This is a genomic window from Rickettsia montanensis str. OSU 85-930, assembly GCF_000284175.1.
Classification (GTDB): Bacteria; Pseudomonadota; Alphaproteobacteria; order Rickettsiales; family Rickettsiaceae; genus Rickettsia; species Rickettsia rickettsii.
Genome location: NC_017043.1, coordinates 921,082 through 1,036,424, shown reverse-complemented (window position 1 = coordinate 1,036,424; position 115,343 = coordinate 921,082). Strand labels below are relative to the sequence as shown.

Here is a 115,343-nt window from a genome sequence, read left to right as displayed (position 1 = left end):
TTACTTTTTTCTGCATCTTTTTCCGACATAAGAATTTCCGAAAAGCCTATTATAGCATTAAGCAGTGTACGCAATTCATGACTAATATTAGTAAAAAACTTTGTATTTGAAGAGCTGGTTTTTTCTACTTTTATTATTTGAGCTTTTAAATTTCTATTTGTTTCAAGCTGCTCCTCAATAATTTGTCTAGCATAGTTAGTATTACTAATAATTATAGTGCAGAATATTATAAAAATAATGATAAAAGTTATAAAAACCTTTTGCTCAAGAGAGGTCATATTTTGCCACTGGCTGGTAATATTAGTGTTAATCTCAAATACTGCATCTATGGGAAAATCTAAATTATTATCTATAACAGGGATATAGCTAGTAACAAAAGAAGCCTCTTCCACTGTTAAATCACTTTCATTTTCTATTACTACCTTTGGTAATAATATATGACTTGTAATACCTTCAAAAGCATCTCGAAGCGGAGCTTTTGAAGTAAAGGATTTTAAAAAAAATTTATCGATTTTTGCGGTAACTATCTCAACCAAACTATCATCCTTATAATTGTCTACACTATACATATGTAACATATTACTAGTGATGAATTTATTACCTTTGAGATCGTAGAGAGAAATATTAATATTAAGATTGGTAAACCATTGAGCGGTAATCTTTGCAAAATTAATAAAATCTTGATCTTGTAATAGTTTTAAATAATCGAATTTATGTAATCTACTGATTACGTTCTGATGAGTATTCCAAATATTATTAGTGTAAAGTTCTACAATTTTAGTATGTTCCAAAGCTACTTGTTTTACTATCATTTCTTTTATCATAAAATAACGATAAAACATCATATTTATGACAATATTAAGAAACAATATAATGAATGACAATCTTACTATATACTTATTATGGTTCATTATAAGACCTAGTAGTTATTTTTAGCTCAACTGATGTCATCCCTGCGGAAGGCTTGCTTGCATACCAAATCGTCATTGCGAGTGACTAAAAGGAGCGTGGCAATCTCATAAACCAAGGTTCCTGAGATTGCGTACGTACAAAACTTACAGTTTTTCCGTAGCTTATGACGAAGAATCTATCCATGCAGTAAAACCGAGAATGATATTATCCTTTCTACTTATCTTCTTGTTTAACTTTCTCTTTTGTTTCCAGCTTCTTATTAATAATCAACCCTGTAATTACATCATAAGCACGAGCAAATTGATAATCTTTTTTGTATAATTCCGATAATTCATTCTCTTCTTGTTTATTATTTTTGGCTTTTGTTTCTTTTTTGCTATCTTTGTTTTTTTCATTATCATTCTTCAAATAATTTTTTAAAGAACTCTCAGAAAAACGCTTATCTATTTTTTTCACTTTTGGATACTCAACTTTCGCCGGTTCAATTAAAATATCAGGCTCTATTCCTTCTGCTTGAATAGAACGACCGCTTGGGGTGTAATATTTAGATATAGTTAGTTTTACGGCAGCCCTAGAATTGATTTGCGTTAAAGCCTGAACTGATCCTTTACCGAAAGACTTAGTGCCAAGTATTATTGCTCTTTTATGATCTTGCAAAGCTCCAGCAACTATTTCCGAGGCAGAGGCAGAATTACCGTTTATTAAAACTATCATAGGTACTTTGGGAGCTTTTAACGAAAACTCATTTGCTTTAGTTTCGCTATTACTTGATGTAGTTCTACCTTTTGTTGTTACAATTACACCGGAATCAATAAAATAATCACTAACGGCAATAGCTTGATCGAGTATACCTCCGGCATTATTACGTAAATCTAGAATTATACCTTTAAGGTCATCTTTACTCTCAGTTTTTAACTTCTTTACTGCTGCCTTCAGCTCAGAAATTGTTGACTCATTAAAAGTAGTTATACGTATATATGCAATATTATTTTTTTCTAAATGTGCTTTTATCGGCTTGATTTTTACTATTTCGCGAGTAAGCTCTAGCTCTTGCGGTTTTGCCTCTTCTTCCTTAATTATCAACAATTTAACCTTAGTACCAGGCGTACCACGCATCTCTTTTATAGCTTTATTAGGACCAAGCGTAGAGACTAACTCGTCATTCACGCCTACTATATAATCCCCGCCTTTAAGCCCTGCTTTGAAAGCCGGCAAATCGTCAATAGGCGATATTATCTTAATTGCTCCGCTATCATACATTATTTCAACACCGATTCCGCCGAATTCACCTTTTGTAAAAGTAAAAATATCTTCTAAATCCTCATCGGTATAATAGCTTGAATGAGGATCAAGTGAGTTTAACATACCGTTAATTGCTTCATCTATCATTTTTTGCCTATCGGGTACCTGTACATAATCCTTTTCGATACGTTCAAATACGTCTTGAAATTGCTTATAAGCTTCCTGATTTGATATTTTATTTTCAGTTTCTTTTTCTCCTTCTGCAAATGCACAAATAGAATTTATAATAAAAAATAGTGTTATAATTAAACGTAATAACATAATACTCCAAATATGTGTGTTTTTTAAGCAAAGCGTCATTGCGAGGAAATTACATAAGTAATTGACGAAGCAATCTCAGGATATTTGACGAGATTGCCGTGTCGCCTACGGCTCCTCGTAATAACTATTAAATATCCAGCTCACTAATAATTTTATCCATTTTAACTAAAGCCTGTTCATAAATAAATTGAAATCTTTTTTCCGGCTTTTTACCCATTAAATCATCTACTATTTTATCGACATTTTGAAAATCTTCTAAAGTTACCTTTAAAAGCGATCTTTTTTCCGGATGCATAGTAGTTTCCTTTAATTGTGCAGGCATCATTTCACCGAGACCTTTAAACCTACCTACTTCAATTTTAGCTTTACTAGCTTTTAATAATTTATCCGTTAACTTAGCTTTTTCCTCTTCATCGCCTGCATAATAAGTTTTATTAGACTGCGTTAAACGATAAAGCGGAGGCTTAGCTAGATATAAATGCCCCTCTTCTACCAATTTCGGCATTCGTAAAAAAAAGAAAGTCATTAATAGCGAAGCTATATGAGCACCGTCAACATCTGCATCAGTCATAATAATTATTTTTTCGTAACGCAGATTTTCTTTTTTATAATTCTTTAAACTACCGCAGGCAAGAGCTATTTCTAAATCTTGTATTGCTTGATTATTAACGATTTTCTCAAGCGTAGAACTCGCAACATTTAGAACTTTACCCCATAACGGTAATACTGCTTGCGTTTCTCTATTACGTGCTTGTTTTGCAGAGCCTCCTGCCGAATCACCTTCTACAATAAATAATTCCGTCCCTTCAGGTGAAGTGCGTGTGCAATCGGCAAGTTTACCGGGTAAACGTAATTTTTGAGTGGCATTTTTACGGAAAATATTTTTTTCGTTTTTCTTACTGATTCTAAACTCAGCAATGCTAATTACATGCTCAAGTAAATTAGTAGCTAAAGCTTTATCGCTACTAAGAAAATGGTCAAAATGATCTTTTATTATATTCTCGACCGGTTTACTTACACCGTTTGATACTAATTTTTCCTTAGTTTGTCCTTGAAAAGACGGCTCAGCTATAAAAATAGAAAGTACGACACTTGCGGTTTCTAAAATATCCTCAATAGTTAGATTAGCAGCTTTTTTATTCCCTATCATTTCACCATATGCTTTAAGCCCACGTAAAATAGCCGACTTAAGTCCTTGCTCATGTGTTCCTCCTTGAGGAGTCGGAACAGTATTACAATATGATTGAATAAATGCCGAGCTATCGTTATTTTGCCAACAAATCGCCCATTCAAGTTTTATCCTGTCCGGCGTAGACTCTATATTACCTACAAAAATTCCCGGAATAACTAAATTATCTAAAGTTATTTTTGAACTTAAATAATCTTTTAAACCGTTCGGGAAACTTATTAATGCCTTTTTAGGTATATCTGACGGTACTTCTACTTCGCATGCCCATTCTATAGTAACACCGCGATATAAATAAGCTTTTGACCTTGCAAGCTCATAAATCTTTTTAGGATTAAAATGTAATTTTTCACTAAAAATTTCCGGATCGGGAGTGAAATTTATTGATGTACCTCTTAGCCTTTTAGATGATTCTTCACATATTAAATCAGTTAATTTTTCTCCTTTAGAATAACTTTGGCTATATAATTTACCTTGTTTATAAACCTTTATTTCTAAATGTTTAGATAAAGCATTTACTACCGATATTCCAACACCATGCAATCCGCCTGCAGTATGATAAACATTATTTGAGAATTTACCTCCTGAATGAAGAGTAGTTAAAATTACTTCTAAAGCTGATTTGTCAGGAAATTTAGGATGATTATCAATAGGGATACCGCGACCGTTATCAAATATAGTAATACTATGATCATGATGCATTTTTATCGTGATGATACTTGCAAAGCCGGCGACTGCTTCATCCATAGCATTATCCAGCACCTCAGATACTAAATGATGCATAGCATTTGAATCAGTACCCCCGATATACATCCCCGGTCTTTTACGAACAGGCTCAAGCCCCTCTAATACTTCAATATCTTTTGCACTATAGTTATTATCGACTAGCTTATTTTTCTTTTCTTTGTTAAAGCTGAATAAATCGCTCATATATTAGAGATTTAATTAATTATTTTCTCTCCTAAATTAAACTATTTAACATAGAAAAGCAATTAAGCTTTAAAGAAATCGTTTGAAAATTCTACGTCATTGCGAGAAAAAACTGTAAGTTTTGACGAAGCAATCTCAGGATTTTATACTATTTCATGAGATTGCCATGCTCCTTACAGTCGCTCGTAATGACGATAAAAATAATCTTATCAATTATATCCCTTAGCTTTGATTAACATACAAGCTATGTTAGCGTTCCCTTGAGCTAGTGCAATATCTAATGGATATTGGCACTCATCATTTAGAGTAGAAATTTTAATACCTCGTATGACCAAAAATTTTGCTAAATAGTAATTATCGTTATAAATAGCAGCAGTTAGTAATGTCTCACCGCTTCTACCTTTTTCTTGCAATATAGGATAAACGTCAAGTAACGCACGCAACCCAAAAAGATTGTTTCTATCCACTGCTCTAAAAGCATTCTCTACTGCACTACAATAAGATAGATTGGCATAAATATCTTTCTTTTTATTTATATCATTATCATATTTAATAAAACTCTCTACAACTTTTCTTCTTTCGGCACTTGCTATCCATGCTTCTTTCTTTTGGAACAGCTCTATATATGCATGCATATCCATCTGCTCTAAAGTCGCCTGCTCTGTTAGTTTACCAAGAACTATATCATCATCAGGTAAAAGTAACATTTGTGTTTCATCTTTAACAAATTTTGTTACCAACTCCAATGTTTCATTATTTACGTTATTATCTTGTTTTTGAATCGTGACATTTGGAAAGCTTACCGGAGGTGATTTCTTTTGATTATTTGTAGTTTGATTATTATTAATTTGCTTCTCTAAAGGCTGAAGTTGATTCAGCTTCACTACAACAACTGGTATAAGCGGCGTATTCCAATCTTGTTTTTTTGGGACATCTGAAACAGCCACAAATGTCTCTTGCGAGTTATTGAGTTCCGCCGAAGGATCGGTTGTAGGAATTACTTTAGACGGAGTAGTAACGGGTGTATTTGGGCTAGTCGGTGTTATAGGCTGTGTAGAAGGTTGATTTGTAGGCATTACCGGAGGTGCAGGTACATTACTAGGTACTGCCGGAGTTCCTGCAGGAGGTACTGTTGTCGGCATAGTACTTGATGTAGTATCTTGGGTTACCGGCGGGCTAATCACAGGCGGAGAAACAGCAGGCATATTAGGTATAGAGGGTGGTGCTATCGGTGCTACGCTTTCTTCCTCTTTATTAGCATCAGGAGGGTGATTAAGCGGAATAGGCTTATGCACAGGCGGCAAATTGGTTGGTTTATATATTTGCACCGGTCGCTGCGGAGGTACTACATAACTTCCTGCTTGAGCCGGAGGCATAGATACTATCGGTCTCGGTACGTTAGGAGTTATAATATTAGAAGCTAAATTTGTATCATTATGCTCATTAGAAGCAACTTGTTCTTCATGCATTTCATTACTTGTAACACTAGGTAACGTTGCACTACCAATATCTATAAAAGGTTCAGATGCCTCGGCTTCATTAGATTCCTGAATGTCATGAGAAGCTAAATTTACACTACTTTCATGACTGGGATTTGTATAAACGTTATCACTTGTAGCACTAGGCAATGCTGTATTACCGACATCTATAAACGGCTCAGCTTGTTCATTGTCATTAGGCTCTTGGAAAGCTAGCTTTGGCTCTTCTTGATGGGCTGCTTTAGCTTGTTCATTTGCTTGTTTAGGGGGTATATCTTTCTTTTTTGGTTTACTAAAAAATTGCTTAAATTTATTAAAAAAAGAAATATCGGCACTAGAGTAAACATCCTTATCTTTAGTATCTACTCCGGCAGCCGGTAATGATGGCGGTAAGGGCGGAGGTGAAGCATAACTTTGAACTGTCACTAATAACAGATTTATAAAAAATAATATCTTACATAATTTATTTAACATATAATTCCTTATTAAATAATTTATTTGATAGCAGGAGGTGTATGGTTCGTTTATGTCATTCCTGCGAAAGCAGGAATCCAGGGTAAAGCGAGATAAATCGAGCTTTTAATATTAAAAACTTACTGTGTATATACCTTTTAATTGCTGGATTCCCGCTTCCGCGGGAATGACATAAACGAACCATACACCTCTCCCCGCGTTTAGCTAGCAATGACATTCACTCCCCTACCTCTTACTATTCTGCACCAACTTCTTTATCTCAATCTCTACTAACTCTTTAACAAGTACAGGTAGATTTTTATCAAGCCAAGCTTTAAGTTCTGGTTTTAACATCTCAACGACTAATTCTTCAAGTGCATTTTTAGATGAGATATTATTATCCAGCTTTTTACCTTTAATAGTATCGGTAAAATTTTTAAAAATATCACCTACCTCTTCAGCAGATTTAGTTGATATTAACTTTTCTTCTTCATCTTGATTTACTATTTCTGTTAGCTCTAATACATCTTCATCTTCGCTATCATTTTCATGAATAGGATTTTTACGCTCGTTTATTACTCCTTTAATCGATTTTAATATGTCTTCTATCGACATATCTTGGTTCTTTTTATTTTCCTTACTCACGTTAGAAACCTATAAACATTTTCTTTTTAATAGTCTTAAACTCTTCCTCAGGACTAAAATATTTTACTTTAAGTTTTAAACTTCGAGCCGTTAGCTCGCCGGTTAACAATTTCATTTGATATGCCGCAAGTACTGAAGATTTATACGCATCCACACGAGTTATTTTTGCTTCGTATAATTTTTCTTCGGCAGTTAAAACATCTAATATTGTTTTAGATCCGACTATTTCCTCTTGCACAGTACCGTCATATGACATTTGAGCAGCATCCACTCCTTGATTAGCGGCAACAATACGAGATTTTGCTGCTTCAAATCCCTCCCACACGCTTACAACCCCTGCTTGGGTCTGCTTTATCGCACTATCAAGCTGAACTGCACTATTTCTTGTTTGATTTTTAGCCGATCTGATTCTTGAATATTGAGCTCCTCCCTCAGGATAAATAGGGATATTGACCGAAAGAGTAGCAGTATAGCTTCTATTATTTATAGCATTTACATTTCTAGCATTTATATCATCTTGTGGATTGTAGTGTGTTCTACCGGATTGCAGTTGCACACTTACTTGCGGTAATAACTTCCCTTTTTCTGCCATTTCTAAAGCTTTAGCCGAAGTTACATTATGCCTTGCCGAATCAATATCAGGATTGAGCTTAGCAGCTCTTCCGGTTAACTCATCTAATGAAGCAGGTAACATTTTAGGTAACTCAGGCATAGTTATATTAGTTGGCTCTATTCCAAATACTCTAATAAAATTTGCTTTTTTTCCTTGAAAATCGGCATAAGCAGCTAGTTTATTCGTTTCTGCTGCTGCAAGCCCCGCTCTTGCGGTTGCTATATCTACTTCCGTTGCTTCTCCAAGTCTTAATTTTTCCTCAACGGTGTTAACTTGTTGTATGTTAGTGCGAACTCTACTTTCGGAAATATCATATTTCGCTTTGCTCTCAAAACAATCAAGATACGCAGTTATTAAATTTAATAATATTTTTTGTTCACCGGCATAATATGCACCCCGTGCGGCTCTAAATCCTGCTTGAGCAGCTTTAAGAGCCGCAACGCTAGAACCACCATTAAATAGAGACTGTTGAATTGTTAATGCACCTTGATCACTATCTGTTTTCCTTGGAGTAAGACCAAGCCTATCAGCATATTTTTTATTATATTTAGTCTTATTATTTTGTCTATTAATCTGTAATCCGGCACTAGGCATAAACCCCGCAAAAGCTCGCGGAAACTGCTCAATCGAGTCTAAAAACTTAATTCTAGCAGCTTTCAGCTCCTCATTATTCTTATATCCTTCAGTTAAAGCTTCCTGCAAATCAACTGCTGCAACCGCACTAGTTAGTAATAATGTAACAATAAATGTAGTTAATGTACGCATAAATTTCTTGAATAATTGATAATATGTTAGTTAGATTAGTTTAATCTTTCAAGAATATACCTATATCCTAATAAAACAATATAAATCTATTGTAGCAATGTTAGCACGTAATATAACAAAAATTAATCTCAAGGGCAATGATCACTATTTTACATTTTATTTTACGGTTATAAAGCTTTAAGATTAATTAATATTTGATAACAAAATAATAAATTTTATGTCTACAATTGATTTTTCTAGTTTCAGCGGATTAAATAAAGAACAACAAGAAGAACTACAAAGACTTTTAATAAAATTAAAAGGTTTTACAAAATCTTTGAAAATGAATGTAAAGGATTTAGAAGATCATTTATTTTATATTCTACAAAATGCTTTAAATAAATTATCTCACACTGAAAATATCGATGTAGCGAAAATAGAAAAACTTTTTAATAGGACAATCCAAGAATCTATAACTACTTTATCTGAAGCACTTGAGAAATCATATCAAGAACAGTTAAAAACAAAAGATATCTTTTTATTTGACGGGATTATTGTAGAAAAATGTTTAAATGTTTTAGAACAAATTTTAAAATTTCAGCAAGAATTAGATAAACTCTATCCTGGAGCTTCTAAAAAAATTATAGAATCATTAGACAATATATTAGTCGGGGTTATATCGACTCAAATACCGATGCTTGGAATATTTATACAAACAAGCGGAATACTTGAAAAAGTAAATAATCTTATTGACTCTGAAAAATTATTGCCAAAAATAACAAAATTGCATAATGATATAAAAGAAATAAGGGAAGAGGCTAAATCTCATGAGAAGCTTGAAAACATCTATGAAAAAGCCAAAAAAGTTGCCGCAATTTCAGAAATATCAAAAGAACCGCCTCGAAAAATTATTGAAATAGCAAATAAAAACCCTAATAACCAAGCTTCACTAGAGAATGTTGTAAAAGCTGCTAAAGCTATACCAAAAAGCAAAGATGAAGTAGAAGAAAAAATAACAGAACTAAAAAGTAATATTGAAAGTGCAATTCCACAAAATATAAATATTGACAAATTAAACTCTGTAAAGAATACTATTTCTGGTAATCTAAATGAAGCTAAAACAGAATTATCAAAAGTATTAAATCCGGAAGCTTCTTGTGGCGAAAAGATAGAATCCTTATGTAAAGCAGCAGAAAAAGCTACGGAAATTGCAAGCGATATAAAAAAAATAGTAGGAGTAATACCAGGAAGTAAAGAACTCGGAAATGTTATAAGTCTAACAATAAAAACTAACTTATTACCGCCTCCAATCATAGCAATGATTGCAAAGCTAACTCCTGATATGGCTAACTTAGTTAATATAGGTAAAGCAGTGGTTACTATACTTTCTAAAACACACAACTTAACTCAACAACAAGGAAGAGCAAAATAGTGTCTAATTCTAATACTCATATTTTAATTGCCATAGGTTGCTTAGCATTATTATTAATATTTTTAATGTATAAGAAAATAGCAGCACGTAAAAAAAATATATTACCTGCTGAAGGAGGTAATATTGATGATTCGCCAAATGTTGCCCTTAATAGTCAAAAACCAGAAAATAAAAAGCTGACATTACAAGAAAGAATAGAACTATCTTGGCAATTCCTTTATAATATCACGGAAGTTATTTTAACTAAATTCTCTAAAGAAGATGTTATTCAAGTGAATAAATGCGGTCAAGTTTTATTTGAAAATGGCGTTAGATATGAACATAGAGTCGATCTTGCAATCCCTCAAGTTAAGTCTCATACTCAAGCAATTGAACAAGAACAATCTAAAGGAAAAAAAGCCTTAGGAGTATAACTCTTTTCTTTGAAAAGTAGTATTTTATACTTTTTTTAAAAGCATGTTTAAAATCAATTATGTTTTTTACCCTATATCAGAACCGGTATCAGGAAACTCTTATGCACGTTCTAATTATTCAAATTGTCCATCTTGTAAAAAAGATTGGCAATTCAAAACAACATTTCATGAAATATTTGATCATAAATGTAATAAATGCCTTTGATTAGGTTATGAACTTCATATTTAGCTTTTTGTTACCTAGAGATACCTTACATATTCTTAATAACGCCGGTTTAAACAAATCCGTTAACTTGATGCTCCTAGAGTTCCTTAAAAGTGCCGTCTCCTACGATCTTGCCTTTATCCATAACAATAATTCTATCCATATGCTTGATAGTAGATAATCTGTGGGCTATAGCAATTATCGTTACATTCTCAATATCAAGCATGGTATTAATAGATTTTTGTACTTCTTGCTTTGTATGGCTATCAAGGCTTGAAGTTGCTTCATCTAAAACCAGAATCGGAGCGTTTTTAACGAATAGCATGGGCAATTGCTATACGTTGCCTCTGTCCGCCACTTAGCTTTACTCCTCTCTCGCCGACAATGGTGTTATATTTTTCCGGTAAACTTATCGATAAATCCATGGATATTCGCAGCTTTGGCGGCATTTTCTATTTCCCAAGGCAAAGCATTCTCTTTTGCATATCCGATATTATTACCTACTGAGCGATAAAAAAGCATAATATCTTGAGGAATTAAAAAGGCTTTGGTTATCGATTATAATATCGCCAATTCCGGCTTTAAAATTTTTCAATAATAATGCAATTAAAGTGCCGCTACCTGAATGCCCGACAATACCCACTTTCTCACCGGCTTTAATATGCAAATTAAGAGACTGGAGTACACTACTCCCCTCTTTATAAGCAAACGATATATCCTTAAATATAATCTCCCCTTTGAAGATTTTTAATTCAGCAGCATTTTCTTTATTTATAGTATCTTGTGGGATTTGTATGATTGTAAGGGATTGTAAAGGCGGAGCAAAACTCTGCTATATATTCTAAAAAGTCTTTAAGTTCCATAGTGGCATGCCACGAATTTTCAGTAACTAAAAAAGTAAGGGACATAATAAAAGCAATATCGCCGATACTAATTTCACCAAGATGACGTAAATGAATTATATACACAAATACACCTGTTAAATATACCCAATATACTAAACTGAGTATTATACAAATAATTAAATCATATTTGTAATATTTTATTGTTAGAGGGTTATGTACATTATGGTAATAATCATTTACTTTATTTAATTCTCGCTGCTTTGCTGCAAACGAAAAAATAGTAAAGATGTTTGTAATACAATCAGTTACTATACCAAGAATCTTGCTTATCTTGTTCCATTTTAGCAAGTTTAGTAAAAAACTGTAAAGCAAGCGGTAAGTCAATAGCCATAAAGGTACTAATGACAACAAATACTTTAATATTAGTAAGACCCAGTGCAATACTGGACAGCAAGGTAATTAATAACGGTTTGCTTAATTGATACTCGATTGCTTTGTGCATTTTATAATAATTATCACCTATGCCCCGTACTCTCCCGACGATAGCACCGGAAAGGTTATTTTGAAAATAAGTATACGACAAATTAAAACAGTGATTACATATTTTATTCATCATGCCTTGAAAGATATGAGACATTGCTTTAAGTTGTGCAAAGTTATGAGCACGCCAAGCACCATCAAGTATAGCTTGTGCTGCTACAAACCATATTATTGGTTTATAACTTTGAGCAAATATAATCTTTTCATTTTGGGTAAATAAATCAAGCAAGAACTTTACGGCATAATGATATATAATAGGATAAAAGCCGCTTGCAATAGACCCAAGCATCATAACAAAATACCAATAAACAATTTATACGGCTTTATAACAGACCATAAAAAAGAAACAGGATAAGTTTTGATTTTCATAAGTTGAGAAATGTATGTTATTCTTAGATGAAAGCGACCTTATTACATGGCCCGTTTTACATCATACCTGCGTGCCCTTGTTGCATGACTCTTATGTCATTCCCGCAAAAGCGGGAATCCAGTACCTTAAAGCTTTATTTGAAAAGTAAAACTTATAATCTTGGTCTAAAAGATTTTTTTTGGAAAGCTCGATTTATCTCGCTTTACCCTGGATTCCCGCCTTCGCGGGGATGACATCGATCCTTAAGTTGTCACCCATGTGCGATCCACGAAATGACATTATTGTAGATAATCTATTAATATATTAGTATCAAAGGTAGCTTTCATTCGTTCCACTCATTACGTAATTTAGCCTGATATTCTAAACTATCTAGATTTTTATCTTTCCAGAGTCCAAAAGCGTTTTCAAATGCCTTATTATTGTGATCATTACTATCAATGTAACTAGTTAAAGCTTGCCCAATAATTTTATCTCTTGATATTTTTTTCTTGGATAGTTTATCTAGAATTTTAATTTGCGAATCAGCTATATTAATAATAGTTCTCACATAATCTCCTTAGGATTTTTTCCTAATTGGGATATCATATCCCTATGATACATATTATTATCTTATATCATCCTTTAGATTTAAAATCTACAAATATTTCTCATTCTCTTCTTTAACCACAGCTATTAACTGCTCAACCGATAATACTTCTTGGTCAGTAGTTCCGAGCCTTCTAATCGCTACTTGTTTATTTTCTTGCTCTTGTTTACCGATTACTGCAATCATCGGTATTTTTTGATTAGAAAACTCACGAATCTTATAGTTAATTTTATCAGGTGAGATATTAAAATCCGTTCTTACCCCGTTATCAATTAAAGCTTTCTGCACTTCCAAAGCATAATCGTTCAAATCGCTGGTAATAGTTGCAATAGCAACCTGCACTGGTGCAAGCCAAAGCGGAAACCTACCTGCATATTCTTCAATCAATATACCAATAAAACGCTCAAGTGAGCCAAGGATCGCTCTATGTAGCATTACGGGTCTTTTTTTCTCTCCGCTTGCTGCAACATAGCTAGCGTCTAACCGCTCCGGCAAAACAAAATCCATCTGAAGCGTACCGCATTGCCATTGCCGCCCTATCGCATCGGTTAATACAAACTCAAGCTTCGGACCGTAAAATGCCCCCTCGCCCGGGTTTAGTGTATAAGTAAATCCTACTTGTTCTACTGCTTCTTTTAAAGCATTCTCAGCCTTATTCCAAACTTCACCGCTCCCTGCTCTGATTTCAGGACGATCAGAGAATTTTACCTTTATATCAGTAAAGCCGAAATCCTTATAAACTTCAGTCAGTAATTTACAAAAACTAACCGTTTCATCGGTAATTTGTCCCTCAGCACAAAATATATGTGCATCGTCTTGCACTAAACTCCGCACCCTCATTAAACCGTGCAGCGCACCGGACGCCTCATTACGATGGCACAAACCAAACTCCGACATACGAAGAGGTAAATCACGATAACTCTTGATACCTTGTTTGAAAATCTGCACGTGGCAAGGGCAGTTCATCGGCTTCAAAGCTAATGTCTTGTCGTCTGTTTCTAACGCAAACATATCATCACGAAACTTTTCCCAATGTCCTGAAGCCTCCCAAAGGCTTTTATCGACCAAAACAGGAGTCTTAACTTCGGTATAACCGTTTTTACGCATCTTTTTCCTAATATACTGCTCAATGGTATTATATATACTCCAGCCTTTATCATGCCAAAATACCATTCCTTGAGCTTCTTCTTGGAAGTGGAATAAATCAAGCTCACGCCCAAGCTTTCTATGATCACGCTTTTCGGCTTCTTCAAGCATCAAGAGGTAACTATCTAGCTGCTCCTTCGTGGCCCAAGCAGTACCGTATATACGCTGCAACATCTCATTACGACTATCACCTCGCCAATACGCTCCTGCAACTTTCATCAACTTAAAATGCTTAACAACCCCTGTAGAAGGAGCATGCGGACCTCGGCATAGATCAATAAAATTACCTTGCCTGTATAAAGTAATTGGCTCACCTGCCGGAATTGAAGCAATAATTTCGGCTTTATAATGCTCTCCTATCGATTTAAAAAACTCTACGGCTTTATCCCTATCCCACAGCTCTCTTGTTACTTTCTCGTTCTTTTGTGAAAGTTCTTGCATTTTAGCTTCTATAACGGCTAAATCATCAGTGGTAAAAGGTTTATCACGAGCAAAATCGTAATAATAACCGTTTTCAATTGCAGGACCAATCGTTACCTGAGTTTCAGGGAATAGTTCCTTTACTGCTTCTGCTGTTAAATGTGCCGCATCGTGCCTTATTATCTCGAGACATTCAGGATCTTTCGCAGTTAAAATACGAAGCTTACAATCATTTTCAATTACGATACTTAAGTCTTGAAGCTCACCGTTTATTTCAGCAACCATTGCTGCTTTAGCAAGTGACATTGAAATTGCATTTGCTACTTCATAGGCGGTAATGTTTTTTGCAAATTGTTTTATACTCCCATCGGGAAAGGAAATATTAATCATTCTTTTATAACTTATTTTTTCTTCCAATTTTTTACTTGTACCTTATCTCGTAGCTCTTATGTCATTCCTGCAAAAGCAGGAATGACACTTAGACTACTTTCTTTCTTGATCTATCATAACCATGGCATTCATAAATTCTAATACTCTTGCATCACTAAGGATCTGATCAATAGCTTTATCGTTAAAGGTTAGTCCGGCGTCTTTACTTTTTACATCAACTACTAAAGATTCACCGTCTTTTAATTCAGAATTTTTACTAAAAACTTCTATTGCCCTAAAGCCGTATTGCTTTATTACTGAAGATTGTTTTCCTAGATTTAAAGCAAATTCCTTAGAACCTTCTATTTTATTAAGCACCGGTACAATAGCATTATTAGTATAATGCACAAAATTATTTATAACCGCACTCGGATCCGATAATTTTATTACGCTTTCTAGATTCAGAGGATTATCTATAGTAGGCATATCAATATCAATAGCAAAATTAAAATCATCCATTACAATACTAGTTTTACCGGATAATTTTTTTGCTTCAGGATCAAACTCACCTTTTAAATTAAATTCGGAATTATTTATTTTTGCAAAAACACCCATTACTCTTTCCCCATCTTCTCGAGTAATAGGGCTAGTTAGTTTAAAAATTTTATCTAACTCAGCTCTTTTGTTTAAACCATTACTAAAGTAGCTTCCTAAAGCTTCAGCTGCCGTTTTTTGGTATGTTTCAGAAGGTTCTATAGTAGATTTAATATTTAAAGCAAAATCAAAAATTTTATCTTTTTCTATATTTAATTTATATAAATTACTTTCTACTTTTCCTTTTCTTTCAATATCACAAGCAAATAAAAACGGCTTACCTTTTACTAATTCTCCTAACATCTGCATAAAAATAACAGCATGCATATTCTCATCTTGCTTTTGATCTAGAGAAAAAGTTTGAATTAATAATTTCCCAAGAGCTACTAACTCATCACTATATTTTAGTTTTAATTTGGAATTGTAAGAAATAGGTAAATTTAATATATCTAACTTTGTCAAACCATACTCAAAGAAAGCAGTATCAGAATCATTAGCTATTTTATATCTCAACAATTTAAAAATTTTATCATATAAATTTCTTCTGTAATTTTCAGAAATAAAAGTAACAGTGTTTTTTCCATCCAAAATTAACAAATTAAGGTTATCCGATGTCTTAGTATTAGTAATTACAGAATTACTAACATCACTCTCTGCTAATTTTTCTGCATCTAGAGAACTATAAAGAGTTGATTTATTGTCACTCAAGCTTAATTTCCAATAATCAGGCTCTCTATTAAACAAAGATTTTCTAAACCAAATTGTTGTATGATGATCAGGTGAGTAAAAAATATTTTTTTCATCTTGAGCGGTAGTAATTTTTACATTATTTCCGTAAGAATCAATTTTTGTAATATTCAAAAACGGTATATGTCTAATAACTATTTCATCAAAATAAAAATCTATAGGTTTTAACATTACTTTATTTAAAGTAACACTAAATCCATATTTATTAACTTTTATTGCATCATAAGTTATATATTCTTCATATTTATCAAGAATAGAGATAATATTTTCTTTACTTTGATGTTCAAATTTATAGGCAGCATATCCCCACCCTACTAGGATTAGAGCTATAAAGCTTATTATAATAAATCGTATTTTCATCTTTTTTACTGTAAAAAATTATTAAAAATCAGAAATGTTGTTCCTGCGTAGACACCTAACCGTCATTGCGAGCAGCCGTAGGCTGCGTTGCAATCTCATCAAATATCCTGAGATTGCTTCGTCAATTACTTTGTAATTTTCCTCGCAATGACGAAAAACCGAACTTTGTAATAAAACCTTAAACAGTCCAAAATAGCATATATCGCTTAAAAAATATATTTATTTTTCTTTTAAACGATCAGCTATTAGCTGATATGATTCAAAAACCTTATTTGGTTCTTTTTCGAGCAATTCAAATCCCAATTTTTCATTACTGTTAATATGCCATAACCTACAATTATCCGGACTAATTTCATCAGTTAACATAATGATATATTCTTCACCGTTAAACACACGCCCAAATTCTAATTTACACTCAACAAGCCGAATCCCAACACCAATAAATAAGCCGCTTAGAAAATCATATATACGCAAAGCCTGCTCTTTTACCGCTTTAATTTCATCCCTAGTTAACCAGCCAAAATTTAATATTTGATACTCATTAACTATCGGATATTTAAATTCACGACTTCGGACCTTAAAATCAATGATAGGTTTATCAAATACATACCCTTCATCAATTCCGAATTCTTTTACAAATCTACTGCACGCTACTGATGATATTATTACTTGTATCGGGAAAACCTCGACATATTGAATTAATTGCTCCCTCATATTTATTTTTTCGATAAAATGATTTTCAATGCCGATCATTTCCAGTTTATCCATTAGAAAGGAAGAAATATTATTATTAAGTACTCCTTTACCTGATATATCAATAGTCTCACCGGTTTCTAAAATAGCCTTATCGGAAAAAGCCATTATAAGTAAAAAATCTTCTTCGGCAGAATATAAAATTTTACTTGAACCTTCATATAATTTTTTTTTCATTTATTTGTCTCAAAATTCATTTTCCTCGTCATTGCGAGAAAATTACGAAGTAATTGACGAAGCAATCTCAGGAACTTGTTATTTGTTATTATTTCATGAGATTGCCACGCAGCCTAAGGCCGCTCGCAATGACGACTCTGGTATCCACACAAGCATATCATTAAAATCCCTGAAGATCATTCGGACCGACAATTGCCGACGTAGTAGTACCACTAAATATTTTATTTGCCGTATTAATAATATCATCAGCTTTTATGCTCATGATAATTTCCATAATCTCTTCAGGAGAAATATATTTACCGAAAACAGAATAATTTTTACCTATTTCTTCTGACTTATAGGTATTTTTCTCTTGAGCCATTTGTAAATTACTACGCAGTTGTGTTTTAGCTCTAAGAATCTCTTCTGTGCTTACTTGTTCAGTCATTTTTATTATTTCGTTTTTAATCTCTCTATATAATAATTCTAATTTATCATGTGCAGTGGATGCATAAATTGTAAACACTCCACTATCAAAATAAGCACTATTATAACTACCTACTGCATATGCTAAACCTAATTTCTCACGAATACTTTGAAATAAACGCGATGACATACCGCCACCGAATATTATAGAAAGTAGATGGGTTTGGTAAAGCTTTTCTAAATTAATATATGATGTACCTTCAAACCCTAGCACTAAACTAGTTTGCTCTAACTCCTTATTAATAAAGCCGTTTCCGCCTATATATTTTGCCGGAATAAAGCTACTTTTTACTCCTTGCTTCAAAGAAGAAAATAACTGTTCCGCTATAATTACTATTTTATCATGATCAATATTACCGGCAATTGATAAATAGAGATTTTCAGCATTATAATGTTTATCTATAAAATTAAAAAAATGTTCTTTCGTAAAAGTTACAAGGGTTTTAGCAGTACCTAAGATTGACTTACCCAACGGTTGTTCTCTATAAACTTTATCATAAAATTTCTCATATACTAGGTCATCTGGATTATCCTGATGATGAGCAATTTCCTGCATGATCACCTGATATTCCTTAGCTATTTCCTCATCAGCAAAAATAGAATTTTGAACTATATCGGCAAGTATATTAAGTGCTTTATCACAATTTTCAGACAAGACTCGTGCATAATATACCGTATTCTCATGACCGGTATAGGCATTAAAATGTCCGCCTATAGAGTCAAACTCTTCCGCTATCTGTTTTGCCGTTCTAGTTTTTGTACCTTTAAAAGCCATATGCTCAAGAAAGTGAGATATGCCTTCCTCTTCTGCATTCTCATAACGTGCTCCAACTTTAGCAATTAAATTTATTGCTACCGAATTAACATAAGGCATATTATATGTTAAAATTGTCAAACCGTTTTTTAATTTACTAACATTAAAATTTTCTTTCATAATTTATCTTTTATTTTCTAAATCGTCATTGCGAGGAGATGCATAGCATCGACGTGGCAATCTCAGGAATTTTATATTACTTCATGAGATTGCCACACTCCTTATAGTCGCTCGCAATGACGTTTTTTGATTTAAGCGATGACTCTCTTAACTTCGCAAGCCTTAGAAATCTTGCAAAAGCAAAAATTATTGAATCTACAAAACCGTCAAAACCAAATACAAAATAGCGTCTGATAAAAAACGCTTTAAAAAACCACCATATCATTTCAGTTGTTAAACGAAAATTTGAAAGCTTTTTTCCTTGCTTAACTAAATCTTTTGCTTGCTCGCTAGAATAAAAATTTGCTTTAGTGACCAACTGCTCAATTGAAGTACCCGAATAATGATAAGCAGCTTCATTTAATAGATAAATTTTACCTGCAAAATCAACATCTTTATTAAATATTACCGAATCATGAGTAGTACTATTTACGGTATTTGCAAAGCTTGCAAATTTTTTATTATACAATCGAGTACATTTATTAAATGGAGCAAACATTCGTGGCTTTTGGTCATTACGATGCATTATTAACAGCTTTATTTGATAAGCTAAATAACGATCTTGATTATGAGAGGCAAAAATATACTCTATTTCGTCTTGTAACTCTTTAGATAACTCCTCATCGGCATCAATATTAAGAACCCAATCATTTACGCAAAGGCTTTCGGCAAAAGATTTCTGTTCTACATAACCAAGCCACGGTTTTATTACTACCTTTGCTCCTAATTTTTCAGCTATTGCTACCGTATCATCAGTACTTTCGCTATCGACTACTATCACCTCATCAGTAACATTTTTTACGCTATTTATAGCTCGTGCTACCCTTGCGGATTCATTTTTGGTAATAATAAATGCTGAGATTTTTTCAGTTAATGACTTATTCATAATGCGTATACATTCTAAGAATTTTTACAACTTTTGCTTGTTTATAAACTTCATAAACCAACCTATGTTGAATATTAATTCTTCTTGAATAGCAACCGCTAAAGTCACCAACGAGCTTTTCATATGGAGGGTAAATTTTCCAAGGATCAATACTAACTATGTTTAACAAAACTTCTACTTTATTCTTTAAACCGGCTTGCACTATTTTCTTAGCATCTTTTTGTGCTTGTGTAGTATAACGAATTATATACATTTATAAAAAATTACCAATTTAATTTATCGCTACACTTTTCTATAGGCTCTGCTCGTCCTTCAATTATAGACTTATGCATATTTGGAATAGATAATAAATATAAAGTTTCTTCCATATTACGATAATCTTCTTCTGAAATTATAACTACATTATTTCTTTTACCTTTAATATAAACAGGTTTGTGTACATCAGAAACATAATCTATAAGTTTATAAAGCTTACTTCTTGCTTCGCTTGTATTATATATTTCCATTATTTTTTCCTTATAGTTAGTGAGACTTAATATTAATAACGTACTATAAACAGTACGTTTTGTCAAGGTTATATTCCTACTATCACCCTAAACACCAGCTTAACTACATAAGTTAAAAGTAATGTGGATAATAATCCGCTAAGCCATAGGATAATAAACCATTGCCACCCTTTGAGACAAGAGGTTATTTTTTTAAATTTTTTAATATATCGGATGATGAGATGATTTGCCACGGAATATATAATAACAATAGAATGTGTAACCAAGTATGACAGGTAGGAATATCCCAGCCCCTATCAACAGTAAAGACTGTGACTCCGGTGCTGCTGCTGCAGTTTCAAGCGTAACTTTATAAGGAACGATATATGGCCATATGCTTATCGCGAGCCCTAAATATCCTAATAAAAATAACAAGATCGTATAAATAAACGGCTTTACTTCTTTTTTCTGCTTAACGGCTTTAATGAACTTGATAAATATTAAAGCAGTTACAATAGGTACAATAGATAAATAGTAAATATTAGGTACACTAAACCAACGATGATTTATGTGGTTATTTAAGAAAGGAACCCATAAGCTTACAAGCCCCATAAAAAGTGCAACGTAAAATAAAATATATAAAGCAGATTTATAAGCCCAATCTTGTGTTGTCTTTTCTGTTTTCAGAATAAGCCAAGTAGCACCCAAGAGTGCATAACCGAATATTAATGCTATCCCCGTCATAACGGAAAAGGGAGTAAGAAAATCAAAGCTCCCTCCTGCAAATTCTCGTCCTTCTATCTCTATTCCTTGGACAAACGTACCAAGCATTAAACCTTGACAAAAAACAGCAAGCATAGAACCGAAATGAAAAGCGTAGTCCCAAATATAACGATGACCTATATGAGCCTTAAAACGGAATTCAAAAGCTACACCACGAAATATTAGACCGAGTAACATCAATATAATAGGAATATATAAAGCCGGCATTAATAGCGAATATGCCAACGGGAAAGCCGCAAATAAACCACCGCCGCCAAGTACTAACCAAGTTTCGTTACCGTCCCAAAAAGGAGCAATAGAATTGATCATTTTATGACGGCAATCATCGGTAGGTGCAAACGGAAATAAGATTCCTACTCCTAAATCAAAACCGTCTAATAAAACATATAAACAAATAGCGGTAGCTATAAGCCCACCCCAAACAAGCGGTAAATCTATATAAGGTGCAAAATTTAACATAAGCTTATTACTTTTCTAATAATGGGTTATTCAGACCACTCTCTCCGTACATTTCTTTATTATCTATCGCTTCTATACCTTTCTTTATCAAATGCATTATATAATATATACCCGCTCCGAAAATGATCACATACACTACTATAAAAGCAATTAGAGAAATAAATACATATTTGCCGAGTACCGGTGATACCGTATCCACGGTTTTTAAAATATTATATACTATATAAGGTTGTCTACCTACCTCGGTTACGAACCAACCGGCAAGTACTGCAATAAAACCTGAAGGTGACATTAATATATACCAATATTGAAACCAATGCGTAGTATATAATCTTTTCTTCAAGTAAAGATATAACCCTGCAATACCTGTAAATACCATTAAGCAACCGATTCCTACCATAATACGAAAGCTAAAAAATACTACTGCAACCGGCGGACGTTCTTCTTTTGTCCATTCTTTTAATCCTTTCACTTCACCGTCTAAGCTATGCGTTAAGATTAAACTACTAGCATAAGGTATTTCTACAGCATATTTTGTTTTTTCTTCTTCCCCGTCAGGAAAGCCGATAAGATTAAAAGCTGCTCCTTTTTCTGTATTCCAAATACCTTCCATAGCCGAGACCTTGACCGGCTGATATTTAAGAGTATTTAAACCATGCAGATCACCAATAACTATTTGAATAGGTGCAACGATTAACGCCATTAACACCGCCATAAAAAGCATAATTTTAGCATGCTCTTTATAACGATTATTGAGTAAATAAAAGCTAGCTACACCACCGATAACAAAAGAAGTAGTTAAATAAGCCGCCGTAATCATATGGAAAAAGCGATATGGGAAAGAAGGGTTAAAGATAATTTCTAGCCAATTTAAAGGATAAAAGAATCCTTCACCTCGCAGTTCAAAACCAGCAGGCGTATGCATCCAGCTACTAGCTGCAAGTATCCAAAAAGCTGAGATTACAGTACCAACGGCAACTATTAACGTAGAAATAAAATGTACTTTTTTACTGACTTTATTAAAGCCGAATAACATTATACCTAAAAAAGAAGATTCGAGGAAAAAGGCAGTAAATACTTCAAAACCGAGAAGCGGACCGAGGACATTTCCAACTTTATCTGAAAAATTCGACCAGTTAGTACCGAATTGATAAGACATTACAACGCCCGAAACTACTCCCATACCGAAAGTAACGGCAAAAATCTTCACCCAAAATTTGTATATTTCTTGATAAACCAGCTTTTTTGTTTTTAACCATAACCCTTCAATTACTGCTAAAAAACTTGCAAGCCCTATAGTAAAAGCAGGGAATATTATATGAAAACTTATGGTAAAAGCAAATTGAATCCTTGATAATAATACTTGATCAAATTCCATATTTAAGCTGCTGTCTAAGATAAGAAGCTTTGTGACAATAACAATATACTACCAGTGTAATAACGTATACTTAATACGTGAGTACCACAGTACTTATAGGACGACGTAGCCAATTTTTCAAATTAAGCGAGTATACAGTATTTGATTTAATCATCCATCTTTGCTATTATTAAATTCTATCTGATTAGTTTTAACAAATTTTCCTTTTTCGGAGTTCCAATTATAATGAACATTTACTATTCTTACTTCTGTAACATTAATATCACCATTGGGCAATTGCGTTACATCATACCCTTTTCGGATAGAATCCGTAATTAATAAACTTGCTTGACAAATATATTTTACATCAAAGAACGGAGAATCGTCTTCCTTAGACTTTTCTTGTTCTTCTAAAAAATTATTAGATAATTCTTTTCCTTGCATTTCTAATGATGTTGAAGTTATTTTCCGAATTTTGTAGCATTATTTAAGGTAAGAAGCAAGGCTTGTTTATTGTTTTTCCACAGATTTAATATTTTTAGGTATATTTTTGTAATTAAATTAAAATATGCTCCAAAATAACACGAATTAATATATTATTTTAAAATCGAGGTACATTATCGTGATAAAATACCCTACTTTATCTAAATCAACATTTAGCTTAGGTATTTATTTTTTAAAATTCGATAAAGTTAAAATGACTTTATTGACTGTAATTTGTATTTTACTCGGTATGATTCCGGCGATTGATAGTATATTACTTCGGAAAATCATTGATTTAATAGAATCTTTCAGCGATGAGAACGCTAATAATCTTTTATCTTCCATGATTTACTGGGCAGTATCTTATGCTCTTTGGTGGGAGAGTATTAATATAGCATATCGTTCATATGATTATTTGTATCTCAAGACTATACCCGTAATAAAAGGGAAAATACTAAATGAACTTTATAATTATACCCAATATCATAGCCATAAATTCTTTCAGGATAATCTAGCAGGACATATTAGCAATCGTATTACCGAAACTGCAAGATCGTTTGAGATGATTATTTCAATATTTGGTGAAAAAATTCTTCGTAAACTCGCTATTATTGTATTTGCATTAATTGCTTTATATTCGGTACATTACGTTTTTGCTACGATATTTATTTTATGGATTACGTTTTTTTTAGGACTTAGTGTTCTTTTCTCGGATAAAATCAATAAATACTCATTAAATTATGCTAGAAGCCAATCTTTTGTTGCCGGTAGTATCGTAGATGCAATTAGCAACATTAATGCGGTTAGAATGTTTACAGCCCATAAATTTGAACGTCAACATCTAGAAACAAGAGTAGAAAATGCCGTAGCCGATGAACAGACTATGCAATTCCTTATGTTCAAATTGCGTTATGCTCTTGGGACTTCTTGTTCAATAATGATTTTTATAATGATTTATTATTTATCTAAACTTCGTAGCGAATTATCTATAAGCATAGGTGATTGCGTATTAGTGCTAACATTATGTATAAATGTAGCAGACGATATTTGGGATTTAACGCAAGAAATCGGTGATATGTTCGAGCAGGTCGGGGCATTTAATCAAGGCTTATCTTTAATGGCACCGCATATTATAACTGATATTGAAAACGCTACTCCATTAGATATCAAAGAAGGGGTTATTGAATTTAGAAATGTTACATTTAATTATCATCATAACAACAATCTATTTTATAATAAATCGGTATTAATACCGAGTAAACAAAAAGTAGGACTAGTTGGATTTTCAGGTTCAGGGAAAACCACTTTTATTAGTTTACTCACTAGGTTACATGATATAGAAGAAGGAATGATTTTAATAGATAATCAAAATATTAAAAACGTAACTCAAGATTCTTTAAGAAAAGCCATTAGCCTTATACCTCAAGAACCGGTGCTTTTTCATCGTACCATTTTGGACAATATCAGATACGGGAAAAAAGAAGCTACTCTTGAGGAGGTTATAGAAGCAGCAAAAGCGGCACATATTCATGATGTTATCGATAATCTACCGGACGGTTACGATACTATGTGCGGTGAACGGGGGAATAACTTATCAGGCGGTCAGCGTCAAAAAATTATCATAGCAAGAGCCATCTTAAAAAATGCTCCTATTTTAATTCTCGATGAAGCAACAAGTAGCTTAGATAGCGAGACGGAAAGCCTGATTCAAGAGTCAATGGATTATTTAATGCAAAATAAAACCGTGATAGTCATTGCCCACAGATTATCTACTTTACTCAATATGGATAGAATTTTAGTTTTTGAAAAAGGAAGTATAATCGATGACGGTAGCCATGTAGAATTACTAAAAAATAGTAAGCTATATCAAAAATTATGGAACTCTCAAGTTAAAGGGTTAATAGTGTGAGTAGGTATTACCTATGTTCTATGTCATTCCTGCTTTCGCAGGAATGACATAATACCAGCCTCAACCTTTAAACTAAATCATTATGAGCCACTGTTTCTCCTGTTGCTTCAACTTGAAGTAGTCCATACTCTACCATCGCTTTTATTACACTCTCAAGTAATTCTATCTTATCTGTAGCGTTACTATCAATAACATCTTCAATTTTTAAAATGCATAAAAACTCTAAAGGCGTTATCAATTTAGCTATCTTTTCTCCTAATTCTATTAATGGTTGTTTTATAGAATCATCCGAATCCAAACTCATTTGATTTGAAAATTTATATAGTTCTAATAGGCTTTTAATATACTCATCCTTAGAAACATCTTTTGCAACCGGTAATATTGCTGCTTTCCATTGAACAAATGCAGCTAAATCTTTCTTGTCAATAGCCTTAATTTTCTTGTAATCATTCTTACGAAATGCGGATTCAAGCGTTAAAAGAGCTTTCAGAGGTTCATAAATTACTTCCTTGTCACGGACCATTTGACCGTCAGGATCGAGTATATCCGGATTAGCACCATATCGTAAAAATACTTTTACCATATCTGTACTCTGCTTCCTATCATTAAGATCTCTAGTTAGGTCTACTAAACTTTTAAATGCGGTTTTTTCACAACGGATAAATTCCATATTAGCACCATAAGCAAGCAATTTAGTTACCATGACTATATTATGTATATACTTCTGTATTTGGATCAATATTTAAAGCGGTTAACATACTATCAACTAAATCATAATCACCTTGACAAATCGCTTTAAATATAGCAGTGTCAGGAGATCTTGCTATTTTATCTACAGTGCAGTATGCCATATTGTACACACTAGAAATATTTGTATTTGGATCTTCAATCAAAGCTTTGAATTCTTTGATAAAACTTTCTCTAAAAAATTCATATCTTTTTATTTTATATATATTATTAAATCCCATATTTTGCTGTTCTGCTATATCTTTACTGCTTAATATCTCATGAAATTTATTTCTAATTATATAATCGGTTATCATAGTATTTCCCTTAATGATTCAATTGATAGTATTTTGTATCGTACAGAAAAAAATCATTTTATCAGCAAATAGTTTATTTATTAGTAAGCAATCAATAAACTAAAATATTATATTAAATATTGTCATATGCTGTTATAATCACTTTTTTAGCCACTAATATTTAAACAATGAAACTATCTGATTTTGACTTTGATTTACCAAGCGAACTGATCGCACAATACCCATCTAGTGAACGTGATAACTCAGATTTACTAATTGCTGTTACGCCGCCTATTAAAACCAAATTCTACAACATAATAGATTACTTAAAAGAAGGGGACTTATTAGTCTTTAATAATAGTAAGGTAATAAAAGCAAAGTTAAATTTGGGGAAAAATATTACAATAAATTTGAATCAAAAATTATCAGATGATAGTTGGTCGGCTTTTGCTAAACCAGCTCGAAAGCTTCACGTAAATGATGAATTTTATTTTGATAATCATAAGGTAATTATTACCGAAAAACTTGCAATGGGTGAGATTAAAGTAAAATTTGAACTTAATGATATTTCTGTATTCGAGTTCTTAAATAAATACGGTGAGATGCCGCTACCGGTTTATATTAGGCGTTCACACTCATTATGTCATCCCGTGGCTACGACCACGGGATCCAAAAAATATTTAAATAATGACTGGATACCGTGGTCAAACCACGGTATGACAAACACTCAAAACGACAACGACCGCTATCAAACTGTCTATAGCCAAATAGAAGGTTCAGTTGCAGCACCGACGGCAGGCTTGCATTTTACAAAGGACATATTTGATAAGCTTAAGGCAGAAGGCATACAAGCTACATTTTTAACATTACATGTGGGAGCTGGAACTTTTTTACCTGTAAAAACCGAAAATATTCATGAACATAAAATGCATACCGAATATTGCTCTATTACTCCTGACACTGCTGAAATCATCAATAAAGCAAAGCAAGAAGGGAAACGTATTATCGCAGTCGGCACTACAACACTTAGAACACTTGAGAGTGCTTGCAATAACGGCATCGTAAAAGCAGGTAGCTTTGAAACCGATATTTTCATAACCCCAGGTTTTAAATTTCAAACAGCCGATATGCTACTTACTAATTTCCATTTTCCTAAATCTACTTTATTTATGCTTATATGTGCTTTTGCCGGCTTTAAAGAGATGCATGAATTATATAAATATGCTATAAAAGAAGCAATGCGTTTTTTTAGCTACGGCGATGCAACGCTTTTATGTAGGAAATGATAATCACAACCGTCATTGCGAGCGACTAAAAGGAGCGTGGCAATCTAGCAAAAATAACAAAAAAATGCTAAAGGTTAGTATTTTTCACTGGATCCCGTGGTCAAACCACGGTATGACAGAGGTGAAATTGATCCACGCAACAAAGCCTTCCTGCTTTTAGCTAGGAACGACATTTTAGAAAAAACCTATAACAAACTAGATAAAAAATATTTTGTATGATTAAATCCTCTACTTCATTAATACTAGATTCAAAACAAACTGCTTTACGAGAAGAATTAAAACAGCTAGCAGCAGCACTTCATAAGCCTAAAAGTTTATTCAAATTCTTTAATCAAAACAACTTAAAAAGCGGAATTTATTTATACGGTCCGGTGGGCAACGGTAAAACTATGCTCATGAATTCTTTTTTTGAAGAATTAACCACACCTAAAATAATAATACATTATCAGGACTTTATGCAGGAAATTCATAAATCTATGCATAAATTACAAACAGCAAATCAGAAAGATATCATCCCTAAAATTGCTAAAAACTATGCTAAACAAACTAAAGTGTTATGTATAGATGAGTTTGAAATTAAAGATATTACTGATGCAATGATAATCGGTAGATTATTTAATGAATTAATAAAGCAAAATATTTTTATTTTTATAACTTCTAACACGAGTCCCAATAATCTGTACAAAGACGGATTACAACGAGAATCTTTCTTACCTTTTATAAAGATAATCAATAATACATTTTATGTTAAATATCTAGATAATTACCATGATTATCGATTTGATAAAGCGTTAAGAGTTAAAAAGGCAAGGATAATTTATCCTTTAACTTTAGAAAACCAAAACAAACTTGAAACAATTATCACGGATATTAGTGATAATAATCTTGCTCCTCAAAATATACAGGTTCTAGGTAGAGAAATATCCTTGCAAAAAGTGCATAAAAGAATATTAGTAACAGATTATAATGAATTATTTACAAGAGACTTAAGCTATATCGATTATGTTAATATTTGCCAAAATTTCAACGTTATTATAGTGGGGAACGTTCATACTATCGATACTAACGATACAAATACAGCCGTTAGATTTATCAACTTTATCGATAATGCCTATTTCTATAAAATACTCTTATTTATGAGCCTAGAAGATAACCCAAATAAAATATATCAAGGTTCAGCACGGGCCGCAGAATTTAAACGCACTATTTCAAGACTAAATGAAATGAATAGCGAATCTTATTTATTAAATAATGATTTTAAGAATTAACTTCACTAATTAAAATTTATTTACAGATAAATTCATCAATATTGATCTTTATATCGTCTTCTAAATGCTCTTCTGTTGTCTGATCTACATAAAAAGGATAATAATCGCATGACATATAATTTGCCATTCTTTTATAAAAACTTCTAGAGGGAGTTGTACCGTGATCAATCTCTACTACTTTGCATTTTGGAACCGCAAAAATAAAGTTAGCAAATTCTGATCCGTGCGGTCCAACTATTATTTTTGCTTTATTAAAAAGCTGGGCCTGTTCATACGGGGAGGATAGCTCTAGATATATTACTTTAAAACCGAATCTCTCAATTTTTTCTATTAATTCCTCTTCATTAACTATTTTTCGGGTAGCAGCGTATTTACGAGAAATATATATTTTATCGTATGCTTTACTATTATCTTTAATAAAAATATTTCTTAAATCTTTTTTTAACCATAAAGGCAAAGGCGTACCTTTTACCGGAATAAACGGTACAGATGGAACAATTAGTCTAGTAGCTTGAATTATACAGTCACTATTTACTACAAAAAGCTTATCTTTCGGTATATTTAAATAATTTAATACTATTTCTCATGACTTAATTTGCCATGAATATTTTAAATTATTAATATAGATACGATCATATTCAAGAGCTGATTCTTTTAATATAATTAATCTAGGCAAAATTTGTAGCAGCCAATGATGCCAATTATTAATATCTCGTTTTTTTTAATAAACGATGTTGATCACCTAAGATTGTTTGAGTATCTTGTAGAATATAACCTTCTTGAGTTAAAATTCCACCTTCATTAATTACTGTACCGTTTGGTAACTCTAAAATAAATTGACCAATATTTTTTTCTTTAAATAGCTTTTTAATTTCTATGTTAGATTTTAGCGATTCTATGGAAATAAATTGATGTTTATTCTTTAATGCGTAAGCATTACTAATATAGAGAAAGGTGAAAATTATGAATATAAAATATCTCATAAAGAGAAAGAAAGATAATTAAAAACTTGCATTGCAAGCTTGGCAGCGACTTACTCTCCCATGCCTTATGACATAGTACCATTAGCGCTATGAGGTTTCACGTTCGAGTTCGGGATGGGATCGTGTGTTTCACTCATGCTATAACCACCAAGCTAACAATACAAACTTTTAAAAAGATAGATTTGTATTATAGTTTGCTGTTAATGTTATTGCACGACTCAAAAAAATTCTTAACATCATATCTTAACTTTTACTACGATACTCAGCAAAATAATTTTCGCTGGATATCGTGGCGGGGCTACAGTATAACATTAGTTATGCAATAACATTTTTATTAGTTGATAAAGCTATTTAACCTGATAACTTTGTGAGTTGATACTACACTCTTATAGCATTAACACTATATACATATGTAATCTCACAGCAAAGTAAATCAATCGAGCTATTAGTATCGGTTAGCTGCACACATTACTGTGCTTCCACACCCGACCTATCAACGTGGTGGTCTTCCACGGCTCTAATGGGGAAGTCTAGTTTTGAGGTGGGTTTCCTGCTTAGATGCATTCAGCGGTTATCCCTTCCGTACTTAGCTACCCAGCTGTGCCGTTGGCACGACAACTGGTCCACCAGGGGTACGTCCACCTCGGTCCTCTCGTACTAAAGGCAGATCCTCTCAAACTTCCTACACCCACGGCAGATAGGGACCGAACTGTCTCACGACGTTCTAAACCCAGCTCACGTACCACTTTAATCGGCGAACAGCCGAACCCTTGGGACCTTCTCCAGCCCCAGGATGTGATGAGCCGACATCGAGGTGCCAAACGATTTCGTCGCTATGGACGCTTGGAAATCATCAGCCTGTTATCCCCGGAGTACCTTTTATTCGTTGAGCGATGGCCCTTCCACTCGGAACCACCGGATCACTATGACCGACTTTCGTCTCTGCTTGTCTTGTCAGACTCGCAGTCAGGCTAGCTTATGCCATTGCACTCTAAAAGTTGATTTCCGACCAACCTGAGCTAACCATCGCGCGCCTCCGTTACTCTTTGGGAGGCGACCGCCCCAGTCAAACTACCCACCATGCATTGTCTCGGATCCTGATTCAAGGATCTCGGTTAGATGTCAAGAACCAAAAGGGTGGTATCTCAAGGATGACTCCACAAAGGCTGACGCCTTCGCTTCGTAGTCTCCCACCTATCCTGCACATCCGGTTCCTAACACCAGTGCAAAGCTATAGTAAAGGTTCACGGGGTCTTTCCGTCTGACCGCGGGAACTCCGCATCTTCACGGAGAATTCAATTTCGCTGAGTCGATACTGGAGACAGTGGGGAAATCGTTACGCCATTCGTGCGGGTCGGAACTTACCCGACAAGGAATTTCGCTACCTTAGGACCGTCATAGTTACGGCCGCCGTTCACTGGGACTTCAATTCAGAGCTTGCACCCCTCCTTTTAATCTTCCAGCACTGGGCAGGCGTCAGACCCTATACGTCGTCTATTGACTTTGCAGAGCCCTGTGTTTTTAATAAACAGTCGCTACCCCCTAGCTTGTGCCACCTGCACATGGTTGCCCATATACAGGTCATCTTTCTTCCGAAGTTACAGATGCAATTTGCCTAGTTCCTTCAGCATCGTTCTCTCAAGCGCCTTGGTATACTCTACCTGTCCACCTGTGTCGGTTTCGGGTACGGTCTATAATGAAGGTGTTATTTCCTGGAAAATATTCACCGCACAATCAATCCAATAAGACTGTACAATTTACTATTCTCGTCACATCCTTCAGGTTCAGGAATATTAACCTGATTCCCATCGATTACGCCTTTCAGCCTCATCTTAGGGGCCGACTAACCTTGCGCAGATTAACTTTACGCAAGAACCCTTGGACTTTCGGCGAGAATGTTTCTCACATTCTTTATCGCTACTTATGTCAGCATTCTCACTTCCGATACCTCCAGCAAACCTTACGGTTCACCTTCGCAGGCTTACGGAACGCTCCGCTACCATTTATGCCAAATGCATAAACCCGCATCTTCGGTACATGACTTGAGCCCCGTTACATTGTTGGCGCAAGAAAACTTATTTAGACTAGTGAGCTATTACGCTTTCTTTAAATGATGGCTGCTTCTAAGCCAACATCCTAGTTGTTTTGGTCTTCTCACATCCTTTAACACTTAGTCATGATTTAGGGACCTTAGATGGCGGTCTGGGCTTTTTCCCTCTCGACTATGGACCTTAGCACCCATAGTCTGTCTGCTATGCTGTACTCATCGACATTCGGAGTTTGATTGAGTTTGGTAAGTCTGTGGGACCCCCTAGCTCATTCAGTGCTCTACCTTCGATGGTAATCGCTATAACGCTCTACCTAAATAGATTTCGCGGAGAACCAGCTATATCCGAGTTTGATTGGCCTTTCACCCCTAACCACAGCTCATCCCCTACTTTTTCAACAGTAGTGGGTTCGGTCCTTCAGTGGATTTTACTCCGCTTTCAACCTGGCCATGGCTAGATCACCCGGTTTCGGGTCTAATTCATCTAACTAAACGCCCTATTCAGACTCGCTTTCGCTACGCCTACACCTAACGGCTTAAGCTTGCTAGATAAACTAAGTCGCTGACCCATTATACAAAAGGTACGCCGTCACAAGACATATAAATACGCTTGCTCCGACTGCTTGTAAGCATTTGGTTTCAGATACTATTTCACTCCCCTTGTCGGGGTACTTTTCACCTTTCCCTCACGGTACTTGTCCACTATCGGTCACTAGAGAGTACTTAGGCTTAGAGGGTGGTCCCCCTATGTTCAAACAGGATTTCACGTGTCCCGCCTTACTCAAGGACTTCAAACTTTTTACCTATACGGGACTATCACCCTCTATGGTCAACCTTTCCATGTTGTTTTAGTTATTTTTTTGAAGCCACTGGCCTGGTCCGCGTTCGCTCGTCACTACTAACGGAGTCTCGGTTGATGTCCTTTCCTCCAGCTACTTAGATATTTCAGTTCGCTGGGTTTGCCTCATATAGCTATGTATTCACTATACAATACCTAATAAATTAGGTGGGTTTCCCTATTCGGAAATCTTCGGATCAAAGTTTATTCGCAACTCCCCGAAGCTTATCGCAGCGTACCACGTCCTTCATCGCCTTCTAGTGCCAAGGCATCCACCAAATGCTCTTATTATATTTACTTACGCTTTTAACTTGAGATTACACGATGCATACAGAATCAATTCCACAATTATTTTCAGCATCTACTCACGATATAAATTTTTATTATCGCGGTGTATTTAGTTTTTAGCTTTATCAACTTTTTAAACAGCTACAAAGTTTTACGTTTCAAACTTTGTGTGGTGACTTTATATCTATATTTTTAAAGCTTGTCAAACACTAATTTCAAATAATTTTAATTTTATTTCTTATGAGAGGGCTTAAAGTTATTTTAACCTCTTTTTAAAGTAGGCTTTGTCGGCTTTTTGTTTAGATTTGCGGTCCCTAATGTTGTATCTACCTTACCGCCTAAATCTTCAAACAAAAATCTGCCTTTTTGTAAAACATGATTTACTGCTGTCATTTCTCCTTCTCTGTTTATCAAACCGCTTTGAGTTTTAACAAACAATAATTTACCGTCTTTTCTAAAGACTAGATTTTCATCAATTGCAAAATCTTTAGTTATACTTAAATTACCGTTCTTATCAAATTTACCTAAAATATTTTTCTGTAAATCAGCAAATGCAGCATGAGCGTATAATTTTGAAATTTCTTTTATTTGCTTTGGATCGTTTATATGTTCGTCGGCTTTGTTAATAAAGCTGCTAATTTCATATTGAGATGTTTTACCATGTGGAGTTTTTTTCACAAGAAATTGAGTTTCCGTAAGTAGCTTAGTTTGATCCTCTACTTCATCATCTACTATATTAATTACTTTCCTTTTTACAGAATAAATATCACTATTCTTTTCAAGCTTTGAGGTAAACTCCTTAACGTCTCAATTATCATTAAACCTAACTTCTTTTTCATCTTTACCCATAATAATACTCTTATTTTAATACTGTATCTTTTAAAATATTTGTACCACGTAAAAATTCTTCTATATTCAAAGCTTTTTTACTCTCTTGCTGAAGTTTTTTCACTCGTAATATACCGCTTCCACAAGCTATTTCCAGCTTATCGCTAATAACGGTACCGGAAGTAAAGTGATGAGCCGCATTTAAATATTCTGCTTCAAGGATTTTAATTATTTTATCATTATAACTAAAATATGCTCCGGGCCAAGGATTCATGCCCCTTATTTTACAATCTATTTTATATGCGGATTCATGCCAATTAATTTTTCCTTCTTCTTTAGTTAATTTATGAGCATACGTAACGCCGTCACTTAACTGTTTTATTGGTACTATATTATCGATATTTGCAAGTGTTTTAATTAATAACTCCGCCCCGAGATTTGCACATTTGTTATGCAGTTCTTCCAATGTTGTTCTTTCTTCTAAATCAAAATCTTCTTTCAGCAATATATCACCTGTATCAAGCCCTGTATCCATACGCATAATACATACACTACTTTTCCGGTCACCCTCTATAATAGTACGCTGCAGAGGAGCCGCTCCTCTGTGACGAGGCAAATCGGATGGATGGATATTAAGACAGCCGTATTTCTTAGCTTCTAATATAGCTTTCGGCACAATAAAACCATATGCAATAACAACTATAATATCAGCATTAACTTTATTAATTAGATTTATTATTTCATCATTACGAAGAGTAGAAGGAGTATAAACAGGAATTTGATGCTCAAATGCTAATTTATGTATTGGAGATTTAGCTAAGTTAAGTCCTCTGCCCTTAGCTTTAGGTTGCTGTGTAAAAACAGCTTTAACTTCGTGATGAGTTATAAGTTTTTTAAGAGCGGGAACAGCGAATTCAGGCGTTCCCATAAAGATTACTTTCACACTATATTATTTTTGAGTTTCTTAAGCTTACGAAGTACTACATCTCGTTTTAAATTACTTAAATAATCAATCATAAGCTTACCTTCTAAATGATCATACTCATGCTGGATAACTCTTGCAAGCCAATCATTTGCTTTAAGCTCTTGCGATTTACCATGATAGTCTAAATACCTAATCTTTATAGATTCCGGTCTTGCCACCTCAATACGTTGCTCTGGTAATGAGATACAACCTTCGTTAGCCGTAACTAGCTCTTCTGATTTTTCTATTATTTCAGGATTCACTATAAAAAGCGGATAAAAATCTTTTGGTCTTACTACCGAATCATGATCTTTTATATCAATTACTAAAATACGTTTCAATACCCCTACTTGTACTGCTGCAAGCCCTGCACCGTCTTCATGGTACATAGTTTTAAGCACATCATCCATAAATTTTCGTGTTTGATCGGTAAACTCTAAAACCGGCTGAGATTTCTGCTTTAATCTTTCATCAGGTGCCGTTACTATCGGTAATATTGACATAATTAAATCTTAATATTTTATTTTGATATACCATAAAATCACCAAAATGTAAAGAAAGCAAACCTGCCTAATTCCAACAATAGTTGCATAATAAACTCACCTATTTGCAATAATTTGTCGCATTAATAATATTTAGTAAAAAATAATAGCAAATATCAGATAACATGTTAATAAGTAAGGCTTACATAAAATTAAGGAGGAATAATAATGCATTGGGGTGATATTGAAGAAATTGCCGAACAACTCGAAGAACATTGTAGCGATCAGTATAATGAAAAAAAAATTTCATTATTAAAGCTAGAGAAACTGATTAGAGATTTAAAGGACTTTGAAGATGGAGAGAAGAAAGTCGAAGAAGTTACATTAGAAGAAATTTTAGACAAATGGGAAGAATTACGTGAAGAAATTAGAGAAATCGATTAAGTAGCTTTTGAGTTATTTTCAGACATTTATAAATTAACTTTATAAAAATACATTATAATCAATAAAAATATAGCAACTGCCTGAAAAAAAACTCTTAAAGTCATTAACTTTGAACTAAATTTCTTATCAAACTTTCCTCCGATAGCCATCGACACTACCCCTATAATAAGAACCGCAACGGTTAAACCAACCGCAATTAATAACCACATCATAATTTATTACCAATATATCACTTTCCACACAAAGATTATATGCTTTTTCTCTTTTAAATCAATTATCTAATTAATATTTGAGATTTGGTTAAAAAATTCACTAATTCTTCGTAAAAAAATAATTCAAGGAACACAAATAGCTAATTTATCAAATATAGATAATTCAACAATTACTTTAAAAGAAAAAGAGATATTAGGCTCTTGCGTTCTTATTAATTTTTGCTCAAAAATATCTAAAAATACAAATAATTTAATTTTCTGCACGCAAGAACCTAGAGTATTTTGAGAAACCTCGTCCTATTGCTAAAATATTTATTAATACTCACGGTGGCACATGACTTGCTCCATGCAAATTTGCTTAAATTAAGCTTTCTGAGTTACACTATATATATTATCTATCAGTTTAACAAAAGCACCATTTCCTAAAACATTAGCACAAGTGATCACAGGATCAAATAAGATATAAAGAGCTGTAATCAGAGACATCATATTAGTATTAAAACCTAGATATTGTTCAAGTATAGGGAGCATTACAATAATTCCACCACCTGGTATAGCTGCTACTGAAAATTTTGCCAATACAAAATAAAAAGTAAAAATAAAATAATTAAATAAAGTGGGTTCAGCTAATCCATAACTCTTTAGTATAGCATAAGCCAAAATCGGTATGGCAAAACAATCCGCCAACAAGATGAATATTTACTGTTATTGGTACAACGGTACGAGCGAGTGCTTTATTATTTGTATTATTTTCCGCTCTTACTATACTAAGTGGCATACTTATAACACTAGACATTGCACTAAATCCACTTATAGACGCTGGCATCATATTACTGAGGCTAGCTATGAATTCCTTAACTCGACAGTTGCTTAAAATAAAATAAGCAAGAAAGATATAACCAAACTGAGCAAATGCGATCATCACAAAAATGAACATATAATCTTTAATAATTATATCTAATACTTCATCAAACTGTAGTTTTACGATAAAGCCCATTATAAATAAGGGAATTATATAGATAAACAATCGCAATATTTTTGCAACAAATGCTTCTAGCTTGCAAGCCAATCCAATTGCAACTTCAGCACATAATTTTGAGGAAATAAAGCCTAAGATAATACTACTAAATACGATTTTATTATTAGAAATAATATAGGAAAATTAAGCAACCATAAAGGCTTTAAGCTATCATTTTCTATAGGAGAGATCATTGATAAATCGAATTGATATGTATATACCTAATATAAGACTTATGAAAGTAGAACAAAAATTAGACCCACATACTAGTAATAATATTAAGAAAACTATACGTGTTGCATCTTTGGCTAGCATTACAACAGATTTAAAAAGTAAGCCAAAAATAATTAAAGGCAGAAATAATCCAAGTATAGATTTAATGGATAGACTTATTGAATACAATAACCTTTGTACTTCTAAACTCATTAGTGGGTTTAACAATATGATAGCTATGATAATAGCCATTAAAATAAGTGGCATTTTACGCAATATAAAACTTACCTAATAATAATTAGTTAATTTAAATAGATGGATATAATTAAAAGAAAGATATAGAGATATTGTTACCGGCTTAGACCGGTTGTAGTAGTAAAAAAAGACTGGAAAGTTAATATTTGCATATTCATAAATTCAATATACAGTTATTATAGAGAGAAAAATTAGTGTTGCAATACTTGTCTAGAAGTTCTTTGGGGGGTATTGTTAACTAAAAGCAGATCAATTAATAAATTAACGTCATTGCGAGGAAAATTACAAAGTAATTTGTACGTCCGCAATCTCAGGAGTTTTATTATTTCATGAGATTGCCACATAACCTATGGCTACTCGCAAGGCATTGTTGCGTGAATCAATTTCACCTCTGTCATCCCGTGGCTTGACCACGGAGTGACACAGTGGGTTTTACCGGTCCACGCAACAATACCTCCTCGCAATGACGACTTAGGTATCTACGCAAAATGCTTTCGCAAGAATGACATCGAGAACTTTTTAAGAGCTATGCGGGAATAACAACGCCTCAGCCCTTACACCTCTTCAGATTGCTCTAATCCCTCTTCCTCTAACTCACTATCTTCTTCACTTTCAGAAGTTTCAGCAATTAAAGAGACAGACACGACTTTTTCACCATTATCTAGCTTAAATAGGATTACGCCGCTAGTGTTACGTCCCGTAACACGTACTGACTCAAGTTTACAGCGAATTAACTTACCACTATTGGTAATCAGCATTAACTCATCATCCATTTTAACCGGCATAACACCGACGACTAAACCAGTTTTGTCGTTAATATCCATATTGATTATACCGCTGCCGCCACGATCAGTAATTCTATAGCCATAAGCTGAGCTTCTCTTACCAAAACCGTTCTCAGTTACGGTTAAAATGAATTCTTCGGAATTTGCCATTTCCAAAATAGCCGGGGCAGTTAAGCTTACGCCAAGTTCTTCAGGATTAAACGCCTCACCTTTAGCAATCTCTAATCTCTGCTCCCACGGCACGGATAAATAAGCATCTCTATCCTCTTTTGTACTACTAATACCTTTAAGCACAGTCATAGAAATTACGGAATCCTCTTTGGCAAGCTTCATACCTCGTACCCCATCGGAAGTACGGCTCTTAATAACACGCAGCGATTCAACAGGGAATCTTAAAGCTTTACCGGCTTTGGTAGCAAGTAAAATATGCTCGTCTTCTTTACATGGTTTTACGGCTATTAATTTATCATCCTCATCAAGCCTAATAGCAATTTTACCGTTCGACTGAAGCTTTTTGAAATCTAATAAATCGCTTCTTCTGATATTACCCTTGGCAGTTGCGAACATAATATTTAAATTATCCCTCTCATCCTGATTTTCAGGTAGCGGCATAATATTCGTAATATGCTCATTTGCTTTCAACGGTAATATATTAACCATCGGTCTACCCTTGCCCTGCGGATTACTTAAAGGCAGTTTATACAGTTTTAAACTATAAACCTGACCGATATTGGAGAAGAACAACATAGGAGTATGAGTACTACCGACAAAAACTTGCGTGGTAATATCTTCATCACGCATTGAAAGCCCTGATCTTCCTTTACCGCCACGTTTTTGCGCACGATAGCTACTTAGAGGTACACGCTTGATATACCCGCCAAGCGTTACGGTTACAACCATTTCTTCACGCTGAATTAAATCTTCTATATCTTGATCAAATTCGCCGAATTCAATTGAAGTAAGACGAGGAGTCGCAAATTCTTCTTTAACTTTAATGAGCTCTTCCTTTAAAATTTCAAGTAACCTTGTACGAGAGCCGAGTATATTAAGATATTCGGTGATTTCCGTAGCGAGGTTCTTTAAATCCTCTTCAAGCTTGTTTTTCTCCATAGCGGTCAGGCGTTGCAATCTCATCTCTAAGATTGCCTTAGCTTGCACTTCGGTAAAGTTACATTTACCCTGCTCGTTTAACATTGCTTTATCATCAACCAACTTTACAAGAGGTAGGATATTTAATGCTTCCCACTGACGAGCCATTAATTCTTGTTTAGCTGCATTCGGGTCATTTGAAGCTTTAATAATACGTATTATTGCATCGATATTACTAACGGCAATAGTTAGTCCTAGTAAAATATGAGCTCTATCTCTTGCTTTATTGAGTAAATATATAGTACGGTTAGTAATGACTACTTCCCTAAAACTAACGAAAGCTGCAATTACTTCTTTCAAATTCATCACTTTTGGTAGCCCGTCTTTAAGAGCAAGCATAATAACACCGAAGCTAGTTTGTAACTGCGTACATGCGTATATTTGATTTAAGACTACTTCAGCAACTACGTCTTTCTTTAACTCAATAAAAATTCTTACACCGTTTTTATTCGATTCATCACGTAAATCACTTATACCTTCTATACGCTTTTCCTTAACCATTTCAGCGATTTTCTCAACGAGCCTTGCCTTATTTACCATATACGGTATTTCGGTAATAATAATTGCTTGACGGCTATTACCGATATTCTCAATCTCGGCTCGACCTCGCATAATGATACTACCTCTACCGGTAAGATATGCCGATCTAATACCGCTAATGCCTAAAATCATTGAACCTGTAGGAAAATCCGGTCCTTTAACGACTTCAAGTAAATCTAATATTTCTATATCGTTATTATCTATATATAAACAGCACGCATCGATAACCTCACCAAGATTATGAGGCGGGATATTAGTTGCCATACCGACCGCAATACCTCCGCTACCGTTCACCAATAAATTTGGAAACATTGCAGGAAGCACGGAAGGCTCTTCTTCAGAACCATCGTAATTAGGGTTAAAGCTGACAGTCTCTTTATCGATATCCTCTACGAGCTTATGCGAAACTTTGGCCATTCGAGATTCGGTATATCTCATTGCTGCTGCCGCATCACCGTCCATCGAGCCGAAATTACCCTGCCCGTCTACAAGCGGTAAACGCAAGGAAAAATCTTGTGCCATACGTACTAACGAGTCGTAAATAGCACTATCGCCGTGCGGATGGTATTTACCCATCACGTCACCAACTATTCTAGCGGATTTTCTGTAAGGTTTACTAGCATGATTACCGGCTTCATGCATGGAATAGATAATTCGGCGATGTACCGGCTTTAAGCCGTCCCGAACATCCGGTATAGCTCTACTTACTATAACGCTCATAGCATAATCAAGATAAGATACTTTCATCTCATCTTCGATGTTTACCGGTACTAAATTAGAAGAAGATTTATCAGTCACGATTACTTAGCCTTAAATTTAATGAATTATATTTAATAATAGAGACATAATAAATTTCTTTCAAGGATTGCTTATATTTATAATCGTGGCATTATTGCGCGGATGCCGATGTCATTCCTGTGAAAGCAGGAATCTAGTTTTTTAAGCAAATTATATACTAAATTTTTATGTAATTTTCTTTGTTTTATCATTTTTTACTGGATTCCCGCTTTCGTGGAAATGACATAAACGAGCCATACAACAAGGCCTTTAGTCGCTTACAATGACGACATCAACCGTCTCTAGGCAATAACATAATCGTAAGAGTTAACAAACTTTATTATATATTAGAATTATTTTATACTTTCTAAATATAATGAACGCTGCTCTATTCTTGTTATCTCATCTACCGTTACCTGTTCTTCTAACCTTTGTTTAAACTTAGATCTTAGTTTTTCTAAATCTTTATTTTTCTTAGAGAATGGTAATATTTTAGACAATAATTTATTATTTTTGTTGAACATGTAGTTGCTCCCGTGATTAAACTTAAATTGCTCAAGTTTTAACCACCGAAGATTTTAACTTCGGGTGGTTGGGGCGTTCAAAGAACCGTCACAGAACAGTTATAATAGCTTTTAGGTTTAAAGCTTACACTTTAAACCCTGTACATAGCTACTATCGCCCCGACCATGAAGTCGAGGATTATACCATTTATACGGCTGATAATACCGCTTAGGATATAGGCTTTGAAACCCCGGAATAACGTCACCGCTATTCTTGCAAGAGATTTTAGCCAATTTTTTGAAATATCAATTAGCTATCCATGTCATTCCTGCGTGGATCAGTTTTTTCGTCATTGCGAGGAAAATTACATAGTAATTTGACGCAGCAATCTTGAGAAGAATTCCTGAGATTGCCACGCTCACTAACGTTCGCTCGCAATGACGACTTGATATCCACGCAACAAAGCCTCCGCGGGAATGACATCGAGCTGGTTTTACCAAACCACTTAATAAAGCTTGTAGTTGATATAATGATAAATTTTAAGAATGTTCCTCTTCTTGCTGTTTATACCAAAGTTCGGCATAATAGCCTTTGTGCTGTAGCAAGGTTTTATGGTTGCCCCGCTCAACTATATAACCGTTATCTAAAACGATAATCTCATCTGCATCAATAATAGTTGAGAGTCTATGGGCAATGATAAGGGTAGTATGGTGAGCCGAGATCTCTTTAAGGCTTGCTTGAATTAGCTTTTCAGTCTTAGTATCAAGCGAACTTGTTGCCTCATCAAAAACATATATTGCTGGATTTTTTAAGATGGTTCTTGCAATTGCAATACGCTGTTTCTCACCGCCCGAAAGCTTTAAGCCTCTCTCGCCTACCTGCGTCTCATACCCTTCGGGTAACGTGCTAATAAACTCATGAATATGAGCATTTTTTGAGGCTACTATGATTTCATCGTAGCTTACTGCATTATTACCGTATGCGATGTTGTAACATATCGTATCGTTAAACAGTACCGTATCTTACGGGACAATTCCAATAGATTTACGCAGCGATTGTTGCGTGACTTCTCTTATATCTTGACCATCAATAGTAATATTGCCGCTATTAATATCGTAAAACCTAAAAAGCAAGCGTGATATCGTCGATTTCCCTGCCCCGCTACTACCGACTACTGCTAAAGTTTTACCGCCCTTGATCGTAAAACTTATATTATGTAAAATCGGACGTTCCTGATTAAAGCTAACATTATCGAAACTAACCTCACCTTTTAAGATCTTTTAAGATAATTAGCTCCTTAGCGTTCAAAGCATCCTCTACTTCTGCCGGTATATCAAGCAGCTTAAACATATCTTCCATACTAACTAGCGTTTTTAATTTCTCTATAAGCAAAGCCAAGTATTGAAAGCGGAATTGATAGCTGAAATAGATAAGTATTAACCATTATTAAATCGCCGACGGTCATTTTATTTTGGTTAATAGCATTTGCTGAAAGTATCATAAGGCTAACAAGCCCTAAGGATATTATAACATCTTGCCCGATATTTAAAATCGATAGGCTGTTAGTAGTTTTAGTAGCTGATTTTTCATAAGTTTGTAAAGCCTCATTAAACTTTATCGCCTCATATTCTTCATTACCGAAATATTTAACGATCTCAAAATTCAGTAAACTATCGATTGCTCTATTATTGGCGGTGCTATCGCTTTGGTTCATTCCCCTTGCAAAAGAAATACGCCAAGTACTGATTAGGCAAGTATAACCAACATAAACTATCATTGTTATTAAAATAGTTACGGCAAGCCAAATACCGTAAACATACCATAACATCCCGCTTACTAATATAATTTCTACGCTTGTCGGAAAAATATTAAATAACGAATACCGCAGTACCGCTTCAATACCTTTAGTACCACACTCTATTGACCTACTTAAGCACCCTGTTTTTCTAGTAATGTAAAAACGCATACTTAAATTATGCATGTACTTAAAGACATTTAGAGCAACTAAGCGAGTTGCTTGATGCCCTACTTTTGAAAAAATGATATTTCGTAATTCACTGAAAATTTGAACAAGTATTTTTGTTCCGCAATATGCAACAATAATCCCGATAATAACCGAAAGAGCAAAGTTTTTATTTAGCCCATCTATTATATATTTATAAACAATAGGAACGAAAATATTTATTACTTTAGCTATGACTAGACAAATAAGAGAGGTAACAATATGCAGGCGTATATCAAAATCCTTCGACCATAAATACGACAGAAGTAGATAGAATGAATTTTTGCGAGTTTTGTTTTTGGACATTTTGAAGTTTTTGTAGTTTTCAGCATCATTGCGAGCAGGCATTGCTCGCGTGGATACTAAATCGTCATTGCGAGCAGCCGTAGGGAGCGTGGCAATCTCATGAAATAATAACAAACTCCTGAGATTGCTTCGTCAATTACTCCGTAATTTCCTCGCAATGACGTTTTTATTAATTACGCTCCGGCAGCAGGTGAAGTCTTCTTTGGCTGATTTTCTAACAGCTTATCCAGCCTTCCCTCTTTTTCAAGATCAAACAGAGCATCACAACCGCCAACATGCATATTATCTATAAATATCTGCGGGACGGTCTTTTTTCCACCGGATTTCTTAATAAATTTTTCTTTCTCCTCCTGAGTAAAATTACTTACTTCAATTTCCTCATAAACAACATTTTTCTCATCAAGCAATGCTTTAGCTTTTATACAATAAGGACAACTAGCTAGAGTATAAATAATAATTGTGTGTAATATAGCTTTATTCATAATGTTATATTTTTTTGTTAGATTTTAATATATTATCTTAAACTGTAGTTTTTAAAGCAAGTAAAAATGCATGAATAATTTTTCTATTATCTCAGAATATAAACCGGCAGGCGATCAACCAAAAGCAATAGATGAAGTTATAGCAGGGTTAAGTAGCAAAAAACGCTCACAAATGTTGCTTGGTATTACGGGATCAGGCAAAACCTTTACTATGGCAAATATTATAGCGAGAACTAATCGTCCTACTCTTATTATGGCTCATAATAAAACTTTAGCTGCCCAAATCTATTCAGAGATGAAATCGATTTTTCCAAAGAATGCCGTTGAATACTTTGTCTCATATTATGATTATTACCAGCCCGAAGCTTATATAGCACGCACCGATACTTTTATAGAAAAAGACTCATCAATTAACGAACAGATTGATTTAATGCGTCATGCCGCTACAAGATCGCTATTAGAGCGTCGTGACGTTATAGTAGTTTCTTCCGTTTCCTGTATTTACGGGCTTGGCTCTCCCGATTTATATTACCAAATGATGGTTAATCTAGAGCCTGGTCAAAGCTACCCTCGTGATCAGCTACTAAACGATTTGATAAATCTACAATATGAGCGTAACGATATCGGATTTGAGCGTGGCTGTTTTAGAGTTAAAGGCGACAACATCGATATTTTCCCCTCACATTACAGCGATAAAGCTTGGCGTTTATCGTTTTTCGGTAATGAACTCGAATATATCCATGAATTTGATCCCCTAACAGGTGAAAAACTTGCTAAGCTCGATAAAGCTATGGTTTTTGGTAATTCACATTTTGTGATGCCTCAAGAAACGGTCAATAATGCCATATCAGGTATTAAAGAAGAATTACAAAAACGCTTAGAGTTTTTAAAGTCACAAGACAAACCACTTGAAATTCAAAGGCTAAATCAACGTACTCAATATGATCTTGAAATGTTAACGGAAACCGGCAGCTGTAAAGGCGTTGAAAACTACTCTCGCTTTTTCACAGGACGTAATGCCGGTGAGCCGCCTCCTACATTATTCGAATACCTACCAGAAGATGCATTATTATTTGTTGATGAAAGCCATGTATCCGTACCACAAATTAGAGCGATGTATAATGGCGATCGAGCAAGGAAAGAAGTTTTGGTAGAGCATGGGTTTCGTCTACCCTCTGCACTTGATAACAGACCTTTAAAATTTGAAGAATGGGAAAAATTTAGACCACAAACTGTGTTTGTATCTGCAACTCCAGGACCGTTCGAGTTAGAAGAAACCGACGGCACGGTTGTAGAATTGATTATCAGACCTACGGGGCTGCTTGATCCTGAATGTATCATCAAACCCGCTACTAACCAAGTTGAGGATTTAATTAGCGAAATTCAAACCACTATCGCTAAAGGTTTTCGTGTTCTAGTCACCACCTTAACTAAAAAAATGGCAGAAGATTTAACCGCCTATTTGCAGGAGCTAAAATATAAAACTTCTTATTTACATTCTAACGTTCATACTCTAGAGCGTATAGAGATTTTACGAGATTTAAGACAAGGTACTATTGATATTTTAGTCGGTATTAATCTATTAAGGGAGGGGCTTGACATCCCTGAATGCGGCTTAGTTGCTATACTTGATGCAGACAAAGAGGGGTTTTTGCGGTCGGAAGTATCGTTAATACAAACAATAGGAAGAGCTGCAAGAAATAGCGAGGGTAGAGTTATACTTTATGCTGATAAAATGACTAAATCTATCGATAAAGCCGTTAGTGAAACGTTGCGTAGAAGGCAAATTCAGCAGGAATATAATGAAAAACACGGCATAATTCCAAAAACCATCAACCGTGCTATTCACGCTTTAGCAGAATTTGAGAAAATCGATAGTAAGCTTGATAAAAAACAAGCTCATACTTTATTTGATAATCCTGCTAAGCTAAAAACCCATATTGATAAATTAAAGAAAGAAATGCTTAAAGCCGCAAGTAATCTTGAATTTGAACAAGCCGCAAAACTTCGTGATCAGCTAAAAACTCTAGAAGAGGCGGCACTCGAGTTGAGTTAATGGTGTGCGTTGTGGATACCAAAATCGTCATCGTCATTGCGAGGAAAAACTGTAAATTTTGACGCAGCAATCTCAGGAGTTTGTTATTATTTCATGAGATTGCCACGCAGCCTATGGCTGCTCGCAATGACGATTCAGTGTTGTCCACACAGGCAATACCATTAACAACACCTAAAACTCCTACGATGATACGGTGATAAGCCGTGTATATTAATAGCTTCGATATGTTCTTTGGTACCGTAGCCGGAATTTTTGTGCCATAAATATTGGGGAAATTCAGCACTTAAGTCTAGCATCAAACGATCCCTAGTAACTTTTGCAACAATAGAAGCCGCAGCAATCGATAATGATAAATTATCACCGTTAATTATACTGATAAATCTTTCATCCTTAAACTGCATATTACCGTCAACTAACACTATTTCTGGCTCAAGGCTAAGATTTGCCACAGCAATAGAACAAGCTTTTTTAGTGGCCTCTAATATATTAATATCATCAATTTCGGTATGAGAAATAATAGCAGTTGCCCAAACATAATTACTAGTGATTTGTTCATATAGTAATTCTCTTTTCTTTTTGGAAAGCTTTTTAGAATCTTTAATGCCCGTTATAATATTGGTGTTATCTATTATAACGGCACTTGCTACTACCGGACCTGCGAGCGGTCCTCTACCTGCTTCATCTATACCTGCTACAATACAGTTATGATATTTTTTTTCAAAATGTAATAGATCTACTTCCATAATTGTATTTTTTTAATTTTTGATATATGATAGAGCAGTTTAGAATTACAAAAAAGGAAAAGTGCAAAATTATTTTCAATTATTAGGACTTCCGCAAGAGTATAATATTAATTTAAAGATATTAGAAAAGCAATATTTTGCTATGCAGGTAAAATATCATCCCGATAAAGCAAAAACTTTGCAGGAAAAGGAACAAAATCTAATTACTGCGGCTGAATTAAATAACGCTTACTCTACTCTTAAAGATGCCTTAAAGCGTGCTGAATATATGCTGCTTTTGCAAAATATAAATTTGAATGACGAAAAAACACGTAGTTTACTTTCGCCGCTAGAATTAAGCATATTCTGGGATGAAATGGAAATAATCGAAAATACTATCTTATTTAGTGATTTAGAAAAAATCAAAGACAAATATGAATTAATGAAAAAGCTTGAAATTGATTCTTTAAAACAAGCTTTTGAAGAACAAAACCTATCAGACGCAACTATAAAAACTAGCAAGCTTAAATATATTGGGACATTGCTGCATAAACTGCAAGAAAAAATAAAATCATGCAAATAATAGAAATTAGGGAACCGGAGCAAGCTGATTTTAAGCAAGAACGACAAATAGCAGTCGGTATCGATTTTGGCACTACTAACTCATTAATAGCTATTGCAGCTAATAGAAAAGTTAAAGTTATTAAATCTATAGATGATAAAGAATTAATCCCAACTACTATAGATTTTACAAGTAACAATTTTACTATAGGTAATAATAAAGGACTGCGTTCTATTAAAAGACTATTCGGTAAAACATTAAAAGAAATTCTAAATACTCCGGCACTTTTTTCGTTAGTTAAAGATTATCTAGATGTAAATAGTAGTGAGCTTAAGTTAAATTTTGCAAATAAACAACTGAGAGTCTCTGAAATTGCAGCAGAAGTTTTTATTTACCTAAAAAATCAAGCAGAAGAACAATTAAAGACTAATCTAACTAAAGCAGTAATAACAGTACCTGCACATTTTAACGATGCAGCAAGAGGCGAAGTAATGCTTGCGGCTAAAATAGCAGGTTTTGAAGTATTAAGGCTAATTGCCGAACCTACTGCAGCTGCCTATGCTTACGGCTTAAACAAAAATCAAAAAGGCTGTTATTTAGTATATGACCTAGGCGGCGGCACTTTTGACGTATCTATTCTTAATATACAAGAAGGTATTTTTCAAGTTATAGCAACAAACGGCGATAATATGCTTGGTGGCAACGATATAGATGTAGTAATTACACAATATCTTTGCAATAAATTTGATTTACCTAATTCTATAGATACTTTACAACTTGCAAAAAAAGCAAAAGAAACTTTAACATATAAAGATAGTTTTAATTATGATAATATATCAATTAATAAGCAAACATTGGAGCAATTAATTTTGCCCTTGGTAGAACGTACTATCAATATAGCTCAAGAGTGTTTAGAACAAGCAGGCAATCCAAATATAGACGGAGTTATTTTAGTAGGGGGTGCAACCCGCATTCCTTTAATAAAAGACAAATTATATAAAGCATTTAAAATAGATATTCTATCAGATATCGATCCTGATAAAGCAGTTGTATGGGGGGCTGCATTACAAGCAGAAAATTTAATAGCACCACATACAAATTCATTATTGATTGATGTAGTACCTTTATCGCTGGGTATGGAATTATATGGCGGTATAGTTGAAAAAATCATCATGCATAATACTCCGATTCCTATTTCGGTAGTAAAAGAATTTACGACTTATGTCGATAATCAAACCGGTATACAATTTCATATATTGCAAGGTGAACGTGAAATGGCTGCCGATTGCCGCAGTTTAGCCCGATTTGAGTTAAAGGGACTTCCTCCTATGAAAGCAGGATATATTAGAGCCGAAGTTACTTTTGCTATTGACGCAGACGGTATATTATCCGTTTATGCTTATGAGAAAATCAGCAATACATCACATGCTATAGAAGTAAAGCCAAATCATGGTATTGATAAAACGGAGATTGATATTATGTTAGAAAACGCGTATAAAAATGCTAAAATAGATTATACTACAAGATTATTACAAGAAGCAGTAATTGAAGCAGAGGCTTTAATCTTTAGCATAGAACGTGCTATAGCGGAATTAACAACTTTATTATCGGAAAGTGAGATATCTATAATTAATTCTTTATTAGATAATATAAAAGAAGCCGCACACTCTAGAGATCGGATCTTAATTAATAATTCCATTAAAGAGTTTAAATCCAAAATAAAAAAATCTATGGATACAAAGTTTAATATAATAATTAATGATTTGCTAAAAGGCAAAAATATCAATCAAATTAAATAGCCTCAGTTATATATAATATATTATATATAATCGAACTCATTTAGATAAGGAAAAATAAGAAGAATGTCAGGAAAAATAAAAGTAACATTTATTATAAATGATGGAGAAGAAAAAACAGTAGAAGCACCGATAGGGCTTTCTATTTTAGAAATTGCCCATAGTAACGATCTAGACCTTGAGGGAGCTTGTGAAGGATCGCTTGCTTGTGCTACTTGTCACGTTATTTTAGAAGAAGAATTTTACAACAAATTAAAAAAACCTACGGAAGCAGAGGAAGATATGCTTGACTTAGCCTTTGGTCTTACCGATACTTCTAGATTGGGATGTCAAATTATTTTAACCGAAGAATTAGACGGCATAAAAGTACGCCTTCCTTCTGCTACTCGTAATATAAAATTATAATGGATTAAAAAAGTGATACGTAAAATACTTCTTTTTGTGTTTTTAGCCTTTACTATAATATGGTTTGCAACTGCATATACTATAAAAAATAACGTTGTAAGTTTAATTAAGAATTCTGAATCCGATAATCTTAAAATATCTTATAATGCAGTTAAGTTTTCAGGCTATCCTTTTAATTGGAAAATTACCGTAACGGATCCTAAAGTAAAATTAATTGATCATGTAAATTCTAAAGAATTTACATGCGAAAATATTGTCCTAAATATAGCTTTTAGTACTAAAAGAGCCGCTCTTAATTTCGGTCCTTTTATTAGAGAAGTCGATAATTACGGCGACAAAACATTTACCTATGATGTACGCAGCGATGATGACATAAAGGGTATAGGAAAATTTAATAAACCTTTATATAAAATATCAAAAGATGATAATTTAAAAGAAATATTAAAATCAATTCAGTTAAATAATAAAGCATTATTGATATTTAAAGATAATCAAGAAATCTTTAAAATTAATGATTTAGCATTTCTTATAAGAAAACAGAATTTAGCAAGTGAGGAAAATATATCCTTATTTTTAAATATGAATTATTATTCAGAAAAAGATATTTTGAATTTTAAAAATGCTAATTTAGATATTGCTGCTTCCTTAAAATTTGCTGAAGACGGAGAAGATTCAGCTATTTTACAAAATTTTAATATAGAAAAATTTATTTTTACTTGTGATAATGATTCTAAAGTTAATTTAAACGGTACTTTACAACTCTTTACCAATAAATTACCGAAAGGAAAACTATATTTTGAGCTGGAAAATTATAATTCCATAGTTGATAAATTATTACCGAATAATACTATTTTTTCTAAGAAAATAATTAAAACAATTATTGCTAAAGCAATTAATAAAGCTTCCGACGCGCAATTAAATACAGAGCAAAATGATTCAAATTCGGCTTACAACAATATAGAAAAAGCTAAGTTTGATATTGAGTTTTCAGACAAAGGAATAAATATCAGTTCTATTAATTTATTAGAACTAAAACTTGGTGAACATAAAGAAGACCAAAATACCGCAAATAATTTAAATTAGTTTTATGAACAATTTTAAACTAGCGACTATTATTAGCATATTTCTTATTTGCAGTAATATTTATGCTGCTCCAAAAGTCATTAAAATCGGTACCGGCTCTATTTTAAAAGGATATTATGCTATTGGACTTGATTTATGCAAGACTATTACAAATGATGATAAAAATAATGAACATATTAAATGCGAAGTTGTTGCAACAAACGGTAGTATAGAAAATTTAAAATTATTACAACAAGGCAAAATTGATTTAGCCCTAGTGCAAGCTAATATTGCAGTAGAAGCATATGAGGGCATAGGTTATTATCACGATCAAGAAAAAATGCAAAATTTACGTCAGGTGCTTAGTCTACATGATGAGTTTTTTACGGTTATTGTAAAAGATGAGGATAAAATAAAAGTTTTTGCTGATATTGACGGAAAAAAAATAACTAACGGTCCAGCATTTTCCAGTAGTAATATTACTTATGATGCCGTACGTTCTTTATATAAATTTGCTAAGGAACCTGAAGAGCTACACATTAATTATGAAGATTCTAGTGATAAATTCTGTAATAAGGCAATAGATGCTATAATAATGATGGTTGGACATTCTAACCCCTTAGTAAATTTAATAGCTAATAAGTGTGAAATTGATTTCGTTTCAATTGACAATGATAAAATAACGGAATTAATAAAACAAAATAGGGCTTTTCATAAAGCCATACTTCATAAGGGCTTATATCCAGGGATTACCGATGATCAAACTACAGTAAAAGTATCGGCAATCCTAGTAACTAGAGATGAGGCGAATCGTGATATTTTAGATAAATTTATCGGAGCTTTTCATAGAAACGTAGCAAATTTTAAACTTTCTAATTACTTATTAAATAACCTGGACATTAACTATTTCGCCGATACTAAAAATTTTGTTCTACCAAAACATGATTCAGTAAGAAACAAAAACTAACAATATCTTATGTCTGAAAATACTATATTTAAAAATATACTTATACCTATAGATTTAAATGATAAAAAATCTATAAAAGGTATTCTTTCTAAGGCTTTAATGCTTGCGACGAACTTTCAAGCAAAATTACATTTTATGTATGTAATTCCTGAATTCGGTACGAAAATGTTTGAAGATTATTTACCTAAAAATTGGAGAACGGAGAAAAAAGAAAAGTATAAAGCTCAAATTAAAGAGCTTATCAAACAATATATTCCCGATGAAATTGAAACAGATTATTATATAGGTAGCGGTGCCGTTTATGATGAAATCATTAAGCACTCTAATGAAATTAAAGCCGATTTAATAATAATCTCTGCAGTCAGACTACAATTAAAAGATTATATGCTTGGACCTAATGCTTCTAAAATCGTCCGTCATTCAGATATATCAGTGTTAGTAGTAAGAGACGAGTAATAAGTATTATTTACGACTCTTGGGAGTGCATTGCTAGCGTGGGTCCATAATCGTCATTGCGAGCAGCCGTAGGCTGCGTGGCAATCCACAAAAAATAAAAAAAATGCTAATTTATAGCATTTTTTTTAGGAAAAAGATTTTCGATAGGCTTGTTCCTCTTTCTGACTAAACCGTCCATACCAAGCCGATTATATTATATCCTACCCTCGTAGGTAGTGGCAGTCCACCGGCTACCACTATTACCGGTACAACAACAGAGGTATTAGCAGCTTTCGCTGCTTTTACTCCTTTTAATACCGCTTCTATTTTCTCATCACTTATTATATTAAGAAATTTTACAATTGCCTCTTTTGAGAAATCTTTAGTATTATTAAAGCTTTCATTTTTGCATTAAAATTATTTTGTACGGCGTCTGTTATATTTTGCTCTGTAATGGTTTTAGAAGCTTTAGATAAACCAGCTGCATTATTGGCTAAAACTTTTCTTAGTAATCTAGCGTTAGTATCAACTGCCGTTTCATAAATTCTTGATAATGTTGCTGGTGCAGCTTTATTTTATAAAAATGTTAGCCGCTATCTATATTACTTTCCACTGTTAAATTAACAATATTGTTATTAATCCAATTATTTATTTGAGTATTTACTTCGTTTGCTTTAGGAGTAAGGACTATATTATCGCATACGTCTTCTTTATTAAGAGCTAGATTCGGAAAATTTTAAAGTATTAAAATTATCAACAATTCTCTCTATTTCATTTTGATATAATTGTTTTCTTATCTTGTAGTTCATCTTTTATTTTTATTTCAGTACTTCTTGCCGTAATATGATTTTGTAAGTCCAGCGGTAATTTATCAAGTTGTATTACCTGTTAAATCAACAACTTCAACACCGACTGCACGTGCTTCTCTTCTTTCTCTAGCACCGTTAAGTACAGGAGCAACTGCTTGAAGTCTAGTGACTTCTATTATTTCGTTATTGAATAATCTTCTTTCCCCCGGCATAAGATCGTCAACAAGGTCACCAAAATCCGTACGGTCCTGAATTCCTTTTATAACATTAAGCTTTTGAGCAGGCGTTAATATTTGGTAGTCAGCAGTATAGTTTAATATATCATAGATTTCTATATCTGCTCTTGCTTCCCCGGTCATAGCGGTAAGGATTGCAGCATTAGCACAGCTAAGTAAGAATAATTTTGTAAGTTTAGAATTTATAGATTTAATATTTTTTAATATCTAATTTCTTTTTAATATATCTTAACAATTACTTAAAATATTAATACTTTTTTTATTATTAAAAATAGTGATACATGAAAAAATATTATGTCAAAAATTTATATTGATGGGCTATAAAATAGGATAGTAACGTGGATTTTATATGATATTTTAGTATTTATAGGAAATGTAAAGCTTAATTTTTACGTTTAGTTAATTTATTAACATCTCGTAGAGCATTATACGGTATTACTTCTATACATGCAAGCTATATTATTAAAATTTTCATTATTTTTAAAATGCTTTATAATGATTGTTATATAACATGATGTCATTCCCGCATGAATACCCAAGTCGTCATTGCGAGCGAATGTTAGTGAACGTGGCAATCTCAGGCATTTTTCCAATATTGCTTCGTCAAAACTTACAGTTTTTCCTCGCAATGACGAAAAAATCGTTCCACGCAACCGCGCTCTCTTGCCTACGCGGGAATGACATTAAATTATAAGGTATATACTTTGTCTCTCAAAACCAAATTACTTTTTATTACAATCAGCGGCATTATAATATTATATTTTGCTATTCCTCCTGCGCCTTTACTGAAAGACGTAAGTTTCTCACAAAGAGTATTTGACCGAAACGGCGAGTTAATGCGTATTTCGCTTTCTAAAGACGATAAATATAGGATATTCACTCCTATACGTGAAATACCGGCAAGTTTTATAGAAGCAGTACTATTATATGAAGACAAGCATTTTTATGAGCATTTTGGCGTTAACCCCGTTTCTTTAGCCAAAGCTTTTTATTCTACTTATTTACAGAATAATCGTAAAATAGGCGGCTCTACTATAACAATGCAAGTAGCACGTTTAAGATATGGAATAAACTCTTCTACTATTCTTGGTAAAATCCATCAAATCATTAAAGCTATTCATGTAGAGCTACATTATTCAAAAGATGAAATCCTAGAAGCTTATCTAAATCTAGTGCCTTACGGTAGTAATATTGAAGGGATCGCAGCCGGCAGTTATATTTACTTTAATCGTGACCTAAAAGATTTAAATTTGATCGATATTCTAAGCCTTGCAGTAATCCCACAAAATCCGCTTAAAAGAGGCGGGAATGATATTAATATTTTTAAAGCACGTAAATATCTATTTACCGAGTGGCTCACGATTCACCCACAAGATATTATTTATAATAAGTTAATTAGTTTGCCGATTAAATTTAATCAAAATAAAAAGCTTCCTTTTATTGCACCGCATTTTACTTTAGACATACTAGCAAATAATGATAGCCCTATTATACGCACTACTATAGATAAAAACCTGCAAGCTACTATAGAAAAACAAGTTCGGCTATATATTAATGATCGGAAAAAATATGGCATTAATAATGCCTCCGTAATCCTTATTGATTTTACTACTATGGAAGTGCTTGCAAGTATTGGCTCCGGAGAGTTTTTTAATAACGATATTTGTGGACAGATTAACGGCACTAAAAGCCATAGATCTCCAGGCTCAGCTTTAAAACCGTTTGTTTATGCACTTAGTTTTGATCAATCACTAATACATCCGTTAACTTTACTAAAGGATACACCTACTTACTACGATCATTATAAACCAGAAAATTTTGATAGTAGGTTTGCAGGCGGTTTAAGTGCTAGAGAATCGTTAATAAAGAGCCGTAACGTACCTGTAATATTTCTGGCGTCTAAGTTAAAAAACCCGAATTTTTATGAGTTCTTACAACAAGCAAAAATTAGCGGCTTACGAAAACCTGAAAATTACGGCTTATCTATAGTACTCGGCACAGCAGAAATTACTCTTGAAGAGTTAACTACTCTTTATGCTATGCTTGCTAATTTCGGTACTTATAAACCGCTTAGAAAAGTATTGGATTCTACTATGCCATTCCTGCGAAAGCAGGAATCCATAAAAAATGACCTAAATGTTGGAACAAAAATTTCATATGATTTACTGGATTCCTGCTTTCGCAGGAATGACACAGTAGAGGACAAGGATGACACGGACACCGTACTACTATCCCCCGAGGCAAGCTATTTAACACTTGATATTATAAAAGATACGACTCGTCCTATTACCTATAATAATACAAGACATAACTTACCGATTTATTGGAAAACAGGTACTTCCAGCTCATTTAGAGATGCACTTAGTGTCGGCATATTCGGAAAATACGTACTTGCTGTTTGGGTTGGGGATTTCAAAGGGCAAACTCACGGAACATTTACGGGTAATATTTCTGCAGCCCCTTTATTCTTTAATATTATCGAATCCATAGCTAGACCAAATAAAGATGAGGATTTAATCCTTTCAAAAATTAATACACTAAATATTACTAAAGTAAAAGTTTGTGCAGATACGGGAGATATCGATAACGACATGTGTACGGTTAAAGCAGAAACCTTATTCATTAAAGGCAAATCACCGATAAAACAATCCGGTATTTATAGAAAAATGTTGATAGATTTAAAAACCGGTATGCCTGCTTGTAACTTTATTAAAGGACAAACAGAATATAAAACAGTAAATTTATGGCCAATAGATATGCTTTCGGTTTATCAAAAAGCAGGAATACATATATTACCGAAATCGATACCTACAAACCATTGCAATAGGTTGATAAATTGGCATCATCAAAAACCTAAAATTATATACCCGTTAAAAAATTCCGTACATTCAATTAAAAATAGTGATAACATTACTTTTAGTGCGATTAGCGATAATAAAACCAACAACATTTTTTGGTTTGTGGAAAATGAATTAATAGCAACCGCAAAACCAAACGAAGCAGTAATATGGAAAGCAAAAGCCGGTGAATTTATTATTAGAGCTATCAGCGATAGCGGCGAAAGCGACAGTATAAAAATTTATATTAAAGAATAGATTAGCGGTTATATATGAAATTTAAAATTCCCACAGAAGTTGATATTAAACCTTTCACAGAAGAAGAAACTGCTCTTGATTCTTTAAAAGCAAATATTCTAAATGCATTGACTGAAGTGAATTATTCACTAATACCAGCAGGAAAAACACCAGAAGCTACAGTAGTAATAGGATTACCTTATAGCGGAAAAAGCACATTTTTAAATGCTCTTGAGAACAACCTTAAGATTATCGAAAACGGTCAAGAAATTAATACTATCCAATCAATTTTTGAAGACTTTAATGTATATACACCTCTTAACTACTCAAAATTTTTAGATAATAACTATGAGGGTTATATTAAACCATATTCCAATACAATATCCGGCTATAGAAAAAACTCTTTCTTGTTTTGAAGGATTAGCACAATTATCAGAATTTCAAGCTATCATATTAAACAAACAAGCTAATAACCTTATAGGGGTAATATTTCAAATTTTAGACTCTATTGAGAAATTTACAGACAATAAACCGGTTATTCAAGCTTACCGATATGTATTAAACCTACAAATTAAAGAATTATCATTATTTGAAGAAATGTTATCTACAACATGGTCTCAATCCAATGATTGCTATAGTTCCTTAATTGAAATATGCGATTTATTCATACAAAATAACTATCTATCTTCTATAAAAAATATAGAACCTAAACACGATCAACCAGTGCAATATCATAAAGAAGCCATAGAGTGGTTAAATAAGTACTCGGACAAAGCAGAAGTGACTCAAACTATAACTAGCTGCTACTCTAAAATAGGCGATATATTGAGCGAAGAAGAAGATTATAATGGAGCTTTAGCTAATTATAATGCAGCTCTAACATGTAATGAAGAACTTAAAGAAATGTACAATAAAATCGGCGATATGCTATTTAACTTAGGACGTGAAGACCCAGCTATCATATTTTATAGAAAGAATAATAAATTAGACTCTATATTAAAATGTTATGACAGTCTTATAAATAAGGATGAAAAGCCTATAAAATATGATTTATATATGGCCCAAGGAAATGAACTTTGCTTTCAAAAAACAACAGGAAACAGATGCTGCAGAATCATATTTTAAAGCAGCTGGTGTAAAAACAACGAGATGCAATGCTTATGGCATACAATACTTTCTTAGGAACCCCAAATAATAATGCAATTCAACAAACAGATATTTCAGAACAACAACAAAGAGAGGGATATCTTAATGGTATAATCGGCGATATTATTGATCTGTGACCGTTCACTGGTGTTAAGCGGCTTATTATTCCTCTCTGTCATCCCGTGATTTATTCACGGAATCCAGTAAAACATATAAAAATTTATTTTTATATGTTTATTTTGTTAAACATGTAGTGTAGGTAACAATATTGAAGTTATTTTTTTGGACCCCGTGTTCAGGCCACGGGGTGACAGTGAAAAACCCATGAACGCTCACATTGATCTATTTATCTCAGTAAATCATTTATGCTTACTTTAGCTCTAGTAGTTTTATCGACTTGTTTTACGATAACTACGCAATAAAGTCCAGGCTTACCGGCTTCCTTAGCAGGTAATACTCCTGGAACTACAACGGAATAAGCCGGAATTCTGCCGTAAATAATTTCACCTGTATCTCTGTATACTATTTTTGTAGAGCTACCGATAAACACCCCCATACTAATTACTGCTCCTTCCTCTACTATTACACCTTCTGCTATTTCCGATCTTGCACCGATAAAACAATTATCTTCAATGATAACAGGCTTTGCTTGCAACGGCTCAAGCACCCCACCTATTCCCGTACCGCCTGAAATATGGCAATTCTTGCCGATTTGAGCACATGAGCCGATAGTAGCCCATGTATCAATCATTGTTCCCTCATCTATATAAGCACCTATATTAATGAAAGAAGGCATAATTACAACATTTTTAGCTATATAAGTACCGGTTCTAACAACAGCTCCGGGCACTTTGCGTATAGCTGCTTCTTTGAATGTATTTTTATCAGTATCTGCAGAAAATTTAGGAGCGACTTTATCATACCAACTATTATAATTGTTATTATAAAGTTGTGATTCCGTAGTGATAAAATATAGCAATATAGCTTTCTTTACCCATTCATTAACTTGCCAACTATTTTCTTTCTTTTCACAAACACGAATCGTACCTTGATTTAAGCTTTCTATACTATCATTAAGAGTTTGCTTTAATGTTATAAGCTTTGAAGAATCTTGAAGAAGTTTGTCCTTAATTTGCCAAGCTTCTTCAATTTCTTTAATAAGAGAGGACATATCTTTTAACTGTTTTATTGCCAAAAATAATAAATGAGATTATCATGAAGTCAAACATAATAATTATAATTAACTATGTATATTACTTGCCCAAATTGCCAAACAAGATTTATTGTTACAAGCAATCAAATAGGTACTAACGGACGACGAGTAAAATGTTCCAAATGTAGCCATTTGTGGTATCAGAAATTAGACTATAATACTAGTACATTAAATGATTTTAAAGACAAAGTAAACACGGGAACTATTAAAACCCCTATTAAAAATCATTACAATGCTAATGTGCCGGTTATTTTACCGTATATTCCTCCTAAGAAAAAATATAATATATTTCCAATATTATGGACTAGCTTTATAATTTTTTGTTTAGTGATATTACTAATAGATAGCTTTAAATTCTTAGGTAAATATGATCAATTAAAGATAGAAGAAATTAATTTAGGCAAATCTCGTCATATAGGCGGTATGAAGATATTTTATAAATTATCTAATGAGTCTGATTATTTAATTTCCGATCCTATAATCAAAGTGAGAGTAATGGATACTAATAATCAAGCTTTAGATGAATATGTATCAATTACAAAACTACAAACAAAAATCCCTGCAAAACAAGCAATATATCTAGAAATGAATATTGAAGGGATCCCTATTACAGCAAAATATATTGATATTGCTATAGGTAATAGATTAGGACTTTTATTTAAGTGAGGACGTTGTTGCATAGACCGACAAAATCCACTGTCATCCCGTGGTTTAACCACGTGGTCCATCAAAACAATTAAAACACTATTGAGTATTGTACGAATGTTGCCGTTGACCTGAGTACAAAGGCAATTGATGTCATTCCCCCCACGTAGGCGGGAATCCAGTAAAACATATAAAAACTTGTTTTTATATGTTTATTTTTATTAAATATGTAACCTATATTAAGGTTGTCTTATCCCTGCCTTTGCAGGAATGACATACTAACCGTTCATACAATAGAGAGTCAAGCCACACTATAACACCTAACGCATTTTTCGCCCCACGCAACGATGCCATATGGGGATGACATAGGGGCTATGCAACAACATCACTTAAAAATAAAAACACCCATAAGCCGAAGCTTATGGGCATTACTAAAGATATAATAATTTTTTCGTGTATTAGGAAACACCACAACTTGAGCTATTAGTATCACTTGATACCATATTAACAATATCTGGAGCTTTAAATAATATAATGATTGCAGTAACTACCACTAAAGCTACTTCCCACTGCAATTTCCCTCTTAATGTTTGAATTCCCAGAACAATTATACCGACAACAGCTATACCTTTTGCAGTATTGCCTCTGAATACTTTAATTAACTTACATAATGCCTCACCTACAGGATCGCCAGCATTACTACCACTACCTAAGCTATCAAAAGCTACCATAATAATAGCCACGCTTAGAACAGTAAATAATATGCGTAATGATAGATTATAACCGATTAATTCTTCGTTTAATTTACGAATAGGAAAGTTCATATGTTTTACCTCAATAAAATAATTAGCATTTAAAGGATAATGTATAATTTATTTACATATAAATCAACTCCTAAATATATGCAATTTTAATTAATATGCAAAAATATTTTAAAAACACTTATTTTAAGTAACATTATAATCACATATAGTATAATTTAACTTCCAAATATATAAACAAACGTAAATAAAAATAACCAAACCACATCCACAAAATGCCAGTACCATGCAGCACATTCAAACCCTAAATGTCCATTACCTTCTGTAGTAAAATCTCCTCTTTTTGCTCTAAAACAGCAAATTATTAGAAATATAGTACCTATAATTACATGAGCTCCATGAAAACCCGTGGCTAAATAAAAATTAGAAGCATATATACCATCTGTAAATTTAAACGCCGCATGGTAATATTCATATGCCTGCATAGTTGTAAAAAATATTCCAAGCAATATGGTAAGAACAAGTGCAGTTACACAATCTTTTTGATTTTTTTCTTCTAAGGCGTAGTGAGCCCAAGTAACGGTAGTGCCTGATAAGAGTAGTATTAAAGTATTGATAAAAGGAATATCAAACGGCTCAAAAGTTTTAATTGTAGGTGGAGGCCAAATGCCCTGCTTTACAACCCATACACCGTCTAAAAGACCTACGGGTGATAGACTTGATTTAAAAAAAGAAGCAAAAAATACACCAAAAAATACTATTTCCGTTAAGATAAATAACGCCATACCTATTTGTAAACCTTTTCTAACAGGACTAGTATGCTGATGTTCGACTATTCCTTCTTTCACTACATCTCTCCACCAAGAATATAAACAGTAACCTACTGAAATAATCCCTGCAGATAAAATATATACATTAAATTTGTAGCCATGCATGAACGAGACGCCGCCTATAACCAAAAGAAGTAAAGCAAAAGATGTTAGGACGGGCCAAGGGCTTGGGTCTACTATATGGAATAAGTGCGATTTAGTAATAGAATATGAATTATTTAAAATTATCTTTTGACTCATATTGTTATTTTATATTTCCTAATTATCACCAATAACAAACTACAAAAGTAATCTGTTATTCGCATGAGTGAAAATAAATATAAATTATTATTGATGTAAAAGCAAATTCTAGAAGCAGATTATATAAAAAATATGCCACATAACTCAGAATTACATTATTTATTATTAATGACAACTACAATCTCTTGACTCTTTATATTATTCAACTAACATATGGACCGCTAATAATGTTTAAGCTCCATTGTTGCAAGACCAATCTGTCAAAACTTAATGTTAAGTTATGCCAGGAGTCTATTATTATAAGCGAGTAAAATCATGAAGTATAATGGAGGTTGTTGTCTTACAGCAACGGAGCTTAACCACTGGCACCTTTATTTATTAATTCTAGATTAGGTTTAGGCATAAATTAAATAAAGGAATTGCGAGTAGTATTAGCTATGTTTGATAAAAATAAAGATTTATTAATTCTAAAAAATACAAGTACAAAAAATAAAGAAAAAATTTAAAAAAGTTTTTCTTTTCATCACCATTTCTAATAATATTATTAATGTTTTTTTATTATCTTCTTAATATCTTAGAAGTAAAATATTTCTAGATTTTTCAACTAATTAAGCTGTTAACTCTAAATTTTCTTACTTAAAATTATAGAGATACGACAAATTATCTTCACTATTTTACTAGTTATTTCTGCAAATATTGCCTCAGTACTATCATTCATTATAGCAATATTTTTATGTTCAATTTCATCAAGTCGAAATTTAATAATATTATTTAATAATTCTGGCTCAACATTTTTATTTTCTAAATAATTTATTTGCTGTTCATAATGTTTTTCTATTACTTCTTCTACACTCTCGGTAATAAGCATCACCGTTTTTATTCCCATCAAAGAAGATAAAGCACCAAGTAAAAATCCGTAATGATGCCAAAAAAATAATAAAAACGTGGGTCTTACTTCTTTTTCCAGTAATTTTTTTTCAAAATAATTTAAATGCACTTCTTCGTGGTCAAGCATTTCTTTAATCAATATATGATCATTTTGAGATTTAATATATTTTAGCTGTCCTTGATAAATTCTTTTTGCACCATATTCTCCGGCATGATTAACTCTAATTATCTCGTGAATTTGTTTGTCAGGATCAGAAAAATCAGGTCTAGGCATAATGTATACTCGTTTAATTTGACAAATTGGCTACGTCATCTTATAAGAGCTACGGTGCTCACGTATTAAGTATACGCCCCGCTCGCTCCTCGCCTTATAGTCTCCTTGCGCTTTTCCAAATTAAACTTCGTCTACTCTTCATTTACTTTGGAGTATACTTTGGAATAAATCGAAACTAGCAGGATTTAACTTATAATCTACTTCTGCCTGTTGTAGCACTTTTAAAGTCTTTAGACATTCAGTGAGGCTAAGACCGTTTGCTATCTTCATAAAATCATTAATATACTGATAGAAAATCGGTGGTGATAATGATTTTATTGCGAGTTCCAAACGCTCACCGTTTTTTACTTTCGACAAAACTATATATAAGTTTAAATAATGCCTTATTAATGCTCTAATAATTAAAACTTCATTGATATTTTGTTTTTTTAATATATCAAACTCTTGCAGAAAATTACTATAATCTTTTTTTGAAAAATACATTGCTAAATCACTGCCGTTTGCCGTAATTTCGCTACTTATAACTTCTAGAACGTCGTTTAAAGTAATTTCGCGTGCATCGTGAACAAAATATATTAATTTATTTATTTCGCTACAAATTAAATCATGATCACCTTTTAAATGAGCTTTTAAATAAGTGATAGCTTCTTTACTTATAACTTTATTAGTTTTTTCTACTTTACCTAAAATAATTCGTTCAATTTTTGCTTCATCGTCATGATAACAAGCAACTGCCGCTAAATATTCTTCCGTTTCAAAAAACTTTCTAATGCTTCCACTAGAAGTCATTTCTTCACCTATAAATACAGGAAAATTTATATAATCACTGCTTAGAATTGTTTTTAAATTCTTATCGATTGAATTCCCAACCGATCTAATTTTAATTAATTCTTTTTGACCAAAAAAATTAGACGAATTAAGTAATATTTCTAAAGATGAAATATTAAGATCTGCGTATTCTATAGAAGTTTGTAGCATATTTAAGCTTTTTACTAAATGCTTACAAATTTTTTCTATATAACCTTTATCAGGACCATATAGTAAAAGAGCTCTAATCTTTCCGGATGTGATTAGTTCAAATAATCTACCTATTTGTGAAAAATAAAACTTCATAGCTTAACTATTTCCGTGTAAAATATAAAATTAATCTGCTACGAATTTCTTCTGCTGCTTGATATGCCAAGTCTATTCCTGTTTCATCTCTTTCAACATTTGTTACATATGGTGCAAAAATAGCATTATATGACGTGTTTTGGTAAAATTTCTCTTCAATTAAAACCTTTTGGCTTTCTATATCAATTAATTTATATCTAACTAATTGATTAATATATTCCCTTAAAACATTGGAGTTTTTTTCAATAGTAGCAGGCATAGTTGTTGCGATAAGCTTTACTTTAAGCAGGTATTTTGCTTGTGCTTTCTGAGGTAAAATACTAGTTAAACGATGATAAAACTCAGCTCCTTCAATTGTTCGAATCGGTTCAACTTCAATAGCTTCTAAATCATTATTTCTACTGTATTTTTCACTATATACCGGTTTTAAATTACAACTGCTCATTAGAAAGAATATAATTATTACAAATAAAGAACGCATATATTAGATTAAGATTGGTTTTTTATATTAATAACAGTTTATTTCGATTTCGTGAAAGAAAATTATAATAATTAGCATTTATTAATATTTTTATAGTAATAATATGTTAATTTATGTTGACATTAATAAGTGAGGCTTGTATAGTGCTGCTTCAAAATTTTTAAGGTATTAGATGTTATTAAATAAACTTGTTCTAAGTATTTCAATACAAATGGCATTGGTAAAAATAAGAATATGTTTTTCCCTCCCAGCAAAAGAAAAAGTAACTTTAACAAAATATAGCTCAACAGAAAATATTGAAACACTCAAAGTAAATACAGCTGAAGCTAAAACTGTAAAGATTGCAAAAGAGGATTTAGAAAAATCTTTTGAGTTATATGAAGAAAAATTGGTAATATTAGCACAAAAACTATCATCACAAACATCAATTAGTTATGATGCTTATAACCCTCAAACAGAGTATTACCCATTGATAGGAGAAGATGGCAATATCAAGTATATCCCTATTACTGAATTATAATTTTTTAAGCTTTAAATTTAATCGGTAAGTTTTACATACTTACTGTTTTTTGTTAAAGAACTCTCTATATCTTCCTTGCAAATTTAATACTCTATGTTAAATTTACAAGGAAGATGCTTGTTCGATAATTTACAAATTTTTTATACAAGCTCCATTATTGTATGCTTGTTTTTTCCGATTATAGACATATCATCTTCTAAATATTTGTGCATATCTTCTGCCCAACCGTGCCATGGTTCTATATTAAGCCGGTCTATAATATCTCGTTTACAATTTTGCAATATTTCTTTACTAGTATTATAATATGATGGAGTAAGACCTGAAGCATCTTTGATCATTACTAAATAAGGATTTTTTGCTAATAAAGCTTTGATAATCTCTTTGTTAGCAATTCCTGTAACTGCTGAATGTAACACTGTTGAATCGTTATAGGTTGTCTCTGTTACGTATTTAGCTAATTCTAATATTTTTTCAACTAATGTTTGTTCTTTATCCTCAACCGCATCATGTAAAATATACTTATTATTTTTATCAAATAGAAATGCTTTTAGTTCATCTTCATCATTCTTGTCTATTAATGCTTTGAATTTTCTTAAGAAGCTTCTTTTTTAGAAACATCCCTCTCTATATCATCATCATCTGAACGTGGTGATGTTAGTGAATCCTGAGTATTAGAGTTATTACTATATTTTTGTAAAAAACTTAAAAAAAGATGTTTTTTGTTTTATCTACTGTAGGTAGGTATTTGTTCTTTAGTCATTAATTCTCCTAAATTTATTAATTATTAATTATTTTAGGAGGAATTGTTAATTAGCTATGTTTCTTAGGTGGTGAGTAAGGGGCGTTTTTTCTGTCATTGCGAGGAAATTGCATAGCAATTGACGAAGCAATCTCAGGAGTTTGTTATTATTGCATGAGATTGCCACGCAGCCTACGGCTGCTCGCAATGACGGTTTTAGTATGTATCCACGCAACAATGCTGTCTCGCTTTTGCAGGAATAACATAAAGAATATTTATCAATCCACACAAAAATGACCTAGTTGGCGAACTACTCTGAGCTAATTTGCAATTCTCCTAAAATATAAGATTATAAATTTAAGAATAATAACACAACAAACCAAGTTGAATTATATATTACTTCATTGATTAAGAATTGTTAATTTATCACAATGTCATTAGTTACTGAAGTTTTATATTTTCCATATCCCAATCATGAGAAATAGTATTATACTTTAATATATAAGGCTTAGTATCTATAGAATCTAGAGTTACATCAGCAATCATATCATCATGCGACGAGATAAGTTCATTATAACCGAAATTAGCATAATAAGGTTGATAATTTCTAAATCTAACCGTTATAAACTTCTCTTTAGTAATAGCAGGTAAGAATTTCACCAAATCATCAAGATTACTTAAAGCTAAATCTTTCATCTCAAAAATTTGCAATCTATAAACATTTTTATAATCTTTAGTAAAAAACGTTGGTATAGAGCTAAAGCTACTACCGGATTGAACGGAAGCTATACTTAGAGCTTTAAGCGGAATACCTGATTTATTACTAAAATAATCATCGGCTTCAAAAAATACTGCACCGCCGAAATTTATCATTTTAGCGATTTTATTATTGTTCACATCATATAAATCTACTGCTTGTTCTAGCTTTTTTCCGTCACGAAATATAGTAAGTTTAATAGCTATTCCTTTGAAATTATCCATTGCTCTATCAAATAATGCTAGATTGCCGCCGAGTTCCTTATCATTAACTGCCCAAATAATATCACCGGCTTTTAAAGATTTTTCGGCAGGTGATCCGGCTAGAACTGCCTTAACGCTTATCACTCTATTTCTACTATCAGGAAATTTCTTTATATATTTATCCATTTCTTCTTTAGGGAAATTGTGATGTCTAACTGCTTTATTTAAAGAATATAACCCGCTTATTATTCCTATATGTTTTCTGTCTGGTTGTTTATTATTCTTTAAACTTTCTAAAGTGCGAGCTACATAATCACCGTGCAGCGCTAGAGAATGAGTTTTACCGCCACCATATAATACTCCTATAGCCTCAATCTTATCGTTTAATACCGGTGAACCGCTAGCACCTCCTGTAGTATTTAAATTAATAACATAAGTACATTGCGGCATTAAACCTTCAATATTATAAAGATCGGACAAATAACCGGTATGGAAAGAAAAACCTTTTGCTTCTGTGTTACCGACTACAAAAACCTTTTGATTTAATTTTGGAAGTTCGCTTGCAAAAGATATTTGCATTGCTGATGCCGGTATATCTTTACTCTCTACTTTTAAAACGGCATAATCTTGCCAAATATCGTAATAGATAAGTTTTGCTTCTGCCTGCTCACCGTTATAAAAAGTAACAAAATAAGTTCCGATAGACGCACCACCGACAACATGAGTATTAGTAATTATATAACCGTTGTTCTTATCGTTGATAAATCCCGTTCCAGTCCAACTACTTGTATCGTCATATGCCGATACGGCAATTCTAGTATCGATCGTTACGATTGCTTTCTTTGCTTTTTCAAATATAATAGTGCTTGTTTCGCTAGATGCTAAAACTATATTATTTAGGAAAACTAAATTAATAATAAATAAAAGTTTTAGTAAAATCAGTAGTTTTTTCATTGTCACCCCTTGTAAAATCACTTAAGCCGCACTATATCAAATCAAAAGTCATAATAAAATAAAAAAAAAGAAAACGAGGAATCTTATGGGAAAAGTAATAGGTATCGACCTTGGGACTACCAACTCTTGTGTTGCGGTTATGGAAGGTAAAGAACCAAAGGTAATAGAAAATGCAGAAGGTGAAAGAACTACGCCGTCAATAATAGCTTTTGCAAACGGCGAAAAATTAGTCGGGCAATCTGCTAAGAGGCAAGCAGTAACTAACCCTCGCAATACTATATATGCGGTAAAGAGATTAATCGGTAGAAATTTTATCGATCCTATGGTTAGGAAAGACCAAGGTATTGTACCGTATAATATAGTTAAAGCCGATAACGGTGATGCATGGGTTGAAGCGGATAATAATAAATATTCACCAAGTCAAATTAGTGCATTCATTTTACAAAAAATGAAAGAAACTGCTGAGAATTATTTAGGGGACAAAGTAACACAAGCAGTAATTACCGTACCTGCTTATTTTAATGATGCACAGCGTCAAGCAACGAAAGATGCAGGTAAAATAGCAGGTCTTGAGGTCCTTAGAATAATCAACGAGCCGACTGCTGCGGCTCTTGCTTACGGTTTCGAGAAATCGGCAAGTAAAACTATTGCAGTATACGATCTTGGCGGCGGAACATTCGATGTTTCAATTCTTGAGATCGCTGACGGTGTTTTTGAAGTGAAATCAACAAACGGCGATACATTCCTTGGCGGTGAAGATTTCGATACAAGAATATTAAACCATTTAATAGATGTATTCAAAAAAGAAAACGGTGTAGATTTAAGTAAAGATCCTTTAGCACTTCAACGTTTGAAAGAAGCCGCGGAAAAAGCTAAGAAAGAGCTATCTTCTGCAATAACTACCGATATTAATTTACCTTATATTACGGCTGATAGTAGCGGTCCAAAACACTTAAATATTAAATTTACTAGAGCTGAACTAGAAAAATTAGTAGATGATTTAATTGAAAAAACAATTGAGCCTTGCCGTAAAGCATTACAGGATGCAGGTTTTAAAGCTTCTGATATTCAAGAAGTAGTATTAGTAGGCGGTATGACTAGAATGCCGAAAGTACAAGAAGCCGTAAAAAAATTCTTCGGACGTGAGCCGCATAAAGGCGTAAATCCCGATGAGGTTGTAGCTCTCGGTGCTGCTATTCAAGGCGGAGTACTTAACAAAGAAGTAACGGATATATTATTATTAGACGTTACACCTCTATCCCTTGGCATTGAAACTCTTGGCGGCGTATTTACAAGATTAATCGATCGTAATACTACTATACCTACTAAGAAAAGTCAGGTATTCTCAACTGCTGATGATAACCAGCATGCCGTAACCATTAGAGTATTCCAAGGTGAACGTGAAATGGCAAAAGATAATAAATTACTTGGTCAGTTTAATCTCGAAGGTATACCTCCTGCACCAAGAGGTTTGCCGCAAATAGAAGTAACGTTTGACATTGATGCTAACGGAATAGTGCATGTTTCAGCTAAAGATAAAGCAAGCGGTAAAGAGCAGAAAGTAACTATTCAAGCTTCCGGTGGTCTTAGCGATGCGGAAATTGAACAAATGGTTAAAGATGCCGAACAAAATGCTGATGAAGACAAAAAGCGTAAGGAACTTATTGAAACAAAAAATGCTGCCGATAGTTTAGTTTATTCTACTGAAAAAACTCTTACAGAATATGGCGATAAATTATCATCAGACGATAAAAGAGCTGTTGAAGAAACACTAGCCGCTTTAAAAGCCGTGCTTGAGTCGGAAGATGCTGCTTTGATTAAAGAAAAGACTGAAAGTTTAACTGCAGCTAGCATGAAAATCGGTGAAGCGATGTATAAAGCACAAAGCGAGAGCCAACCTGCTGAAGAAAGTGCCGCTAATGATGAAAAAATAGTAGATGCCGACTTTCAAGATGTAGAGAAGAAGTAGAAGTAATTTCGTCATTGCGAGCAGCTATAGGCTGCGTGGCAATCTCGTTAAATATCCTGATATTGCTTAGTCAAATTACTATGTAATTTTCCTCGTAATGACGTTACAATCTCATTTTATAAATTAAATTATGTCACAAAATTATTACCAAATACTAGGGGTTAATAAAACAGCTAGCCAAGCTGACATTAAAAAAGCCTACCTCAAGCTAGCCAAGCAATATCACCCTGATACTACTGATGCTAAAGATGCTGAAAAGAAATTTAAAGAAATCAATGCCGCTTATGATGTTCTAAAAGATGAGCAAAAAAGAGCCGCTTATGACCGTTTTGGACACGACGCTTTTCAAAATCAACAATCACGAGGGGGAGGAGGAAATCATGGCGGTTTTCACCCCGATATTAACGACATATTCGGTGATTTCTTTAGCGACTTTATGGGAGGCAGCAGAAGATCATCACGCCCAACTTCAGCTAAAGTTAGAGGCTCAGATTTAAAATATAATCTGACAATTAACCTAGAGGAAGCATTTCACGGTATAGAAAAAAATATTAGCTTTTCTAGCGTAGTAAAATGCGATACTTGTCACGGTAGCGGTTCCGAAAAAGGTGAAACCGTAACTACTTGCGATGCTTGCAGCGGTGTTGGAGCGACTAGAATGCAGCAAGGATTCTTTACGATCGAACAAGCTTGTCATAAATGCCAAGGTAACGGACACATTATAAAAAATCCTTGCAAGAAATGTCATGGCATGGGACGTTACCATAAACAACGAAATTTATCGGTAAATATTCCTGCCGGTATTGAAAACGGTACTAGAATAAGACATACCGGAGAAGGGGAAGCAGGTATTAGAGGCGGTAATAGCGGTGATTTATACGTTGATATAGCAATAAAACCACATGATATTTATAAAGTAGACGGAGCACATCTACATTGTAAACTACCTATTAGTTTTGTGAATGCTGCTCTTGGAGGAGAGGTAGAAGTACCGGTAATTGAAGGCGGAAAAGTAAACTTAACAATTCCTGCAGGCACACAAAACGGTGATCAATTAAGGCTACGCAGCAAAGGCATGTCTAAAATGAGATCAACTATTAGGGGTGATATGCTTGCGCATATTCATGTCGAAGTACCTAAAAATTTATCTAAAAGACAACGTGAATTACTAGAAGAATTCAAAAAAGAATCCATAAATGAAAAAGAAAATGACGGCAGCTTTTTTAATAAAATGAAAAGTCTGTGGTCGTAAATTTTATTTACCTTTCTTATAGAAAGGAAATCTCCAATATTATAAAAATATTATTTGCATAATATTACCGGAGGTTTTTATGCCTTATAACAATAATAAAGATTTACCTAATTCAGTTAAAAATCATCTTCCAAGCCATGCTAAGGATGTTTATCGCGAAGCTTTTAATCATGCATTTGAACAATATAAGGATGCCGATAAAAGACGTGGAAATGACTCTAGAGAGACAGTTGCACATAAAGTAGCAGGTCGGCCGTAGAAAAAAAATACCATAAAAATGATAAAGGACATTGGGTAGAGAAATAAGTCCAAGAATATAGACCTATTCAGAAACTCTACTTCTAGGGGTAATTTGTACGTCAATCCGGTACTCGAATCCTCACGTACAAGTGTACGCTGCGGTTCTGCGTTCTGTGTCTCCTTCAAATTCCTACCTATAAACGAGTTTCTGAATAGGTCTAATTTATAAGTTTGTGAGATTTTAAATTGAATCCTTGAAATTCTGTAAGCCTATATGTATATTTAGTTATTAACTGAATTTAAGTTCTTATGAAATTAACAAAATTATTGAGTACCCTTTTAGTTATAGGGTTAGTTTTAGGCGGGTGTAAAAACAAAAAAACCAGTGATGACATAGTAGTCCCTATCCCTACCCTTTATAATGAAGGTATTACCTTATTGGAAAAGAAAAAATATAAGAAAGCTGCAGAAGAATTCGGGAGAGTATTTTACCAGCATCCAGGTAATGAAATGACGCCGCAAGCCGAATTGATGCAGGCTTATTCTTTATTTCTCGCCACTCAATATGAAGAAGCGGTTGATGTGCTTGATATGTTCATTAATTTGCACCCTGCAAATGTTGACATTGCTTATGCATATTACCTTAAAGCATTATCATATTATATGTTAATTTCAGACGTAAAGCATGATCAATCTAGAACTTCCCTAGCTAAAGATAGTTTTGAAGACGTAATAGCAAAATTCCCAAATACTAAATATGCTATTGATTCATCTTTAAAAATTGACCTAGTAAACGATCATTTAGCAGGTAAAGAGATGATGGTAGGTCGGTTTTACTTAAAGAAAAAGAATCCTATGGCAGCTATAAATAGATTTGAAGAGGTAATTGATAATTATCAAACTACTTCTCACTCGGTAGAAGCTCTTTACCGTTTAGCCGAGGGTTATATGATGCTCGGACTTCCGGATGAAGCAAAAAAATATGCCTCAGTGCTAGGTTACAACTATCCTGATAGTCAATGGTATAGTTATGCGTACAGGCTAGTTCAGAACCACCAAAATTAAGCGGCATATGTTCTGCAGTCTCGCAGTTCAAAACTTCATTCTGATAGACAAGCTGGAAATTGAGTTTAATAAAGGTTTATGTGTTATTACCGGTGAAACGGGAGCCGGTAAATCTATTTTACTTGATGCTATTTTATTTTGCTTAGGTTATAAAACTGCAAATAATATAATAAAGCGTGGAAAAGATTACGCTGTTGTTAATATAATATTCTCTTTAAATGAAGAAATAAAAAATTTTCTGATTCAAAATTTTATTGAACCTGAAGAGTTATTGTTTGTAAAGTGTCTGCAAAAAGCCGAAGGACGAAAAAATTTTTTCATTAATAATCAAGTGGTTACTAAAGCTCTTATGCAGCAATTAGCTGCTTATTTATTCGAGCTTCATGGACAAAATAATAATATTTCTCTTCTAGAAGCAAATACGCAGCGTGATATTTTAGATAGTTATGGAAATCTTTTGGACTTTCGAGCGGAGCTTTCCAAATGCTACCAGACTTGGCAAAATACTCGGAAAGAAATGGCCGAAATAACACTTAAGCAAAATTCTATAGAACAAGAAATTGATTATTTGAGCTTTGCAACGGAAGAATTAACTAAACTGAACATTCAAACAGGTGAAGAAGAAAAATTAGCAAATCTACGAAAAGATTTGCAAAATAAAGATAAGGATTTACAGCTAATAAAAGATATTCTAGAACAGATAAATAACCCTGAAATAAATACATCGATTAATAGAGCAGAGAAATTATTAGCAAGGCAAGGCAACAATGAGCGTTTTGAAGCTATCGTTACAAGTTTAGAGGAAGCCTATAATAATCTAGAAGAAGCACGCCAAGAATTATCAAATCTGTTAGATAGTTTTAATTATGAGGAATATAATCTTGAAGAAACAGAAGAAAGATTATTTTTAATAAAAGCTATTAGCCGTAAATATAATGTCCCTGCTGATGGGTTAGGTGTATTTTTAGATAAATCTTTAGAGCAGCTCAGTATATTAAAAAACAAAATAACAAATAGTAATGAGTTGAAAGCTCAAGAAGTACTACTGCAGAAAAAATATTATGAACTAGCGAGTAATTTATCTGCAAAGCGTCTTATTGTTGCAAAACATCTAGAAGAATCATTGCATCAGGAGCTAAAGCAGCTTAAAATGGCGAAAGCAATTTTTGAGATTGAGATAAATGCTAAAGAACCAACAGCCGACGGTAATGACGATATTGTGTTTAAAGCGTCTACTAACCCGGGAACGGCAGCTGCAGTAATTAATAAAATCGCTTCCGGCGGTGAATTATCAAGATTCATGTTAGCTTTAAAAACTTCTTTGTTTGATAAAATGGTAAAACCATCTATTATATTTGATGAAATAGATGTCGGGATTGGCGGAGAGGTCGCAGATAAAGTAGGTGAAAGATTAAAAAAACTTAGTAGCGTTACTCAAGTAATAGTTATTACGCACCAGCCGCAAGTAGCAGGTAAAGCGGATTTGCATATAAAAATCGAGAAAACACAGCTAGAGAAAGAAACGAAAGTAACGGTAAAAGCTTTAAATTTAGCTGAAAGACAGGAGGAACTCGCCCGCATGATTTCAGGTAAAACAATCACCAAAGCAAGTTTAAAAGCAGCAAAGGAGTTGTTGCATTTGTAATAGGCACTAGCGGTACGGTTTTTATATCATTCCTGCGAAAGCGGGAATGACACATAATAGGGAACATATGAACAACAACTACACAAAATTAGAAAACGAATTTGCAACCATCTCACATTTTAATAATATCTTGAGCATATTATACTGGGATGTCGCCGTAAATATGCCTATGGGTTCAGGTGAGAGTAGGACAAACGAAATAGTAACTTTAACGTCGCTAGTTCATTCTATGCTCAAATCTCCTATTCTAAAGGAGCTGCTTAGCAAGGCAAAAGAAGAATCAAAGAACCTTGATGAATGGCAGAATGGTAATATTAGAGAGATTGAGAGAAAAGTAACAGATGCAAATTGTATTGACGAGCAGCTACAAAAGAAATTGGTAGCAGCTACTACTAAAGCCACACTTGTTTGGCGAGAAGCAAGAAAACATAACGACTATAATTTATTCAAATCACACTTACAAAAAGTCTTAGATTATACGAAAGAAGTTGCTAAAGTACGAGCAGATGCTTTTAATTGCGGATTATACGACTCATTAATAGATATGTTTGATCCAAGCAGAAAAAGTAGCGAGATCAAACAAGTTTTTTCAGTACTTAAAAAAGAACTCCCGCAGCTCATAAATAAAGTTTTAGAAAAACAGAAAACCGAGAAAGAACTAGTAAAGAACAGCGAACTAGCTCCTGAAATGCAAAAGCGTATCGGAAAACGCATTATGGAAATTATGCAGTTTGATCTAACAAAAGGACTATTAGATGAATCGACTCATCCTTTTTGCGGTGGAACGCCAAACGATATACGTTTAACTACTAGGTATGATAAAGATAATTTCATAAGCGGTTTAATGGGAATTATTCACGAAACAGGACATGCTTTATATGAGCAGAATCTACCGGAAATGTATAAAGGGCAGCCGGTTGGGCTTGCTAAAGGTATGGCCTTCCATGAAAGCCAATCTTTATTTATGGAAATGCAAGTAGGTAGATCAAGAGAATTTACTGAATTTTTAGCTAAATTACTTAGAGACGAATTTGCTTTTAAAAGCGAAGAATATTCAGCGGCAAGTTTATATAGAAAAATTACAAGAGTTACGCCTGATTTTATAAGAGTAGATGCAGATGAAGTAACTTATCCGATGCATGTAATATTACGTTTTGAGATAGAGGAAATGCTCATCAATGGCGACTTGAATCTCGATGAGTTACCAAGCTGTTGGGATAGTAAGATGCAGGAATATTTAGGAGTTAAACCGATAAGTTTTAGTAACGGCTGTCTTCAAGATATTCATTGGTCACACGGAAATTTCGGTTACTTTCCCGCCTATACAAACGGTGCAATTATCGCATCAATGGTGATGAAAAAAGTAAAAGAGAGGCATTCAAATATAAAAGATGATATATTAAAGGGTGATTTTAGTAATCTAAATAATTATCTAAATAAGAATTTTAGAAATCTCGGTTCGTTAAAAAATTCAGCAGATTTATTAAAAAGTGCTAGCGATGAGGAAAAAATTAACCCTGAGGTGTATATAAGATATTTAGAAGGGAAGTATTTATAGTAATAAAATCGTTATTGCGAGGAAATTACGAAGTCATTGACGAAGCAATCTCGGGAGAATTGCTGAGATTGCCACGCTCCTTGCAGTCGCTCGCAATGACGATTAGGTATCTTCGCAATGACGGCTTATGACAAAAACTAAACAATACAAACAATAATATGGAAGAAGACTTAAAAAAAACAGGTTATTTATTTGGCGGGAATGCTGTTTTTGTTGAAGAGCTATATAAGCAATATCTAGCCAACCCTGCCTCGGTTGATCAAACTTGGCAAGAATTTTTTGCCGGCATTAAGGATAATAATACTTTACTCAATAAAAGTACGGCAAAAATAATTATCCCTGATGAAATAAAAAAAGAATCGTTAAATAATAATTTATCTTCTGAAGACTTAAATAGTTTAAAAGCTAAAGAAATGATCAATGCTTATCGCAAGCATGCTCACTATTTAGCGAATCTTGATCCGCTTGGTCTTGAGCTACGTAAAACAAAAAATGATTTAAAGCTTAATATAGAAACTTTTGGTCTTGATAGCGGTCAGCTAGAAGAAAATATCAATATTACGGATGAATTTGTCGGTACTTGGAACTGTAAATTATCTGAATTAGTGACCAAGTTCGATAAAGTTTATACAGGTTCTATAGGTGTAGAGTTTGAGCAAATAGAAAATGTAGAAGGAAAAAACTGGTTATATAATAAGCTAGAAAGCGAAGTTACATTTTCTTCTGAAGACAAAAAAACTATCTTAAATGATTTAGTAGAAGTAGAAGGGTTTGAGCAGTATTTACATACAAAATTTCCCGGAGCTAAGCGTTTTTCCGTTGAGGGTGGTGATGCTTCTATAGTTGCTATGAGTAAAGCTATAGATTTATCCATGCATCAGGGCGTCTCAGAAATCGTTATAGGTATGGCACATCGAGGGAGATTAAACACTCTCACTAAAGTAGTAGGTAAGCCATATAAAGCCGTTATTGCGGGCTTCATAAGCGGCAGCGTATTTCCTGATGAGCTAAATATTTCAGGCGATGTAAAATACCATTTAGGCTATTCGTCCGATAGAACTCTAGAGGATAAGAAAATACACTTGTCGCTAGCCTATAACCCTTCACATTTAGAAGCGGTAAATCCTATAGTTGCAGGAAAAGTAAGAGCAAAGCAAGATATTCTTGGGGATACTAAACGTAGCAAAGTCAAAGCTATTTTAGTGCATGGCGATGCTGCTTTTTGCGGTCAGGGCGTGGTTGCCGAGAGTCTATCAATGTCACCTTTAGCTGCTTATGATATCGGCGGGATATTGCATTTCGTCATTAATAATCAGTTAGGTTTTACGGCTAATACTGCAGATACTAGAGCTAGTAGATATTCTACGGAGTTTGCTAAAATCATAGCTGCCCCGATTTTACACGTTAATGGTGACGATATAGAAGCAGTGTTAAAAGCCACCAATATTGCGGTAGAATACAGGCAGAAATTCGGTAAGGATGTTGTAGTAGAAATTATTTGTTACCGTAAATACGGGCATAATGAGGGCGATGAGCCGATGTATACTCAAGGCAAGATGTATAACATTATTAAAAACAAACTGACCCCTGGAAATATTTACGCAAATGAGTTAGTAAAAAGCGGTGTAATCGACAATAATTATTTTGCTAAGTTAAAAGAAGAATTTAAAGCAAAACTAGATAAGGAATATGAGCAGGCAAAAAGTTATAAGCAAGAAGCACATTTCTTAGGCGGATTATGGCAAGGTATTTCTCGTACTCGTACACAAGCTACAATAACGGGTATCAGTAAAAAAATATTACACGATTTAGGAACTAAACTATGCGAAATACCGAAAGATTTTGCCGTTAATCCAAAACTTGTAAAACTATTTAAAGCTCGAAAAGCTACTCTAACAGCTGATCAACCTATTGATTGGGCAACGGCAGAGCAGCTAGCTTTTGCAAGCTTGCTTGCTTCAGGCACAAATATAAGGCTAACCGGACAAGATTCGGGACGCGGTACTTTCTCGCATCGTCATTCAGTATTGCACAACCAAATTGATGATACTACCTATATACCTCTAAATAATTTATCTAAAGAGCAAGCAAAATACGAGGTAGCCGATAGTAATTTATCTGAATATGCAACGCTTGGTTTTGAGTATGGTTATTCACTCGCAAACCCAAAAAATTTAGTTTTATGGGAAGCACAATTCGGTGATTTTGCTAATGGAGCTCAGATTATTTTTGACCAGTTTATTTCAAGCAGCGAAACTAAATGGCTTCGTATGAGCGGGCTTGTGGTTTTGTTACCTCATGCATTTGAGGGACAAGGACCGGAGCATAGTTCGGCAAGACTTGAGAGGTTCTTACAGCTGGCGGCTGAGAATAATATGTATGTTACATACCCTACTACCCCTGCTTCGATTTTCCATCTGCTACGTCGCCAAATACTTGATGATACCCGTAAACCGTTAATCGTAATGTCGCCGAAATCATTATTACGTCATAAATATGCCGTATCTAAACTTGACGAGCTAGGTGAAAATACTACTTTCTTACCGGTTTTAGATGAAGTAACTAAAGTAGATACAAACAATATTACTAAAGTAATTTTATGCAGCGGTAAGGTATATTACGATCTATTTGAAATGCGTGGCAATAACAGTAATATAGCGATTATTAGGCTTGAGCAATTATACCCTTTTGAAAAAAAACTTGTAGCATCGCTATTAAAAAAATATAATAGGACGCAGGAATTTATTTGGTGTCAGGAAGAACCAAAGAATATGGGAACTTGGTGTTATATAGTGTCTCACTTAAACGATGCTTTAAAAGAAGCAGGAATTAATAATGAATTTAAATATGTAGGTAGAGCGGAATCAGCCTCTCCGGCAGTAGGCTCGCTGCAAGCACATAATAAACAGCAAGAGAAGCTATTAAGGGCAGCATTGGGAATATGATTCTTATGGTATTGCCTAATAATCGTCATTGCAAGCGACTAAAAGGAGCGTGGCAATCTCAGGCAAATTCCTGAGATTGCTTAGTCGACTCTTATAGCGTCTTCTCGCAATGACGATAAAACTATACAGGGCGATGCTATACAAATATAGGAGTAAAATAAATTATGAGCGTTAAAATTATAGTACCGTCGCTTGGGGAGTCCGTAACGGAAGCAACTATTGCCAAATGGTATAAGAAAGAAGGCGATTCGGTTAAAACCGATGAATTACTGTTAGAAATCGAAACCGAAAAAGTGACTTTAGAAGTTAATGCTCCTTGCAACGGTACTATAGGTAAAATATCGAAAACTGACGGTGCAAATGTAGCAGTTGGCGAAGAAATAGGCGAAATAAATGAAGGGGCAGCTGCAAATACTGCCGGTACTAATAATGAATCTGCTAAAGCTCAAGCAGTGACGCAACCTACTTCAGGAAAGCCTGTAGAAAAACCTGCCGTGGCTAATAATACTCTTGCTCCTTCTGTACAAAAATTAGTTACCGAAAATAAGCTTGACCCCAATAATATAAAAGGAACAGGTAGAGACGGTAGAATTACCAAAGGTGACGTGCTTGAAACAATAAACACTACGGCTACTTCTGCTCCTGCAATAAGTAAATCTAATGAAGAAAGAGTGCAGCGTGTTCGTATGTCACGCTTGCGTAAAACTATTGCACAGCGTTTAAAAGATTCACAAAATACAGCAGCTATTTTGACTACTTTTAATGAAATCGATATGTCAAAAGTAATTGCTTTGCGTAATCAATATAAAGAAGAGTTTGAGAAAAAGCACGCTGTGAAACTTGGGTTTATGTCTTTCTTTGTTAAAGCAACAATTGAAGCTTTAAAGCTTATTCCGTCGGTCAATGCTGAAATAGACGGCGATGATTTAGTATATAAAAATTACTATGATATAGGCGTAGCTGTTGGAACAGAGCAAGGGCTTGTTGTACCGGTTGTTAGGGATGCCGATAAAATGGGATTTGCCGAAGTGGAGAAAGCTATAGGAATTTTGGCTAAAAAAGCTCGTGAGGGTAAGCTTTCTATGGCTGATTTGTCAGGTGGGACATTCTCGATTTCTAACGGAGGCGTATATGGCTCATTATTATCTACACCGATTATTAATCCTCCTCAATCAGGTATTCTAGGCTTACATAAAACCGAGGAAAGAGCTGTAGTTATAGACGGTAAAATTGAAATACGTCCGATGATGTATATAGCTTTATCTTACGATCATCGTATAATTGACGGGCAAGAAGGAGTATCGTTCTTGGTAAAAATTAAGCAGCTTATTGAGAATCCTGAAAAGTTATTGTTAAATTTGTAAAAAATTGTCATTGCGAGCAGCCGTAGGCTGCGTGGCAATCTCATCAAATATCCTGAGATTGCTTCGTCAATTACTTCGTAATTTTCCTCGCAATGACGTGGTCCCGTTTTTACCCTTTGAAAAAAAGGTACAATCATTCAAAGAAAGGAAATATATAATAATGATAAAATGTACTCGTCGTATTGAGTTCGATGCAGGACATAGAATTATAGAACATCAAAATAAATGTCAATTCCTGCACGGTCATCGCTATGTTCTTGAGATTGCTATAGCCGCAAACAAAACCGATAAACTTGGTATGGTAATCGATTTTGGTTTAATTAAGGATTTAGCTAAAAAATGGATTGATGAAAATTTTGATCATAGCTTAATCCTACATCAAGACGATAAGGAAATGGGACAACAAATAGAAAATTGTACTGGTCAAAAAATATATTACATGCAAAGTAACCCGACTGCAGAAAATATAGCGACGCATTTAAAGAATGAAATTTTTCCTAAACTTTTCGTAAGTCAAAACTTCTTCGTAACGAGCCTCAAACTATATGAAACACCAAATTGTTTTGTTGAGGTTTAAGCATGCAAGATTGCTGTTTAATTTTAACTACTACTAATGATTTGCAAATTGCCGAGAAAATAGCATCTGTTTTGTTAGAATTAAATCTTACTACCTGCATTCAAATTGACGATGTCAAAAGTTACTTTAGATGGGATGGTAGAGTAACTTTAGAAACTGAATATAGACTTGTAATTAAAACAAAATCTTCTAATTATAACGAAATTGAAAATAAACTCCTTGAAATTCATAATTATGAATTACCGCAAATAATAAAAATAAATATTGACTATGGCTTTCAAAAGTACTTAGAATGGATTGACCAAAATAATAAATAAACTTATAGTCGAGCAAATTTAAAAATTAAGTAAGTAAATTATGAAATTATGGCAAAAAGTTACCTTAGGGTTAATCTTAGGTATTATATTCGGTATATACTTACCACAATATGTTAATTATATTAAACCTATCGGTGACATTTTCTTACGTTTGATAAAAATGATCATTACCCCTTTAATTTTCTTCAGTTTGGTTTCCGGTATCACTAGTATGAATGATACTTCTGCCCTTGGTAGAGTAGGAATGAAAGCGGTAGCCGCTTTTTTAGGTACTACTTTTTTTGCCACGGTTTTTGGACTCACTGTTGCCTTAGTATTAAAGCCAGGAGTAGGCGTACATATAGACTTCACCTCTTCAGGAACGACAAGCAGAACTTCATTTAATATAATTGATTTTTTTGTAAATATCGTCCCTGATAATGCTGTTGGGGCTTTTGCAAACGGTGATGTCTTACAAGTTGTATTTTTTGCTATTTTTGTTGGAATTACCTTAAACAAAATGAAATCTATCGGTGAACCTATTACTGATTTAATTCATGTAATGTCAAAATTAATACTAAAAATGATATCGTTTGTTATTCAATTATCCCCTTACGGTGCTTTTGCTTTAACAGGCTGGATTGTAGGCATGCAGGGAGTTGAGGTAATGATTAGTTTATCGAAACTGGTTGTAGCGGTAGTTGTGGCGATGACATTCCAATATTTAGTTTTTGGCTTACTTATATGTGTATTCTGTCGTGTTTCACCTATACCTTTTTATAAGAAAAGTTTTGAGTATCAGATACTTGCTTTTTCTACTTCAAGTAGCAAGGCGACTCTTGCAACTACTATGCAAGTTTGTCGTGAAAAGCTTGGCATTTCAGAGTCTAGTACTTCGTTCGTACTTCCGATAGGTGCGTCAATTAATATGGACGGCTTTGCTATAAATTTATCTCTTACCACCATATTTTTTGCTCAGATGATTGGAGTAACACTTGCTCCTCACGACTATTTAGTAATTATTCTCACCTCAACACTTGGATCTATCGGTGGTGCCGGTATTCCTGGTGCCTCTTTGATAATGCTTCCTATGGTTCTTTCTTCGGTTCACTTACCTATAGAGGGAGTAGCAATTATTGCTGGTATTGACCGAATACTTGATATGCTACGTACTACTATCAATATTACCGGTGATGCAACAATTACTATGATCATAGATAACAGCGAAGATACTTTAGATAAGGAAGTATATTTATCTTAATGATATATTGCTGACTAAGACCAGACATTGTCATTGTGAACAACTATAAGCATTGTTATCTGGATTGAAAAATGCGTTTTATGTCATTCCCGCTTTCTCGGGAATCCAAGGAAAAGCGAAATTAAAATATAGTTATCAAAATTTCTTTTCTTATTTTCAATTTTTGGTTTAAAAAACTACTGATTTTAGAATCTAAAGTATGCACTACAATAGTTATTTAACTTAAGGTTGAAGATATATGCTAAATTTCCTAAATAATACAGTACAATCAAAAAGGTTTGTATCTATAAATAATAGAACTTCAGTAAGTGATATACCTGAATCGTTTTGGTATTCTATCGCTGAAAATAGCTGTGATATTAATTGGGAAAATATACCATTACAAAAAAGTCCTTTTCAGATTGTTACTACTCAAGGTTTAATTCAAGCATTAAAACCCAAAACCATAATTGAATTTGGAAGTTTTAAAGGAGCTTCCGCCCTTTGGTTAGTGGATATACAAAGTTTATCGGTAAAAGACGGTAAAGTTATTAGTATAGATATCGATTTTGAAAATATTGATCAAGCCGTAAAAGAAGATAATAGAATAGAATTTTTACAAGGTGATTCTAATAAAGTAGAGGTAATATTCTCAAAAGAAAAAATATCTGCAATAGTACATCCTATACTTTTAATACTATAGGTATTTTAGAATATTTTCATAATAATATTTTTGAAGAAGGGGATTATTGCATCATTGAAGATACTAATATTGACTATAATAATGCGTGCTATAATGTTTGGAGGGAAATTTTAGATGAAAAAACTTGTATAGCAAAATTAGAAAATTTAAACAATAAAATCGTTAGATTAACTAGCTGGTTGAAAGAAAACAAAGATTTATATTTAGTAGATACAAAATAATTATACAAAAGAAATTAATGATACATATAAAAAATATCGATCAAAAAAATTATGATATAATGACTCCCTATGACGGTGAGGTACGGATTAGCGGAATAGAAGAATTAATTTGTCATATGTATGGAGTAATAGGGATAATTGGTAGTTTGCCTGTATTATATAAAGAGGAAGATAAGAATATTATTAGAGCAGTAGCACCAAGACGTAATTCTCATAATGAACGTAGTTCTCAATTGCCGTATAATGATTGAGATTGGCATGTCGATGCTGCATACTGTCAATGACCAAGAAGAGTTACAACTTATCTCCTATAGTTGACTATTGAATTTTTGGGATTGTACATAAAGGACATGAGAATCTACCTATAGTATATATTAGCCTTAAAGATATATTAAATCAATTGAGCTACCAAGATATCTTAATCGGGCTTAGTAATGAATTTACAGTAATAAGTGCAGATTCTTTTTCATGTAAAATAGTGAGCAAGAACCTCCCTTTATTAGTAGAACATGCTACCGGTTATTATAGCAGAATAAAAATGGATGCTATTCCTGAAACACAAAGAACAGCAGGGTTTTTAAATCAAATTAGAGGAATCGTAGATCAAAAATCTATTCAAAACTATATATATGTTATGTCCGGTGATATTGTTGTATTAAGCAATAAAACGGTTTTACATAAAAGAGATAGCTATAGTCCTAAATGGGATGGGAAAGACCATTATTTTATTAGAATAGATTCAGTGAAAGATATAAACCAAGGTATATTAGCAAATGCTGCTCAACCCCTTGGATATGGGTATAATAACCATCATACCAGACAGTTTTATGTAAATCACGTAAAAACGTCATTGCGAGCATTCATAGAATAGTGGTAATTGTCCAGTAGATAGGATCTTGTTGCATGGATCGATTTTTCAGTTGTCATACCGCGACTTGATCGCGGTATCCAGCTTAAAATACTAAAATTATTAGTATCAGAAGTTATTTTTATAGATATAATAGTCAAACCACAGTATGACATCGCATGCGTTTGTCCGATACATGCAACAACATGCAGTCGTAGACTGCATGGCACTCCCCAAAAAATAATAAAAAAATTCTGTAAATCAGAATTTTTTCTCTTCCTTACTTCGTCAATTGCTATGCAATTTTCTTGCAATGACAGAGACAGAACATAAGGCAGAAAATTAAGATAGGTTTTTATCCTAACTTGTGCAGTATAAATAGAAACGCTACAAAAATTTAACGGTGAGAATTGAGAAGCTTTTTTATTTCTTTTTTCTTTTCTTTGTTTTGAGTCTTTATGCTATTTCTTTCTTTTATAATTTTCAGTTTAGTTTTAAATGGAGCAACAAATAAAGCAGTATAGTATTCTGCGTCAGAAGCATGTAAAGTTCTATTAGCATCCACCACTATCCAATCTAAAGCTCTTTTCCCTTTAAAATCTTTAATTTTTTGATCTGCCCCATATTCTAATAAAATACGAGTAGGTTCAACATTAAGATATGATGATGCATAATAAGGGAAGTCATTCCGGTTTTAGAATTTTGAACATTAGGATTAACACCTAACTTAAGCAAAAGTTTTATTAAATCAAGATTATTTCTTTCTACGGCTAGCATCATTCCGGTAATACCGTCTTCATATCTTAAATTAGGACTCATTCCCTGATTAATTAAAAGTTCGGCAATTTCCGGCTTCATAAATCCTATATTTATATGGATTAAATTCATGGATGCACCACACTTTAATAAAAAATCGGCAATTTTTCTATTATTATTCGATATAGCATAATCTAAAGGAGTCCAGCCCAAGTGTGGTTAATTTACTCCATATCCCTCATCTAATATTTTTTTACTTCATCAATATTATCTGCTTTAATAGCATCTGCTATCGGTGTAATTGGATTTCCGACTTTTTGATCATACTCAACACCATTCACATATATCTTTTCGGTCTTAAACTCAAGTTTACATTCCATAACATGAATAGAAGAAATAATAAAAATAATTATAAACTTTAAAATTACTTGAATAATTTTCATATAATCAATCTAGGTACTATGTAGCTATGCAGCATTAAACCTTTGTCGGTAAGATAGATATTTTCATCTAGTCTAATTAAGTCTAACGCTTGATAATACTTAAGATTATTCATGTCTAAAATATTCTCTAATTTCGTGTTTAATTTCTGCTCTAATGTAGAAATATTTATACCTTTGCTAAGGCGTAAACCCATCATTAGCATTTCTTCAATAATCTCTTGATGTGTTAACTTAGTATTAGTTTGAACACCAACATTTTTTGTTTTAACCGAATCTAACCATTTTTCAGGTTTATGCCACATCATAATTGCCGATACCGAACTTGAGGATTCAATGATTCTACTATGAGCTCCAGGGCCTATACCTAAATAGCTATTATAATTCCAATAAGTCAAATTATGCAAACATTCATGCCCTATCATAGCATAATTGGATATTTCATATCTAAAATACTTTTTAGATTCTAGATAATGATTCGTCCATTCATACATTTCAGCTGCCGCATCTGAATGCGGCAAAATCAGATTACCCTCCTTAAATAATTTATAAAACGGCGTACCTTTTTCGATAGTCAATTGATAAAGAGAAATATGCGAGGTAGCGAGCTGCATAGCTTGTTTTAATTCTTCTTGCCAGTCTTTTAATGTCTGACCGCTACGTGCATATATTAAATCAAATGACACTCGTAGAAAAATCGTATTTGCCGCCTCAATTGTTTTAATGGCCTGCATACAATCATGAGTTCTACCTAATTTTTTTAAATCGTCTTCTTTTAAGGATTGCACTCCTATTGAAACACGATTAATTCCGGCGGCTTTGAATGCTTTAAATTTTTCAGTTTCAAAGGATGTGGGATTAGTTTCTAGAGTTATCTCGGTTTGATTATCAATAATTGCTAGATTACTGATTTTATTTATTATTCCTTCAACTATTACAGGATTCATTAAAGAGGGAGTACCGCCCCCAAAAAAAATAGATTTTATATATTTATTTTGAATAATATCCTTAAAATATTCAATTTCAGTTTCATAAGATTTAAGCCACTGATTATGATCTATAGTACTTGCCATATGAGAATTAAAATCACAATACGGACATTTTGACAAACAAAAAGGCCAATGAATATAAATACTTAAATCATTAGCCATAACTCTCATATTTTGTATTTTTGCTAGTGCTAGCTTAGGTTTTATTCAAGGTGTATGATAAAACACTATTCTAATTCAAAGAAAACTTTAAATAAAGCTTTTAATTTAATAGATATTATTAAAATTATGAAAAAAAATTACCCACTATAATTTTTTTATTAACTTTTTGTGTTCAAGCTATGGGAAGTAATAATGAACAAATATATAACCCAAAAAACACTAAATTTCTAGAAGAAGCTGAAGCTCTAAAATGAGCAAAAGAGCGTACTGATAAAACAGAAAAGGCTTGCCAATCTATGCCTACTTATAAGGTAGTTAAGAAAGAAATAGAATCTGTTTGCTATGATCAAAGAAAAACTCCTTTTGGTGCTATACGTAAAGGTTACGTGTATAATTTTTGGATGGATTATAAAAACCTGCAAGGGTTATGGCGTAGGACATTGGTTGAGAATTACTCGAAAGATAAACCAAATTGGGAAGTTCTAATCGATTTTGATAAATTATCCAAAAAACTCGGTAAAAAAGTAATGTATCGAGGTAGGAGTGATTGTTTTTAAAACCCTAATCGTTTCTTAATTACCATGTCATTTGGCGGTAAGGATGAGATGTTTTTTAGAGAATGGGATTTAGAGAAAAAAGATTTTGTAAAAAATGGTTTTGAGCCAAAAACAAGTAGCGGAAAATTACTAGAAGGTAAATCTACTGTCCCTACTTGGGTTGATCAAGATACTATTATATTTAATCCAGTTTTGCATCAAGAGGAAGTGACTGACTCTTTATATCCTAGCTCGCTCTACATATGGAAGCGAGAGGAACCTATAGAGAAAGCCAAAAAACTATTTGAAATACCAAAGAATTATATACGTGTATCAGCCAGTAAGCTTTTATCCGATAATATTTCTTCATCTTTAATATTGATATCTGCAGATAAGGATTTTTATAATTACGATAATTATATTTTAGATACTAAAGATGAAAGCTTAAAATGACAAAAAATAAATATGCCATCAGATGCAACACCTGAAGGTTCTTTTAAAGAATATGTATTTTGGCTACTGCGTTCCGATTGGCAATTTAAAGATAGTAATATAAAGCAGGTTCACTTGTTGCCATACAATACGCTGATCTTCTAAAAGAAGATAGCGATAAAGCTAGCTTAAAAATATTATTTACCCCAACAGAGAGGGAAGTATTGTATTTTGTAGGAATGACTAAAGATACGGTATTTTTAACTAGCTATGAGAATGTTATTTCAAAAGTAGTAACATTTACATTAGAAAATAATGAATGGACAAAACCGGTAACTTTAAAACTGCCTTATGAAAATACAATTTGTGGTATGTTGTCTGATGATGAGGAAGAAGATGCATTAATTACTATAGAAAATTCTATAGTACCTCCAACTATCTATTTATGGGATAAAACTCATGAATTAAAAGTTATTAGAAAGCCTTTATATCCGTTTGATAGCAAAAATTATTTGTAGATCAAAAGGAAGCTACAAGCTCGGATGGAGTTAAAATACCATATTTTATTGTCTATAAAAAAGGTACAAAATTTGATGGTAAGAATCCAACATTACTTGAAGCATACGGCGGTTTTCAAGTAATCAACTCTCCATATTTCTCTCGCATGGAAAATGAAGTATGGGTTAAACATGGCGTGGTTAGTGTTCTTGCCAATATTAGAGGTGGCGGAGAGTTTGGTCCTAAGTGGCATAAGGCGGCTCAAGGAATAAAACGTCAAACCGGCTTGAATGATTTTATTGCAGTAGCAGAGGGTTTAATAAAGCAAAATATTACTAGCCCTGAGTATTTAGGAATTAAAGGAGGGAAGTAACGGCGGATTGCTAGTAAGTGTTGTAAACGCAGCGTCCTGATTTATTTGGAGCTATAACATGTAAATGCCGATACTTGATACGATATAAAGAATTCGGAGCAGGACATTCATGGGTTACAGAATATGGTGATCCAGCAAAAGTAGAAGATTTAGTACATATTAAAAAATATGCACCGCTAGAGAATTTATCTTTAACGCACAAATACCCAGCTATGTTAATTACAGATTCAGTATTAGAGCAGCGTGTACACCCATGGCATGGAAGAATTTTTGAGTATGTGCTTGAGAAAAACCCAAATACTAAAACTTACTTTCTAGAAAGTGTAGATAGTGGGCATGGTAGTGGTAGTGATTTAAAAGATAGTGCCAATTATTTGATCAATATTTATACATTTTTTGCAAATGCTTTGAAATTAAAAATTAATTAAATTTAATACTAGGTCAATATGTGTTACTTATTATACTACCGGATAGTTTAAAAAAAACCGTCGATGTCATTCCTGCGAAGATACATGGGTGTCAACTTAAGGAAAAGGCCACCCCGTGGCTTGACCACAGGGTCCATATAATTTTAGTATTTTTAACTGGATCCCGCGATCAAGTCGGCATTGTTGCATGGATCGGAAAACCTACTCGATGTCATTCCCGCGTAGGCGGGAATCCAGAAAAATAACTTCAATATTGCTACAAAAGTTACATACTTGATAAAATAACCATATAAAAACTTGTTTTTATATGCTTGACTGGATTTCCGCCTTCGCAAGGAATGACATAATGTAGATATAATATAAATTCAAGAAAACAATTTTCCAATTCCGCTACGTAATAGATTTTTAGGATTTATTTTACTGGCTTTTTTCATCATCTCGCTTATTTGTTTATATTGCTTTAGCAAAATATTTACCTTTTGTACCGTAGTTCCTGCTCCAGCAGCTATACGTTTCCTACGAGAAGCATTAATTATATCGGGATTTTTACGTTCTTTTGACGTCATAGATAAAATAATTGCTTCTTGATGTTCAATTATTTTACTATTTAATTTTGATTGATCTATTTGATCCATAATTTTACCACTACCCGGTAACATACTAAGTATACTTCCAAAACCTCCCATTTTTTTTATACTTCTCATTTGCTGAAGATAATCATTTAAATCAAACTTACCCTTTTTTAATTTAGCTGCCGTTTTTTCGGCTTCTTCTCTATCAACAATACTAGCTGCTTTTTCAACAAAAGAGATAATATCACCCATATCCAGTATTCGAGAAGCTAAACGTTCAGCATCGAATTCTTCTAAATCAGTTAGGTTTTCACCGCTACTTAAAAATTTAATCGGCTTTTTAGTAATATATTTTACACTGAGTGCTGCACCACCCTTGGAATCGCCGTCAATTCTAGATAAAATTAATCCTGAAATTTCTAACTTTTCATTAAAACTACTTGCCGTAACTACTGCATCCTGCCCTGTTATACTGTCGATTACTAACAAAGTTTCTGTAGGCTCCACTATCTTTTTTATTGCAAGCGCTTCCTCCATCATCGCTTTATCAATTTGTGTACGACCTGCCGTATCATAAATTACGACATCATAAGCAGAAATTTTAGCCTCAGCAATAGCTCTTTTGACAATATCGAGGGGTTTCTCACCTTGCACAATAGGTAATGAATTAATCTGTACTGAGTTTGCAAGTATAGCGAGTTGCTCTTGTGCGGCCGGTCTGTAAGTATCCAAAGAAACAAGTAAAACTTTCTTATTTTGATTTCTAAGCCGTAAAGCAAGCTTACTACTCGCCGTAGTTTTACCGCTCCCTTGCAGCCCTACCATTAGGAAATTCACGGGCGGCTTTGAATTTAAATTTAGCTTTGTCTCACTTTCACTTGAAGCTAAGAGATTTATCATCTCTTCATGGATAATTTTAATTATCATCTGTCCAGGTGAAACAGACTTAATAACCTCCTGCCCTAAAGCTTTCTGTTTAACTTCCGCTATAAAATCTTTTATCACCGGTAATGCAACATCTGACTCTAAAAGAGCCACTCTTATATCCCGCATAGCAGCATCTATTTGGGCTTCCGTCAAAATGCCTGAGCTAACTAGCTTATCAAAAATCTTCGTTAAATTTTGTGTTAAAGTTTTAAACATGCAAATAATTTAATTTATAAAATCCCTAAAACCTAATATATACTACGAGTAAATGAACAATAGTCAAAATAAAACATAAATTAAATTTATATTCTAGAGGGAAACCGCTTTCTATCTTGAATATCTATTAACTATTCTTTTTTAAAAAAGGAGTATATTTCTCTCAATATATTTTGTTGTTTTATGGATAACATAGAAAGGAACATAGTGATATCGTGTTAATTACTAGAAAACTCATTCACCACTAATATATAACTTGTTTTTAAGTCCAAATCATAATCAATGGTATTATATATTAACTTTTTTATGTCGGTAAATTTTTGCAGTAAATATGAAGGATGTCTATTTGATAGTTTATTAAAAATCTTATTTTCCAAATCTAGAAGTTCAATATTAACGTTGGCAGATTTTTTAAGGATTCTATTCATTAATAATAATAAATTATCAATAAAATCTAGCCATAATTCTCGGTCTTTAGTAGTAAAGCGATTAATAAAATCTAACGTTTTGTTATCTGCTATCGACTGAATAAACTCGGAATATAATTCGTTTTTAGTATGATGGATAGATGATCTAACATTAATTTTAAAACATCTTGATCTAATTGTAGAAATAATACTTGCAGCTCTTGAAGTAATTAAAAAAATGTAACTATTCTTTGGTGCATCTTCAAGAATTTTTAAGCATGAATTCGCTGCATTCAAATTCATAAGATCCGCCGAATAAATTATTGCAACTTTATAACCTGAAATTGCAGAAGTTTTACTTAAGAAGTCTTGTAATTTTCTTATTTGTTCAATAGAAATATTTTTAGCATTAGATGTAGCTGAAGTTTCCCTAGCGATGAAATGATAATCAGGATTGTTTTCAAGAGGAATGCTATTCTTAAAAAGCTTAATATATATAAACTCTTCTAAATCTTTTAAAGCTTGCTCTATATTTTCGGCTTCGATAAGCCAACTATTGTATAGCTTATTATGTTTTAAGTTAAACTCTAGGCGTTCAATTATCAATGGTTGTAATATCGTTATGAATTGTACTTAAGAAGCATTCTATATCATTCCGGCTTTTGCAGAGCATTGTTGCATGAGCCAGTTTTTCTAGTGTCACCCCGCAAGCTTGTAACGGGGTTCGGAAATTATTAGTACTGTAAATACGTTACTTCTTTTAATTACAAGCTTCTTTCATTTTTCTTCCGGCTCTAAAAGTAGGTTGATTGTAAGCATCTATTTTCATTTTTGCTCCGGTTTTTGGGTTACGACCCTCACGTGCTTTTCTATGATGTATTTCAAATGAACCGAAACCTGTTATATTAATATTATGGTTGCTCTTTATAGCACTAAGCACACTATCAAGAACTAAATTAAGTGCTTTCTCGGCCTCAGCTTTTGTTAATGTTTTATGTGAAGCATGTTTATGATTATGACCATGGTCGGTCATAAATGCTATAAATTCGGTTTTATTTATTTTTTTTGGTTCTTTTTTGTTATGTGTACTCATAATAAAATCAACTCTCCTTTGATAGGTTAATATGTATTGATGTTTTTTTATAAAACAATATATATAACTGGCAATAATATACATCAATATATTTTTTATGTGAGTTAATTATAACAAACTACCCACATACTACAAATGCCAGTTATTTACAAAGTTTAAAATATATACGTTATTATATTAATTTATAGAAAAATGTAGCCATTTTACATCAGTTATACTGTTAAAACTATCTTAATCAAGTAATTAAAGTGAAAATTTATCATTAAACCCCTAATTTATTGTCAGTAGTAAATTACAAAAACTAATTTTCTACTCTATAAAAAATTATATATACTTAATTTACATAAAAAGTGGAAACCGTCTTTCACCTTTTATATAGAATATTTCTAACCGAATAGCAGATTATGTAATAATTCGCTATTCACATTAATTTAAAATAAAATTTTTAAAGAAAAATATATTAAATCCAATGTTATTGTCTGAAATTTGTATTAAACGCCCTGTCTTTACTACAGTTTTGAATTTGGTTATTGTAGCTCTTGGAGCAATTGTTTTTACCAAACTACAAATTAGAGGCACTCCGGATATTTCAGTTCCCATTATAAATGTCGAAGCTCATTATGCAGGTGCCGATGCCTTATATATGGAGCAAGAAATAACGACACGTATAGAAAAAGCTTTAAAGACGGTTAAAAATTTAGATTATATAACTTCTCAAAGTTCTACCGGCAAAAGTAGTATTACTTTATCGTTTCTATTATCTACCGATATTGAAGTAGCACTAAACGACGTCCGCACCAAAATATCGGATATCATTTATATGTTCCCGCAAGATATGCAAGCCCCGTCAGTTGCAAAACTTGATGCCGATAGTTCCCCAAGCCTCTTCATAAGCGTTGAAAGTGATCAATATAGTGATTTAGAATTAACAAAGATCGTCGAAGATAATCTACAAACACCGTTAGATAAACTTGAAAGCGTAGGACAGTCACAAATTTACGGCGGTCGGGAATACATAATGAGAATAGAACCAGATTCTAAAAAATTATATCAACATAAAATTTCTTTATTGGAGATTGAATCCGCAATAAAAGAGCAAAATAAAGATTATCCCGCAGGTACGATTAAAACAAAAAGTAATAATTTTATAGTAACTCTTGAAGGTTCTTTATCTACACCGGAAGAATTCGGTAATATTATTCTAAAAGTACAAAACGGAGGTATCATAAAATTACGAGATATAGCAAAAATATCTTTAACTTCTCCCGATGAGGACATAATTTTTAGATATAACGGCAAAAGCTCTATTGCCCTTGGTCTTATAAAAGAATCAAAAGCTAACGTCATAGATTTATCACATGAAGTAACTAAAGCACTAGAAAGAATTAAAGAATCCATGCCCAAAGGAATAAGCATGGGTATCGCATATGATGGAGCAACGCCTGTAAAAGCATCAATTTACGCAGTATTTCAAACAATTTTTGAAGCTTTAATATTAGTAGTTTTAGTCACTTATTTATTTCTTGCTTCTGCTAAAATTACCTTAATTCCGTTTGTGACGATTCCGGTATCGTTGATCGGTACTTTTAGCGTAATGTATGCTTTTGGATTTTCTATTAATATATTTACACTCCTTGCTATGATACTTGCTATAGGTTTAGTGGTCGATGATGCGATAGTTATGCTTGAAAACATTTTTAGATATAATGAAATGGGGCATAAACCCATAGAGGCGGCTATGCTTGCTTCTAAAGAAATCGGCTTTGCAATCATTGCTATGACTATTACGCTTGCTGCCGTATTTTTACCCGTGGGTTTTATAGAGGGTTTTATCGGGAAATTATTTATTGAATTTGCTTGGACTTTAGCATTTTGTGTTTTGTTCTCAGGATTTGTTGCTTTAACTTTAACTCCTATGATGTCAAGTCGTATGGTTACAAAACATAATACGGACTTACCAAAATTCTTAGTAAGGTTTAACGACATTCTACAATTTATTCAAAATAAATATATTTACTATCTAAAGCTAACTTTTGACAATAAAAAGAAATTTGTCATCATTATTGCATCATCATTTATAGTGCTGATTATTAGTTTTAAATTTACTCAAAAAATTTTCGTACCCCAAGAAGATGATGGATTTTTACAAGTTTCTCTTAAAGGTCCTGAAGGTTCTAGTTTAGAATCTTCTACTAAAGTAGTGAAAGAAGCCGAAAAAATCCTTGCTAATTATAAAGATATATTAGGTTATCTGATGGTAATAGGTGTAGGCGGTAGCGATAATGTTTTTGGATTCATTCCTCTAAAAAATTGGGGTGAGCGTTCTCGTTCCCAAGAAACTATTAAGAATATGTTAAATAAGCAGTTTTCTGAAATACCGGGCATGTCGATTTGCGCTATGGATCCACGTTCAATGGTTAGCGGGAATGCAAGTCGCCCTATCGAGTTTACTATTCAAACGAACCTTGAATATGATGATCTAGATAAAATATCACAACAATTTATTGATATAATGAAAACAAATCCTATTTTCTTAAACGTCAATAGAAATTTACAATCGGCAATGCCGACTATAAGTATAGAAGTCAACCGTGATAAGGCTTATTTATACGGAATGGATTTGGCAAATATAGGCAAAACGATACAATATTTACTTGCAGGTCAACAAATCGGGGATTTTAGAATGAGTAATGATTTATATAACGTTATATTACAATTTAATCAAAAAGATCGAAAAGATATTAGCGATTTTAGTAAAATTTTAATCAGAGCAAAAAATAATAATATGTTACCGCTTGAATCGATAGCCAATATTACGGAAAAAATATCAGTAAAATCATATAGTCATTATAATAATTCAAAATCCGTTACTATTTCTTCCGATCTTGCTCCTGACGGAAAAATTGATGATGCAATTAATGAAATCAATAAAATAGCCGCTAAGTTACTTGATCCTAGTAATACTATAATTGAATATATCGGAGAAATTAAACAAATGAGAGAGGCAGACAGTAATATGCTTATAACATTTGTGTTTGCTCTTATATTTATCTATTTAGTGCTTGCAGCTCAATTTGAAAGCTTTACTGACCCTTTATTAATATTACTCGCCGTACCTTTCTCAATAACCGGCGGTGTACTTGCTCTCTGGCTTGCCGGTAATAGCCTTAATATGTATAGTAATATCGGACTTATTACTTTAATTGGATTAATTACTAAGAATTCTATTATGATAGTAGAATTTGCTAATCAGCTAAGAGAAAAAGGAGTAAAGGTTCAAGAAGCTATAATAGAATCCTCAAAACTTCGCTTGCGTCCAATTCTTATGACTACTCTTGCTGCCGTAGTCGGAGCTTTACCTCTAGTTTTTGCAGACGGGGCCGGTGCTGCTGCTCGTAATTCTATAGGCTTTGTAATAGTTGGAGGATTAAGCATCGGTACTATATTTACAATTTTTGTTATACCTGTAATATATCAAACTTTTAAGAAGGATTAATAAATTATAGAATTATAAAATTTAGTAGACATATAGCTCAAAATGAGAAATGATTATTTTACGTTAGTTTTGTTGCATGGCTCGAAAAACGCACACAATGTCATCCCAAGGCCTCGCCACGGGATCCAAAAATGTAACCCATAATATTAGTAATTTTAGTATTTTAACTGGACCCTGCTATCAAGTTGTGGGATGACAGAGGTATGAGCCACACAACAAGGTCTTTTACGTTTAACTAAAAGGAGCTTAAATATGTTAATAAATACTTCTAATAATCCGCTTATTACTACTGTACATTTATTATCTTCTATAGGTGCTATAAATTGGGGCTTAGTCGGATTATTTAATTTTAATTTAGTCACACTTTTATTTGGCTCATTTCCAATTATTGTTACAATACTTTATATAATTATAGGCTTTTGTGGTGTATATTCTTTCCTTTGTTTAGGTAAGCTATTTTGTAAACCCGGAATAGAAAAGGTGAAGTAACTCTACCTTTTCGTCATTGCGAGCAGCCGTAGGCTGCGTGGCAATCTCATGAAATCATAACAAACTCCTGAGATTGCGGCCGTACAATTGCTATGCAATTTCCTCGCAATGACGACCTAACAACCTCACTTGTGCTATAGCAGTTATTGCTGCTGTTTCAGCACGTAATGTATTACTTCCTAAACTTATAGATTTTGTATTCTTATATGAGGCAAGAAGTTCCAGCTCATCATTAGTAAAGCCTCCCTCCGGTCCTACAATAATAGTTATATCACTATTACTAAGTGATGATGAAATTCGTAATATAGAATTTTCTTCTTTTTCATGTTCATTAGCATATAACATCAAATTATTATTCTTTTTTAAATAATCTTGTATTGTGATAGCTTTTTCAATTATCGGGGGAGTAAGACGTTCTGATTGCTCTGTTGCCTCAATAACACATTTCGTTAAACGTTCGATATTTACCGATCTAAATTGACACCGCCTAGTAATTAACGGAATAATTTTAGTTATACCGAGTTGCGTAACCATATTTATCGCAAGCATTAATTTATCTTGCTTTATTATAGCAACAGCAAGAGTTAACGTAGATTCTGTATAAGGCTTTTTTAACTGTTCTTTAAGTCTAACCGATAGGTTATTTTTACCTATATCGTTAATTTGTGCTAGAAATTCTCCATCCGTACCGTTAAAGAGACGCAAGCCATCATTTACTTTAAGACGTAGCACCGTTTTAACATAATGAACATGATCACTTGCTAATTCTATCTTGCTATTTTCAGCTAAACGACTATTAATATAAATACGGTTATATTTCATATATTTAGTACTATGGACGATAAAAAAGATAATAGACATCTTTCCAAACCAGCTTATAGAGAGGAATTTACAGGAGACACGGAACGCAGCACCACAGCGTATATGGACATACTTGAGGATGCGAGCACCGGATCGACGTCTAAATTACCTCTAGAAGCGAAGTTTGGAAAGATGTCTCATAATATATCAGAAGAAGAAAATTTACCAAAAGAAAAAGAAATTGGCGGTGTTAAAGGTCTAGAACCGACAAGATACGGGGACTGGCAACATAAAGGTAAAGTCACAGATTTCTAATGCCTTGCCTTCAACACACTAAAATTTTACCCTATAAACCGCAAGAATTATTTGATTTGGTCTGGGATGTAAAATCTTATCCTAAATTCTTGCCTTGGTGTTCTGCTTCTAGAATTATTTCAGAAAATAATCAAGAGGTTATTGCTGAATTAGTAATTCAGTTAAAAGGCTTTTCAGAAAAATATAACTCACGAGTTACAAGTGAAATAACAGATGATGGAATATATTTGATTAATACGGTAGCTATTTCAGGACCTTTTGAATATTTAAAAAGTACTTGGCAATTTGTTCCATGCACGGCAGGAACTAAATTAAAATTCTTTATTGATTTTAAAATGAAATCCGTAATACTGGATAAATTAATCGGCACTTATTTTACCAAAGCAACCGAAAAAATGATTATAGCTTTTGAAAGGAGAGCTAAAGAGGTTATTAAATAAAAAAGAGCAAGGTTATAGATCTATAACCTTACTCTCTAGAAAGTTTTGTATTTAGTTACTAGGCAATATCAGATATATACCCTTCATCTCCCTCATCTCCTAAGATTTGAGTTTGATCATCATTAAGATTATTATAATCAAGGCTATAAAACTGCTCTTCTTGTTCTTCACTAGTACTGGAAGTATGATAATTAAATAATACTTCATAAGCTTCATTTATTTCAGCATATTTCTGTATTTCTTTTGAAAGTTCTACTCCTTTATTTTGCATAGCTTTTTCTTTACCATACCATAACTCACTTATCAAATTTGGCTTGTATTCTGCTAATTGCTTATTTTTGTAACTTTCTCTCTTTGCAACAGTTCCTAAACTTAAAGCTTTTTCAACATCTTCACTTGAATAGCCATTTTGTATTAGCTGCTGAATAATACAAGCATGTAAAGAAAGAATACTAGTATCTAGAACTAATTTATTTGTATATTGTCCTTTCACGCCAGATATTTTCTGATATAACGCACGATCTGTTGATTCCACTATTTCATAGCCACCATTATGTTTGTAACCAACGCCGTCTTCCGTTAAACTTAAGGTTGGTACGCGAGTTATTGCATTAGATATTATCTTACCATTTATTCCTTCAATATATTTACCAGTAAATTTATCTATACCGTTTTTATCTACAGCAGTACCGTATACAAAACTTCCTAACCCCGAAGTAGCCAAATACTCTTCAACTTTAGTTGCTTCATGAGCCTTAGTAAAAAGCTTTATTTGTTCATTACTATCCATAATGCCTTTTGCCCCATAACTAGTACCAAAAACAGCCCCTGTTATTAAAGGTATCTTGCTTAACCAACTACTAGATGAAAAAAAACTACTTATTCCTGCAAAAAAGCTTCCTGATGCTAATTTTGTATAAAAACTATAATCTGCTTTTGCTTTTTCTATTAAAGATAAGTAAGTAATCGGTTTATTACTTCCGAATAAATTACGTACTAATAATGTAAACATAGTCTATCTCCTATTTGTTTAAGTCACCATATTTCATGGTTGTTAAATATAACGCAAATGCACTGTATAACAAAAGTAATCAAATGTCAATCTTTATTTAATAATAGATTAATAAGTATTAATATTTGACTTGACATTTTTTAGAAAAACCATATTTTATGGTAAAATTGATCAAAAAGAGGTAGATATGTCTACGTACAAAAATTCTAAACATATTAGCACTAAAAAGCTTGCTTATATAGGGTTAGACCTCGCATATAAAACAGATGATTTAAATATTTATAAGCTAAAAGCATCAAAGGTCAATGAACAATTAACAGATAGCGGCTGGGAAATACTGACTGCTTCATGTGATAATATCAGCACTGCTAAATATGATTATAAAGCCGTCGCATTTATAAATAAAGAAACTAAAGAAGTTCATATTGCTAGTGCCGGCACAAAATTCAATATATATGATTTATTAGACGACTTGCTTATCGCTCTGCACTATTTACCTACTAAACTAACTCCACTTCAGGATTTTGTTAATGAAATAATTAATAAATTAGGCGGCTTAAGTAAAGCCACAGAATATAGTTTTAATACTAGCGGTCATTCACTTGGAGCAATAATTGCAGATTTAACCTTAGTAGAAATACATTCTCGCAACCTACATTTTAATAAATCTACAACTTTTGACAGTCCTGGCTCAAAACCGATAATTGAAAGAGGCATAGAAAAAAATTTATTTACCGGAAAAGTAACAACTCCAATAAAAGAGCTAGCTACCCATTCCAAGATATATAATGCAAAACATAATCTTATTAATATTACTAATAAGCATTTGGGAAAAACAACAATGGTACTTCCTGGTAAAAAAACAGAACTATCACAATCAGAAGAATGGGCATCATATTTATATAATTTTGCCAAACAAAAAGTTACAAAATATCTAGGAATTAATGGAATAGTCGAAGGCTTTGAAGAAATCATAGCCGGAATCAGTAAACATGGACTTGTTAATTTTTCTGATTTGAAACAGAATGTTACTTTAACCGTAGATGATTGGGAAGCAGCAACACAAAAATATGCTAAAAATACTCTAAATTTAAAAAATAATTTATATAATCAAATAGTTGAAACTGAAACCGGAGCTAATTTAGTTGAGATGTATAATAATTTTCAAAGCTGCAGTCAAGAATATGCTCAGGAAGTCAAAACAACAGGAGATATAAGTAATTATCATCTATATCCTCTAATATGTTAAATAAAAAAATAACATATATAATAAATTTGTAGGCAGAAATCACCTTTCATATTCATTATTTCTTATTTAGAGCAACTAAATAGATTTCCGTAGATTCACTGCGGCTGGATGAAGGTTTAAAATGTTTCACTGTTTTAAATTCAAGCTTTACTTTATTTAATAATTCATTTTCTGCACCGCCACGAAAAATTTTAGCAATAAAATGACCGGAGGGTTTTAGTACTTTTAAAGCAAATTCAAAAGCTTGCTCACATAAAAGTAAGGTTCTTATATGGTCTGTAGCTTTATGACCTATGGTATTTGATGCCATATCACTCATTACTATATCAGCTCTACCGTCTAAAGCCTGAATAATTAATTCTTCCGTCTCTGCTTCAAAAAAGTCTTTTTGAAAAAATTCAACTCCAGCAACAGGTTCGATTTCTAACACATCGATAGAGATTATTTTATTATTTAGGTCATTATCCGAAGCTTTAATAAGCTTGGAAGCTACTTGACTCCATCCCCCAGGAGCTGCTCCTAGATCAACAATTTTCATGTTAGGAGTAAAAAGTTTAAATTTTTCATGAATTTCAAGTAGTTTATATGCAGCTCTTGACCTAAAGCCGTCCATACGTGTTTTTGCAACATACGGATCGTTTAATTGGCGTCTAAGCCAATTACTAGAAGAGACGGTGCGTTTTTTAGAAGTCTTAACTCTAACGAATTTATTTCTATAACCGCTTAAATTATTTGTCATAAAATCTTTTATACTTATAAATAAATGAAGAATAAGTAGACGAAGTTTAATCTGGAAAAGAGCAAGGAATCCACAAGACGAGGAACGAAAGCTGTTAATAACACTTGAGTACCACAGTGCTTGTAGCCAATTTTTCAAATTAAACGAGTATGCTCTTTTGCTATTTTATCTAATACAGAATTAACAAAACCAATTTCATGCTCATTTAACATATCATTTGCTATGTCCGTATATTCGTTGATTACTACTTTAGCAGGCGTAGTAGGACAAAATAATAGCTCACATATACTAACACGCAATAAAGCTCGGAGTAAGATCGGCATATGTGCAGGACCTTTATCATTTGTTAAATGATTGTCGATAATTTCGTCTAGTTTATTAATATTTTCAAATACTGACTTTACCAGCATTTTAAAATGACTTATACTTAATGATATTTTTAAATTCTCAGGTAAATCTGTTATAGAATTATTATTTTGATAAAAAGAAAGTACATTTTGCATGATATCATCCATATCATCGTTATTTTGCAATATGTTTTGATAAATAGCTTGCACTGCTGCAATACGTGCAATCGACTTTTTATTAATTTTATTTGAACTCATAGAGAAAAGAAATTTAAAATTTAATTTTCGTCATTGCGAGTGTGATATGGCGTGATGTCATTCCCGCGAAAGCGGGAATCCAGTAATTAAAAAACATAAATACTATTAGTTTTTAAAACTAATACATTTGGATTACTTCATTTTTTTTCTGTGGATTCCCGCTTTCGCGGGAATGACATCGGAAACCAAGGAGCAACGTCCACTCACAACGACAAAATGATATCTATAACCTTGCAATGTATACCTTAAAATAATTTATTAGTAAACTTATAAAATTTTTATGCTCTCTATAATAGGATTTATTATAACAATTAGTATCTTGGTATTTATCCATGAATTTGGGCATTATTGTATTGCTAGATATTTTAATGTAAAAGTTGAGGAGTTCTCGATAGGTTTCGGTAAAGCACTAATAGGCATTACCGATAAAAAAGGAGTTAGGTGGAAGGTTTGCCTTATACCGCTTGGCGGTTATGTCAAGATTTACGGCTATAATCGCAGCCTTATGGATAAGACTAAAGAAGTTAACGAAAAAGTAGCTTTTGATGCTAAATCTTGTTTAGAACGTTTTTTAATAGTTGCAGCAGGTCCGTTAATTAATTATTTACTTGCCGTAATAATATTTGCAGGTTTTTATTGTTACTTTGGAAAAACAGAGATTCCTCCTATAATAGGTGATGTAGTAGCTTCATCACCGGCAGAGAGAGCAGACTTAAGAGCAGGAGATAAAATTGTTAAGGTTAACGATAAATCTGTTAAAGATTTCGGGGACGTGCAGAGAGAGATATTAATTAACGGTTTTAGCTCTTCTACTTTAACTATAGAAAGAAAAAGTGAGGAATTTATCGTTAATATAATACCTCAAGAAATAATTATATCACCTCCCGAAGAAAAGCAAGTTAAGAAAACTCTTCGCATCGGTATTATAGCTAAAAATGAACCTATTCATACTAAAATAGGAATTTTAGGAGGATTCTGGGAAGCTATTAATACTACTATAGATATGTCTGCTTTAACTCTAAACGCAATATCGCAAATGATTGTAGGAAAACGTTCACTCGATGAGATAGGAGGACCGGTAGCTATTGCTAAAGAGTCAAGCAAATCCATAGCTGGTGGAACCCAAATGTATCTGTTATTTATAGCAATGCTTTCCGTTAATTTAGGGTTACTTAACTTACTACCTATACCGGTGCTTGACGGCGGACATTTAGTATTTATATTATATGAAGCAATTACAGGTAAATTACCGAATCCTAAGACTAAAAATATTTTGTTACAATTAGGAGCAATAATCATAATTTTTCTTATTATAATTTCTGTTTCCAACGATATACAAAATTTGTTTTCCTAAATTATAGATTTGCTTGCTCTCGTTTATATTATCTACTATAGTGGAGTATATTAATTATGTTTGAATGCATTAGTTAGGAGAACTTTAGTATTATTCTTAGCTAAAAGCGGGAATCCAGTTCTTTGTCATACCGCGACTTGAACGCGGTATCTAATTTATTATTTTTACCGTGGTCAAGCCACGGGATGACATCGGGTTTAAACACAGAAATTTAAATTAAATCTTAAAGAAGGTTTTAGGTGACAATCAGATCAATTAGTAAGTTAACAATTTTATTATTAACGATTTTTTATTATCATATTTCATTAGCTGACTCTGTAATTCGTAAAATAACTATCGAAGGTAACCACAGGGTTGAGCGTTCTACTATTGAGAGCTATTTAAAGCTTAAGGTAGGAGAAACCTATAATAATTCTCAAGAAGATGAGGCAATAAAACGTTTATATGCCACCTCACTTTTTAGAAATATAAATATGCATATAACAAATGATGGTAATTTAATAGTTAACGTTACTGAAACGCCTTTTATAAGTAGTGTAGTATTTAGCGGTAATTCTAAAATCAAAACTAATATGCTCGCTAAAGAAATTTATACAATGTCGGGCGAATCTCTTAGCCAAGCTAAAATTGAATTAGATGTAAAGAAAATATTAGAAATTTATAAACGTAGCGGGCGTTTTGCTACTACGGTAACACCTAAAATCGAAAATTTAGAAAACAACAGAGTTAAGGTTATTTTTGATATAGCAGAAGGACCAAAAACCGGTATTAAATATATTTATTTTAGCGGTAATGAAAATTATAGTAATTCAGAACTTAAATCTATTGTTTTAACTAAAGAATCTCGTTGGTTTCGCTTTTTAGAAAGTAACGATACTTACGATCCTGATAGAGTGGAGTATGATAAAGAATTACTGAGAGAGTTTTATCAATCTGTAGGCTTTGCAGATTTTAGAGTAATTTCGGCATCAGCAGAACTCAATAATACTAAAGAATATTTCACCCTTACCTATTCCATTGAAGAGGGAGAAAAATATAGCTTCGGTAATATTACAATAGACAATAAACTAACTAATATAGATATAACACCGCTTAATAAAATTGTTAATATTAAGCAAGGCAAGGTTTTCAATATGAAAAAGGTTGATGGTATAGCTGAAAAAATCGGAGAATATTTTACAGCGAACGGTTACCCTGCAGTAAATGTTTATCCGGATATAATGAAAAATGCTAATCATACTGCAGATATTAAATTTATTATTGAAAAAGCCGATAAGGTTTATATTAATAAAATTAATATTATTAATAACCTTAAAACCGAAGGCCATGTTATAAGAAGAGAATTTAAAATAGAAGAAGGTGATATAATTAATCGTTCATATATTGAAAAAGGTGAGCGTAATCTTAGAAATTTAGATTATTTTGAGAAAGTAGCAATTAGCTTAGCTCCGACTAAAGCTAAAGATAAATATGATGTTAACGTTGAAGTTGATGAAAAATCTACTTCCTCTATAGGTTTTGATTTAGGATATAATACTGCCGGCGGTTTATTCGGACGTTTCTCTTTCTTAGAGCGTAATTTAGTCGGTACCGGGAAACTGCTTAATGCCGGTGTACAGGTAAGTAAAAACACTACAAGCTATTACGGTGGTATTACCGCACCGCACTTTTTAGATCGTGATTTATCACTTGGCGTAAACGCATTTAGAAACTATACCGGACGCGGTGCTAGTGTACTAAATACAACTGATCAAAGCTATAAGTTACACTCTATAGGAGCCAAAATTTCTCTTGGTTATGAAATTAAAGAGTATTTAGGTCACGAAATAGATTATTTAATCAAACGTGATATTTTAAGTGCCCCAACTCCATCAAGCTCAATATTCTTAAAGGAGCAAATGGGAAGATTCATTACTTCTGCTATAGGACATACTATTACTTATGATCAAACCGATAATAAAATTGTTCCAAAGAACGGTTACTTAGTAAGCGGCACACAAGAATTTGCCGGCGTTGGAGGTGATAACAAATATATAAAGCATGAGGTTGACGGTAAATATTATAAATCTTTCATACATAACAAGCTTACTTTAAAATTATCTGCTTCCGGAGGCGATATTGCAGGGCTTGGAGGAAAAATTATTAGAATTTCCGATCGCTTTAATTTAGGTGATTATAGTTTAAGAGGCTTTGCAAGCGGTGGTGTAGGACCTCGTGAAAAGGTCACTAACGAAGGACTTGGCGGTGAGCGATATTACACATTCTCAACAGAGCTTAATTTCCCAACACCTGTACCTGAGGAATTTAATTTAACCGGTGCAGTCTTTATGGATTTAGGAAGTGTTTGGGGAGTAGGCCTAAATAAGAAACAATATCAAACTCCAAACGGTTTTTATAACGATAAATCTCTTAGAGCTTCCGTTGGTTTCGGCTTTATTTGGGTAACACGTTTTGCACCGATCAGAATGGATTGGGGTTTCCCAATTAAGAAGAAAAAATATGACGATACGCAGCATTTCCATTTAAGATTTTCGACGCATTTATAAAGATGTTTCATTGTCACCCCGTGGCTTGACCACGGGGTCCAATTCAGGATGCTAATCTTTAGCATTTTAAAATTTTTTTATTGGATTGCCACGCTCCTTGTCAGTCGCTCGCAATGATGAAACATGTCTCGTAATAATCATATTTCAGCCGATGTAGCTCAGCTGGTAGAGCGGCGCATTCGTAATGCGTAGGTCTGGGGTTCAAATCCCCACATTGGCACCATTTTCTAAATAAAACCATAGCCCTATTTGTGATAGGTGTGGTAGAACCTGATATACTAATAATGTGTAGAAAAACGCATTCGTATCATACCGTGGCTTGACCACGATATCCAAAAAAATAACTTAAAATACTAATCATTTATTATCACCATCAATCCAAGTGCTCAAAAAGTCCAGCATCTAAAGAACCTAAAGCGGTTTTAAAAAATGCTTATAAAATAAGTAATGATACTGAAAGACTTATTGCTGTTGATATAAAAAATTACCAGTTTGTAATCTTTGATAATACAGGTGGTAATGCAGCTCATGTAAGGACATATAAAGAAATAGAGAGAGACGCTGTTTTAAAAAATAACCTAATCACAACAAAAACATGCACATAAGGTAATAAAAACTTTAATGAAACCTCGAAGCGGTATAAATTATTGGAATAACAAAATGAAATAAACAATATTTCTGATCCGAATATAAAAAACTGAAATAAATAATGACAGATAAATTATGGTATGAAAAAATAAATGAAGAAGATGCATATATCAGAAAAACACTTCAAGAATATATAGATTTATATTTCTTTGATTCTGTAGAATTTAAAGCAGTAGAAGATATAACCTTAGAAAATTTAGGTGAATTTTTAGAAGTAATGTTAAAACATTATCAACAATATCATTTTTATTTAGGCGAATTATATGATACTGGAGAAATATTAGAAGAATATTTCGATTATGTTTTTATGGATGATGAAAAATATATAAATTATCCTAAATATTCTAAAGAGGATAGACGTAACTTAGGTTGGTTATTGATAGTAAATTATATACAAATGTGTAATCCAAGACTATTTCCAGAAGATGTCCCGCATTTAATAGAATTTTTACACGCTAAAGATGGAGACGTGACAAATGCTCAAGAAAAGCTAAATACCTACCTTGCCCAATTTGATTTAATGAAAAGACAAGATGAAGATTACAGATGCTGGGAAGCAATCACGAAAGAACGTCAGCAAGCTATAGCAGAAAATAAACCTTTACCAATAAGACCTATGAGTATTGAACTATCAAAATGCTTGAAAGATTGAAGTTGGAAACTTTTTTAAGACCATCATAGAGCTAGCGAAAGCATTGGGAGTACAGCTGGCGAAGATGATAGCGATAGAGAAAGTAACGGAACTTGCAGTAAATGCTGTAAATAACAACGCACTATCTGGTTTAGGGCAAAAGATAGAGAATAAAATAGCGAGGAGCGTTACTCCGGCTTTAAACTCTAATAACGGGATATTGCTAAGTGCTTACAGTCGTTTAGAGCAGGACGGTAACAAGAGAACATGACGCCATTCGTGATCCCCTGAGCCATAATAGGCAAGATTGCAGCAACTGCGGTAATGCACTTTATTAACCGCAAGGTCACCTTAGTATTTTAAACTGGATCTCGCTACAAATGAGCTAGGATGACAGGGTGGAATTAATCCATGCAACAACACCAATGCTAAACGGAAATGACAATAAGGTCTTTTTAAGAGCGGTGTAAAACAAAACTACCTTTTTTAGGTAATTCCATTATATTTTGTAAAGAATTATAAGTTTTTGCTAAAAAATAACATATACTTAGCTTTACATAAAAAGTGAAAGCCAATTGTCACCTTTTATATTCAACTTCTTAAACCGAATAGCAGATTAGGTAATAATTCGCTATTCGTGTTAATTAACTATTATCTTTTTTCTTGGAGGAATATAGATTGTTTCATCTTCAGCATGCGAAATCTTTTCTAAAAGTCCGATAAAACGGTCTTTATTAGGTACTAGCTTTACTATCGCCCACCCCTCTTCTATTGATTGCTTTATGCGTTCTATATCAGATTTATGCTCTGAAAAAGATATAACTTTTTGTGCTGGGTTTTGCATATTGATAAATCAATTATAGTTAATAAGTATTAAAATGTTATAGTAAATATTTTTAATAAATCAATCACATATTTATTATTTGCTAAATATAAATAAAATGATTACCATATATTATTATTATGTCTTGTCTACTTATATCCTAATAAATAGTTTAATTAAAAATTAAAAGTTGTACAATATTATTTTAAACATATATGTCACTTATTAACTTTATTTAATTTAAACTGTATAATTTAATTATGTCAAATGATAATTTACAACCGCCTGCTCTTTCTAAAAAGCAATTATTTGCTTTTTTTGGTATGGTTGTCGGCATGTTTATGTCGGTACTTGATATTCAAATTGTCACTAGCTCATTATCCGTAATAGCTGCCGGTCTTGCCGCTTCAAGCGATGAACTTTCTTGGGTTCAAACATCGTACTTAATAGCTGAAGTTATCATTATTCCTATTACCGGCTTTTTAGCAAGGTTACTTGCTACTAGAATTTCTTATTTTATTGCAGCTTTAGGGTTTACGGTTATGAGCGTATTATGTTCGCTTGCAACTAATATTGAATCCATGATTATCTTTAGAGCATTACAAGGCTTTTTTGGCGGTGCTATGATACCGACGGTCTTTAGTACCGTTTTTATACTTTTTCCTGCATCGCAACGTCCTATCGTTACCATCTTAATTGGACTTGTCGTAACTGTTGCCCCTACTTTAGGACCTACACTCGGTGGATATATTACGGAGATTTTATCATGGCATTTTATGTTTTTATTAAACGTCATACCTGGTATTTTCGTATGCACGGTAGTTTTTTTATATGGGGATTTTGATAAACCAAATTATAAATTACTGAAAAATTTTGATTTTCTCGGTGTATTATTAATGGCTTTAACGCTCGGCTTATTACAGTATGTGTTAGAAGAAGGAAACAAAAAAGGTTGGCTTGAGGATAATTTAATATTATTCTTAAGTATTGCAGTAGTTTTAGGTTTTATTTTATTAATCATTAGAGAACTAACCTTTATTAATCCAATTTTAGACTTAAAAACATTTCTTTATAAAGACTTTACTTTTGGTTGCCTTTATTCGTTCGTTATGGGTATCGGATTATACGGGGCAGTATATATATTACCACTATTTCTCTTTACTATTGCCGGATATGATACATTACAAATCGGGGCTACTATGATGGTGACGGGCGGAGCACAATTTTTATCTGCACCACTCGCCGGTAGAATGTTAGGGCTAGGGGTAGATTTACGCCTGATGCTTATTATAGGGCTTGGAGGCTTTGCTCTTGGATGTCATTTGAATAGTTTTCTAACTCCTGATTCTAAATTTGCTGCATTTGTGCTTCCTCAATTTGTTAGAGGGCTTTCATTAATGTTTTGTTTTATACCGACTAATAATATAGCTCTTGGCAATATACCGAAAGAAAGAGTAGGCAACGCTAGCGGGCTTTATAATCTTACTCGTAATTTAGGAGGGGCGGTAGGGCTTGCAATAATCAGTACTATACTTACTAATGATACTAAAACCTTTATGCAATATTTATCGGAAAATATCTCGTCTACTTCTATAATGGCATTAGAACAACTAGATTCTTATACTGAATTATTAAGCGGAAAAGTTTTGAATCCCGAAAAAGCATCATATTTGTTATTAGCAAACAAATTAAATCATGATGCTTTTGTAATTGCAATAAATAATATATTTAATATGATAGGGCTGTTATTTGTATTTATAATGCTACTAATACCTTTTACTTCAAATATCAAATTAACCGAAAATGTTAATGCTCACTAAAATTAAATTTATATTATATTTTCCTTGGTTATTATTAGAAATATGGAAATCGGCTTTCGCGGTTATTAAAATAATTTGGCAAAGAAAGATAGGAATAGAGCCGGTTTTTGAATGGGTTGACGCAGAAGGGCTAGAAGAAATAGGCGAAATGATGTATGGTAATTCGATTACTCTAACTCCAGGTACAGTAACACTTGATATAAATAATAATATGTTATTAGTGCATGCACTCAATAAATCATCGATTACCGACCTACAAAGAGGTATAATGATTAAAAAAATTAAGCAGATATTAAAAACAACTTAAAGCAGAAAATGATATCAGATATAAACGCTCTAAAGTATAAAAAAGTTTTACTTAAAGTGTCAGGGGAAGCTTTAATGGGAGATAAGCAATTTGGGCATGAATATGACGTAATAAAAAAGATTGCCGGCGATATTAAAGAAGTTATCGATTTAGGAGTAGAAGTCACTATTGTAGTCGGCGGTGGAAATATTTACCGCGGGATTAATGCAGCACCTGTCGGTATGGACCGAGCTTCAGCGGATTATATAGGTATGCTTGCAACGGTGATTAATGCTTTAACTTTACAAAATGTTATGGAAAGCCTCAATATCTATACAAGAGTTCTATCGGCTATTCCTATGATGAGCGTGTGCGAGCCTTATATTCGCCGCAAAGCTAAAAGACATATGGAAAAAAAGCGTGTAGTAATTTTTGCCGGCGGTACAGGTAACCCGTTTTGTACAACCGATAGTGCCGCAGTACTTCGTGCAATCGAAATGAATTGCGATATTTTATTGAAAGCAACTCAGGTTGACGGTGTATATGATTCCGACCCTAAAAAAAATCCGGATGCTAAAAAATATTTCACTATTAGCTATAAAGATGTTATAACTAATAACCTGCAAGTCATGGATACGGCAGCTATTGCAGTTGCAAGAGAAAATAAATTACCTATAAGGGTATTTTCGATAAAAGAACAGGGAAATTTTGCTAGGGTAATACAAGATAAAGGGGAATATACGACAATTGAGGAATAATATATTGTAGTGTGAATTGTTGTATGATTTTTATGTCATTCCCGCATAGGTGTTGTTGCGTAGAGACCAAATCGTCATTGCGAGCAGCCGTAGGCTGCGTGGCAATCTAGAAAAAATAATAAAAAATTCTGTAAATCAGAATTTTTTACTAGATTGCTTCGTCAAAACTTATAGTTTTTCCTTGCAATGACGGAAAAACCAATCTACGCGGGAATGACATCGGGGGCATTTCCTAATACACATAACAATGTCTCAATTCGTGTACTAATAATAATATATGGATAAATAAAGATGGATAAAGAGAATTTAAAGAAAAACTTACAAGAAAAAATGGAGAAAGCTCTAAAAGTTTTAGATCATGAACTTAAAGGGCTACGTACCGGTAGAGCTTCAGTTAATTTACTTGATAGTGTAACCGTGGAAGCTTACGGGAGTAAAATGCCGCTTTCACAAGTTGCTTCTCTATCCACCCCTGATGCACGAACAATTAACGTGCAGGTTTGGGATAAATCTATGGTATCATCGGTAGAGAAAGGAATTACGATAGCAAATCTCGGCTTAACTCCTGCAACAGACGGTCAATTAATCAGACTGCCGATACCGGCTTTAACTGAAGAAAGACGTAAAGAATTGGTAAAACTTGCTCATAAATACGGTGAAGATACTAAAATTTCATTACGTAATATTAGAAGAGACGGCAATGAAGAACTTAAAAAGCTAGAAAAGGATAACGTTATTGCAAAAGATGAGCATCATAGCTTATCTGAACAAGTACAAAAGCTAACCGATGATTATAGTAGTAAAGTTGACTCGGTAATAAAACAAAAAGAACAAGAAATAATGACTGTTTGATTTTCTATGTCATGCCTGCTTTAGATTTGTTGCGTGGATCAATGCCTTACGAGGAGCGAAGCGACGTGGCAATCCAGAAAAATCGATCCATGCAACAATGCCAAGCGAGAATGACATAAATTGAATCTATACTAACAAAATAAAATGACAAAATTAGTTAGAGATTTAATTCCAGAAATTATCTTAAAATCAGGCAGGATACCAGTTACTCATATTGCTGAATCATATGAGTATAAAGAATTATTAAAAAATAAACTACTAGACGCAGTAGAGGAATTTTTACAAGATGAGTATATGGAGAAGTTGCCGATATATTAGAAGTACTTGAAACAATCTGTAATATTAGTGGCTATAAACTAAAAGATATATTAAAAAACAAAAAAAGAAAGTTAATGGTGGTTTTGATAATAAGATAATTTTAGAAAAAATAACTAATTAGCTTTTTTGCCTTAATAAAATAAAGGAGTCATGCAATAAAATCGGCTATAAAACCTTGTATCACAGGCTGTATCCAGGATCTAGCTCACAAGTCGCAGGATGACAGAAATACCGTTACACACAGGTAAGCCTTCACGGGAATAACATCAGACTATAACACTCAAAATAATAAAACTATGATAACAAAAGAAGAAGCACAGAAAATAGCAAAATTAGCTAGATTAAAATTTGAAGAAGATACTGTAGAAAAATTTTCTACTCAGCTTAGTACTATTATGGATATGATCGATATTTTAAATGAAATAGATTGCAAAGATATAGAGCCTTTAACTTCGGTTTCTAATATGAATGCTAGAATGCGAGAGGACGCCGTTACAAGTTCTGATTTATCAAGTGAGTTATTTGATAATGTAAGTGGAAATAGTGCTCAGCTAGCTAAAGAAGTAAAATATTTTATCACTCCAAAGGTTGTTGAATAATTATGACGGAACTAAACAAACTAACAGTAGCAGATAGTATAAAAGGTCTAAAAAATAAAGATTTTACAAGTACGGAATTAATAGGTGCACATATTAAACAAATAGAGAAGCATAGAAACCTAAATGCTTATGTTACCGAAACTTTTGACTTAGCTTTAAAACAGGCTGAAGCAGCCGATCAAAATTATGCTCAAAATAACGCAAGAACCCTTGAGGGTATCCCGTTTGCCGCTAAAGATCTTTTCTGCACGAAAGGCATTAGAACTACGGCATGTTCTAATATACTGAAAAATTTTATACCTAATTATGAATCAAGTGTTACACAAAATATTTTTGATAAGGGCGGTGTGATGCTCGGCAAAACCAATATGGATGAGTTTGCTATGGGTTCAACAAATATCACTAGTTGTTTTGGAAATGTAATTAGCCCTTGGAAAGCAAATGATGATAATGCTGATTTAGTTCCAGGCGGTTCTTCAGGCGGTTCAGCTGCAGCAGTTAGCGGATTTATGGCATCTGCTGCTCTTGGTAGCGATACGGGCGGCTCGGTACGTCAACCTGCAAGCTTTACAGGTTTAGTCGGTTTTAAACCGACATATGGTCGTTGCTCAAGATACGGAATGATATCGTTTGCTAGCTCCCTTGATCAAGCAGGAATATTTACTAGAAGCGTTTTAGACAGTAGCATTATGCTTGAAGTGATGATGGGGTTTGACGAAAAAGATTCTACTTCGATTAAAGCAGAAGTTCCAGAGCTACAATCCGCTATCGGAAGTTCTATGAAAAATATGAAGATAGGCATACCTCTTAGCCTTGGTGAGGGCAGTATTATTGAACCTGATATTATGAAAATGTGGCATGATACCATAGAACTACTTAAAAACGCCGGTGCTGAAATAGTTGATATTACTTTGCCACATGCTAAATACGGCGTTGCTGTTTATTACGTAATAGCACCGGCTGAAGCTTCTTCAAATTTATCTAGATATGACGGCGTTAGATACGGTCTTCGAGTAGAACGTGAAAATATGACGCTTGACGCAATGTATGAAATGACTAGATCAGCCGGATTTGGGGAGGAAGTAAAACGTCGTATTATGATTGGAACATATGTGCTATCATCTAGTGGTATGGATGCATATTATCTAAAAGCTCAAAAAGTACGTCGTTTAGTTGCAAACGATTTTAATAATGCTTTTGCAAAAGTTGATGCAATTTTATTACCGGCTGCCCCGACCGCAGCTTTTAAGATTGGTGAAAAACAAAATGATCCGACTATTATGTATTTAAACGATTTGTTTACTATTCCTGCAAGTTTAGCCGGTTTACCTTGTGCATCGGTTCCTGCCGGATTATCGGCACGCGGTTTACCTCTTGGGATGCAGATTATAGGTAAACAATTAGACGAATATAATGTTTTGAAAGTAGCATCGACAATTGAGTCAGGTGTAAAACATATTAAATTTGAACCAAAGGGTTTTTAATTATGGCATATATTGAAGGTAATACGGGGAAATGGGAATATGTAATAGGGCTTGAAATCCATGCTCAAATTTCCTCAAAATCTAAGCTTTTTTCAGGAAGTAGTACTATTTTTGCAGCAAATCCAAATTCGCAGGTTTCCTATGTTGATGCAGCAATGCCCGGGATGTTACCGGTATTAAATAAGCATTGTGTACACCAAGCAATTAAAACAGGGCTTGGGCTTAAAGCTAAAATAAATAAATATTCGGTATTTGATCGTAAAAATTATTTTTATGCCGATCTGCCGCAAGGTTACCAAATTTCGCAATTTTACTATCCTATAGTACAAAACGGCACTATGGAAATACCGACTAGTACCGGCGATCTTAAAACTATTCGTATTAATCGTTTGCATTTAGAGCAAGATGCGGGTAAATCTATGCATGATCAATCACCACATTACAGCTTTATCGATTTGAATCGTGCCGGTATTGGGCTTATGGAAATTGTGACCGAACCTGATATATCATCACCGGAGGAAGCAGCTGAATTTGTAAAAAAGCTAAGAAACTTGTTACGTTATATTGGTAGCTGTGACGGTGATATGGAAAAAGGCTCGATGCGTTGCGATGCTAATGTTTCAGTAAGACGTAGCGGTGAACCACTCGGCACAAGATGCGAAATTAAAAATATTAATTCAATTCGTAACATCATTAAAGCAATAGAATTTGAAGCTAAAAGACAAGTAGACTTGCTTGAAAGCGGTGAAGAAATAATTCAAGAAACACGCCTATTTAATGCCGATAGCGGCGAAACAAGAACTATGCGTTTAAAAGAAGAAGCACTTGATTATAGATATTTTCCTGATCCCGATTTATTACCGCTTGTTATTTCTGATGAGTTAATAAATGAGCTAAAAGCAAATTTACCTGAGCTACCTGATCAAAAGATTGAAAAATATACGAAGGAATTTAGCTTAAGTAAATATGATGCCGAAGTAATAGTAGCCGATGAATCGGTTGCTGGGTATTTTGAGAAAGCAGCAAATGAATGTAACCCTAAAATGCTTACTAATTGGCTCACTAGTGAATTGTTCGGCCAATTAAATAAAGCATCGATAGGAATAAATGAATGCAAAATTACCCCTAGTAACTTTGCAAAACTGGTAAAATTAATAGAAAATGATACTATTTCCGGTAAAATTGCAAAAACCGTTTTTGAAATTATGTTTGAAACCGGTAAAGCACCTGATAAAATAGTAGAAGAAAAAGGACTTGTACAAGTTTCGGATAATAACGTGCTAAACACGGTAATTGACGAGGTAATGGCTGAAAATCCTGAATCAGTAGAAGGTTATAGAAGTGGTAAGGATAAATTATTCGGTTTCTTTGTAGGGCAGGTAATGAAAAAAACCGGCGGTAAGGCTAATCCGACGCTTGTGAATCAGCTTTTAAAGGGGAAATTGAGTTCTTGATGCTGTTTTCCTTTGAAGGTATTGCCCGCGTGGATAGATTCTCCTGTCATTGCGAGCAGCCATATACTTTGTTGCATGACTCGGTTTCATCGTCATTGCGAGCAGCCGTAGGCTGCGTGACAATCTCACCACATATCCTGAGATTGCTTCGTCAATTACTACGTAATTTTCCTCGCAATGACGATTTGATATCCGTACAACAAGGGCAATGCCTAGTAGGATGACACAGAACATACTCAAACTTAAAACATTATTTTTATGAAATTTCTGAAAATATTTTTACTATCTTGCTTACTAGTTTCTTGTGAAAAAAAAGAAACGGAAAAAACTTTAATAGTCGGTACTGCCGCAGATAATCCTCCTTATGAATTTATCCAAGACGGAGAGATCGTTGGAATTGATATTGATATTATCAAAGCAATAAGCGAACGTCTAAATAAAAAAGTTATCATAAAAAACTTCGACTTCAACGGTTTACTTGCAGCTTTGGTTAGTGAAAATATTGATGTTGCGGTGGCGGAGCTTTCCGTGACACCGGAGCGTGCCGAATATATCAGCTTTTCTGATAATTATGCTACTGCAAGATTTGCCATAATATATAGAACAGGCGATAATATACAAAATAGCAAAGATCTAGAAAATAAAATAGTAGGGGTACAGCTCGGTAGTGTTTTAGAAAAAAAAGCACAAGATCTATCACAGACGATAAATATTAAAGTTCATTCTTTAGCAAATCATTTAATGTTGGTTGAAGAATTAAAAGCCAGAGTCATAGATGCTATTATTTCTGAGGAATTTCAAGGCAAAAAATTAAAAGAAAATAATTCAAATTTAGAAAGCAGTACTTTAGAAGAATTTTCATCCGATTTTGCTATAGGCATGTCTAAAAACTCAGGACTAATTAATGAAATTAATGAGGCAATCGATTCATTAAAAAAAGACGGAACCATTAACAAAATTATGAAAAAATGGCTGGGACAGTAACAGAAAGTCAATTTAAAGATGCTATGAGCCGATTCCCTCAGGGAGTGACTATTATAACAACAAATTGCAATAACGAACTTTTTGGCTTTACTGCTAGTTCTCTTACTTCCGTATCTTTAAAACCGCCGTTAATATTATTTTGCCTTAATAAAAACTCTTTTAGTATAAACAGTTTTCAAAAAAGTGATAAGTTTGCAATTAGTATTTTAGCAGAGAATCAAATTGATATCTCAAAACATTTTGCTAAATTACAATCTAATAAATTTACAAAAATTGATTATGAGCTTGGCAATAAAACTGATTGCCCTTTAATAAACGGTGCAACTTATCATATAGAGTGTAATAAATATGCTTCTTACGATGCCGGTGATCATGTTATATTTATCGGTGAAGTAATAAATACCGCTATTAAAAATGATTTAAAGCCTCTATTATATTTTCATAAATCTTATACAAAGATTTAATTTTGGTTATTTTTTGCTGCAAATTATAAGATTTTTTGAAATATAAGTAACTATTCCAGCAAAAATCTTATTAATTTTCGCTAAAAAATACCTCAAAATAGCCAATCAATTAGAAATATTCACAGAACCTAGTTTAATTTGAAAAATTGGCGTCGTCTAATAAGATCTGCGGTTCGAACTATATTAAGTATACACTACGATCCCAGGACTTTAGACTCCTTGCTCTTATCCAAATTAAACTTCGTCTACTTACTGTTCATTTATTAGGAGTATACATTGCCAATATGTTAAATATCGGTCTTAGTGGTTCTACCGGTAAAATGGGAGAAACCATTCTAGAGAGAATAGATAAATTTAAAGATTGCAAAATTTCAGCAAAATTTAATAGTACTAATAATTTAGATGATTTAGATAATTTTTGTAAAAATTCTGATGTGATCATCGATTTTTCTACCCCTGAAATATTAGAAAAATTAATTAATTATGCATTAAAACATAATACAAAATTAGTAATCGGAACCACAGGTCTGCAACCTCAACATTTTAAGCTTTTAGAAAAAGCA

114 protein-coding genes, 1 tRNA gene, 2 rRNA genes and 5 pseudogenes (2 of these 122 only partly in view) are annotated in these 115,343 nt (G+C 33.3%); 57 read left to right on the top strand and 65 right to left on the bottom strand.

Features of this window, described 5'->3' with window-relative positions; translation table 11 throughout:
• From MCI_RS05580 to MCI_RS05555, 7 genes and pseudogenes are all read right to left on the bottom strand, one after another.
• Positions 1-911, bottom strand: partial view of a sensor histidine kinase gene (locus MCI_RS05580; protein WP_014410017.1) — the 5' portion only. It extends 583 nt beyond the left edge of the window; only the first 911 of its 1,494 coding nucleotides appear in the window; its start codon is at positions 909-911; its stop codon lies beyond the left edge, outside the window.
• Positions 912-1,125: 214 nt separating this feature from the next.
• Positions 1,126-2,475, bottom strand: a complete 1,350-nt coding sequence (locus MCI_RS05575) for a S41 family peptidase (protein WP_014410016.1) — start codon at positions 2,473-2,475, stop codon at positions 1,126-1,128.
• Between the two features lie 127 nt (positions 2,476-2,602).
• Positions 2,603-4,591, bottom strand: a complete 1,989-nt coding sequence (gene parE / locus MCI_RS05570) for a DNA topoisomerase IV subunit B (RefSeq protein ID WP_014410015.1) — start codon at positions 4,589-4,591, stop codon at positions 2,603-2,605.
• Positions 4,592-4,800: 209 nt separating this feature from the next.
• Complete coding sequence (locus MCI_RS05565) at positions 4,801-6,543, bottom strand: ankyrin repeat domain-containing protein (RefSeq protein ID WP_014410014.1); 1,743 nt, start codon at positions 6,541-6,543, stop codon at positions 4,801-4,803.
• Positions 6,533-6,760, bottom strand: a pseudogene (locus MCI_RS10025) (hypothetical protein). Before MCI_RS10025 ends, MCI_RS05565 begins: the two are co-directional and overlap by 11 nt.
• An 8-nt stretch (positions 6,761-6,768) precedes the next feature.
• The gene (locus tag MCI_RS05560; RefSeq protein WP_014410013.1) at positions 6,769-7,167 is read right to left on the bottom strand and encodes a DUF2497 domain-containing protein; all 399 of its coding nucleotides are present in this window, start codon (positions 7,165-7,167) and stop codon (positions 6,769-6,771) included.
• Position 7,168: 1 nt separating this feature from the next.
• Positions 7,169-8,545, bottom strand: coding sequence for a TolC family protein (locus tag MCI_RS05555; protein WP_014410012.1), 1,377 nt, complete (start codon positions 8,543-8,545; stop codon positions 7,169-7,171).
• Positions 8,546-8,762: 217 nt separating this feature from the next.
• On the opposite strand from MCI_RS05555, the gene MCI_RS10020 reads away from it, so the two are divergent.
• The 3 genes from MCI_RS10020 to MCI_RS08635 are packed head-to-tail and all read left to right on the top strand — an operon-like array spanning position 8,763 to position 10,574.
• Positions 8,763-9,956 (top strand): hypothetical protein, encoded by a 1,194-nt coding sequence (locus MCI_RS10020; RefSeq protein WP_014410011.1) that lies wholly within the window; start codon positions 8,763-8,765, stop codon positions 9,954-9,956.
• A complete protein-coding gene (locus tag MCI_RS05545; RefSeq protein WP_014410010.1) occupies positions 9,956-10,369 on the top strand; it encodes a DUF2660 domain-containing protein in 414 nt (137 codons plus the stop codon). Before MCI_RS10020 ends, MCI_RS05545 begins: the two co-directional genes overlap by 1 nt.
• 43 nt (positions 10,370-10,412) lie before the next feature.
• Positions 10,413-10,574: a DUF2310 family Zn-ribbon-containing protein gene (locus MCI_RS08635; RefSeq protein WP_232202649.1), complete on the top strand. Its 162-nt coding sequence runs from the start codon at positions 10,413-10,415 to the stop codon at positions 10,572-10,574.
• A gap of 97 nt (positions 10,575-10,671) precedes the next feature.
• On the opposite strand, the gene MCI_RS10015 is transcribed toward MCI_RS08635, so the two are convergent.
• From MCI_RS10015 to MCI_RS05475, 17 genes are all read right to left on the bottom strand, one after another.
• Positions 10,672-10,899, bottom strand: a complete 228-nt coding sequence (locus tag MCI_RS10015; protein ID WP_232202648.1) for a hypothetical protein — start codon at positions 10,897-10,899, stop codon at positions 10,672-10,674.
• Positions 10,886-11,023 carry a hypothetical protein gene (locus MCI_RS10010; protein WP_232202647.1) on the bottom strand — a complete coding sequence of 46 codons (138 nt, stop codon included), beginning with the start codon at positions 11,021-11,023 and terminating at the stop codon, positions 10,886-10,888. Before MCI_RS10010 ends, MCI_RS10015 begins: the two co-directional genes overlap by 14 nt.
• The gene (locus tag MCI_RS10355) at positions 10,965-11,096 is read right to left on the bottom strand and encodes a hypothetical protein (RefSeq protein ID WP_269479136.1); all 132 of its coding nucleotides are present in this window, start codon (positions 11,094-11,096) and stop codon (positions 10,965-10,967) included. The genes MCI_RS10010 and MCI_RS10355 overlap by 59 nt, the downstream gene beginning before the upstream one ends.
• Positions 11,071-11,217, bottom strand: a complete 147-nt coding sequence (locus MCI_RS10005; protein ID WP_232202761.1) for a hypothetical protein — start codon at positions 11,215-11,217, stop codon at positions 11,071-11,073. The genes MCI_RS10355 and MCI_RS10005 overlap by 26 nt, the downstream gene beginning before the upstream one ends.
• A 124-nt stretch (positions 11,218-11,341) precedes the next feature.
• On the bottom strand, positions 11,342-11,767 hold the full coding sequence (locus tag MCI_RS10000) for an ABC transporter transmembrane domain-containing protein (protein ID WP_232202646.1): 426 nt from the start codon (positions 11,765-11,767) through the stop codon (positions 11,342-11,344).
• Positions 11,721-12,248: a multidrug ABC transporter ATPase gene (locus tag MCI_RS09995; protein ID WP_232202645.1), complete on the bottom strand. Its 528-nt coding sequence runs from the start codon at positions 12,246-12,248 to the stop codon at positions 11,721-11,723. The genes MCI_RS10000 and MCI_RS09995 overlap by 47 nt, the downstream gene beginning before the upstream one ends.
• Positions 12,249-12,651: 403 nt before the next feature.
• Positions 12,652-12,876, bottom strand: a complete 225-nt coding sequence (locus MCI_RS05525; RefSeq protein WP_014410009.1) for a hypothetical protein — start codon at positions 12,874-12,876, stop codon at positions 12,652-12,654.
• A gap of 87 nt (positions 12,877-12,963) precedes the next feature.
• Entirely contained in the window at positions 12,964-14,871 is a 1,908-nt protein-coding gene (gene thrS / locus MCI_RS05520; protein WP_014410008.1) for a threonine--tRNA ligase, read from the bottom strand.
• Positions 14,872-14,964: 93 nt separating this feature from the next.
• Positions 14,965-16,551, bottom strand: a complete 1,587-nt coding sequence (locus tag MCI_RS05515; protein WP_014410007.1) for a hypothetical protein — start codon at positions 16,549-16,551, stop codon at positions 14,965-14,967.
• 219 nt (positions 16,552-16,770) lie between these two features.
• Complete coding sequence (locus MCI_RS05510) at positions 16,771-17,481, bottom strand: phosphoribosylaminoimidazolesuccinocarboxamide synthase (protein WP_014410006.1); 711 nt, start codon at positions 17,479-17,481, stop codon at positions 16,771-16,773.
• 160 nt (positions 17,482-17,641) lie between these two features.
• Positions 17,642-18,880 carry a M16 family metallopeptidase gene (locus MCI_RS05505; RefSeq protein WP_014410005.1) on the bottom strand — a complete coding sequence of 413 codons (1,239 nt, stop codon included), beginning with the start codon at positions 18,878-18,880 and terminating at the stop codon, positions 17,642-17,644.
• A 76-nt stretch (positions 18,881-18,956) separates the two neighbouring features.
• Positions 18,957-19,805, bottom strand: coding sequence for a glycosyltransferase family 2 protein (locus MCI_RS05500; protein ID WP_014410004.1), 849 nt, complete (start codon positions 19,803-19,805; stop codon positions 18,957-18,959).
• Positions 19,798-20,058 carry a Txe/YoeB family addiction module toxin gene (locus tag MCI_RS05495; RefSeq protein ID WP_014410003.1) on the bottom strand — a complete coding sequence of 87 codons (261 nt, stop codon included), beginning with the start codon at positions 20,056-20,058 and terminating at the stop codon, positions 19,798-19,800. Before MCI_RS05495 ends, MCI_RS05500 begins: the two co-directional genes overlap by 8 nt.
• Positions 20,059-20,068: 10 nt before the next feature.
• Entirely contained in the window at positions 20,069-20,311 is a 243-nt protein-coding gene (locus MCI_RS05490) for a type II toxin-antitoxin system Phd/YefM family antitoxin (RefSeq protein ID WP_014365352.1), read from the bottom strand.
• Positions 20,312-20,512: 201 nt separating this feature from the next.
• Positions 20,513-21,532, bottom strand: coding sequence for a cytochrome d ubiquinol oxidase subunit II (gene cydB, locus MCI_RS05485; protein ID WP_014410002.1), 1,020 nt, complete (start codon positions 21,530-21,532; stop codon positions 20,513-20,515).
• 7 nt (positions 21,533-21,539) lie between these two features.
• The gene (locus tag MCI_RS05480; RefSeq protein ID WP_014410001.1) at positions 21,540-22,910 is read right to left on the bottom strand and encodes a cytochrome ubiquinol oxidase subunit I; all 1,371 of its coding nucleotides are present in this window, start codon (positions 22,908-22,910) and stop codon (positions 21,540-21,542) included.
• A gap of 150 nt (positions 22,911-23,060) precedes the next feature.
• Positions 23,061-23,333, bottom strand: a complete 273-nt coding sequence (locus MCI_RS05475; RefSeq protein WP_014410000.1) for a DUF2671 domain-containing protein — start codon at positions 23,331-23,333, stop codon at positions 23,061-23,063.
• Positions 23,334-23,511: 178 nt separating this feature from the next.
• On the opposite strand from MCI_RS05475, the gene MCI_RS05470 reads away from it, so the two are divergent.
• A complete protein-coding gene (locus tag MCI_RS05470) occupies positions 23,512-25,281 on the top strand; it encodes an ABC transporter ATP-binding protein (protein ID WP_014409999.1) in 1,770 nt (589 codons plus the stop codon).
• 67 nt (positions 25,282-25,348) lie between these two features.
• On the opposite strand, the gene MCI_RS09100 is transcribed toward MCI_RS05470, so the two are convergent.
• Positions 25,349-25,984: a hypothetical protein gene (locus tag MCI_RS09100; RefSeq protein ID WP_014409998.1), complete on the bottom strand. Its 636-nt coding sequence runs from the start codon at positions 25,982-25,984 to the stop codon at positions 25,349-25,351.
• A gap of 7 nt (positions 25,985-25,991) precedes the next feature.
• Positions 25,992-26,324, bottom strand: a complete 333-nt coding sequence (locus MCI_RS05455) for a hypothetical protein (protein ID WP_014409997.1) — start codon at positions 26,322-26,324, stop codon at positions 25,992-25,994.
• A 167-nt stretch (positions 26,325-26,491) separates the two neighbouring features.
• Between MCI_RS05455 and queA the strand changes: the two genes are divergently transcribed.
• Positions 26,492-27,589: a tRNA preQ1(34) S-adenosylmethionine ribosyltransferase-isomerase QueA gene (gene queA / locus MCI_RS05450; RefSeq protein WP_014409996.1), complete on the top strand. Its 1,098-nt coding sequence runs from the start codon at positions 26,492-26,494 to the stop codon at positions 27,587-27,589.
• Positions 27,590-27,804: 215 nt separating this feature from the next.
• Positions 27,805-28,857 (top strand): cell division protein ZapE, encoded by a 1,053-nt coding sequence (zapE, locus tag MCI_RS05445; protein ID WP_014409995.1) that lies wholly within the window; start codon positions 27,805-27,807, stop codon positions 28,855-28,857.
• A gap of 16 nt (positions 28,858-28,873) precedes the next feature.
• Here zapE and MCI_RS05440 read toward each other — a convergent pair whose 3' ends face one another.
• The 7 genes from MCI_RS05440 to def form a co-directional block, all read right to left on the bottom strand.
• On the bottom strand, positions 28,874-29,356 hold the full coding sequence (locus MCI_RS05440) for a glycosyltransferase family 61 protein (RefSeq protein WP_410526318.1): 483 nt from the start codon (positions 29,354-29,356) through the stop codon (positions 28,874-28,876).
• A 205-nt stretch (positions 29,357-29,561) separates the two neighbouring features.
• On the bottom strand, positions 29,562-29,840 hold the full coding sequence (locus MCI_RS09990) for a hypothetical protein (RefSeq protein ID WP_050982554.1): 279 nt from the start codon (positions 29,838-29,840) through the stop codon (positions 29,562-29,564).
• A gap of 37 nt (positions 29,841-29,877) precedes the next feature.
• Positions 29,878-29,992: ribosomal RNA gene (rrf, locus tag MCI_RS05430) — 5S ribosomal RNA — on the bottom strand.
• Positions 29,993-30,264: 272 nt separating this feature from the next.
• Positions 30,265-33,025 (bottom strand): 23S ribosomal RNA (locus tag MCI_RS05425).
• A 249-nt stretch (positions 33,026-33,274) separates the two neighbouring features.
• Complete coding sequence (locus MCI_RS05420; RefSeq protein WP_014409994.1) at positions 33,275-33,691, bottom strand: hypothetical protein; 417 nt, start codon at positions 33,689-33,691, stop codon at positions 33,275-33,277.
• Between the two features lie 181 nt (positions 33,692-33,872).
• Positions 33,873-34,784, bottom strand: coding sequence for a methionyl-tRNA formyltransferase (gene fmt / locus MCI_RS05415; RefSeq protein ID WP_014409993.1), 912 nt, complete (start codon positions 34,782-34,784; stop codon positions 33,873-33,875).
• On the bottom strand, positions 34,781-35,308 hold the full coding sequence (gene def / locus MCI_RS05410) for a peptide deformylase (RefSeq protein WP_014409992.1): 528 nt from the start codon (positions 35,306-35,308) through the stop codon (positions 34,781-34,783). Before def ends, fmt begins: the two co-directional genes overlap by 4 nt.
• Positions 35,309-35,515: 207 nt before the next feature.
• On the opposite strand from def, the gene MCI_RS05405 reads away from it, so the two are divergent.
• Positions 35,516-35,731, top strand: a complete 216-nt coding sequence (locus MCI_RS05405) for a Fe-S cluster assembly protein IscX (RefSeq protein WP_010976937.1) — start codon at positions 35,516-35,518, stop codon at positions 35,729-35,731.
• Between the two features lie 26 nt (positions 35,732-35,757).
• Here the strand turns inward: MCI_RS05405 and MCI_RS05400 are convergent, their stop codons facing one another.
• The 4 genes from MCI_RS05400 to MCI_RS10345 all read right to left on the bottom strand — a co-directional run bounded on the left by MCI_RS05400 (position 35,758) and on the right by MCI_RS10345 (position 37,018).
• Complete coding sequence (locus tag MCI_RS05400) at positions 35,758-35,943, bottom strand: twin transmembrane helix small protein (protein ID WP_014409991.1); 186 nt, start codon at positions 35,941-35,943, stop codon at positions 35,758-35,760.
• A 123-nt stretch (positions 35,944-36,066) separates the two neighbouring features.
• Entirely contained in the window at positions 36,067-36,207 is a 141-nt protein-coding gene (locus MCI_RS05395) for a hypothetical protein (protein WP_014409990.1), read from the bottom strand.
• 99 nt (positions 36,208-36,306) lie between these two features.
• Entirely contained in the window at positions 36,307-36,603 is a 297-nt protein-coding gene (locus MCI_RS10350; RefSeq protein WP_014409989.1) for a cation:dicarboxylate symporter family transporter, read from the bottom strand.
• Entirely contained in the window at positions 36,566-37,018 is a 453-nt protein-coding gene (locus MCI_RS10345; RefSeq protein ID WP_269479135.1) for a cation:dicarboxylate symporter family transporter, read from the bottom strand. Before MCI_RS10345 ends, MCI_RS10350 begins: the two co-directional genes overlap by 38 nt.
• 178 nt (positions 37,019-37,196) lie before the next feature.
• Here MCI_RS10345 and MCI_RS05380 point away from each other — a divergent pair, with 178 nt between their 5' ends.
• Positions 37,197-37,466 carry a hypothetical protein gene (locus MCI_RS05380; protein WP_041404248.1) on the top strand — a complete coding sequence of 90 codons (270 nt, stop codon included), beginning with the start codon at positions 37,197-37,199 and terminating at the stop codon, positions 37,464-37,466.
• 517 nt (positions 37,467-37,983) lie between these two features.
• On the opposite strand, the gene gyrA is transcribed toward MCI_RS05380, so the two are convergent.
• From gyrA to grxC, 5 genes and pseudogenes are all read right to left on the bottom strand, one after another.
• Entirely contained in the window at positions 37,984-40,701 is a 2,718-nt protein-coding gene (gene gyrA / locus MCI_RS05375) for a DNA topoisomerase (ATP-hydrolyzing) subunit A (protein ID WP_014409986.1), read from the bottom strand.
• A 332-nt stretch (positions 40,702-41,033) separates the two neighbouring features.
• Positions 41,034-41,204, bottom strand: a complete 171-nt coding sequence (locus MCI_RS09095; RefSeq protein ID WP_014409985.1) for a hypothetical protein — start codon at positions 41,202-41,204, stop codon at positions 41,034-41,036.
• Positions 41,205-41,321: 117 nt separating this feature from the next.
• On the bottom strand, positions 41,322-41,477 hold the full coding sequence (locus MCI_RS08625; RefSeq protein ID WP_156794972.1) for a hypothetical protein: 156 nt from the start codon (positions 41,475-41,477) through the stop codon (positions 41,322-41,324).
• A gap of 246 nt (positions 41,478-41,723) precedes the next feature.
• Positions 41,724-43,492: pseudogene (locus tag MCI_RS05370) on the bottom strand (ABCB family ABC transporter ATP-binding protein/permease).
• A 173-nt stretch (positions 43,493-43,665) separates the two neighbouring features.
• On the bottom strand, positions 43,666-43,974 hold the full coding sequence (gene grxC / locus MCI_RS05365; protein ID WP_014409983.1) for a glutaredoxin 3: 309 nt from the start codon (positions 43,972-43,974) through the stop codon (positions 43,666-43,668).
• A 70-nt stretch (positions 43,975-44,044) separates the two neighbouring features.
• Here grxC and uvrB point away from each other — a divergent pair, with 70 nt between their 5' ends.
• Positions 44,045-46,030 carry an excinuclease ABC subunit UvrB gene (gene uvrB / locus MCI_RS05360; protein WP_014409982.1) on the top strand — a complete coding sequence of 662 codons (1,986 nt, stop codon included), beginning with the start codon at positions 44,045-44,047 and terminating at the stop codon, positions 46,028-46,030.
• Positions 46,031-46,191: 161 nt separating this feature from the next.
• Here the strand turns inward: uvrB and MCI_RS05355 are convergent, their stop codons facing one another.
• Positions 46,192-46,773 (bottom strand): ribonuclease HII, encoded by a 582-nt coding sequence (locus MCI_RS05355; RefSeq protein WP_014409981.1) that lies wholly within the window; start codon positions 46,771-46,773, stop codon positions 46,192-46,194.
• A 61-nt stretch (positions 46,774-46,834) separates the two neighbouring features.
• Between MCI_RS05355 and hscB the strand changes: the two genes are divergently transcribed.
• The 6 genes from hscB to MCI_RS05325 all read left to right on the top strand — a co-directional run bounded on the left by hscB (position 46,835) and on the right by MCI_RS05325 (position 52,000).
• On the top strand, positions 46,835-47,335 hold the full coding sequence (gene hscB / locus MCI_RS05350) for a Fe-S protein assembly co-chaperone HscB (protein ID WP_004996487.1): 501 nt from the start codon (positions 46,835-46,837) through the stop codon (positions 47,333-47,335).
• Entirely contained in the window at positions 47,326-49,113 is a 1,788-nt protein-coding gene (gene hscA / locus MCI_RS05345) for a Fe-S protein assembly chaperone HscA (RefSeq protein WP_014409980.1), read from the top strand. Before hscB ends, hscA begins: the two co-directional genes overlap by 10 nt.
• Before the next feature lie 63 nt (positions 49,114-49,176).
• Positions 49,177-49,515, top strand: a complete 339-nt coding sequence (locus MCI_RS05340; RefSeq protein ID WP_010423662.1) for a ferredoxin family 2Fe-2S iron-sulfur cluster binding protein — start codon at positions 49,177-49,179, stop codon at positions 49,513-49,515.
• Between the two features lie 12 nt (positions 49,516-49,527).
• A complete protein-coding gene (locus MCI_RS05335) occupies positions 49,528-50,598 on the top strand; it encodes a hypothetical protein (RefSeq protein WP_014409979.1) in 1,071 nt (356 codons plus the stop codon).
• Positions 50,599-50,602: 4 nt separating this feature from the next.
• Positions 50,603-51,544: a TAXI family TRAP transporter solute-binding subunit gene (locus MCI_RS05330; RefSeq protein WP_014409978.1), complete on the top strand. Its 942-nt coding sequence runs from the start codon at positions 50,603-50,605 to the stop codon at positions 51,542-51,544.
• 9 nt (positions 51,545-51,553) lie between these two features.
• Entirely contained in the window at positions 51,554-52,000 is a 447-nt protein-coding gene (locus MCI_RS05325) for a universal stress protein (RefSeq protein ID WP_014409977.1), read from the top strand.
• An 856-nt stretch (positions 52,001-52,856) separates the two neighbouring features.
• On the opposite strand, the pseudogene MCI_RS05320 reads toward MCI_RS05325, so the two are convergent.
• Positions 52,857-53,147, bottom strand: a pseudogene (locus MCI_RS05320) (hypothetical protein); the annotation flags it as partial.
• A gap of 581 nt (positions 53,148-53,728) precedes the next feature.
• Between MCI_RS05320 and pbpC the strand changes: the two are divergent.
• The 4 genes from pbpC to MCI_RS10340 are packed head-to-tail and all read left to right on the top strand — an operon-like array spanning position 53,729 to position 57,381.
• The gene (gene pbpC, locus MCI_RS05315; RefSeq protein WP_041404246.1) at positions 53,729-56,119 is read left to right on the top strand and encodes a penicillin-binding protein 1C; all 2,391 of its coding nucleotides are present in this window, start codon (positions 53,729-53,731) and stop codon (positions 56,117-56,119) included.
• Positions 56,120-56,133: 14 nt separating this feature from the next.
• Complete coding sequence (locus MCI_RS05310; protein ID WP_014409974.1) at positions 56,134-56,514, top strand: hypothetical protein; 381 nt, start codon at positions 56,134-56,136, stop codon at positions 56,512-56,514.
• Positions 56,447-57,223, top strand: coding sequence for a tetratricopeptide repeat protein (locus MCI_RS09980; RefSeq protein WP_014409973.1), 777 nt, complete (start codon positions 56,447-56,449; stop codon positions 57,221-57,223). The genes MCI_RS05310 and MCI_RS09980 overlap by 68 nt, the downstream gene beginning before the upstream one ends.
• Before the next feature lie 35 nt (positions 57,224-57,258).
• A complete protein-coding gene (locus MCI_RS10340; RefSeq protein WP_269479122.1) occupies positions 57,259-57,381 on the top strand; it encodes a hypothetical protein in 123 nt (40 codons plus the stop codon).
• Positions 57,382-57,590: 209 nt separating this feature from the next.
• Here MCI_RS10340 and dapD read toward each other — a convergent pair whose 3' ends face one another.
• The gene (dapD, locus tag MCI_RS05295) at positions 57,591-58,415 is read right to left on the bottom strand and encodes a 2,3,4,5-tetrahydropyridine-2,6-dicarboxylate N-succinyltransferase (protein WP_014409971.1); all 825 of its coding nucleotides are present in this window, start codon (positions 58,413-58,415) and stop codon (positions 57,591-57,593) included.
• A 75-nt stretch (positions 58,416-58,490) separates the two neighbouring features.
• Between dapD and MCI_RS05290 the strand changes: the two genes are divergently transcribed.
• A complete protein-coding gene (locus MCI_RS05290) occupies positions 58,491-59,123 on the top strand; it encodes an MJ0042-type zinc finger domain-containing protein (protein ID WP_014409970.1) in 633 nt (210 codons plus the stop codon).
• A 437-nt stretch (positions 59,124-59,560) separates the two neighbouring features.
• Here the strand turns inward: MCI_RS05290 and MCI_RS05285 are convergent, their stop codons facing one another.
• The 5 genes from MCI_RS05285 to MCI_RS05265 all read right to left on the bottom strand — a co-directional run bounded on the left by MCI_RS05285 (position 59,561) and on the right by MCI_RS05265 (position 63,689).
• Positions 59,561-59,926, bottom strand: coding sequence for a TrbC/VirB2 family protein (locus MCI_RS05285; protein ID WP_014409969.1), 366 nt, complete (start codon positions 59,924-59,926; stop codon positions 59,561-59,563).
• A 155-nt stretch (positions 59,927-60,081) separates the two neighbouring features.
• Entirely contained in the window at positions 60,082-60,933 is an 852-nt protein-coding gene (locus MCI_RS05280) for a cytochrome c oxidase subunit 3 (RefSeq protein ID WP_014409968.1), read from the bottom strand.
• Positions 60,934-61,555: 622 nt separating this feature from the next.
• Complete coding sequence (locus tag MCI_RS05275) at positions 61,556-62,095, bottom strand: demethoxyubiquinone hydroxylase family protein (protein WP_014409967.1); 540 nt, start codon at positions 62,093-62,095, stop codon at positions 61,556-61,558.
• A gap of 138 nt (positions 62,096-62,233) precedes the next feature.
• Positions 62,234-63,208, bottom strand: a complete 975-nt coding sequence (holA, locus tag MCI_RS05270; protein ID WP_014409966.1) for a DNA polymerase III subunit delta — start codon at positions 63,206-63,208, stop codon at positions 62,234-62,236.
• A 7-nt stretch (positions 63,209-63,215) separates the two neighbouring features.
• A complete protein-coding gene (locus MCI_RS05265) occupies positions 63,216-63,689 on the bottom strand; it encodes a hypothetical protein (protein WP_014409965.1) in 474 nt (157 codons plus the stop codon).
• Positions 63,690-63,861: 172 nt separating this feature from the next.
• Between MCI_RS05265 and MCI_RS05260 the strand changes: the two genes are divergently transcribed.
• Complete coding sequence (locus tag MCI_RS05260) at positions 63,862-64,209, top strand: hypothetical protein (protein ID WP_014409964.1); 348 nt, start codon at positions 63,862-63,864, stop codon at positions 64,207-64,209.
• Positions 64,210-64,349: 140 nt separating this feature from the next.
• On the opposite strand, the gene MCI_RS05255 is transcribed toward MCI_RS05260, so the two are convergent.
• Together MCI_RS05255 and MCI_RS05250 are read right to left on the bottom strand one after the other, a co-directional pair.
• A complete protein-coding gene (locus tag MCI_RS05255; RefSeq protein WP_014409963.1) occupies positions 64,350-64,625 on the bottom strand; it encodes a hypothetical protein in 276 nt (91 codons plus the stop codon).
• Between the two features lie 764 nt (positions 64,626-65,389).
• Positions 65,390-66,883, bottom strand: coding sequence for a S1C family serine protease (locus MCI_RS05250; protein ID WP_014409962.1), 1,494 nt, complete (start codon positions 66,881-66,883; stop codon positions 65,390-65,392).
• A gap of 64 nt (positions 66,884-66,947) precedes the next feature.
• Here MCI_RS05250 and dnaK point away from each other — a divergent pair, with 64 nt between their 5' ends.
• The 3 genes from dnaK to MCI_RS09975 all read left to right on the top strand — a co-directional run bounded on the left by dnaK (position 66,948) and on the right by MCI_RS09975 (position 70,342).
• Positions 66,948-68,831 (top strand): molecular chaperone DnaK, encoded by a 1,884-nt coding sequence (dnaK, locus tag MCI_RS05245; RefSeq protein WP_014409961.1) that lies wholly within the window; start codon positions 66,948-66,950, stop codon positions 68,829-68,831.
• A 130-nt stretch (positions 68,832-68,961) separates the two neighbouring features.
• Positions 68,962-70,083 carry a molecular chaperone DnaJ gene (gene dnaJ / locus MCI_RS05240; RefSeq protein WP_014409960.1) on the top strand — a complete coding sequence of 374 codons (1,122 nt, stop codon included), beginning with the start codon at positions 68,962-68,964 and terminating at the stop codon, positions 70,081-70,083.
• Between the two features lie 79 nt (positions 70,084-70,162).
• Positions 70,163-70,342, top strand: a complete 180-nt coding sequence (locus tag MCI_RS09975) for a ChaB family protein (RefSeq protein ID WP_014409959.1) — start codon at positions 70,163-70,165, stop codon at positions 70,340-70,342.
• Between the two features lie 50 nt (positions 70,343-70,392).
• Here the strand turns inward: MCI_RS09975 and MCI_RS10550 are convergent.
• A pseudogene (locus MCI_RS10550) lies at positions 70,393-70,513 on the bottom strand (palindromic element RPE1 domain-containing protein); the annotation flags it as partial.
• Positions 70,514-70,632: 119 nt separating this feature from the next.
• On the opposite strand from MCI_RS10550, the gene MCI_RS05230 reads away from it, so the two are divergent.
• The 11 genes from MCI_RS05230 to MCI_RS09965 all read left to right on the top strand — a co-directional run bounded on the left by MCI_RS05230 (position 70,633) and on the right by MCI_RS09965 (position 82,808).
• Positions 70,633-71,388 carry an outer membrane protein assembly factor BamD gene (locus MCI_RS05230; protein ID WP_014409958.1) on the top strand — a complete coding sequence of 252 codons (756 nt, stop codon included), beginning with the start codon at positions 70,633-70,635 and terminating at the stop codon, positions 71,386-71,388.
• A 7-nt stretch (positions 71,389-71,395) separates the two neighbouring features.
• Positions 71,396-73,033 carry a DNA repair protein RecN gene (gene recN / locus MCI_RS05225; RefSeq protein ID WP_014409957.1) on the top strand — a complete coding sequence of 546 codons (1,638 nt, stop codon included), beginning with the start codon at positions 71,396-71,398 and terminating at the stop codon, positions 73,031-73,033.
• Positions 73,034-73,100: 67 nt separating this feature from the next.
• Positions 73,101-74,591 carry a carboxypeptidase M32 gene (locus MCI_RS05220; protein WP_014409956.1) on the top strand — a complete coding sequence of 497 codons (1,491 nt, stop codon included), beginning with the start codon at positions 73,101-73,103 and terminating at the stop codon, positions 74,589-74,591.
• A 158-nt stretch (positions 74,592-74,749) separates the two neighbouring features.
• Positions 74,750-77,536 (top strand): 2-oxoglutarate dehydrogenase E1 component, encoded by a 2,787-nt coding sequence (locus MCI_RS05215; RefSeq protein ID WP_014409955.1) that lies wholly within the window; start codon positions 74,750-74,752, stop codon positions 77,534-77,536.
• Positions 77,537-77,700: 164 nt separating this feature from the next.
• Positions 77,701-78,900, top strand: coding sequence for a 2-oxoglutarate dehydrogenase complex dihydrolipoyllysine-residue succinyltransferase (gene odhB, locus MCI_RS05210; protein WP_014409954.1), 1,200 nt, complete (start codon positions 77,701-77,703; stop codon positions 78,898-78,900).
• Positions 78,901-79,060: 160 nt separating this feature from the next.
• Positions 79,061-79,477, top strand: a complete 417-nt coding sequence (locus tag MCI_RS05205) for a 6-pyruvoyl trahydropterin synthase family protein (protein WP_014409953.1) — start codon at positions 79,061-79,063, stop codon at positions 79,475-79,477.
• 2 nt (positions 79,478-79,479) lie between these two features.
• Complete coding sequence (cutA, locus tag MCI_RS05200) at positions 79,480-79,794, top strand: divalent-cation tolerance protein CutA (RefSeq protein ID WP_014409952.1); 315 nt, start codon at positions 79,480-79,482, stop codon at positions 79,792-79,794.
• Positions 79,795-79,834: 40 nt separating this feature from the next.
• Complete coding sequence (locus tag MCI_RS05195) at positions 79,835-81,034, top strand: dicarboxylate/amino acid:cation symporter (RefSeq protein WP_014409951.1); 1,200 nt, start codon at positions 79,835-79,837, stop codon at positions 81,032-81,034.
• 238 nt (positions 81,035-81,272) lie between these two features.
• Positions 81,273-81,716 (top strand): CmcI family methyltransferase, encoded by a 444-nt coding sequence (locus tag MCI_RS09085; protein WP_014409950.1) that lies wholly within the window; start codon positions 81,273-81,275, stop codon positions 81,714-81,716.
• A 280-nt stretch (positions 81,717-81,996) separates the two neighbouring features.
• Positions 81,997-82,188 (top strand): hypothetical protein, encoded by a 192-nt coding sequence (locus MCI_RS05185; protein ID WP_041404242.1) that lies wholly within the window; start codon positions 81,997-81,999, stop codon positions 82,186-82,188.
• A 149-nt stretch (positions 82,189-82,337) separates the two neighbouring features.
• On the top strand, positions 82,338-82,808 hold the full coding sequence (locus MCI_RS09965) for a hypothetical protein (protein WP_232202642.1): 471 nt from the start codon (positions 82,338-82,340) through the stop codon (positions 82,806-82,808).
• A gap of 373 nt (positions 82,809-83,181) precedes the next feature.
• Here the strand turns inward: MCI_RS09965 and MCI_RS08595 are convergent, their stop codons facing one another.
• The 4 genes from MCI_RS08595 to hemW are packed head-to-tail and all read right to left on the bottom strand — an operon-like array spanning position 83,182 to position 85,140.
• Positions 83,182-83,352: a hypothetical protein gene (locus tag MCI_RS08595; protein ID WP_156794971.1), complete on the bottom strand. Its 171-nt coding sequence runs from the start codon at positions 83,350-83,352 to the stop codon at positions 83,182-83,184.
• A 59-nt stretch (positions 83,353-83,411) separates the two neighbouring features.
• The gene (locus MCI_RS05170) at positions 83,412-83,753 is read right to left on the bottom strand and encodes an ankyrin repeat domain-containing protein (protein ID WP_014409948.1); all 342 of its coding nucleotides are present in this window, start codon (positions 83,751-83,753) and stop codon (positions 83,412-83,414) included.
• Between the two features lie 29 nt (positions 83,754-83,782).
• Complete coding sequence (locus MCI_RS05165) at positions 83,783-83,983, bottom strand: hypothetical protein (protein WP_014409947.1); 201 nt, start codon at positions 83,981-83,983, stop codon at positions 83,783-83,785.
• A complete protein-coding gene (gene hemW, locus MCI_RS05160) occupies positions 83,980-85,140 on the bottom strand; it encodes a radical SAM family heme chaperone HemW (protein ID WP_014409946.1) in 1,161 nt (386 codons plus the stop codon). The genes MCI_RS05165 and hemW overlap by 4 nt, the downstream gene beginning before the upstream one ends.
• 170 nt (positions 85,141-85,310) lie before the next feature.
• Here hemW and MCI_RS10335 point away from each other — a divergent pair.
• A pseudogene (locus tag MCI_RS10335) lies at positions 85,311-87,398 on the top strand (prolyl oligopeptidase family serine peptidase).
• 365 nt (positions 87,399-87,763) lie between these two features.
• Here the strand turns inward: MCI_RS10335 and ffh are convergent.
• The 3 genes from ffh to MCI_RS05110 all read right to left on the bottom strand — a co-directional run bounded on the left by ffh (position 87,764) and on the right by MCI_RS05110 (position 90,613).
• Positions 87,764-89,113, bottom strand: coding sequence for a signal recognition particle protein (gene ffh, locus MCI_RS05120; RefSeq protein ID WP_014409945.1), 1,350 nt, complete (start codon positions 89,111-89,113; stop codon positions 87,764-87,766).
• 218 nt (positions 89,114-89,331) lie between these two features.
• Positions 89,332-90,126, bottom strand: a complete 795-nt coding sequence (locus MCI_RS05115; RefSeq protein ID WP_014409944.1) for a DNA polymerase III subunit delta' — start codon at positions 90,124-90,126, stop codon at positions 89,332-89,334.
• Positions 90,127-90,280: 154 nt separating this feature from the next.
• Positions 90,281-90,613 (bottom strand): HU family DNA-binding protein, encoded by a 333-nt coding sequence (locus MCI_RS05110; RefSeq protein ID WP_014409943.1) that lies wholly within the window; start codon positions 90,611-90,613, stop codon positions 90,281-90,283.
• A 469-nt stretch (positions 90,614-91,082) separates the two neighbouring features.
• Between MCI_RS05110 and MCI_RS05105 the strand changes: the two genes are divergently transcribed.
• Together MCI_RS05105 and MCI_RS05100 are read left to right on the top strand one after the other, a co-directional pair.
• Positions 91,083-94,109 (top strand): efflux RND transporter permease subunit, encoded by a 3,027-nt coding sequence (locus tag MCI_RS05105; protein WP_014409942.1) that lies wholly within the window; start codon positions 91,083-91,085, stop codon positions 94,107-94,109.
• Between the two features lie 252 nt (positions 94,110-94,361).
• The gene (locus MCI_RS05100) at positions 94,362-94,598 is read left to right on the top strand and encodes a DUF378 domain-containing protein (RefSeq protein ID WP_012736993.1); all 237 of its coding nucleotides are present in this window, start codon (positions 94,362-94,364) and stop codon (positions 94,596-94,598) included.
• Between the two features lie 90 nt (positions 94,599-94,688).
• Here the strand turns inward: MCI_RS05100 and MCI_RS05095 are convergent, their stop codons facing one another.
• Positions 94,689-95,420, bottom strand: coding sequence for a 16S rRNA (uracil(1498)-N(3))-methyltransferase (locus tag MCI_RS05095; protein WP_014409941.1), 732 nt, complete (start codon positions 95,418-95,420; stop codon positions 94,689-94,691).
• A 12-nt stretch (positions 95,421-95,432) separates the two neighbouring features.
• Between MCI_RS05095 and MCI_RS05090 the strand changes: the two genes are divergently transcribed.
• On the top strand, positions 95,433-95,714 hold the full coding sequence (locus MCI_RS05090) for a DUF1674 domain-containing protein (protein WP_014409940.1): 282 nt from the start codon (positions 95,433-95,435) through the stop codon (positions 95,712-95,714).
• Complete coding sequence (locus tag MCI_RS05085; protein WP_014409939.1) at positions 95,714-96,154, top strand: type II toxin-antitoxin system RatA family toxin; 441 nt, start codon at positions 95,714-95,716, stop codon at positions 96,152-96,154. The genes MCI_RS05090 and MCI_RS05085 overlap by 1 nt, the downstream gene beginning before the upstream one ends.
• A 58-nt stretch (positions 96,155-96,212) precedes the next feature.
• Here MCI_RS05085 and MCI_RS05080 read toward each other — a convergent pair whose 3' ends face one another.
• Positions 96,213-97,166: a hypothetical protein gene (locus tag MCI_RS05080; RefSeq protein WP_014409938.1), complete on the bottom strand. Its 954-nt coding sequence runs from the start codon at positions 97,164-97,166 to the stop codon at positions 96,213-96,215.
• 187 nt (positions 97,167-97,353) lie between these two features.
• On the opposite strand from MCI_RS05080, the gene MCI_RS05075 reads away from it, so the two are divergent.
• Positions 97,354-98,415: a hypothetical protein gene (locus MCI_RS05075; RefSeq protein ID WP_014409937.1), complete on the top strand. Its 1,062-nt coding sequence runs from the start codon at positions 97,354-97,356 to the stop codon at positions 98,413-98,415.
• 55 nt (positions 98,416-98,470) lie between these two features.
• Here MCI_RS05075 and MCI_RS05070 read toward each other — a convergent pair whose 3' ends face one another.
• Both MCI_RS05070 and nusB read right to left on the bottom strand, forming a co-directional pair.
• Entirely contained in the window at positions 98,471-99,154 is a 684-nt protein-coding gene (locus MCI_RS05070; RefSeq protein WP_014409936.1) for an RlmE family RNA methyltransferase, read from the bottom strand.
• A 134-nt stretch (positions 99,155-99,288) separates the two neighbouring features.
• Positions 99,289-99,759 carry a transcription antitermination factor NusB gene (gene nusB / locus MCI_RS05065; protein WP_014409935.1) on the bottom strand — a complete coding sequence of 157 codons (471 nt, stop codon included), beginning with the start codon at positions 99,757-99,759 and terminating at the stop codon, positions 99,289-99,291.
• A 280-nt stretch (positions 99,760-100,039) separates the two neighbouring features.
• Here nusB and rseP point away from each other — a divergent pair, with 280 nt between their 5' ends.
• The 5 genes from rseP (at position 100,040) to MCI_RS05040 (ending at position 105,209) form a co-directional block, all read left to right on the top strand.
• On the top strand, positions 100,040-101,113 hold the full coding sequence (rseP, locus tag MCI_RS05060) for an RIP metalloprotease RseP (RefSeq protein WP_014409934.1): 1,074 nt from the start codon (positions 100,040-100,042) through the stop codon (positions 101,111-101,113).
• A gap of 239 nt (positions 101,114-101,352) precedes the next feature.
• Complete coding sequence (gene bamA / locus MCI_RS05055) at positions 101,353-103,659, top strand: outer membrane protein assembly factor BamA (protein ID WP_014409933.1); 2,307 nt, start codon at positions 101,353-101,355, stop codon at positions 103,657-103,659.
• A gap of 147 nt (positions 103,660-103,806) precedes the next feature.
• A tRNA-Thr gene (locus MCI_RS05050) sits at positions 103,807-103,882 on the top strand.
• A 486-nt stretch (positions 103,883-104,368) separates the two neighbouring features.
• Positions 104,369-104,959, top strand: a complete 591-nt coding sequence (locus MCI_RS05045; RefSeq protein WP_014409932.1) for a hypothetical protein — start codon at positions 104,369-104,371, stop codon at positions 104,957-104,959.
• Positions 104,960-105,023: 64 nt separating this feature from the next.
• Positions 105,024-105,209 carry a hypothetical protein gene (locus MCI_RS05040; RefSeq protein WP_014409931.1) on the top strand — a complete coding sequence of 62 codons (186 nt, stop codon included), beginning with the start codon at positions 105,024-105,026 and terminating at the stop codon, positions 105,207-105,209.
• Between the two features lie 369 nt (positions 105,210-105,578).
• Here the strand turns inward: MCI_RS05040 and MCI_RS05035 are convergent, their stop codons facing one another.
• Complete coding sequence (locus MCI_RS05035; RefSeq protein WP_014409930.1) at positions 105,579-105,782, bottom strand: DUF2674 domain-containing protein; 204 nt, start codon at positions 105,780-105,782, stop codon at positions 105,579-105,581.
• A gap of 239 nt (positions 105,783-106,021) precedes the next feature.
• Here MCI_RS05035 and MCI_RS05030 point away from each other — a divergent pair, with 239 nt between their 5' ends.
• From MCI_RS05030 to dapB, 11 genes are all read left to right on the top strand, one after another.
• A complete protein-coding gene (locus tag MCI_RS05030) occupies positions 106,022-107,581 on the top strand; it encodes a DHA2 family efflux MFS transporter permease subunit (protein WP_014409929.1) in 1,560 nt (519 codons plus the stop codon).
• Complete coding sequence (locus MCI_RS05025; protein ID WP_014409928.1) at positions 107,565-107,888, top strand: monovalent cation/H+ antiporter subunit E; 324 nt, start codon at positions 107,565-107,567, stop codon at positions 107,886-107,888. Before MCI_RS05030 ends, MCI_RS05025 begins: the two co-directional genes overlap by 17 nt.
• 8 nt (positions 107,889-107,896) lie before the next feature.
• Entirely contained in the window at positions 107,897-108,625 is a 729-nt protein-coding gene (pyrH, locus tag MCI_RS05020; RefSeq protein ID WP_014409927.1) for a UMP kinase, read from the top strand.
• Between the two features lie 291 nt (positions 108,626-108,916).
• Positions 108,917-109,477: a ribosome recycling factor gene (gene frr, locus MCI_RS05015; RefSeq protein ID WP_014409926.1), complete on the top strand. Its 561-nt coding sequence runs from the start codon at positions 108,917-108,919 to the stop codon at positions 109,475-109,477.
• Positions 109,478-109,621: 144 nt separating this feature from the next.
• Entirely contained in the window at positions 109,622-109,795 is a 174-nt protein-coding gene (locus tag MCI_RS09080; RefSeq protein ID WP_014409925.1) for a hypothetical protein, read from the top strand.
• Positions 109,796-110,091: 296 nt separating this feature from the next.
• Positions 110,092-110,394, top strand: a complete 303-nt coding sequence (gene gatC / locus MCI_RS05010) for an Asp-tRNA(Asn)/Glu-tRNA(Gln) amidotransferase subunit GatC (protein ID WP_014365274.1) — start codon at positions 110,092-110,094, stop codon at positions 110,392-110,394.
• A gap of 2 nt (positions 110,395-110,396) precedes the next feature.
• The gene (gene gatA / locus MCI_RS05005; protein ID WP_014409924.1) at positions 110,397-111,878 is read left to right on the top strand and encodes an Asp-tRNA(Asn)/Glu-tRNA(Gln) amidotransferase subunit GatA; all 1,482 of its coding nucleotides are present in this window, start codon (positions 110,397-110,399) and stop codon (positions 111,876-111,878) included.
• A 2-nt stretch (positions 111,879-111,880) separates the two neighbouring features.
• The gene (gene gatB / locus MCI_RS05000) at positions 111,881-113,332 is read left to right on the top strand and encodes an Asp-tRNA(Asn)/Glu-tRNA(Gln) amidotransferase subunit GatB (RefSeq protein ID WP_014409923.1); all 1,452 of its coding nucleotides are present in this window, start codon (positions 111,881-111,883) and stop codon (positions 113,330-113,332) included.
• A 258-nt stretch (positions 113,333-113,590) separates the two neighbouring features.
• Positions 113,591-114,316: an ABC transporter substrate-binding protein gene (locus MCI_RS04995; RefSeq protein WP_014409922.1), complete on the top strand. Its 726-nt coding sequence runs from the start codon at positions 113,591-113,593 to the stop codon at positions 114,314-114,316.
• Complete coding sequence (locus tag MCI_RS04990; protein ID WP_014409921.1) at positions 114,301-114,780, top strand: flavin reductase family protein; 480 nt, start codon at positions 114,301-114,303, stop codon at positions 114,778-114,780. The genes MCI_RS04995 and MCI_RS04990 overlap by 16 nt, the downstream gene beginning before the upstream one ends.
• A 284-nt stretch (positions 114,781-115,064) precedes the next feature.
• Positions 115,065-115,343 carry the beginning of a 4-hydroxy-tetrahydrodipicolinate reductase gene (gene dapB / locus MCI_RS04985; protein ID WP_014409920.1) on the top strand. Its footprint extends 441 nt past the window's final position, so only the first 279 of its 720 coding nucleotides appear in the window; it begins with the start codon at positions 115,065-115,067; the stop codon falls past the right edge of the window.

Bases quoted from the DNA above. Each gene is read 5' to 3' on its own strand.
- MCI_RS05575 (WP_014410016.1), bottom strand. From the start codon at position 2,475: ATGTTATTACGTTTAATTATAACACTATTTTTTATTATAAATTCTATT.
- parE (WP_014410015.1), bottom strand. From the start codon at position 4,591: ATGAGCGATTTATTCAGCTTTAACAAAGAAAAGAAAAATAAGCTAGTC.
- MCI_RS05565 (WP_014410014.1), bottom strand. From the start codon at position 6,543: ATGTTAAATAAATTATGTAAGATATTATTTTTTATAAATCTGTTATTA.
- MCI_RS05555 (WP_014410012.1), bottom strand. From the start codon at position 8,545: ATGCGTACATTAACTACATTTATTGTTACATTATTACTAACTAGTGCG.
- MCI_RS10020 (WP_014410011.1), top strand. From the start codon at position 8,763: ATGTCTACAATTGATTTTTCTAGTTTCAGCGGATTAAATAAAGAACAA.
- MCI_RS08635 (WP_232202649.1), top strand. From the start codon at position 10,413: ATGTTTAAAATCAATTATGTTTTTTACCCTATATCAGAACCGGTATCA.
- MCI_RS10015 (WP_232202648.1), bottom strand. From the start codon at position 10,899: ATGCTATTCGTTAAAAACGCTCCGATTCTGGTTTTAGATGAAGCAACT.
- MCI_RS10010 (WP_232202647.1), bottom strand. From the start codon at position 11,023: ATGCCGCCAAAGCTGCGAATATCCATGGATTTATCGATAAGTTTACCG.
- MCI_RS10355 (WP_269479136.1), bottom strand. From the start codon at position 11,096: ATGCTTTTTTATCGCTCAGTAGGTAATAATATCGGATATGCAAAAGAG.
- MCI_RS09995 (WP_232202645.1), bottom strand. From the start codon at position 12,248: ATGCTTGGGTCTATTGCAAGCGGCTTTTATCCTATTATATATCATTAT.
- thrS (WP_014410008.1), bottom strand. From the start codon at position 14,871: ATGATTAATATTTCCTTTCCCGATGGGAGTATAAAACAATTTGCAAAA.
- MCI_RS05515 (WP_014410007.1), bottom strand. From the start codon at position 16,551: ATGAAAATACGATTTATTATAATAAGCTTTATAGCTCTAATCCTAGTA.
- MCI_RS05510 (WP_014410006.1), bottom strand. From the start codon at position 17,481: ATGAAAAAAAAATTATATGAAGGTTCAAGTAAAATTTTATATTCTGCC.
- MCI_RS05505 (WP_014410005.1), bottom strand. From the start codon at position 18,880: ATGAAAGAAAATTTTAATGTTAGTAAATTAAAAAACGGTTTGACAATT.
- MCI_RS05500 (WP_014410004.1), bottom strand. From the start codon at position 19,805: ATGAATAAGTCATTAACTGAAAAAATCTCAGCATTTATTATTACCAAA.
- MCI_RS05495 (WP_014410003.1), bottom strand. From the start codon at position 20,058: ATGTATATAATTCGTTATACTACACAAGCACAAAAAGATGCTAAGAAA.
- MCI_RS05490 (WP_014365352.1), bottom strand. From the start codon at position 20,311: ATGGAAATATATAATACAAGCGAAGCAAGAAGTAAGCTTTATAAACTT.
- cydB (WP_014410002.1), bottom strand. From the start codon at position 21,532: ATGTTAAATTTTGCACCTTATATAGATTTACCGCTTGTTTGGGGTGGG.
- MCI_RS05480 (WP_014410001.1), bottom strand. From the start codon at position 22,910: ATGGAATTTGATCAAGTATTATTATCAAGGATTCAATTTGCTTTTACC.
- MCI_RS05475 (WP_014410000.1), bottom strand. From the start codon at position 23,333: ATGCAAGGAAAAGAATTATCTAATAATTTTTTAGAAGAACAAGAAAAG.
- MCI_RS09100 (WP_014409998.1), bottom strand. From the start codon at position 25,984: ATGGTAACTAAATTGCTTGCTTATGGTGCTAATATGGAATTTATCCGT.
- MCI_RS05455 (WP_014409997.1), bottom strand. From the start codon at position 26,324: ATGATAACCGATTATATAATTAGAAATAAATTTCATGAGATATTAAGC.
- queA (WP_014409996.1), top strand. From the start codon at position 26,492: ATGAAACTATCTGATTTTGACTTTGATTTACCAAGCGAACTGATCGCA.
- zapE (WP_014409995.1), top strand. From the start codon at position 27,805: ATGATTAAATCCTCTACTTCATTAATACTAGATTCAAAACAAACTGCT.
- MCI_RS09990 (WP_050982554.1), bottom strand. From the start codon at position 29,840: ATGAGATATTTTATATTCATAATTTTCACCTTTCTCTATATTAGTAAT.
- def (WP_014409992.1), bottom strand. From the start codon at position 35,308: ATGTCAATATTACCGATAGTAACGGCACCTGATGAAAGATTAAAGCAG.
- MCI_RS05405 (WP_010976937.1), top strand. From the start codon at position 35,516: ATGCATTGGGGTGATATTGAAGAAATTGCCGAACAACTCGAAGAACAT.
- MCI_RS05400 (WP_014409991.1), bottom strand. From the start codon at position 35,943: ATGATGTGGTTATTAATTGCGGTTGGTTTAACCGTTGCGGTTCTTATT.
- MCI_RS05380 (WP_041404248.1), top strand. From the start codon at position 37,197: ATGAAAGTAGAACAAAAATTAGACCCACATACTAGTAATAATATTAAG.
- MCI_RS09095 (WP_014409985.1), bottom strand. From the start codon at position 41,204: ATGTTCAACAAAAATAATAAATTATTGTCTAAAATATTACCATTCTCT.
- grxC (WP_014409983.1), bottom strand. From the start codon at position 43,974: ATGAATAAAGCTATATTACACACAATTATTATTTATACTCTAGCTAGT.
- uvrB (WP_014409982.1), top strand. From the start codon at position 44,045: ATGAATAATTTTTCTATTATCTCAGAATATAAACCGGCAGGCGATCAA.
- MCI_RS05355 (WP_014409981.1), bottom strand. From the start codon at position 46,773: ATGGAAGTAGATCTATTACATTTTGAAAAAAAATATCATAACTGTATT.
- hscA (WP_014409980.1), top strand. From the start codon at position 47,326: ATGCAAATAATAGAAATTAGGGAACCGGAGCAAGCTGATTTTAAGCAA.
- MCI_RS05340 (WP_010423662.1), top strand. From the start codon at position 49,177: ATGTCAGGAAAAATAAAAGTAACATTTATTATAAATGATGGAGAAGAA.
- MCI_RS05330 (WP_014409978.1), top strand. From the start codon at position 50,603: ATGAACAATTTTAAACTAGCGACTATTATTAGCATATTTCTTATTTGC.
- MCI_RS05325 (WP_014409977.1), top strand. From the start codon at position 51,554: ATGTCTGAAAATACTATATTTAAAAATATACTTATACCTATAGATTTA.
- MCI_RS05310 (WP_014409974.1), top strand. From the start codon at position 56,134: ATGAAATTTAAAATTCCCACAGAAGTTGATATTAAACCTTTCACAGAA.
- MCI_RS09980 (WP_014409973.1), top strand. From the start codon at position 56,447: ATGAGGGTTATATTAAACCATATTCCAATACAATATCCGGCTATAGAA.
- MCI_RS10340 (WP_269479122.1), top strand. From the start codon at position 57,259: ATGGCATACAATACTTTCTTAGGAACCCCAAATAATAATGCAATTCAA.
- dapD (WP_014409971.1), bottom strand. From the start codon at position 58,415: ATGTCCTCTCTTATTAAAGAAATTGAAGAAGCTTGGCAAATTAAGGAC.
- MCI_RS05290 (WP_014409970.1), top strand. From the start codon at position 58,491: ATGTATATTACTTGCCCAAATTGCCAAACAAGATTTATTGTTACAAGC.
- MCI_RS05285 (WP_014409969.1), bottom strand. From the start codon at position 59,926: ATGAACTTTCCTATTCGTAAATTAAACGAAGAATTAATCGGTTATAAT.
- MCI_RS05280 (WP_014409968.1), bottom strand. From the start codon at position 60,933: ATGAGTCAAAAGATAATTTTAAATAATTCATATTCTATTACTAAATCG.
- MCI_RS05275 (WP_014409967.1), bottom strand. From the start codon at position 62,095: ATGCCTAGACCTGATTTTTCTGATCCTGACAAACAAATTCACGAGATA.
- holA (WP_014409966.1), bottom strand. From the start codon at position 63,208: ATGAAGTTTTATTTTTCACAAATAGGTAGATTATTTGAACTAATCACA.
- MCI_RS05265 (WP_014409965.1), bottom strand. From the start codon at position 63,689: ATGCGTTCTTTATTTGTAATAATTATATTCTTTCTAATGAGCAGTTGT.
- MCI_RS05260 (WP_014409964.1), top strand. From the start codon at position 63,862: ATGTTATTAAATAAACTTGTTCTAAGTATTTCAATACAAATGGCATTG.
- dnaK (WP_014409961.1), top strand. From the start codon at position 66,948: ATGGGAAAAGTAATAGGTATCGACCTTGGGACTACCAACTCTTGTGTT.
- dnaJ (WP_014409960.1), top strand. From the start codon at position 68,962: ATGTCACAAAATTATTACCAAATACTAGGGGTTAATAAAACAGCTAGC.
- MCI_RS09975 (WP_014409959.1), top strand. From the start codon at position 70,163: ATGCCTTATAACAATAATAAAGATTTACCTAATTCAGTTAAAAATCAT.
- MCI_RS05230 (WP_014409958.1), top strand. From the start codon at position 70,633: ATGAAATTAACAAAATTATTGAGTACCCTTTTAGTTATAGGGTTAGTT.
- recN (WP_014409957.1), top strand. From the start codon at position 71,396: ATGTTCTGCAGTCTCGCAGTTCAAAACTTCATTCTGATAGACAAGCTG.
- MCI_RS05220 (WP_014409956.1), top strand. From the start codon at position 73,101: ATGAACAACAACTACACAAAATTAGAAAACGAATTTGCAACCATCTCA.
- MCI_RS05215 (WP_014409955.1), top strand. From the start codon at position 74,750: ATGGAAGAAGACTTAAAAAAAACAGGTTATTTATTTGGCGGGAATGCT.
- odhB (WP_014409954.1), top strand. From the start codon at position 77,701: ATGAGCGTTAAAATTATAGTACCGTCGCTTGGGGAGTCCGTAACGGAA.
- MCI_RS05205 (WP_014409953.1), top strand. From the start codon at position 79,061: ATGATAAAATGTACTCGTCGTATTGAGTTCGATGCAGGACATAGAATT.
- cutA (WP_014409952.1), top strand. From the start codon at position 79,480: ATGCAAGATTGCTGTTTAATTTTAACTACTACTAATGATTTGCAAATT.
- MCI_RS05195 (WP_014409951.1), top strand. From the start codon at position 79,835: ATGAAATTATGGCAAAAAGTTACCTTAGGGTTAATCTTAGGTATTATA.
- MCI_RS09085 (WP_014409950.1), top strand. From the start codon at position 81,273: ATGCTAAATTTCCTAAATAATACAGTACAATCAAAAAGGTTTGTATCT.
- MCI_RS05185 (WP_041404242.1), top strand. From the start codon at position 81,997: ATGACTCCCTATGACGGTGAGGTACGGATTAGCGGAATAGAAGAATTA.
- MCI_RS05165 (WP_014409947.1), bottom strand. From the start codon at position 83,983: ATGAAAATTATTCAAGTAATTTTAAAGTTTATAATTATTTTTATTATT.
- hemW (WP_014409946.1), bottom strand. From the start codon at position 85,140: ATGAGAGTTATGGCTAATGATTTAAGTATTTATATTCATTGGCCTTTT.
- ffh (WP_014409945.1), bottom strand. From the start codon at position 89,113: ATGTTTAAAACTTTAACACAAAATTTAACGAAGATTTTTGATAAGCTA.
- MCI_RS05110 (WP_014409943.1), bottom strand. From the start codon at position 90,613: ATGAGTACACATAACAAAAAAGAACCAAAAAAAATAAATAAAACCGAA.
- MCI_RS05105 (WP_014409942.1), top strand. From the start codon at position 91,083: ATGTTATTGTCTGAAATTTGTATTAAACGCCCTGTCTTTACTACAGTT.
- MCI_RS05100 (WP_012736993.1), top strand. From the start codon at position 94,362: ATGTTAATAAATACTTCTAATAATCCGCTTATTACTACTGTACATTTA.
- MCI_RS05095 (WP_014409941.1), bottom strand. From the start codon at position 95,420: ATGAAATATAACCGTATTTATATTAATAGTCGTTTAGCTGAAAATAGC.
- MCI_RS05090 (WP_014409940.1), top strand. From the start codon at position 95,433: ATGGACGATAAAAAAGATAATAGACATCTTTCCAAACCAGCTTATAGA.
- MCI_RS05085 (WP_014409939.1), top strand. From the start codon at position 95,714: ATGCCTTGCCTTCAACACACTAAAATTTTACCCTATAAACCGCAAGAA.
- MCI_RS05080 (WP_014409938.1), bottom strand. From the start codon at position 97,166: ATGTTTACATTATTAGTACGTAATTTATTCGGAAGTAATAAACCGATT.
- MCI_RS05075 (WP_014409937.1), top strand. From the start codon at position 97,354: ATGTCTACGTACAAAAATTCTAAACATATTAGCACTAAAAAGCTTGCT.
- MCI_RS05070 (WP_014409936.1), bottom strand. From the start codon at position 99,154: ATGACAAATAATTTAAGCGGTTATAGAAATAAATTCGTTAGAGTTAAG.
- nusB (WP_014409935.1), bottom strand. From the start codon at position 99,759: ATGAGTTCAAATAAAATTAATAAAAAGTCGATTGCACGTATTGCAGCA.
- rseP (WP_014409934.1), top strand. From the start codon at position 100,040: ATGCTCTCTATAATAGGATTTATTATAACAATTAGTATCTTGGTATTT.
- MCI_RS05045 (WP_014409932.1), top strand. From the start codon at position 104,369: ATGACAGATAAATTATGGTATGAAAAAATAAATGAAGAAGATGCATAT.
- MCI_RS05040 (WP_014409931.1), top strand. From the start codon at position 105,024: ATGATAGCGATAGAGAAAGTAACGGAACTTGCAGTAAATGCTGTAAAT.
- MCI_RS05035 (WP_014409930.1), bottom strand. From the start codon at position 105,782: ATGCAAAACCCAGCACAAAAAGTTATATCTTTTTCAGAGCATAAATCT.
- MCI_RS05030 (WP_014409929.1), top strand. From the start codon at position 106,022: ATGTCAAATGATAATTTACAACCGCCTGCTCTTTCTAAAAAGCAATTA.
- MCI_RS05025 (WP_014409928.1), top strand. From the start codon at position 107,565: ATGTTAATGCTCACTAAAATTAAATTTATATTATATTTTCCTTGGTTA.
- pyrH (WP_014409927.1), top strand. From the start codon at position 107,897: ATGATATCAGATATAAACGCTCTAAAGTATAAAAAAGTTTTACTTAAA.
- frr (WP_014409926.1), top strand. From the start codon at position 108,917: ATGGATAAAGAGAATTTAAAGAAAAACTTACAAGAAAAAATGGAGAAA.
- MCI_RS09080 (WP_014409925.1), top strand. From the start codon at position 109,622: ATGACAAAATTAGTTAGAGATTTAATTCCAGAAATTATCTTAAAATCA.
- gatC (WP_014365274.1), top strand. From the start codon at position 110,092: ATGATAACAAAAGAAGAAGCACAGAAAATAGCAAAATTAGCTAGATTA.
- gatA (WP_014409924.1), top strand. From the start codon at position 110,397: ATGACGGAACTAAACAAACTAACAGTAGCAGATAGTATAAAAGGTCTA.
- gatB (WP_014409923.1), top strand. From the start codon at position 111,881: ATGGCATATATTGAAGGTAATACGGGGAAATGGGAATATGTAATAGGG.
- MCI_RS04995 (WP_014409922.1), top strand. From the start codon at position 113,591: ATGAAATTTCTGAAAATATTTTTACTATCTTGCTTACTAGTTTCTTGT.
- MCI_RS04990 (WP_014409921.1), top strand. From the start codon at position 114,301: ATGGCTGGGACAGTAACAGAAAGTCAATTTAAAGATGCTATGAGCCGA.